This window comes from Burkholderia sp. Bp8963, from assembly GCF_003854275.1.
Lineage (GTDB): Bacteria > Pseudomonadota > Gammaproteobacteria > Burkholderiales > Burkholderiaceae > Burkholderia.
Genome location: NZ_QTQP01000016.1, coordinates 55,707 through 144,642, shown reverse-complemented (window position 1 = coordinate 144,642; position 88,936 = coordinate 55,707). Strand labels below are relative to the sequence as shown.

The 88,936-nt window shown below is 66.1% G+C and carries 83 protein-coding genes, 1 tRNA gene and 2 pseudogenes (1 of these 86 running past the window's edge); 38 read left to right on the top strand and 48 right to left on the bottom strand.

Going from position 1 to position 88,936, the window contains the following annotated elements:
* Positions 1–123: 123 nt before the first annotated feature.
* A complete protein-coding gene (locus DID96_RS16205; protein ID WP_124600297.1) occupies positions 124–474 on the bottom strand; it encodes a DUF190 domain-containing protein in 351 nt (116 codons plus the stop codon).
* Positions 475–499: 25 nt separating this feature from the next.
* A complete protein-coding gene (gene crcB / locus DID96_RS16200; protein WP_124600296.1) occupies positions 500–886 on the bottom strand; it encodes a fluoride efflux transporter CrcB in 387 nt (128 codons plus the stop codon).
* A gap of 468 nt (positions 887–1,354) precedes the next feature.
* Between crcB and DID96_RS16195 the strand changes: the two genes are divergently transcribed.
* On the top strand, positions 1,355–2,563 hold the full coding sequence (locus DID96_RS16195) for a S8 family serine peptidase (protein WP_124600295.1): 1,209 nt from the start codon (positions 1,355–1,357) through the stop codon (positions 2,561–2,563).
* 83 nt (positions 2,564–2,646) lie between these two features.
* Here the strand turns inward: DID96_RS16195 and DID96_RS16190 are convergent, their stop codons facing one another.
* From DID96_RS16190 to DID96_RS16180, 3 genes are all read right to left on the bottom strand, one after another.
* Complete coding sequence (locus DID96_RS16190) at positions 2,647–3,507, bottom strand: Sir2 family NAD-dependent protein deacetylase (RefSeq protein ID WP_124600306.1); 861 nt, start codon at positions 3,505–3,507, stop codon at positions 2,647–2,649.
* A 176-nt stretch (positions 3,508–3,683) separates the two neighbouring features.
* Positions 3,684–4,085, bottom strand: a complete 402-nt coding sequence (locus tag DID96_RS16185) for a DUF4406 domain-containing protein (RefSeq protein WP_124600294.1) — start codon at positions 4,083–4,085, stop codon at positions 3,684–3,686.
* Positions 4,082–4,681, bottom strand: a complete 600-nt coding sequence (locus DID96_RS16180) for an NUDIX domain-containing protein (RefSeq protein WP_124600293.1) — start codon at positions 4,679–4,681, stop codon at positions 4,082–4,084. Before DID96_RS16180 ends, DID96_RS16185 begins: the two co-directional genes overlap by 4 nt.
* A gap of 78 nt (positions 4,682–4,759) precedes the next feature.
* Between DID96_RS16180 and DID96_RS16175 the strand changes: the two genes are divergently transcribed.
* From DID96_RS16175 to DID96_RS16165, 3 genes are all read left to right on the top strand, one after another.
* A complete protein-coding gene (locus DID96_RS16175; protein ID WP_124600305.1) occupies positions 4,760–5,515 on the top strand; it encodes a DeoR/GlpR family DNA-binding transcription regulator in 756 nt (251 codons plus the stop codon).
* A gap of 75 nt (positions 5,516–5,590) precedes the next feature.
* The gene (locus DID96_RS16170; RefSeq protein WP_124600292.1) at positions 5,591–6,184 is read left to right on the top strand and encodes a chromate transporter; all 594 of its coding nucleotides are present in this window, start codon (positions 5,591–5,593) and stop codon (positions 6,182–6,184) included.
* Positions 6,184–6,723, top strand: coding sequence for a chromate transporter (locus DID96_RS16165; RefSeq protein ID WP_124600291.1), 540 nt, complete (start codon positions 6,184–6,186; stop codon positions 6,721–6,723). Before DID96_RS16170 ends, DID96_RS16165 begins: the two co-directional genes overlap by 1 nt.
* A gap of 86 nt (positions 6,724–6,809) precedes the next feature.
* Here the strand turns inward: DID96_RS16165 and DID96_RS16160 are convergent, their stop codons facing one another.
* Genes DID96_RS16160 through DID96_RS16145 form a run of 4 tightly spaced genes read right to left on the bottom strand, consistent with a single transcriptional unit; the run spans position 6,810 to position 13,575 of the window.
* A complete protein-coding gene (locus tag DID96_RS16160; RefSeq protein WP_124600290.1) occupies positions 6,810–7,073 on the bottom strand; it encodes a PAAR domain-containing protein in 264 nt (87 codons plus the stop codon).
* Between the two features lie 37 nt (positions 7,074–7,110).
* A complete protein-coding gene (locus DID96_RS16155; protein ID WP_260463913.1) occupies positions 7,111–8,754 on the bottom strand; it encodes a sel1 repeat family protein in 1,644 nt (547 codons plus the stop codon).
* 10 nt (positions 8,755–8,764) lie between these two features.
* The gene (locus DID96_RS16150) at positions 8,765–10,798 is read right to left on the bottom strand and encodes a phospholipase D-like domain-containing protein (RefSeq protein ID WP_124600289.1); all 2,034 of its coding nucleotides are present in this window, start codon (positions 10,796–10,798) and stop codon (positions 8,765–8,767) included.
* 38 nt (positions 10,799–10,836) lie between these two features.
* Positions 10,837–13,575, bottom strand: a complete 2,739-nt coding sequence (locus DID96_RS16145) for a type VI secretion system Vgr family protein (RefSeq protein ID WP_124600288.1) — start codon at positions 13,573–13,575, stop codon at positions 10,837–10,839.
* 342 nt (positions 13,576–13,917) lie between these two features.
* Here DID96_RS16145 and DID96_RS16140 point away from each other — a divergent pair.
* The 3 genes and pseudogenes from DID96_RS16140 to DID96_RS38660 form a co-directional block, all read left to right on the top strand.
* Positions 13,918–13,992, top strand: a tRNA-Gly gene (locus tag DID96_RS16140).
* 84 nt (positions 13,993–14,076) lie between these two features.
* Positions 14,077–14,415 (top strand): DUF6538 domain-containing protein, encoded by a 339-nt coding sequence (locus DID96_RS38315; RefSeq protein ID WP_185732270.1) that lies wholly within the window; start codon positions 14,077–14,079, stop codon positions 14,413–14,415.
* A 181-nt stretch (positions 14,416–14,596) separates the two neighbouring features.
* A pseudogene (locus DID96_RS38660) lies at positions 14,597–14,687 on the top strand (TIGR03751 family conjugal transfer lipoprotein); the annotation flags it as partial.
* Between the two features lie 99 nt (positions 14,688–14,786).
* Here the strand turns inward: DID96_RS38660 and DID96_RS16125 are convergent.
* The 5 genes and pseudogenes from DID96_RS16125 to DID96_RS16105 form a co-directional block, all read right to left on the bottom strand.
* Positions 14,787–16,046 carry a type II toxin-antitoxin system HipA family toxin gene (locus DID96_RS16125; protein WP_124600287.1) on the bottom strand — a complete coding sequence of 420 codons (1,260 nt, stop codon included), beginning with the start codon at positions 16,044–16,046 and terminating at the stop codon, positions 14,787–14,789.
* Positions 16,039–16,353 carry a helix-turn-helix domain-containing protein gene (locus DID96_RS16120; RefSeq protein WP_409333780.1) on the bottom strand — a complete coding sequence of 105 codons (315 nt, stop codon included), beginning with the start codon at positions 16,351–16,353 and terminating at the stop codon, positions 16,039–16,041. The genes DID96_RS16125 and DID96_RS16120 overlap by 8 nt, the downstream gene beginning before the upstream one ends.
* A 488-nt stretch (positions 16,354–16,841) precedes the next feature.
* Positions 16,842–17,210, bottom strand: a pseudogene (locus tag DID96_RS16115) (aldehyde dehydrogenase family protein); the annotation flags it as partial.
* A 38-nt stretch (positions 17,211–17,248) separates the two neighbouring features.
* On the bottom strand, positions 17,249–18,646 hold the full coding sequence (locus DID96_RS16110) for an aspartate aminotransferase family protein (RefSeq protein ID WP_124600285.1): 1,398 nt from the start codon (positions 18,644–18,646) through the stop codon (positions 17,249–17,251).
* 51 nt (positions 18,647–18,697) lie between these two features.
* The gene (locus tag DID96_RS16105) at positions 18,698–20,089 is read right to left on the bottom strand and encodes an APC family permease (protein ID WP_124600284.1); all 1,392 of its coding nucleotides are present in this window, start codon (positions 20,087–20,089) and stop codon (positions 18,698–18,700) included.
* A 276-nt stretch (positions 20,090–20,365) separates the two neighbouring features.
* On the opposite strand from DID96_RS16105, the gene DID96_RS16100 reads away from it, so the two are divergent.
* Both DID96_RS16100 and trmB read left to right on the top strand, forming a co-directional pair.
* On the top strand, positions 20,366–21,457 hold the full coding sequence (locus tag DID96_RS16100) for an AraC family transcriptional regulator (protein WP_124600283.1): 1,092 nt from the start codon (positions 20,366–20,368) through the stop codon (positions 21,455–21,457).
* 513 nt (positions 21,458–21,970) lie between these two features.
* On the top strand, positions 21,971–22,738 hold the full coding sequence (gene trmB, locus DID96_RS16095; protein ID WP_124600282.1) for a tRNA (guanosine(46)-N7)-methyltransferase TrmB: 768 nt from the start codon (positions 21,971–21,973) through the stop codon (positions 22,736–22,738).
* 53 nt (positions 22,739–22,791) lie between these two features.
* On the opposite strand, the gene DID96_RS16090 is transcribed toward trmB, so the two are convergent.
* The 3 genes from DID96_RS16090 to DID96_RS16080 form a co-directional block, all read right to left on the bottom strand.
* Positions 22,792–23,622 carry an undecaprenyl-diphosphate phosphatase gene (locus tag DID96_RS16090; protein WP_124600281.1) on the bottom strand — a complete coding sequence of 277 codons (831 nt, stop codon included), beginning with the start codon at positions 23,620–23,622 and terminating at the stop codon, positions 22,792–22,794.
* 78 nt (positions 23,623–23,700) lie between these two features.
* Entirely contained in the window at positions 23,701–24,282 is a 582-nt protein-coding gene (locus DID96_RS16085; protein ID WP_124600280.1) for a DUF1439 domain-containing protein, read from the bottom strand.
* Positions 24,283–24,340: 58 nt separating this feature from the next.
* On the bottom strand, positions 24,341–24,637 hold the full coding sequence (locus DID96_RS16080) for a YkgJ family cysteine cluster protein (protein ID WP_124600303.1): 297 nt from the start codon (positions 24,635–24,637) through the stop codon (positions 24,341–24,343).
* A 188-nt stretch (positions 24,638–24,825) separates the two neighbouring features.
* Between DID96_RS16080 and hemN the strand changes: the two genes are divergently transcribed.
* The 4 genes from hemN to DID96_RS16060 all read left to right on the top strand — a co-directional run bounded on the left by hemN (position 24,826) and on the right by DID96_RS16060 (position 27,640).
* Positions 24,826–26,211: an oxygen-independent coproporphyrinogen III oxidase gene (gene hemN / locus DID96_RS16075; protein ID WP_124600279.1), complete on the top strand. Its 1,386-nt coding sequence runs from the start codon at positions 24,826–24,828 to the stop codon at positions 26,209–26,211.
* An 80-nt stretch (positions 26,212–26,291) separates the two neighbouring features.
* On the top strand, positions 26,292–26,549 hold the full coding sequence (locus DID96_RS16070) for a hypothetical protein (protein ID WP_124600278.1): 258 nt from the start codon (positions 26,292–26,294) through the stop codon (positions 26,547–26,549).
* A 100-nt stretch (positions 26,550–26,649) separates the two neighbouring features.
* On the top strand, positions 26,650–27,303 hold the full coding sequence (locus DID96_RS16065; RefSeq protein ID WP_124600277.1) for a protein-L-isoaspartate O-methyltransferase: 654 nt from the start codon (positions 26,650–26,652) through the stop codon (positions 27,301–27,303).
* A 13-nt stretch (positions 27,304–27,316) separates the two neighbouring features.
* Positions 27,317–27,640, top strand: coding sequence for a rhodanese-like domain-containing protein (locus tag DID96_RS16060; RefSeq protein ID WP_124600276.1), 324 nt, complete (start codon positions 27,317–27,319; stop codon positions 27,638–27,640).
* A 134-nt stretch (positions 27,641–27,774) separates the two neighbouring features.
* Here the strand turns inward: DID96_RS16060 and DID96_RS16055 are convergent, their stop codons facing one another.
* Positions 27,775–29,103: an aspartate aminotransferase family protein gene (locus DID96_RS16055; protein WP_124600275.1), complete on the bottom strand. Its 1,329-nt coding sequence runs from the start codon at positions 29,101–29,103 to the stop codon at positions 27,775–27,777.
* A 314-nt stretch (positions 29,104–29,417) separates the two neighbouring features.
* Between DID96_RS16055 and urtA the strand changes: the two genes are divergently transcribed.
* From urtA to ureG, 12 genes are all read left to right on the top strand, one after another.
* Positions 29,418–30,725: an urea ABC transporter substrate-binding protein gene (gene urtA, locus DID96_RS16050; protein ID WP_124600274.1), complete on the top strand. Its 1,308-nt coding sequence runs from the start codon at positions 29,418–29,420 to the stop codon at positions 30,723–30,725.
* 145 nt (positions 30,726–30,870) lie between these two features.
* Entirely contained in the window at positions 30,871–32,490 is a 1,620-nt protein-coding gene (gene urtB, locus DID96_RS16045; RefSeq protein ID WP_124600273.1) for an urea ABC transporter permease subunit UrtB, read from the top strand.
* Between the two features lie 117 nt (positions 32,491–32,607).
* Complete coding sequence (gene urtC, locus DID96_RS16040) at positions 32,608–33,792, top strand: urea ABC transporter permease subunit UrtC (RefSeq protein ID WP_124600272.1); 1,185 nt, start codon at positions 32,608–32,610, stop codon at positions 33,790–33,792.
* Positions 33,789–34,649 (top strand): urea ABC transporter ATP-binding protein UrtD, encoded by an 861-nt coding sequence (gene urtD / locus DID96_RS16035; protein WP_124600271.1) that lies wholly within the window; start codon positions 33,789–33,791, stop codon positions 34,647–34,649. The genes urtC and urtD overlap by 4 nt, the downstream gene beginning before the upstream one ends.
* A gap of 4 nt (positions 34,650–34,653) precedes the next feature.
* Positions 34,654–35,346 carry an urea ABC transporter ATP-binding subunit UrtE gene (urtE, locus tag DID96_RS16030; protein WP_124600270.1) on the top strand — a complete coding sequence of 231 codons (693 nt, stop codon included), beginning with the start codon at positions 34,654–34,656 and terminating at the stop codon, positions 35,344–35,346.
* Between the two features lie 138 nt (positions 35,347–35,484).
* Positions 35,485–36,360, top strand: a complete 876-nt coding sequence (locus DID96_RS16025; protein ID WP_124600269.1) for an urease accessory protein UreD — start codon at positions 35,485–35,487, stop codon at positions 36,358–36,360.
* Between the two features lie 259 nt (positions 36,361–36,619).
* Positions 36,620–36,922 carry an urease subunit gamma gene (gene ureA, locus DID96_RS16020; RefSeq protein ID WP_010091605.1) on the top strand — a complete coding sequence of 101 codons (303 nt, stop codon included), beginning with the start codon at positions 36,620–36,622 and terminating at the stop codon, positions 36,920–36,922.
* 10 nt (positions 36,923–36,932) lie between these two features.
* Positions 36,933–37,238: an urease subunit beta gene (locus DID96_RS16015; RefSeq protein ID WP_124600268.1), complete on the top strand. Its 306-nt coding sequence runs from the start codon at positions 36,933–36,935 to the stop codon at positions 37,236–37,238.
* A 40-nt stretch (positions 37,239–37,278) separates the two neighbouring features.
* Positions 37,279–38,985 carry an urease subunit alpha gene (gene ureC / locus DID96_RS16010; RefSeq protein WP_124600267.1) on the top strand — a complete coding sequence of 569 codons (1,707 nt, stop codon included), beginning with the start codon at positions 37,279–37,281 and terminating at the stop codon, positions 38,983–38,985.
* Positions 38,986–39,010: 25 nt separating this feature from the next.
* A complete protein-coding gene (gene ureE, locus DID96_RS16005; protein WP_124600266.1) occupies positions 39,011–39,676 on the top strand; it encodes an urease accessory protein UreE in 666 nt (221 codons plus the stop codon).
* The gene (locus tag DID96_RS16000; protein WP_124600265.1) at positions 39,663–40,352 is read left to right on the top strand and encodes an urease accessory protein UreF; all 690 of its coding nucleotides are present in this window, start codon (positions 39,663–39,665) and stop codon (positions 40,350–40,352) included. Before ureE ends, DID96_RS16000 begins: the two co-directional genes overlap by 14 nt.
* Before the next feature lie 17 nt (positions 40,353–40,369).
* Positions 40,370–41,017 carry an urease accessory protein UreG gene (gene ureG, locus DID96_RS15995; RefSeq protein WP_124600264.1) on the top strand — a complete coding sequence of 216 codons (648 nt, stop codon included), beginning with the start codon at positions 40,370–40,372 and terminating at the stop codon, positions 41,015–41,017.
* A gap of 2 nt (positions 41,018–41,019) precedes the next feature.
* Here the strand turns inward: ureG and waaA are convergent, their stop codons facing one another.
* The 4 genes from waaA to DID96_RS15975 all read right to left on the bottom strand — a co-directional run bounded on the left by waaA (position 41,020) and on the right by DID96_RS15975 (position 45,776).
* Positions 41,020–42,357 carry a lipid IV(A) 3-deoxy-D-manno-octulosonic acid transferase gene (waaA, locus tag DID96_RS15990; RefSeq protein WP_124600263.1) on the bottom strand — a complete coding sequence of 446 codons (1,338 nt, stop codon included), beginning with the start codon at positions 42,355–42,357 and terminating at the stop codon, positions 41,020–41,022.
* Between the two features lie 37 nt (positions 42,358–42,394).
* Positions 42,395–43,279 (bottom strand): Kdo hydroxylase family protein, encoded by an 885-nt coding sequence (locus DID96_RS15985; protein ID WP_124600262.1) that lies wholly within the window; start codon positions 43,277–43,279, stop codon positions 42,395–42,397.
* Between the two features lie 21 nt (positions 43,280–43,300).
* Complete coding sequence (waaC, locus tag DID96_RS15980; RefSeq protein ID WP_124600261.1) at positions 43,301–44,296, bottom strand: lipopolysaccharide heptosyltransferase I; 996 nt, start codon at positions 44,294–44,296, stop codon at positions 43,301–43,303.
* Between the two features lie 85 nt (positions 44,297–44,381).
* The gene (locus DID96_RS15975; RefSeq protein ID WP_124600260.1) at positions 44,382–45,776 is read right to left on the bottom strand and encodes a phosphomannomutase/phosphoglucomutase; all 1,395 of its coding nucleotides are present in this window, start codon (positions 45,774–45,776) and stop codon (positions 44,382–44,384) included.
* A 239-nt stretch (positions 45,777–46,015) separates the two neighbouring features.
* Here DID96_RS15975 and DID96_RS15970 point away from each other — a divergent pair, with 239 nt between their 5' ends.
* Genes DID96_RS15970 through DID96_RS15950 form a run of 5 tightly spaced genes read left to right on the top strand, consistent with a single transcriptional unit; the run spans position 46,016 to position 51,453 of the window.
* Entirely contained in the window at positions 46,016–47,272 is a 1,257-nt protein-coding gene (locus DID96_RS15970) for an oligosaccharide flippase family protein (RefSeq protein ID WP_124600259.1), read from the top strand.
* The gene (locus tag DID96_RS15965) at positions 47,269–48,105 is read left to right on the top strand and encodes a glycosyltransferase (protein ID WP_124600258.1); all 837 of its coding nucleotides are present in this window, start codon (positions 47,269–47,271) and stop codon (positions 48,103–48,105) included. The genes DID96_RS15970 and DID96_RS15965 overlap by 4 nt, the downstream gene beginning before the upstream one ends.
* A 41-nt stretch (positions 48,106–48,146) precedes the next feature.
* Positions 48,147–49,283, top strand: a complete 1,137-nt coding sequence (locus DID96_RS15960) for a glycosyltransferase family 4 protein (protein WP_124600257.1) — start codon at positions 48,147–48,149, stop codon at positions 49,281–49,283.
* A 13-nt stretch (positions 49,284–49,296) separates the two neighbouring features.
* Positions 49,297–50,319 carry a UDP-glucose 4-epimerase GalE gene (gene galE / locus DID96_RS15955; protein ID WP_124600256.1) on the top strand — a complete coding sequence of 341 codons (1,023 nt, stop codon included), beginning with the start codon at positions 49,297–49,299 and terminating at the stop codon, positions 50,317–50,319.
* Positions 50,320–50,346: 27 nt separating this feature from the next.
* Positions 50,347–51,453, top strand: coding sequence for a glycosyltransferase (locus DID96_RS15950; RefSeq protein WP_124600255.1), 1,107 nt, complete (start codon positions 50,347–50,349; stop codon positions 51,451–51,453).
* 96 nt (positions 51,454–51,549) lie between these two features.
* Here DID96_RS15950 and DID96_RS15945 read toward each other — a convergent pair whose 3' ends face one another.
* The 15 genes from DID96_RS15945 to rfbB all read right to left on the bottom strand — a co-directional run bounded on the left by DID96_RS15945 (position 51,550) and on the right by rfbB (position 68,873).
* Positions 51,550–53,430, bottom strand: a complete 1,881-nt coding sequence (locus DID96_RS15945; protein ID WP_124600254.1) for a nucleoside-diphosphate sugar epimerase/dehydratase — start codon at positions 53,428–53,430, stop codon at positions 51,550–51,552.
* Positions 53,431–53,442: 12 nt separating this feature from the next.
* Entirely contained in the window at positions 53,443–54,459 is a 1,017-nt protein-coding gene (locus tag DID96_RS15940; RefSeq protein WP_124600253.1) for a glycosyltransferase family 4 protein, read from the bottom strand.
* 5 nt (positions 54,460–54,464) lie between these two features.
* Positions 54,465–55,430 (bottom strand): SDR family oxidoreductase, encoded by a 966-nt coding sequence (locus tag DID96_RS15935; RefSeq protein ID WP_124600252.1) that lies wholly within the window; start codon positions 55,428–55,430, stop codon positions 54,465–54,467.
* Entirely contained in the window at positions 55,427–56,257 is an 831-nt protein-coding gene (locus DID96_RS15930; RefSeq protein WP_260463910.1) for a glycosyltransferase family 2 protein, read from the bottom strand. Before DID96_RS15930 ends, DID96_RS15935 begins: the two co-directional genes overlap by 4 nt.
* Positions 56,258–56,318: 61 nt before the next feature.
* Complete coding sequence (locus tag DID96_RS15925; RefSeq protein ID WP_124600251.1) at positions 56,319–58,163, bottom strand: glycosyltransferase family 2 protein; 1,845 nt, start codon at positions 58,161–58,163, stop codon at positions 56,319–56,321.
* 50 nt (positions 58,164–58,213) lie between these two features.
* Positions 58,214–59,941 carry a methyltransferase domain-containing protein gene (locus DID96_RS15920; protein WP_124600250.1) on the bottom strand — a complete coding sequence of 576 codons (1,728 nt, stop codon included), beginning with the start codon at positions 59,939–59,941 and terminating at the stop codon, positions 58,214–58,216.
* Between the two features lie 3 nt (positions 59,942–59,944).
* On the bottom strand, positions 59,945–60,829 hold the full coding sequence (locus DID96_RS15915; RefSeq protein ID WP_185732273.1) for a glycosyltransferase family 2 protein: 885 nt from the start codon (positions 60,827–60,829) through the stop codon (positions 59,945–59,947).
* Between the two features lie 59 nt (positions 60,830–60,888).
* Positions 60,889–61,980 carry a dTDP-L-rhamnose 4-epimerase gene (gene wbiB, locus DID96_RS15910; RefSeq protein ID WP_124600248.1) on the bottom strand — a complete coding sequence of 364 codons (1,092 nt, stop codon included), beginning with the start codon at positions 61,978–61,980 and terminating at the stop codon, positions 60,889–60,891.
* Complete coding sequence (locus DID96_RS15905; protein WP_260463915.1) at positions 61,977–63,116, bottom strand: acyltransferase; 1,140 nt, start codon at positions 63,114–63,116, stop codon at positions 61,977–61,979. The genes wbiB and DID96_RS15905 overlap by 4 nt, the downstream gene beginning before the upstream one ends.
* A gap of 91 nt (positions 63,117–63,207) precedes the next feature.
* Positions 63,208–64,626 carry an ABC transporter ATP-binding protein gene (locus DID96_RS15900; protein WP_124600246.1) on the bottom strand — a complete coding sequence of 473 codons (1,419 nt, stop codon included), beginning with the start codon at positions 64,624–64,626 and terminating at the stop codon, positions 63,208–63,210.
* On the bottom strand, positions 64,616–65,449 hold the full coding sequence (locus DID96_RS15895; protein ID WP_124600301.1) for an ABC transporter permease: 834 nt from the start codon (positions 65,447–65,449) through the stop codon (positions 64,616–64,618). Before DID96_RS15895 ends, DID96_RS15900 begins: the two co-directional genes overlap by 11 nt.
* 28 nt (positions 65,450–65,477) lie before the next feature.
* Positions 65,478–66,374, bottom strand: a complete 897-nt coding sequence (gene rfbD, locus DID96_RS15890) for a dTDP-4-dehydrorhamnose reductase (protein WP_124600245.1) — start codon at positions 66,372–66,374, stop codon at positions 65,478–65,480.
* Positions 66,371–66,922, bottom strand: a complete 552-nt coding sequence (rfbC, locus tag DID96_RS15885) for a dTDP-4-dehydrorhamnose 3,5-epimerase (RefSeq protein WP_124600244.1) — start codon at positions 66,920–66,922, stop codon at positions 66,371–66,373. The genes rfbD and rfbC overlap by 4 nt, the downstream gene beginning before the upstream one ends.
* A complete protein-coding gene (gene rfbA / locus DID96_RS15880; RefSeq protein ID WP_124600243.1) occupies positions 66,907–67,800 on the bottom strand; it encodes a glucose-1-phosphate thymidylyltransferase RfbA in 894 nt (297 codons plus the stop codon). The genes rfbC and rfbA overlap by 16 nt, the downstream gene beginning before the upstream one ends.
* A gap of 11 nt (positions 67,801–67,811) precedes the next feature.
* Complete coding sequence (gene rfbB, locus DID96_RS15875; RefSeq protein WP_124600242.1) at positions 67,812–68,873, bottom strand: dTDP-glucose 4,6-dehydratase; 1,062 nt, start codon at positions 68,871–68,873, stop codon at positions 67,812–67,814.
* Positions 68,874–69,202: 329 nt separating this feature from the next.
* Between rfbB and DID96_RS15870 the strand changes: the two genes are divergently transcribed.
* Positions 69,203–70,039 carry a symmetrical bis(5'-nucleosyl)-tetraphosphatase gene (locus DID96_RS15870; protein ID WP_124600241.1) on the top strand — a complete coding sequence of 279 codons (837 nt, stop codon included), beginning with the start codon at positions 69,203–69,205 and terminating at the stop codon, positions 70,037–70,039.
* A gap of 63 nt (positions 70,040–70,102) precedes the next feature.
* Here the strand turns inward: DID96_RS15870 and DID96_RS15865 are convergent, their stop codons facing one another.
* The 8 genes from DID96_RS15865 to DID96_RS15830 form a co-directional block, all read right to left on the bottom strand.
* Positions 70,103–70,954, bottom strand: a complete 852-nt coding sequence (locus tag DID96_RS15865) for a 1-acyl-sn-glycerol-3-phosphate acyltransferase (RefSeq protein WP_124600240.1) — start codon at positions 70,952–70,954, stop codon at positions 70,103–70,105.
* A gap of 18 nt (positions 70,955–70,972) precedes the next feature.
* Positions 70,973–72,259, bottom strand: a complete 1,287-nt coding sequence (locus DID96_RS15860; RefSeq protein ID WP_124600239.1) for a dihydroorotase — start codon at positions 72,257–72,259, stop codon at positions 70,973–70,975.
* Positions 72,260–72,312: 53 nt separating this feature from the next.
* Positions 72,313–73,344, bottom strand: coding sequence for an aspartate carbamoyltransferase catalytic subunit (locus DID96_RS15855; protein WP_059654764.1), 1,032 nt, complete (start codon positions 73,342–73,344; stop codon positions 72,313–72,315).
* 73 nt (positions 73,345–73,417) lie between these two features.
* Positions 73,418–73,933 carry a bifunctional pyr operon transcriptional regulator/uracil phosphoribosyltransferase PyrR gene (pyrR, locus tag DID96_RS15850; RefSeq protein WP_124600238.1) on the bottom strand — a complete coding sequence of 172 codons (516 nt, stop codon included), beginning with the start codon at positions 73,931–73,933 and terminating at the stop codon, positions 73,418–73,420.
* Complete coding sequence (ruvX, locus tag DID96_RS15845) at positions 73,920–74,369, bottom strand: Holliday junction resolvase RuvX (RefSeq protein ID WP_124600237.1); 450 nt, start codon at positions 74,367–74,369, stop codon at positions 73,920–73,922. The genes pyrR and ruvX overlap by 14 nt, the downstream gene beginning before the upstream one ends.
* On the bottom strand, positions 74,366–74,944 hold the full coding sequence (locus tag DID96_RS15840) for a YqgE/AlgH family protein (RefSeq protein ID WP_010091563.1): 579 nt from the start codon (positions 74,942–74,944) through the stop codon (positions 74,366–74,368). The genes ruvX and DID96_RS15840 overlap by 4 nt, the downstream gene beginning before the upstream one ends.
* A gap of 174 nt (positions 74,945–75,118) precedes the next feature.
* A complete protein-coding gene (locus DID96_RS15835) occupies positions 75,119–76,429 on the bottom strand; it encodes a hypothetical protein (RefSeq protein ID WP_124600236.1) in 1,311 nt (436 codons plus the stop codon).
* Positions 76,430–76,543: 114 nt separating this feature from the next.
* Positions 76,544–76,714, bottom strand: a complete 171-nt coding sequence (locus DID96_RS15830) for a rubredoxin (protein ID WP_004186709.1) — start codon at positions 76,712–76,714, stop codon at positions 76,544–76,546.
* A 218-nt stretch (positions 76,715–76,932) separates the two neighbouring features.
* On the opposite strand from DID96_RS15830, the gene DID96_RS15825 reads away from it, so the two are divergent.
* Positions 76,933–77,802, top strand: a complete 870-nt coding sequence (locus DID96_RS15825) for a hydroxymethylpyrimidine/phosphomethylpyrimidine kinase (protein ID WP_124600235.1) — start codon at positions 76,933–76,935, stop codon at positions 77,800–77,802.
* Between the two features lie 124 nt (positions 77,803–77,926).
* On the opposite strand, the gene groL is transcribed toward DID96_RS15825, so the two are convergent.
* Both groL and groES read right to left on the bottom strand, forming a co-directional pair.
* Positions 77,927–79,567 (bottom strand): chaperonin GroEL, encoded by a 1,641-nt coding sequence (gene groL, locus DID96_RS15820; RefSeq protein ID WP_124600234.1) that lies wholly within the window; start codon positions 79,565–79,567, stop codon positions 77,927–77,929.
* A gap of 46 nt (positions 79,568–79,613) precedes the next feature.
* A complete protein-coding gene (groES, locus tag DID96_RS15815; RefSeq protein WP_124600233.1) occupies positions 79,614–79,907 on the bottom strand; it encodes a co-chaperone GroES in 294 nt (97 codons plus the stop codon).
* Positions 79,908–80,634: 727 nt separating this feature from the next.
* Here groES and DID96_RS15810 point away from each other — a divergent pair.
* The 6 genes from DID96_RS15810 to DID96_RS15785 all read left to right on the top strand — a co-directional run bounded on the left by DID96_RS15810 (position 80,635) and on the right by DID96_RS15785 (position 88,443).
* Positions 80,635–82,101, top strand: a complete 1,467-nt coding sequence (locus DID96_RS15810; RefSeq protein WP_124600232.1) for a carbohydrate porin — start codon at positions 80,635–80,637, stop codon at positions 82,099–82,101.
* Between the two features lie 71 nt (positions 82,102–82,172).
* Positions 82,173–83,318 carry a hypothetical protein gene (locus tag DID96_RS15805; RefSeq protein WP_124600231.1) on the top strand — a complete coding sequence of 382 codons (1,146 nt, stop codon included), beginning with the start codon at positions 82,173–82,175 and terminating at the stop codon, positions 83,316–83,318.
* A gap of 11 nt (positions 83,319–83,329) precedes the next feature.
* Complete coding sequence (efeB, locus tag DID96_RS15800) at positions 83,330–84,628, top strand: iron uptake transporter deferrochelatase/peroxidase subunit (RefSeq protein ID WP_124600230.1); 1,299 nt, start codon at positions 83,330–83,332, stop codon at positions 84,626–84,628.
* A gap of 95 nt (positions 84,629–84,723) precedes the next feature.
* Complete coding sequence (locus DID96_RS15795; protein WP_124600229.1) at positions 84,724–85,758, top strand: iron ABC transporter substrate-binding protein; 1,035 nt, start codon at positions 84,724–84,726, stop codon at positions 85,756–85,758.
* Positions 85,759–85,760: 2 nt separating this feature from the next.
* Complete coding sequence (locus DID96_RS15790; RefSeq protein ID WP_124600228.1) at positions 85,761–87,359, top strand: iron ABC transporter permease; 1,599 nt, start codon at positions 85,761–85,763, stop codon at positions 87,357–87,359.
* A gap of 34 nt (positions 87,360–87,393) precedes the next feature.
* A complete protein-coding gene (locus tag DID96_RS15785; RefSeq protein WP_124600227.1) occupies positions 87,394–88,443 on the top strand; it encodes an ABC transporter ATP-binding protein in 1,050 nt (349 codons plus the stop codon).
* Positions 88,444–88,521: 78 nt separating this feature from the next.
* On the opposite strand, the gene flhC is transcribed toward DID96_RS15785, so the two are convergent.
* Positions 88,522–88,936, bottom strand: partial view of a flagellar transcriptional regulator FlhC gene (gene flhC / locus DID96_RS15780; protein WP_124600226.1) — the 3' portion only. The gene runs 113 nt beyond the window's last position; only the last 415 of its 528 coding nucleotides appear in the window; its start codon lies off the right edge, out of view; it ends in the stop codon at positions 88,522–88,524.

Genomic DNA, 88,936 nt, shown 5'->3' with positions numbered 1-88,936 from the left:
AGCCGCCTTGTGCACGCATGCTGGTCTCGAGCGCAGCGCGGCCCCGGCTTGCAGCGCCCGACGACGTCGCGTCGCCTGAGTTGACCTCATTTAACCGCTGCAAACCGTCTGCCGCCCAGACTCCTAGTCCGCCTGGCCCTGCGCGGCCGGCGCGCCGAGTGTGTCGATCACGCCGAAGCGCGCCGGAATCATCGCGTAGCACACGCGCACCTTCTCCTGGCCGACGCGCTCGAGCAGCCGCTGCGCCTCCTCCTCGGTGACGACGAACTCGACCTCGATCGTCAGCGATCCCTGCAATTCGAAGAAGCGGTCCTCGTGCAGCACCCGGTGCTGGCCGAAACCGGCCATCGCGCGAAACGCGGATCCGCCCGCGACGCCCATCCGGCTCGCCTCCTCGAGCAGCCACTCCCACAGCGGCTTCCAGTGCAGCCGATGCTGCTCGTGCACGTAGAAACGCAAGAAGATCCTGTCCATCGCGAGCCTCCGGTACCGGTCGCGCTCAGGCCGCGGCGAGCCACGCACGCGCCGTCCACATGCCGAGCGCGGTCAACGTGAACGATCCCATCAAGTGTAGGGCAGCCACCGCCAACGCCCATCCGAACTCGCCCTGCAACGCGTGCGTCATCACTTCGACGGAGTAGGTCGAAAACGTCGTGAGCCCGCCGAGGAAACCGGTGATCACGAACAGGCGCCACTCGGGCGGCAGGCCCGCCTTCGCGGCAAACACGACCGCCGCGATGCCGATCACATAGCCGCCGATCAGGTTCGCGGCGAGCGTGCCGAGCGGCACGTCGGGAAGGTATTCGTTGAGCGCGAGGCTCAGGAACCAGCGCAGCAGCGCGCCGAGCCCGGCGCCGACGAAGATCGCGACGATCGAATAGAACAAGTGGACGCCTCACTGACGATGCGGCGCGGCACCAGCCGCCGCGCGCGGATTCCAGGCTACCGCCGGCGAACGCCGCCACGCGATGCGTGGCGGCCCGGCGCACGCTGCACTGTATGCGGATTTGCGCGGCGCCGGCAATGCATGCCGAGCGGATCAGCGCCCGTCGGATGCCGCTGCCGGCACGCGATGCGGCGGCGTCGATGCGCGGCCGCGTAATCCGAATTTCCAGCGCATTACGCTGCTCATTACAGAATCATTCTGATAAAGCGATTATCTGGCGGCCTCGAAAAAATCCGGAAATCGATTTCACGGCTTTTATCGATTTCCCGAAAACGCCCGTTTTACATGGCCCTCCGGTATTTTCCCTGTTCAGACATTCCCGAATTCTGCCGATATAACGCTCAATCTAATCGGATTATTTCGTAGACTTGATTCGACCCACTCACTCCATCGGCATGGAGACTCAAAATGAACAAAACCCGCCTGTCGTCCATGTTGATGTCGGCGCTGTACGTGTCGCTGCTTGCATCGACCGTCGCATTCGCGCAGAACAACGGACAGTCGTACATCGAAGGCAACCGCGCGCCTAAAGGCTTTGCGCGGCCGCCGTTCCACACGAAGCCGCGCGCGAGCACGGCCACCGTCTCGGGGCTCACGCCGGCGCTCACGCGCCACGCGTACGGTTTCGACGCGCTGTCGAACCAGGGCGACGGGATGGTCGTCGCGATCGTCGACGCGTACGACGATCCGAAGATCGAGTCCGACCTCGGCGTGTTCAGCAGCACGTTCTCGCTGCCGTCATGCACGACGCTGAACGGCTGCTTCACGAAGGTGTACGCGAGCGGCAGCCGGCCGAGAAGCGACGCGGGCTGGGCGCTCGAAATGGCGCTCGACGTCGAATGGGTGCACGCGATCGCGCCGAAGGCGCGGATCGTGCTCGTGGAGGCCGCGTCGGCCAGCTTCACCGACCTGATGACCGCGGTCGACGTCGCGGTGAAGCGTGGCGCGTCGGTCGTGTCGATGAGCTTCGGCGGCAACGAGTTCAGCGGCGAGAACGGCTTCGACAGCCATTTCAGCGCGCCGGGGGTCACGTTCGTCGCGTCGTCCGGCGATAGCGGCACCGGCACCGAGTATCCGGCGGCGGCGTCCAACGTGATCGCGGTCGGCGGGACGACACTGTCCGCCGACGCGTACGGCAACTACGTCGGCGAAACGGCGTGGAGCGGCAGCGGCGGCGGCGTGAGCACGCAAGAGACCGAACCCGCCGGCCAGGCCACGTGGCCGATTCCGGTCGCCGGCAAGCGGGGCGTGCCCGACGTCGGCTACGACGCAAATCCGTCCACCGGGTTCGCGGTGTACGACTCGGTCACCTATCAGCGGCAAGCAGGCTGGTTCCAGGTAGGCGGCACGAGCGCCGGCGCGCCGCAGTGGTCGGCACTCGTCGCGATCGCGAATTCGCTGCGCGCGGCGGCCGGCAAGAGCCGGCTGAGCGCAGCGTACAACACGCTGTATGCGGCCGGGAAAAGTGCGTACGGCAGCAACTTTCACGACGTCACGACCGGCAGCAACGGCAACTGCGGCGCCGTCTGCAATGCGGCCGGCGGCTACGACTACGTGACCGGCCTCGGTTCGCCGCACGCGCCGGCGCTTGTGCCGGCGCTCGTCAGCCAGCCATAGCCGCGACGGCCGGCGACGCGCTCGTCGGCCAACCGTAGGCGCGAGCGTCGGCCACGCGCGGCGGCGTCGCTCAGCAGCGTCGTTCAGCCGCGCCGCCACGCGGCGTCGAGCGCGGTGAGCGTCGCGAGCGCCCCGCCCTTCAGCCCGATCACGTCCGCGCGGCGCGCATGCGCTTCGCGCACGTTGATCCGGATCACGTCGGCGCCAATGCGTTCACTCATCAGGCGCACGGTCGGAATCGCGGTGCCCGCGCCGACTTCGACGACGACGACCCGCCCTGCCCCGGCAAGCCAGTCGTCGAGTGCACGCTGCTGCGCGTCGTAATGCGTGCCGATCCATCCCGCGTCGCCGAACATCAGGATGTTGGGCCGTGCGACACCGCCGCAGTGCGGGCACGCCGGCAAGTCGCCGACAAGGCGGCAGGTCGCGTCGTCGACGACCGGCGCGAACGCCTGCGCCGACCACGTGTGTCCGCTGCACGGACGCAGGCACTGCATCGCATGGATCGAGCCGTGAATCTCGACGACGCGCGCCGGATCGAACCCGGCCTTCTGGAACTGCCCGTCGACATTGCTCGTCAGCACGAAGCCGCCGTTCGGCATCGCGTCGATCCAGCGGCGCAGGATCGCGAAACCGTCGTGCGGCACCGTCGACCGGTACAGCGCGAGGCGATGGCCATAGAAGCCCCACGCGAGCTGCGCACGCGCGCGGAACGCTTGCGGCGACGCGATCTCGTGGAATTCGAAGCGCTCGTGGCGCAACGCGGGGTACGCGCGCCAGAAGCCGTCCGTGCCGCGGAAGTCCGGCAGGCCGGAATCGACGCCGATGCCGGCGCCGGCCGTGACGAGCAACGCGTCGGCGCGCGACAGCGCATCGACGGCGGCAGTGACAAGGCGCGCGGGAAGCGGTGGTTCGGTGAAGGCAGTGGAATCGGTGGGCGGCATCATGGTTCGGTCGTCAGGGCGAACGTCGTGGCGTTCGCCGCCGCGATCATACGCCGGAACGGACGGCTTGCAACGCGTCCGTTCGGGCTGGGACGGCGGGCCGGCTGACGCGTCCGCGATCGCGCCTCGCGCACAGCGCGGTTGCCGGGACAGGGCTTTCCCGCCCGCGTCAACGGTTACCCACCAACGCCGCGCGCTTCATCCGCTTCATCCGGCACCGCAGCCGCGATCTCATCGAGCGCGAAATGGACGGGCTTGCCGAGGCGCCGCGCCAGCGCCACGTCGGCATCGGCGCCACGCGATGCGCCGTCGATCCGCAGCACCGCGTCGCACCGGTGCAGCAGCCGGTGCGCGGCTGGGTACAGGAACGCGTCGCTGACCGCGTCGCCGACCTGCCGCGATCCGGCCGCCGCCGCGAGTGGCAGCGACAGCCACTCGCCGATCATCGGCACATGCCCGCGGCGATAGACGGCAAGCGCCGCCTGTTCGAGCCGCGCGAGGTTCGCGGCGACGCGCGCGGGATCGCCATCGGTGCCGCTGCGATACGGGCCGGCGATCAGGATCAGTTGCGGCGTCATGCGCGCCTCCCGCCTGCGAGGCCGTGCAGCGCGACGTACTGCAGCAACATGATCGTCTTCGCATCGACGATCTCGCCGCGCTCGATCGCGTCCAGTGCCGCGTGCAGCGGCATTTCGACGACTTCGAGATCCTCGCCCTCGTCCGCGAGCCCGCCACCGTCGCCCGTGCGCAGCGACGCGTCGTATTCGCCGACGAAGAAGTGCAGTTTCTCCGTCACGGACCCGGGGCTCATGTACGCGTCGAACACCTTGCGGACGTTGCGCACGCGATAGCCGGTCTCCTCCTCGGCTTCCGCACGGATCCGCGCATCCGGCGTCGCGTCGTCGAGCAGGCCCGCCGCCGCCTCCAGCAGCATCCCGTGATGGCCGCTGACGTACACCGGCATCCGGAACTGGCGCGTCAGCACCACGTTGCCGGTGTCGGGGTTGCACAGCAGGATCGTCGCGCCATTGCCGCGATCGTAGGTTTCCCGGCTGAGCCGCTGCCAGGTGCCGTCGCGACGGCGGAAATCGAACGTCACCTTCTTCAGCACGTACCAGTCGTCGGACAGCACGGTGGTCTCGATGATGCGCACGCGGTCCTGCATTGCAGCCATGGCAGCCTCCATTCGACAAATGACGGCGCCCATGCTAACGTGCATATTCGTGCAATTTCAAGAAATTTCGTGCAAACGATGCTGACGACGCAACGCAAGAAAGCCATCCTCGATCTGCTCGCACGCGACGGCCAGGTACTGGCCGGCGCGTTGAGCGACGCATTCGGCGTGTCGGAGGACACGATCCGCCGCGACCTGCGCGAACTCGCCGCGGAAGGCCTGCTGCAGCGCGTGCATGGCGGCGCGCTGCCCGCCTCCCCGGCCACCGCGCCGTTCGCGCAGCGGCAGGACCTCGAGTCGGCCGCGAAACGCCGGATCGCGCGCCGGGCCGCCGAGATGATCGCGCCGGGGCAGGTCGTGATCATCGACGGCGGCACGACGTCGGCGCTGCTCGTCAGCCAGTTGCCTGCCGATCTCGCGGCGACTGTCGTCACGCACAGTCCGAGCGTCGCGGTCGCGCTCGTCGAGCATCCGTCGGTGGACGTGATCCTGATCGGCGGACGGCTCTTCAAGCATTCGATCGTGACCGTCGGCGCGGCCGCGATGGAGGCGATCGCGCATGTCCACGCGGATCTCTACTTCATGGGCGTGACCGGCGTCCATCCGAGCGCCGGCCTCAGCACCGGCGACTACGAGGAAGCGGGCATCAAGCGCGCGCTCGCCGCCCGCGCGGCCGAGACGGTCGTGCTGGCGTCGTCGTCGAAACTCCATGCGGCATCGCCGTTCGTGATCGGCGACATCACGCTCGCGCAGACGATCGTCGTCGAGCAGGCGGCCGACCCGGAACTGACGAAACCGATCGAAGCGGCGGGCGTGACGGTCGTGCGGGCGTAGCGGCGCGTCGTACCGCGCCGGTGGAACTCGGTAAGATGACACGCTCACCGTCTTCGCTGCCCACACGCGATACTCATGCGTCCCGTTCCCGATTCATCCCACCGTCGTGCCGCGCACCCCGGCACGCTGGCGCTGTTCCTGACCTTCGCGCAGATCGGCCTGACCAGCTTCGGCGGCGGCCTGAGCGGACGGATGATGCGCGATTTCGTCCACGAGCGGCACTGGCTCGACGAAGAGGAATTTCTGAACGGCCTCGCGCTGTCGCAGGCGCTGCCCGGCGTCAACGTGAAGAATCTCGCGATCTGGATCGGCTACCGGCTGGGCGGATGGCGTGGCGCGGTCGCCGGCTTCGTCGGCATCATCGTGCCGCCGGCAATGCTGATCGTGCTGTTCGGCGTCGCGTTCTCGACGCTCACGCAGTTCCCGCTGACCCACGTCGCGCTCGCCGGCGCGGCGGCAGCGGCGATCGGGCTGTCGATCTCGATGGCCGTCACTGCCGTGCGCCGGCTGCCGCGCCGCGTGCCGCCATTCGTCGTGATGACGCTCACGTTCGTGTCGGTCGCCGTGCTGCATTGGCCGCTCGTGTGGACGGTGCTGATCGGCGGCGGCGCGAGCGTCGCGCTCGAATACCGGCGCTTGGCCGCCGCATCGGCAGGGAGCGAACGCTGATGCCGGTTGCTTCCCGCTACGTGTCGCTGTTCACGGTGTTCGCGCCGCTGTCGATCGCGACGATCGGCGGCGGACAGACGATCATTGCGGACGTCCAGCGGCAGGTCGTCGACGTCCATCACTGGATGACGGCCACGCAGTTCGTGAACGATTTCGCGATCGCGCGGATGGCGCCCGGCCCCGGCTCGCTGCTCGCGACACTGATCGGCTGGCAGGTCGCTGGCTTCTGGGGCGCGGTGATCGCAACGCTCGCGCTGTTCGGCCCGACCGCGTTCCTGATCTACGGCATCGCGCACCTGTGGCGGCGGCATCGGGGCGCACGCTGGCAGATCGCGCTCGAGGCCGGGCTGCGGCCTGTCGCGGCCGGCATGATCCTCGCGTCGGTCTGGGTGCTGCTGCAAAGCCTCGACGGCGGATGGCCGGCGCGCGTGCTGGCACTGGTCTCCGCCGTGTGCGTGATGCGCACGCGCATTCATGCGCTTGTGTTGATCGCGGCGGGCGCCGCGTTGTTCGTCGCGTTGCGGCTGATCGGGTATTGACGGGAACGGGGGGCTTCCGGCACGCGTGGAGGAACGACGTTCAGCCGCTGGGCATCAGGCGTTTCGACATCGTTCCCGCATTCCGCTCACACAATCGACAAAGTCGCACGTCGGCTGACCAACGTGCACCCGCACGCGGCCCGATGGCCGTGAAGGGCGACCGGGCGGCCGCCGAGCGTGCTCGATTCGTCGCCTTCTACGATGTGCTGGGTGCCGTGTTGATTGCATTCGACCGTATCCCGCTTCCGGGCGATCGGCATTCCGTCGACCACATCGTCGTTCGATCCGGTCGTGACGTTACCGCCATGCGGTGCCAGCGTATCCCCAACTACAATGACCTGACGGACCATCTAGCCGCCCTCCATTCGATGCTCGGTTCGCATGCGTCTACAGTCGAATCTCGTGTACGCCCGGACCGATTTCGGCATTCGGGCTCCCCAGATAAGTCCAACGAAGCGCGTCCTCACCCATCCCGATGAAGTGCGCCCCCGGGCTGGGGAACGACTGCCCCTTCTCCAGGAAGGTTTGCTGATTCCAACGGTTGTACAACGCCGCCAGATCATTGTCTTCAGCCACGCGTCCTTCCCATATCCCGGTCTCCGGGCAGCGTTCGTCGCCCTCGCACGTCAACGCGACTGGCGTTGCGGGCACTTCGCGCATCATGCCGGCATCGACCAGGTTCGCAATGAAATCCGACCGCTGCGGAGGAAGACGATACGCATCCCCGAGGTAGTGCCACTGGACCCGATCTTGCGACAGCCACGCGTATGGCGCCGGGTCGAAGCGCTCTCCCGTCTCGTATCGCTCAGGCTTCCCGGAGCGGGCGATCAGGCGTGCGCTTCTCTCGCCGTCGGCACCATATAGCGCCAACCAGTATCCGGTCCTGGGTACGTGCTGGTCCCCCGGCACCACCAGCGTACTCTGGTCGAGCGGAGATACCGCAAAACCCGGCGGGATGTAGTTGCGTCCCGACTCGGTCGTCACACTCATCTGCGATTTGACCGGCGGCGTCACGGCTTTCGCAGCATCGATCAGGCTTTGAACCTTGCCGTTCCACTTTGGCAGCGGCGCAGGCGGCAACGGCAAGACCTTGTCCAGATTCGGGAGCTTCAGGCGCCCCCGGTAGTGCTCCAGCGCGTCGCCGATCTTGCCGTAGCGTTCCGCACGGGCCTTGTCGATCAGCCCCGGAAGGTTTCGCCCATTGGTCAGGTTGAAGCCGTCGAATTCGATCGACAACTTGTTCGCACATTTCGCACTTCCGAGCTTCACGCCTTCATGCAGAATGTTCAGTGCACGCTGCTTCGCTTCTACAGTCTTCGAACGAGCGTAGATGAAGCCCAACTCCTCGGCGGCATCGCCGAAGCCTTGCGCGAACGCACATTCGAGCATCTGTGTGGCGACAGGTAGATTGGCCCAGAATCCGCTGCTCGGGTCGTCGTGCGCAGCATCCATTTTTTCGCCGAGAAAAGCCATCGCAGAAGGACTACCCATGTCGGCGGCGCGCTGGAAGAACGCATACGCGCTCGTTGCGTCTCCACCCTTGACGAGTCCGTTCTGGTGATAGGTTCCCATGACATCGTACGCATCGGGCACGCCCAACCGCATCGCCTTTTCAACCCACTGAATCGCTTTCTCGGGGTCGTGTTCGGGCACGCCCGCATAGTCGGTCAGAATCAGCGACGCCAGATTGAGCATGGCCTTCCAATGGCCCCGATCCGCTGCCTGGTGGTAGAGCTGATAGACCTTCGCGAAGTCACGCTGCCCGTAGTACACGTCGGGATTGTCAAGCACGAGTGCTTGCTGAAACCACATCTCGGCTTGCGGATCAACGGGCGGCACACGCTGACTTTGATACACGCACGTGAAGTTCTTCCGGTGCGGATCAAAGAGCGGCAATTTTTCGAAGCGAGGCAAGTCGGACATAGCAATATTGGCCTTGGAGAGCAGCGAGGACGTGCCTTCTGCATGAACAGTTACAGCAATCAAGCTCAGAGCACTTATGGCGATTCGAAAGATGAATGCTATCCGCATGAGCGCTCCGTTACACGGTCTGGCTGACACTATTGGTCGAAGGAATGTCTATCATTGCGTGCAGCACCGTCTTCTCTCGCATGTCGATAAACGGCAAAAGGAAGCCATTCAGCGTATCGGTGCCCAACTTTTGAATATCCCGGTTGTCTTTCATTCTTCCCGTCCATTTCCTGAACACCTCCGGCATTGCATCTCGTGCGCCGCTCCCCACGATATCTCCACCGGACATCAGCGCGAACACGTCTCGCCGAAGCTTGGCCGCTTCCTCTCCGGTCGCCGCGATGTTGATCTCGCTGTCGACGGCCATGCTCCGCTGGTTGATGTTGGCGCTCCCCAAGGTCACGAACACGTCGTCGATCAGCATCAGCTTCGAGTGAATGTAGATCTCCCGATACGCCATCTGTTGATTCGCGGTCATCCCGCTGGTGCGCAACCGCGCGATGCTCACTTTCAGCCCGTACGTACTCTCCAGTTCCTCGAGGGTCGCCGGATGGAACGTATTGTTGCCCTGGGCATCCTTGTAGACGCGATCGACGCGACCGTCCTTCACCAGTACGCCCTGACCCGGCATCTTGTCGCCATGTCCCAGCTCCGCGAGCGTATCGTGGGTTCGCGGAATCATGCCCTCGTCTTCCGGATGAGGCGTCACGACGAACAGGTGCAACATTGGCGCCTCCTGTTGAGGCTTGTTCGACAGCTTCGCCCACTCGTCGTGAAACTTCTTGCGCTCGAGCTTCAAGTGCCGCGCAAACTCCGGATAGAAGAAGTACTGATTCTCGATGTAGATATAGTTGCGCGCAAAGCTGGTTGCCTGAAAGTACAGTTTCTTGATCGTCTTTTCCCGCTCATGAGCCTGCGTCCGCACAATCTGCGCCTTTCGTGCGGGATTGGCTTTCGCTGTCGGGATTTTCGACATTTGCCCGCTGATCTCCGTCGCCTGCCACGCAGGCGGCGCGAACAGATTCCAGCCGCGCACGAAGTTCTGATGCAGGCGCTTCAATGCCGGCCCGACCACACGGCACGCGTAATCCTGATAGGGCTTCGTGCGCTGATAGACCGCCGTACTGAGAGGGCCATCGGGATTCTGTGTCTCTTGCTCGTGCGCGAGTTCGGCCTGAACGTTGTCGCTGATCCACTCCTCTCGCAACGGATCGTCGATCTTGTGTTCGGTCGTATCCCAATAGTCCGTGACCGAGTTCAACCCCATCACATAGCCGACCGCCTTGCTACCATCCTGATACGCGTAATCGATCAGAATCGGTTTCTGGTGATGAGTCGGGTAGCCCTCCAGCAGCGACTTTTCGTTGAGCCCGGCTACCTTCTCCATGCCCTCCGAATGCGTGCTCGGCGCGTCCTCCTCCTTGATGTCCGCATCCATCAACGCCTTGACATCGCCTTTCGAAATACTACGCAACACCACTTGCAAGCGCGGGTTCTTGCCTGTCCCGCTCTTTCCGCCGGGCAGGTTCCGTTGCCACCATTCGGTGCAGTACTTTGTTCTCGCCTCGTTCTGATAAGGCGGCTTCTGCTGCAATTTGTAGCGCTGAATCGGGTGCCACATTCCGGAGACCGGAACGTCCGTCAGCCCCGGCATGTTGTTCTGCTTCAACGATCCGTCGGGATCGAACCAGACCAGCAATCGCACCGTGACCGGATTTTCTTTCCGGGTCGTCAGGTCTTCCAGCAGTTGGCCATATACGATGCCACGCGGCCAAACGCCAGACTGGCCAGACTGAAACGGCTGCGCCGTCTGGGGCGTGCCGACCCAGCACGCCGATCCGAGGCTCCGAACGAGTTCCATTCCGGGATCGAATCCCCAGCAGACGATGTCGACCGTCGACTTTGCCGCGAGGAGGTCCTCTGCAATCGCTGCAAATCCTTCTTGCCCGCAAATCATGAAGCGGAGCGCGTTCCCCTGGGTCGGCATGACATCGTCGTCCACGCCCTTTTCCAGCAACCACTGAACGGTGCCATTTGCGTTCCGCCCAGCCTCGTCGATGGCGACATCCATCGGATTGTGAGATTCAAGTGGGTAATTCGCCACGTTGTTTTCCTTGAATTAACGGCGACGGAAAATCCGGCTCACAAGAGCCGTTCACCACGGTTGGTCCGACGATCCGCGTGCTTGACGTCTTCATTCAGTGCATCCCGCACCTTCAGATCGAATTGCCCGCCGTTGGCCAGCCTGACCTGATACGCGGGGGTGCCCGGCTGGTGATCGTCGATGACGATGCGCCCGAATTCGTCCGTGACGCCCTCGCCGATCTTCGTGCCGCCCTTGAACAACTCGTAGGGTTCGCTGACGTACTGATGCGCCTCTCCCGGCAACGCACCCAACGCGAAGTGAAGCTGCTCCTTTTCGGGTGGCAGCGCCGCGATATTCGGCCGGCCAACGCTATCCGGCCCGACAAACGAACGGCTCGCCGAATGCACTTCGTAGCCGCCCGACGTGCCGCTCTTGATCTGCCCGCTTGTCCAGCGCGTATAGCTGCCGCCCGCGTTGATTTCCACCTCCTGCTCGGCGCTGATGGTGATCTTGGTCGCCGTAACCGACACATTCAGCTTCGCGAGCAGGTTGATGTTGTTCTTCAGCGCTTTCAGATCGATATCGCCGCTCGCAGCAACCAGTCGCATGCCCGCTTCATGGACGAACAGCCGCAGCGCGCGGCGCATGCTGGCGAACAAGCCACCACCGGTGCTGATCGACACGTGTTCCCCGGTCGTAATCGCCGTCGATTGCCCGCTGCTGAGATGTATTTGCTCAGGCGTGCTGACTGCCACGCCGGCCGGGCTGGCCAGTACGAGATGCGGTTGCGCGAGCTGCTTGAGGGTGCCGCCCCCCTGGATCGCCCGCGCTTGCGCCTTCAGCGCCGCGGCGACATGCTTCTGCTCGCCGTCCTGCGCGCCCGCGGATTGAGCCGATTGCGCGAGGCCGGCAGCGATATCCTGGGCGCCTGCCAGTTGAAGATTCACCTCGTCCACGCTGAACGCATCGCCGGCGGCGCCGGATCGCGGATGAGTCGTCAACAGCAGGCCACGCGCCCCTCGAATGGCGGCATGGCCATCGGTTCGCAGTTCGACACCCTCGCCCCGCTTTTCGCCGCGTCCGGCCGGCTCGCTGACACGCGTCAGGTACCCGATGTGCAGGCCACTCTCCAGATGGTCGCTGCGCAACTGGGTCTGCACTTGTCCCGGGGTATCGTCCTTCAGCCAGACATTGTTCTGCCGCCCGCCGATTTCCTTGCTGACGAAACCCGACAGCGCCTGCTGGCCCGGCAGATTCCATTGCGGCCGGTTCGCACCGTTTCCGACGCGCGCCGTGACAAGCGGTCTATCCGGATCGCCGTCGAGAAACGGTACGACCACTTCATCGCCGATTCTTGGCAGATGAATGCCGCCGAAACCGCCGCTGGCCCACGGTTGCGCGACACGAACCCAGCATGAGCTGGTTTCGTCGCGTTTCCCGATACGATCCCAATGGAACTGCACTTTCACCCGGCCGAGTTCGTCGGTATGGATCTCCTGCCCTTTCGGGCCGACCACGGTTGCCGTCTGCATTCGCATGTCGGGCTTCGGATGCTCGAACGGGCTTCGGTACGGGACCGTCCTGCGCTGCGCTTCCACCTCGACGAGAAAGAAGCCGACTGAGCCATCCGAATGCCGCACGTCAGCTGCGTTGCCCGCGCCGTGACTTGCACGTGCTTCGGTCACTCGGGATTGCAGGCTATTCGGGAAATGGCCGTGATGGCTCGACATCGGAAGATTGTTCTCGATGAGCCACGTCGTTTCGATCACCGCGAAATTGCGCGCTTCCTCGGCATCGCGGTCATGCTCCGGATGGCCCGACAGTTCGAACCATCGTCCGGCGTCCATTCTGCGCACCCCGCCGATGCCATGGAAGCGCTTGGCGCGCGACTCCCATTCCTCGACTCTTATCTTGGACAAGTGGCTTCCGCGATCTTGCGACAGGAAGCTGTATGGGCCGGTGAAGTCGTATATTTCCAGTTGTTCGGGCAGGTCGCCATGTTCCGGCAATGCCGTAACGTTCGTGCCCTTCGGGTTCGCCAGTGCAGGCGGGCTCTTGTAGTCGAAGGTTCTCGTCGTCAGCGCAGCACTGTGCAAGCACCGGACGCTGGACCACTGCACCAGCGAGTCGGTTTCGCTCCTCGTATTCGCGCGGTAGAACGAAATGGCACGCAGCCCCAATGGCTCGAGCGTATCGAGACTATCGGTAATAGTCAGGGTATGGGACTTGCCGTCCTGCTCCTGCGTCCAGAACCCGAACAACCCCTCGGATTCCATCAACCGATGGACGAAATTCCAGTCGTCTTCGTATTGTGTGCAATATGATCGCTGCGGCAACGCCTTTGAAATTGCGAAGCGGAAGCGGCCACGGGCCTGCGGATGCTCATTGAATACGTCGGCAATGATTTCATCGGGCGTCCTGTCCTGCCAGATGCGGCGGTCGCTCCGCAATTTCAGGAAATGCATCCACGACGCGAAACCGAGCTGGTAGCTCGTCAGGCCGCCATCCGATCCGAGTCGACGGGCGGTATAGACGTAACCGTGGTACGGAAGATAGGACTTGTCCGTTTGCTGAATCCACAGCGTAACCGGCTGGGCGATCAGCTTTTTCAGCTCGATGTTTGCATCGGCCGACAACGCGTCGAGCGTGAACTCGAAATGCCGACCAATTCGCGACCAGCCGATCGCTCGTTGCGGCAACAAAACGTTGTCGCCCAGTGGGGTATCCAGCCTCAACAAACGGTCCTGTTGAAGCACCCCGCCCCGAATGGCCCTCAAAATGTCCTGCGCGTTCATTCCCCCATCCCTCTATTACTTTTTTGTCGATTTCTCTTCATTAAATTGTCATGGGTGCTCTCTCGCGCGATTGTACCCCGTATTCCTCCGGGGAATATCAGTTGACGTTGGCGTCCGAACCGGGGCTCATTCCTGGCGGTGCAGCCCGAAACGGCAGAATGTGACCAGTCCGCCTTCTTTCTTTGAGGCAGCACGGTAGCTTCGTGCTCGAAGGTCCTTCGTCCGACAGGTCCCACGCGGCGATCAAACCCTTTACCGAATTCACGTCATGTCGGCTCGACGCGTTCACCCCGCCGACCCGCTTGCCAATTTCACACAAGCCCCTGTAGAATTGCAGGCTCTGCGGGCGTCGTATAATGGCCATTACCTCAGCTTCCCAAGCTGATGACGTGGGTTCGATTCCCATCGCCCGCTCCACACCCCACCTAGCCTGTTGATTTCACTGGGTTATGTGCGTGCCTGACGAGCATCTCCGCAAGACTCCTACATCGGCGTCCTACGGTGGCTCAAACCTCCTGTCTCTATCGTCGCTCTAGCGGCATCTACGTTGTCCGGCTCGTCGTCCCGAAGCGATTGCGCGCAGCAGTCGGCAAGAACGAAATTCACGCGTCCACGCGACTTCGAGAGTGGGAAGCCGCTAAACTCGTCGCCCACCGAATTCAGTCGCATTGGCGCGAGCACTTCATGACGTTAGACCTCGACAAACTCAGAGCGGAAAACCCGCTGCTTGACGGTGCGGGCATGATCCGCATTGTGGACGCAGCGATGGCGACGGGCGCTTCAACATGCCACGCGCTCAAGACGAGCGACATGCATTTACGTCGCAGGAGTTGTCGTTGATTTTCGGGCAGGACTGGTTCACTACCGGAACGGGCACGTTCACTCGTGAGGGATGGACGACATGGCGCCCGCACTCCTACTGGCTGCCCCTGCTCGGCCTGTTCACTGGCGGACGAATCAATGAACTTTCCCAGCTATACCTCACGGATAGCCGCTAGGACGATGCACGGATCAGGCCGCCCCGGTACCCGTGCCGGGATACTCGACCGTGTTTCCCCCCCTACCAACGCGTGCAATATGCACTGCCGGGCGAACGCACGGAGGACTACTGAGCGTCTCTCCGAGCAGCCGCCTCACTGACCACAGGGCGCAATGAGGGGTTGGTGGTGGCGCTGGCGAGAGTCGCCAGCGCCATCAGAAACCGTGCGGCTCTAGCGAAGCAGAGCGATGTTCTCATTGATTCGGTTTTGAATAGTGCGCAGCGTTTCTTGGGTGATCATGCGCGGGTACATATTCATAGCCAGGGTCGCAAACTGGCTGGCCACGTTGCAAAACCGGTCAATCATGCCGGTGGCTGCCGCCGCGAGAACTTCAGCCTCCTTGGCAAGGAGGAGCACCTCCTCTCTGCGGATCGCCAGGGCCTCCCCCATCACGTCCATCTGGTGGTACCCTCCCGGCCCCTCGCAGAAGGTTACGTCGTAGGCCGGTGCCAGCTGCCACTCACCGGATGGCAACATGACATAGGCGAAGTTCTTGGGGTGATCGTCTCGATTGTTGAACGCGATGTTGAAGACGGCTCGTTCAAACGCCAGCCCCTTCTGCCGTACATCATTGGTGCACAGATGGGTCGCGCGCAAGAAGTTCACATAGTCCAAGGCCCCCGGGTTTTTGTAATCGGCACTGGTAAACGCGGCAAGGCTTTGCATGGGCACGCGCTGACCGTCGTGTCGATCAAACCGTTTGGAGGCGAACGCCGCCATCCCATTGGGTAGTTCGAAATGCAACGTATCCGGGGTCTGGATACCGCAGATGCGCAGGCATTCGGCATAGACCATTTCGATAGCGCACACCTCCGGGTGTTCGCGCTGCGCCGGAAACTTGACGAGCCAGGCTTCAAAGCCAGGCACTGCGGCAGTGGTAAAGGCTCCGGAGCGAGGATCACGATAGACCAGTGCTTTGGGTCGGGCGCCTTGCGGAGAGCCGCCTATCTGCAGTAGCTGTTCAAGGAATGCCCCGCCTTCGCCATTGAGGACTTCTTGCACCTCTGCTGCGAGTTGCTCAAGGGGAATTTGAATCTGTGCTTCCTGTACTTCAGGCGCCACGGGCTCGAATGACATGGCCCCCATCGCATTGTTGCCAATGTAAGCCAGCCGCTCCAGCGGCCCGATGCGTGCCACGTTGAGGCCTCGGCGTTTGAACAAACGATCCATCAGCAAGATGCCCCAGCCGTCGGGCAGCGAGTCATAGACTGGCCCGGGCAGTCCCAACTGATGGGGCGGGAAGTCTCTACGTAGCTTGGGTCCGTTCAATGGGAGCAGATAGGAAGAAAGCTCCAGGCCGCTGTTCTTCGCCTCATCGCTATACTCAAACACAATCAACGGTCGGCCCGTGATAGCGGTCGTGGAGACCATCGACCCCCACCGCCAATGTTCCCCCCAGCCATCGTAGTAGACGTCCACTCGCTCAAGCATTTCGGGCTCCCCTCTTGGAACGCTGACGTTTTGCGGTTTGTTCGTACCGGAGAATGTCCTCGATGCTGTCCAGCTTCGGCAAGAAAAGTCCTTCGAGTTCCTTGCTTCGACCAAGAACCATGGCCACACGGACCACAGTCTCGAGACTCACATTGCGCCCCGCTTCCAGGTTGGACACGGTATTGGCCCCGACGCCGGCGCGTGCGGCCACATCAGCCTGCGTCATCTGCGACGCCAGCCGCTCCGTGCGAAGTCGCTCGCAAATCAGTTTGACGATTTCACTAGGCTTGCTGAAGCTTAAATCCAACATAATGTGCCTTCCTGCCCAAGAGGCCTCATAACTCACAATATTATAGAGTTATCCACCACCCCGCTCAAGACACTTAACTCTCGATTGTTGTGTTTTATCTAGACCATTCCCGACACTTCCCACAGCGAGACGGAATTAACCCTCGAAACTGCGTTCACTCCCCAAATTGAGGTGTGCCCTCGGGCATCGAAGGCCTGCTCCGTCCCCACTCCGTCAGGACTATCCGGTGGACCTGGGTATCGGATTGTTGGCGGCTACGGACCAGCCTCTCCATAACACTGGGCGATACCCAATTTCATCGGAATCGCCATCGTGAACCTACGCCTACCAACTCTTTGGCTGGAGAAGGGACAACCAGGTATCGCCAGGAGGCCCCAATGATGAGCTGGTGCCAGCGCTTTCAGCGTTCGGTGGCATGCACTCGGCCGGAGCAGACAGACGCTTGGGACAAGCATGTCGAAGCATTAGCTGCTGCCGGCATTCCCGAACGGGAACGACTGCAGCGCGCGTATCGTCTGCTCGAGGTGCGCGGTGCCGACCGCAGCCTGCATCGCGCGCGAGAACGCGATCGGCGCACCCATCTCCTGACTGATCGTCTGCGCCACCTCGTCGTATCGGCGCTTGTAGATCTCGAGCACGCGCAGCAGCAGTGCGACGCGCGCGTCGACCGGCCAGCGCGAGAAATGGTCGAACGCGCGCTTCGCCGCGCCGACGGCGTAATCGACTTCGGCCTGCCCGCCGATCCTGAGGTGTGCATACGGTCGCTCGGTAGACGGATCAATCACGTCGATTGACTGCGCACCGTCAGGATCGAGCCACTGTCCGTCGATATAGGTCTGTTGTGACGTTCGCATCGAATCCTCCTGTTTTTGTAAGGGGCGTCGCGGCACACTCAGCGCGTCGCGCGCACATATGCGGCGGTGATGATGTCGCGGATCTGCGCGACGAACCACGCGATCTCGTCGCGCGACATCACGAGCGGCGGCGAGAACTGCACGATCGGCGTGCCCTCGTGATCGACGCCGGCCCGGCACAGCAGCCCCGCATCGAAGATCGCGGGCGCGAGCACGGTCGACACGAACGCCTGCGCGCTGATGCCGGCAGTCCAGCGCCGCGCCTGCTTGTCGGTCACGAGTTCGAGCGAGTAGTGGTAGCCATCGCCGCGCACGTCGCCGACACACGGCAATTCGAGCAGGCCGTCGAGCGTCTTGCGGAAATACCCTTCGTTCTCGCGGACGTTCGCGAGTACCCCTTCCCGCTCGATGATCGCGAGGTTCGCGAGCGCGGCCGTGCACGCGACCGGATGGCCGCCGTACGTCGCGCCGTGCAGGAACATCTGCTGCGGCCCGCCGAGCACCGTGTCGACGACCGCGTCGCTCGCGATCACGCCGCCGAGCGGCACGTAGCCCGACGCGATGCCCTTCGCGAACGTCAGGATGTCCGGCTTCAGTCCGTAGCGGCGCGACCCGAAATACTCGCCGAGCCGGCCGAACCCGCAGATCACTTCATCCGCGACGAGCAGCACGCCGTGCCGGTCGCAGATCTCGCGCAGCCCCGCCGCGTAGCCGGCCGGCGGCGTCAGGCTGCCGCCCGCGTTCTGCAGCGGCTCGACGACGATCGCCGCGACGGTGTCCGGCCCCTCCTGAACGATCAGCGACTCGATTTCGTCGAGCAGATGGCGCGTGAACTGCGCTTCCGTCTCGCCCGCCGGGCGGCCGTAGCGCTTCGTATTGCTGACGTGTCGCACGCCCGACATCAGCGGCTCGAAATGTTTCCGGAAGTTGGTCATTCCGTTCAGCGCGAGCGCGCCGAACGACGTGCCGTGATAGGCGACGCGCCGCGCGATGAACTTGCGCCGCTGCGGCTCGCCGCGTGCCTGGTGGTACTGGCGCACCAGCTTGATCGCCGACTCGTTCGACTCCGACCCGCTCGACGTGAAGAACACGCGATTCAGGTCGTCCGGTGCAAGCGTCGCGAGCTTGTGCGCGAGACGGATCGCGGGCTCGTGACCATAGCCCCAGTTGGTTGCGAACGGCAGCCGGACCATCTGCTCGCGGATCGCGTCGCCGATCTCCGCGCCGTGGCTGTAGCCGACCTGCACGCAATACAGTCCGGCCAGTGCATCGAAATAACGCTTGCCGTTTCGGTCGACGAGCCAGCATCCTTCGCCGCGGTCGAATACGGTCAGCGCGTTGTCGCGATACGCATCGGCGTGCGTGAAGTGCATCAGCAGATGGCGTTTGCCCAACGCCTGCAGATCCGCATCGAGATTGACGTCCACACCGTTCATTGCCTCACTCCTCCTTCACAGGTTCAAGACCGGAATTCGATGACCGGCCACTCAACTCATCGTCAGCGTCGGCGCGGCGCGCGTGAATCCGCGGGTCAGCCACACGAGCTGGCAGAACCCGAACGCGAGCCAGCCGATGCCGACATAGAACGTCTGGCGCGACAGTCCGGACCAGAGCCAGACGTTCATCACGAAACCGGTCGCCGGCATCAGGCCGAACGTGATCCAGCCCGTAAGAGTGCGGTTCTCCGGCCGTGCGAGATAGCTGCGCATCACGCACAGGTTCACGACAGCGAACGCGACAAGCGCGCCGAAACTGATCATCGTCGATGCGAGATCGAGCGTAATGAAAAGCGCGGAAAGCGATACGGCACCGACCGCGAGCGTCGCGCGCACCGGCGTACCGCGCCGTGCATGCAGGTGGCCGAAGACACGCCCCGGCAAGACCTGGTCGCGCCCCATCGCGAACAGCACGCGCGTCACGCTCGCCTGCCCGGCCATTGCACTCGCGAAGCAGCCGGCAACGTAGACCGCGACGAAGAACACCGACAGCGTGCCGCCGCCGATGCGCTGCATCAGCTCGAGACTTGCCGAATCGAGATCCTTGAACGCATGCCAGTTCGGAAAGACCACTTGCCCCGCGTAGGCGATCAGCATGAACAGCACGCCGCTCGACAGTGTGCAGAGCAGAATCGCGCGCGGGACGGTACGTCGCGGCTCGCTCGTCTCCTCCGACAGCGTGGAAACGGCATCGAAACCAAGGAACGACAGGCACAGGATTGCCGATCCGGCCAGGATCGCACGCGCGTCGCCCGATTGCGGCAACGTCACCGTCATCGTCAGCCCCTGCCCGGACGCGAACCGCGCCGACGCGACCAGGAAGATCGCGATAAAAACCAGCTGACTGGCAATCAGGATCAGGTTGACGCGATTGACGAGCCTGATGCCGACGATGTTCAGTCCGGTGATGACCGCGATGCTCGCCACGATCCACACGCCGGAAGGCACCGCCGGAAACAGTTGCTTCATGTAGATGCCGATGGCCAGATAGCTGATCATCGGGATGAACAGATAGTCCATCAGCAATGCCCATCCGACCATGAACCCTGCCGACGTACCGAAATTCCGGCTCGCGAACGTATATGCCGAGCCGGCGCTTGGCATGAGTCGCGCCATGTGCCCGTAGCTGCGCGCGGTAAACAGCATCGCGATCAGCGTGACGGCATACGCGGCCGCGAGATGCCCGTTCGTCTCGCGGGTGACGAGCCCATAGGTGGTGAACACCGTCATCGGCAGCATGTAGGCCAAACCGAAGATCACCAGCGTGAAGAGCCCGAGTGGATGCGCATGCCCTCGCCGGGTGTCGACGCCTCGATCGGCACCTTGCCCGACGTCATCTGTCGCACCGTCAAACGCGTGTCGATCTGGCCTTTGGCTCTTCATGCTGTCCTCACGTGGATGTCGTCCATGACTTCAACACTCATCGGATCGGCAACGCTGCGGTTGCACGACTCGAGAACGAGTGTGGTGTGCCAAAAAGTCGAGGACGAATGAGAAAAGCGGACGTAATCGAGGGATATTTCCGGACGCAATGTCGCGCATGACGCCGGGCTTGATGCCACGCTTGAGCCGGGCAGCGCCCGCGAGTGGGCGCCCCCCACTGGCGTTCTGCAGCCGTTCCAGCTATGTTCTACGCACACCATTCGCGGCGTTGGCAACATGGACAGCAGGTTCCATCGAAATCAAAGCGGAGCCGAGCGAAGCTTGCGTTCATCGCTCGGACTGGCTCGTCCGGCCGGGCGCCAGGAGGACATACCCGCCACCGTCCACGCAATCGCAGTCGCGCTGGACGAGTGTCGTGTGCGACATATCGATAGCGCCGCGTTGCTGGAAGGCACGGGGCTCGGTGCGGATGAAGTTGCGTCGCCCACCATTCACGTGAACCGTAGTCAGGAGCAGCGCTGTTTCAGGAATCTGCTGCGGTGCAGCGGGGTGCCGTCGATCGGCCTGGCGATCGGCAACCGGCTCCACGTATCGACCCTTGGACTGGCCGGCTATGCGATGCTGATCAGCGGCTCCGTCACGCAGGCGCTCAAGTGCATGAGCCAGTTTCCGTTGTTCATGGGCCTCTACTTCGACGTCCGTGTCCATGCGCACGCGGACGGGATGAGTGTGTCGATCGGACGGTACAACGGCGAACCTGATCTCGAGGTTTTTCAGACCGATATGTGTCTGTCCAGCCTTCGCTTGATCGTGTCCGATCTCGTCGGCAAACCGGTCTGGCCTTCGCACGTGCATCTCGTCCATCGCGCGCCTCGTGATGGCGCCGAGTACGCGAGTCACTTCGGCTGCACGGTGAATTTCGATGCGAGCGAGAATCGTCTTGTGTTCACGACGGTGAACGGGGCCGAGATGCCGCGCCTGGCGAACGAGGTCAGCTTCAATGCGCTGCACTGCCAGTGCGAAGCGCTCGAGCGACAGTGGGCTGCGTCGATCGGGACGCGGTTCGCCGATCGGGCGAAGGAGTTGATGGGTCGCGACCTGTCGCGTTTCAAGTCGATGACTTCACTTGCGAACGCGCTGCACATGACGGAGCGCACGCTTCGCAGGCGGCTCGACAAGGACGGCATGACGTTTCAGTCGTTGCTCGACGAAGTTCGCCATGAAGAGGCAACCCGACTTCTGAGCGACGACATGCTGACGGTTGCTGCGATCGCAGAACGCCTCGGCTACAGCGAACCGCGCAGTTTCCGCCATGCATACCGACGCTGGACGGGACAACCGCCGCGCGTAAAAGTGAACACGAACTAATGATTCGGTGTCCTGCGCGCATACGCAAACGTCACACAAAGCCGATCGATCGAATGCGCGACGGGCTTCAGATCCTCGACCTTGCGGATCTTCGCCCAGCCCGAGATAGCGCCTCTCCGTGGCGGCGTTCCAGCGCTGCACGCCGTAGCGCGAACCATCCTCCTTCACGGGCGGACGGCGCGGCCGATGCGGCATCGGCGAGTCCACTCAATTGCCTGGCGGCTGGACGGACGATTTTGCGTTGTGCTACTCTACCGACCCCTGCATGGCAGGCCTGTTGCCCATGCCCGCCTGCCCGACGTTCAGGCAGGCGACCGGGCAAGCAGTTGAATGTAAGAGGAATTTCGGGTCGATCGCGGACTGTCCCGTCGCCCGCTCCACTTTTCGGCTGCACCGCAGCCTGCGCGTCAGCCGCCTCGTCGAAGGCGGCTTTTTTGTACCGCGTGCCGGTCCGGCCGGCGCGCCATCCGCGCCACGGGCCCTCGCCCGCAACCGAGCCTTTCTCTGTCACCGATGATGCACGACGATCCGAACGAAGCCGGCCTGCCGCCGCACGACGACGCCCTTCCCGACGAAGCCGCCCCCGGCGCCGACGAAGTCAATCCGCTGCACCTGCGCCGCATTCGCAGCTTCGTCACCCGCGCCGGCCGCGTATCGACCGGCCAGCGCCGCGCGCTCGACGAGCTCGGCCCGCGCTTCGTCGTCCCGTATACGCCGGAAGCCCCCGACTGGAACGCGGTCTTCGGCCGCGCGGCGCCGCGCATTCTCGAAATCGGCTTCGGGATGGGCGCGTCGACCGCGGAAATCGCCGCGATGCGCCCGAACGACGACTTCCTCGGCGTCGAAGTGCACGAGCCGGGCGTCGGCGCGCTGCTCAAGCTGATCGGCGAACAGGGTCTGACGAACATTCGCATCATCCAGCACGACGCGGTCGAAGTGCTCGAACACATGCTCGCGCCGGAAAGCCTCGATGGCGTGCACATCTTCTTCCCCGATCCGTGGCACAAGGCGCGGCATCACAAGCGCCGGCTGATCCAGCCGCTGCTCGTCGCGCAGCTCGCGTCGCGCCTGAAGCCGGGCGCGTACCTGCATTGCGCGACCGACTGGCAGAACTACGCGGAGCAGATGCTCGAAGTGCTCGGCGCCGATCCGTCGCTCGAGAACACGGCCGACGGCTACGCGCCGCGTCCCGACTACCGCCCTGTGACGAAATTCGAACGGCGCGGGCTGCGGCTCGGCCACGGCGTCTGGGATCTGGTGTTCCGCAAGCGCGCGAGCTGATCGCGACAGGGCCGGATCCGAGCGAGCGCATGGCGCGTTCGCCCCGCCCGTCGTTACGCCCAGTTCAGCCAGCCGCTGTAGCCGACGAGCAGCACGAACAGCCCGAACGCGATCCGGTACCACGCGAACACCGTGAAATCGTGCGACGCGACGTAGCGCAGCAGCCAGCGCACGCAGACGAACGCGCTGACGAACGCCGACGCGAGCCCCAGCGCGAACAGGCCGAGCGAGTCGACCGTGAACGCGTGCCAGTCCTTGACGGTTTCGTAGAGCGTCGCGCCGAAGATGATCGGGATCGCGAGGAAGAACGAGAATTCGGTCGCGACGCGCCGGTCGAGACCGAACAGCATCCCGCCGATGATCGTCGAGCCGGAGCGCGACATGCCGGGAACCAGTGCGAAGCACTGCGCGAGGCCGACTTTCAGCGCATCGAGCGGCGTCAGCGCATCGACCGACTGCACGCGCGGCGTCTCGCCGCGCTCGCGCTGCCGCGCCTCGGCCAGCAGGATGATCACGCCGCCGACGACGAGCGCGAACGCGACCGGCACCGGCGAGAACAGCACGGCCTTGATCTTTTTCTCGAACAGCAGGCCGAGCGCGACGGCGGGGATCGTCGCGATCACGACGTTGAGCGTGAAGCGCCGCGCGTCGGGCCGGCCCGGCAGCCCGGTGACGACGGACGCGATCCGGCGGCGATACTCCCAGCACACCGCGAGGATCGCGCCGAACTGGATCACGACGTCGAAAGTCTTCGCCTGCGCGTCGTTGTAGTTCAGGAAGCTGCCCGCGACGATCAGGTGGCCGGTGCTCGACACCGGCAGGAACTCCGTCAGCCCCTCGACAATGCCGAGGATCAATGCCTTGCAGATCAGTATCCAGTCCATCCGTGGCCCAGTTTCGAAGTGGTCGAAGAAATGGGCCGCATTGCCGCCGCGGCCCGCCCGGCCGCGCGCGGCGCGACGTCACTTTTCGACGATCGCCACGCGTATGCCGTTTGTAAGGATGGTGATTGTACCGGGTTCGTAGTTCACGCCGGCGAATTGCAGCTGTTCCGGCTTGAATGTGTAGATCGGATAGTTGGTCAGCAATTGGGTCGCGATCATGCCGGCGGCTGCGCCGATCTGCTCCGTGTACACTTGCGCGTCGCCGTCGAGGGTCAGGTTGTCGACGGCCGGCGCCTTGATCACGACCGAGCGGCTCGGCGCATCGTAGGCGAGCTGGCCGGAGACGGTGAACTTGCCGTTGACCGGCGCGCGCAGGAACGGGCTCGCGAAATGCGCGTCGAGTTGCACCGCGATGCGGTTCTGGTCCGGTAACAGGCCGACGACCGGATTGGCGAGCGACACGTCGACGACCTGCGCGACGGTCTTCTGGTACGGAAACTTGCGCGCGACGGCCTTCTGCACGTCACCGCGCGAGAACGTGTAGTGATCGGGAATGAACGGGAACGTCGACGCGCATGCGGCGAGCGACACCGACACGCCGAGGACGGCGGTGCAGGCGACGAGGAAGCGGCGCCGGCTGGGCGCGCGACTGGCGGTCATGCTGAAATCTCCTTTGTCGGTAGGAGTCACATTCCGGTTCCATGCCCGGACGAATCGCTCACGACGGCTGCGTCGCGGTTTCGAGCCGCGTGAGCCACGCGAGCGCGTCGGCGCGCGACGCGCCGCACATCTCCGCCGACGGCTGCAGCCCCGAGCAGCACGCGGGCCGCTCCGGCAGGCCGAAGATCCGGCAGCGCAGATCGTCGCCGAGCTGCACGCAGCGCACGCCGGCCGGCTTGCCGCCGGGCATCCCCGGAATCGGGCTGGAGATCGACGGCGCGATGCAACACGCGCCGCATCCCTCGCGGCACGCATGCGGCGGCGGGGCCCCGGCAGCCACCGGGCGGACAGGCATTTCGACGGACACTCGGCTCTCTCGAACGGAACAACGGAACAACGGAAAAACGGAAACGACACGGCGCCCTCTTCCACGTCCGGCGGCCGCACCCGGCATTGTGCCATCCCCGGCTGCGACGTTATTACACAATGCAGGCCAATCGCGCGTTTATATACTCGAATGCATCTAAAAAGCGCGAGACTGCGATGAGCTCTGCCGACACTTTGTTCCGTCCCGATTTGCTTGCGAAGTACGGCGCGAACGGGCCACGCTACACGTCGTACCCGACGGCGCTGCAGTTCCGCGACGATTTCGATCCCGCAGACTACGCGCGCGCGGCCGGCGACCCGGGCGCGTCGTCGAGCGAACTGTCGCTCTACGTCCACATCCCGTTCTGCAACACGGCCTGCTTCTACTGCGGGTGCAACAAGATCGCGACCGGCAACCGCCGCCGCGCGCGCCCGTATCTCGATCAGCTCAAGCGCGAGATGGCGCTGCAGGCCATGTTGTTCGACCCCGCGCGCCCCGTCACGCAGCTGCACTGGGGTGGCGGCACGCCGACCTTCCTGTCCGACGACGAGACGGCCGAGCTGATGGCGGCGACCCGCGAGCATTTCACGCTCGCACCGGACACCGATGCCGAGTTCTCGATCGAGATCGACCCGCGCACAGTCACGCCGGCGACGCTCGTCCACCTGCGCACGATCGGCTTCAACCGGCTGAGCCTCGGCGTGCAGGACTTCGATCCGGCCGTCCAGCAGGCAATCAACCGGATCCAGCCGCTCGCGATGACGGCCGACCTGCTGAGCGCCGCGCGCACGACGGGCTACCAGTCGGTGAGCGTCGACCTGATCTACGGGCTGCCGCACCAGACGGTCGCGAGCTTCGGCCGCACGCTCGAGACGATCATCGAGCTCGCGCCGGACCGGCTGTCGGTGTTCGGCTACGCGCACATGCCGCACCTGTTCAAGATGCAGCGGCAGATCGACGATGCAACGCTGCCGCCGCCCGCGACGCGCGTCGCGCTGCTGGGGCTCGCGATCGAGATGCTGACGTCGGCCGGTTACGTGTATATCGGCATGGACCACTTCGCGCGGCCGGGCGACGAACTGGTGGCAGCCCAGCAAAACGGCACGCTGCAGCGCAATTTCCAGGGCTACAGCACGCGCGCGGACACCGACCTGATCGGTATCGGCGTGTCGTCGATCGGCAAGGTCGGCGACGTCTACGCGCAGAACGCGAAGGATCTGCCGGCGTACGGCGCAGCGCTCGACGCGGGCCGGCTGCCGATCGCGCGCGGCGTGCGGCTCACGGCCGACGACCGGCTGCGCCGCGAAGTGATCACGCAGCTGATGTGCAACCTCGAACTGCCGTTCTCGCACGTCGAGGCCGCGCACGGGATCAGCTTCGCCGACCATTTCGCGCGCGAGCTGGACGCGCTGCGTGCGTTCGAGCGTGACGGGCTGCTGACGATCGCCGGCGACCGCCTGACGATCCACCCGGCCGGCCGGATGGTCGTGCGCAACATCGCGATGGCGTTCGACGCGTATCTCGCCCACACGCCGCAGCAGCGCTACTCGCGCACGGTCTGAGCGGGGCGCCGGCCGCGCACGCGCGGCCGGTTGTTGATAAAGTGTGGGCCTCACCTCAAGTCCGCTGCAGAACCCGCACCATGCGCACCACCAAGGCGACCCACGCGGTCGAACGCCTGAAAACCCGCTCCGGCAACCCGCACTTCGCGGCGGTCGCGATGCCGGGCGGCCTGTTCTATCTCGTCGATCGCTCGGGCGGCGCCGCCGACAAGCGCTGCGAGCCGCTGCCGCTCGACGAATTCGTGAAGTTCGTCGACGACCTTGGCCCCAAAAAGCCGCGCAAGGCCAGCAAGCTCGACCTCGCGTTCGAGGAACAGATCAAGAACAGCAAGCGATAAGCGCCATTGCAGGGCTTCTGAAGGCTGGCCTGACGCCCGGTTTGGTACAATTGACAAGTTTCTCTATCCCCGCTGATAGCCGACCAGGCTGCATGACACCATGAATATCGAACAAGCGCGTTTCAACATGATCGAACAGCAGATCCGTCCGTGGGACGTCCTGGATCTGGAAGTTCTGGGCCTGCTGTCGATCGTCAAGCGTGAGAATTTCGTCCCGGCCGCGTACCGCGACCTCGCATTCGCGGACCTCGAACTGCCGCTGCCGGGTGGCCACAAGATGCTGTTCCCGCGCGTCGAGGCACGCGTGCTGCAGGAACTCGCGGTGAAGAAGCACGAGAACGTGCTGCTGATCGGCGCGGGCTCGGGCTACCTGGCCGCGCTGTTCGCGGCGCGCGCGCAACACGTGACGGCGGTCGAGATCGATCCGACGATCGCGAAGTTCGCGGAAGTGAACCTGCACAACAACGGCGTGACGAACGCCGAAGTCGCGCTCGGCGACGGTTCGCGCGGCTGGCCGGCGAAGGCGCCGTACGATGTGATCTGCGTGGCCGGCGGCCTGCCCGTCGTGCCGCAGGAAATGCTCGAGCAGCTGAAGATCGGCGGCCGCCTGTCGGCATTCGTCGGCGGTCGTCCGGTGATGAAGGCGCAGATCATCACGCGCATCGACGACAAGCAGTACCGCGTCGCCGACGTGTTCGAAACCTACGTCGACCACCTCGTCAACGCGATCGAGCCGTCGCGCTTCAAGTTCTGAGCCCCCGCCGATCATGCAGATCCTGACGCCCGCGATGCTCGCGGAAAGATTGGCCGACAAGACCCGCCCCGCGCCCGTCGTGCTCGACGTGCGCGAACCGTGGGAAATCGCGACCGCGCAGATCGCGGGCAGCGTGTCGATCCCGATGCAGCAGATTCCCGCGCGCAGCGAGGAACTGGACGACGAAGCCGAGATCGTCTGCGTATGCCATCACGGAATGCGCAGCGCACAGGTCGCGATGTTCCTCGAATCGCGCGGCTTCACGAAGCTCTACAACCTGCAGGGCGGCATCGACGCGTGGTCGCGCGATGTCGATCCGTCGGTGCCGCGCTACTGACCGCACGCACCGCAGCCGGCCGGCCGCGCTTCACCAGCCGCACCTCACCGGCCGCACCTGGCCAGCCGCACCTGGCCGGCCGCACCTGATCTCCGCCACGGGCGCACGATGCGCGCCCGCTCCCTCTTCCCGCGTTACTCCGTTTCCTTCAGCGCCTCGGCGACGATCGCGAACAGCTCGGCAATCTGCGCCTCCTCGACGATCAGCGGCGGCGAGAACGCCAGGATGTCGCCCGTATAGCGCACCATCGCGCCCTTCTGGTAACACTTGACGAACACGTCGTACGCGCGCGCACCGGGCTTGCCGTCGCGCGGCTTGAGCTCGACGCCGCCGACGAGGCCGAGATTGCGCACGTCGATCACGTGGCGCGCATCCTTCAGCTTGTGGATCTCGCGCTCGAACACGGGTGCCATCCGCGCGGCGCGCTCGAACAGCTTTTCGCGCTCGTACAGGTCGATCGTCGCGCATGCGGCTGCGGCCGCGAGCGGATGCCCGGAATACGTATAGCCATGGAACAGCTCGATGCCGGCCGGCGCGCCGCCCACGATCGTGTCGTGGATCGCGTCGCTCGCCGCGACCGCGCCCATCGGCACCGCCGCGTTGTTGGTGCCCTTCGCCATCGTCAGCAGGTCGGGCGTCACCTTGAAGAACTGCGCGGCGAACGGTGCGCCGAGCCGGCCCCAGCCGGTGATCACCTCGTCGAAGATCAGCAGGATGCCGTGCTTGTCGCACAGCTCGCGCAGCCGCTCGAGATAACCCTTCGGCGGGATCAGCACGCCGGTCGAGCCGGCGACCGGCTCGACGATCACCGCCGCGATCGTCGACGCGTCGTGCAGCGTGACAAGGCGCTCGAGCTCGTCGGCGAGATGCGCGCCCCACGCGGGCTGCCCTTTCGAGAACGCGGCTTCGTTGATGTTCAGCGTATGCGGCAGGTGGTCGACCGACGGCAGCAGCGCGCCCGAATACGCCTTGCGGTTCGGCGCGATCCCGCCGACCGAGATGCCGCCGAAGCCGACCCCGTGATAGCCGCGTTCGCGACCGATGAAACGCGTGCGCTGCCCTTCGCCGCGCGCACGGTGATACGCGAGCGCGATCTTCAGCGCGGTATCGACCGCTTCCGAACCTGAGTTCGTGAAGAAGATGTGCTTGAGGTCGCCCGGCGTATGGCGCGCGATCCGCGTGGCCGCTTCGAACGCTTTCGGATGCCCCATCTGGAACGTCGGCGCGAAATCCATCTCCTCCGCCTGCGCCTTCACCGCCGCGACGATCTCGTCGCGGCCGTGCCCCGCGTTCACGCACCAGAGCCCCGCGGTGCCGTCGAGAATGCGCCGCCCGTCGTGCGACGTGTAGTACATCCCCTTCGCGGACACGAGCAGCCGTGGCGCGTCCTTGAACTGGCGGTTGGCGGTAAACGGCATCCAGAATGCGGACAGGTCGGGGGTGTTCGATGACTGCTGACTCATGGTGGCTCCTCGGATTGAACGATCGGCGCAGCAACGCGGCGCCGGCACTGTGCGACGCAAGTCGAAACCCGAGTGTAAGCACCGAAACGGTGAAGCACAACCGTGCACCGGCCGTGCACCCGCCGTGCACCATTTGCGCCCGCGATACTGCACCGCAACGGGCCATCCATGCCACGCGACGCGTCGCACGCGGCGCGCCGCCGCCCGCGCAGGCACGTCCACCGTGCACGCATGCGACTGGCACATGCCTTGCGTAATACCGATGGTAGACGCCGCAGCGGCGCACGCACATCCAACACGTGAAGGGGAACCCGATGAAACGTCGCAGTCTGTTGAAGTTCGGATCGATGGCCGGCGCGCTCACGCTGGCAGGCAAGAGCCCGTTCGCGCACGCCGCCGATGCGGGCACGGGCCCGATCAAGGTCGGCATCCTGCATTCGCTGTCCGGCACGATGGCGATCTCGGAGACGTCGCTGAAGGACACCGCACTGATGACGATCGCCGACATCAACAAGAGCGGCGGCGTGCTGGGCCGCAAGATCGAGCCGGTCGTCGTCGATCCCGCGTCGAACTGGCCGCTCTTTGCCGAAAAGGCGCGCCAGCTGCTCACGCAGGACAAGGTCGCGTGCGTGTTCGGCTGCTGGACGTCGGTGTCGCGCAAGTCGGTGCTGCCGGTGTTCGAGGAATTGAACGGCCTCCTGTACTACCCCGTGCAGTACGAAGGCGAGGAGATGTCGCGCAACGTGTTCTACACGGGTGCCGCGCCGAACCAGCAGGCGATCCCGGCCGTCGAGTACCTGATGGGCGCCGAGGGCGGCGGCGCGAAACGCTTCTTCCTGCTCGGCACCGACTACGTGTACCCGCGCACGACGAACAAGATCCTGCGCGCGTTCCTGAAATCGAAGGGCGTGAAGGATGCCGACATTCAGGAGGTCTACACGCCGTTCGGCCATAGCGACTACCAGACCATCGTCGCCAACATCAAGAACTTCTCGCAGGGCGGCAAGACAACCGTGATCTCGACGATCAACGGCGATTCGAACGTGCCGTTCTACAAGGAACTCGGTAACCAGGGCATCAAGGCCACCGACGTGCCCGTCGTCGCGTTCTCGGTCGGCGAGGAGGAACTGCGCGGGATCGACACGAAGCCGCTCGTCGGGCATCTGGCCGCGTGGAACTACTTCATGTCGGTGAAGAACCCGTCGAACACGAAGTTCAAGGACCAGTTCGCCGCGTGGGTGAAGGCGAACAACCTGCCCGGCGGCGCGAAGCGCGTGACCAACGACCCGATGGAAGCGACCTTCGTCGGCATCCACATGTGGAAGCAGGCGGTCGAGAAGGCGAAGAGCACCGACGTCGACAAGGTGCGCGTCGCGATGATCGGCCAGGCCGTCACCGCGCCGTCCGGCTTCACGCTGACGATGGACGGCAATCATCACCTGCACAAGCCGGTGATGATCGGCGAGATCCGCGGCGACGGGCAGTTCAACGTCGTGTGGAAGACGAAGACCGCGATCCGCGCACAGCCGTGGAGCCCGTTCATCGCAGGCAACCAGGGCAAGCCGGACATCGTCAGCTCGATTCCGGCGTTCCTGCGCCGGCAGCGCGCGGCGCTGGCCTGATGCGAATCGGAGCACCGCGCACATGCGTGCGGTGCTCCGGTTGCGGCAAGCTCGTCGCCGTCCTCGCTCCGCACTGATGCCGCGATCGGCCAGCTTCGCGTGTCGCCGCCCGAGCCCTCTTCTCCACGCCCGCCAGGACATCCCGATGCCGACTCTCCCCCGCCGCGCCGCCGTCGCGCTCATCGTGTGCGCCGCCCTTGCGGGCATCGCGCCGCGCGCCGCGCTCGCGGTGACGGCCGCCGACACCGCCGCGCTCGCCGGCGACGACTTCGATGCGAAGACGGCCGCGATCGAACGGCTCGCCGCCGATCCCGATCCGCATGCCGTCGCGCTGCTCGACGCGCTGTCGGCCGGCGACGCCCTCGCGACCGACGACGGCCGCATCCTGATCCAGACCGGCGACACCGCGCATGACGCGCTGACGCAGGCCGCCTCGCAGCCTGGCAACGCGCAGCCGGTGATGCTGAACAACCTGCTGCGCACGAAGATCGCCGGCGCGCTGTCCGGTCTCGCGCTCGCGTCGCCGGACCTCGCGGCACGACGTGACGCGATCGACGCGCTGCTGAAGTCGCCCGATCCCGCGCTGAAGCCGATGATCGAGCGCGCCCGCGCGAAGGAGACGGACCCGGCGCTCAAGCGCCGCCTCGACGCGCTGTGGGCGATCGCCGCGCTGCACGACGCCGATCCGGCGAAGCGCCTCGAAGCGGTGCAGGTGGTCGCCGCGCGCCACGACCTCGACATGATCGAGCAGTTGCGTCCGCTCGTCGCAACGAACGCCGACGGCAGCTACGCGGAACCCGACGCGCGCGTGCGCGACGCCGCACAGCAAGGGCTCGACGTGCTGCACACGCTGCAGCGCCGCGGCGAGATCGCGGGCACGCTGTTCGCGGGCCTGTCGCTCGGCAGCGTGCTGCTGCTCGCCGCGCTCGGCCTCGCGATCACGTACGGGCTGATCGGCGTGATCAACATGGCGCACGGCGAATTCCTGATGATCGGCGCGTATGCGACCTACGTCGTACAGACGCTCGTGCAGCGTTTCGCGCCGGCAGCGTTCGACTGGTATCCGCTCGTCGCGGTGCCCGCGTCGTTCGCGGCGGCGGCGCTCGTCGGCATCGTGCTCGAACGGCTCGTGCTGCGGCATCTGTACGGCCGTCCGCTCGAGACGCTGCTCGCGACGTTCGGCGTCAGCCTGATCCTGATCCAGGCGACGCGGATGGTGTTCGGCGCGCAGAACGTGCAGGTCGTGAACCCGTCGTGGATGAGCGGCGGCGTGACCGTGATGCAGAACCTGATCCTGCCGTACAACCGGCTCGTGATCCTCGCGTTCGCGCTCGCGGTGGTCGGCATCGCGTGGGCCGTGCTGACGAAGACGCGGCTCGGCCTGTTCGTGCGCGCAGTCACGCAGAACCGGCGGATGGCCGCGTGCGTCGGCGTGAAGACCGCGCGCGTCGACGCGTATGCGTTCGCATTCGGCGCGGGCATCGCGGGCCTCGGCGGCTGCGCGCTGTCGCAGATCGGCAACGTCGGCCCGGATCTCGGCCAGAACTACATCATCGATTCGTTCATGGCCGTCGTGCTCGGCGGCGTCGGGCAGATCGCCGGCACCGTGCTCGGCGGCTTCGGGCTCGGCCTCGTCAGCAAGGCGATCGAGCCGTTCTGGGGCGCCGTGCTCGCGAAGATCGCGGTGCTCGTGATGATCGTGCTGTTCATCCAGAAACGTCCGCAGGGCATGTTCGCCCTGAAGGGACGCAGCGCGGAGGCATGACGTGAAACGACCACCCATGCTCGCTTTGCTCGCGGCCTCCCGACGGGGCGGTCAGCCTCCTTGCGGCAGCCCCGAGGCGGCTGGCATGAAACAACCCGCACGCACCGGAGCACCGGCATGACTTCCGTCACGAATTCCCTGTCGAGCCCCGTCGCCGCGGCGCCGGCGCCCACCACCCCGCGCTCGACCGACGGCTTTGCGCTCGGCCTGCCGCCGCGCCCTGCGCTGCTGTCGCGCCGCGCGTGGCTCGCGCTCGTCGCGCTCTCCATCGCGATCGGCGTCGGCGTGCCGCTCGCCGCGCTCGTCGCGCCCGAGTCGAGCGCGTTCCACCTGTCCGCGTATGCGATCACGCTCGCCGGCAAGCTGATGTGCTACGCGATCGCCGCGCTCGCGCTCGATCTCGTGTGGGGCTACTGCGGGATCCTGAGTCTCGGCCACGGCCTGTTCTTCGCACTCGGCGGCTATGCGATCGGCATGTACCTGATGCGCGAGATCGGCCGCGACGGCAAGTATGGCAGCGACCTGCCCGACTTCATGGTGTTTCTCGACTGGCACCAGTTGCCGTGGTACTGGAGCGGCACGCAGCATCTCGCGGTTGCGCTCGCGCTCGTCGTGCTCGTGCCCGCCGCGCTCGCGTGGGTGTTCGGCTTCTTCACATTCCGCTCGCGCGTGAAAGGCGTGTACCTGTCGATCATCACGCAGGCCATGACGTTCGCCGCGATGCTGCTGTTCTATCGCAATGAAACCGGCTTCGGCGGCAACAACGGCTTCACCGATTTCAAGCGCATCGCCGGTTTCCCGATCACGTCGCCCGGCACGCGCACGGTGCTGTTCCTGCTGACCTTCGCGACACTCGTGCTCGCGTTCGTCGCCGCGCGCGCGATCGTCACGAGCAAGCTCGGCCGCGTCGTCACCGCGGTGCGCGACGGCGAGACGCGGCTGATGTTTCTCGGCTACAGCCCGCTCGCGTACAAGCTGTTCGTGTGGACCGTGTCGGCCGTGCTGTGCGGCGTCGCCGGCGCGCTGTACGTGCCGCAGGTCGGCATCATCAACCCCGGCGAGATGTCGCCCGGCAACTCGATCGAGATGGCGATCTGGGTCGCCGTCGGCGGACGCGGCACGCTGATCGGGCCGATCGTCGGCGCGTTCGCGGTGAACGGCGCAAAGAGCTTTTTCACCGCGTATTTCGCCGAATACTGGCTGTTCTTCCTCGGCCTGATCTTCGTGCTCGTGCCGCTGCTGCTGCCGCGCGGGATCATGGGCCTCGTCGAAGCCGCGATCGCGAAGGGGAAACGCGCATGAACGGAACCGCCCTTTACCAGTTTGCGCCGCCCAGCGAGAACGAACTGCTCGCGGTCAGCGGCACCGCCGCGATGGGACGCGTCGTCACGCCGGGCGCGATCGACACGTCGCACGGCACGATCCTCTATCTTGAGGATATCGAAGTGAGCTTCGACGGCTTCCGCGCGCTGAACAGGCTGTCGCTCGCAATCGACGCGGGCGAGCTGCGCTGCGTGATCGGCCCGAACGGCGCGGGCAAGACGACGATGATGGACGTGATCACCGGCAAGACGCGCCCTGACGCGGGCAAGGTGTTTCTTGGCCAGACACTCGACCTGTCGCGAATGAGCGAACCTGAAATCGCGCGCGCAGGGATCGGCCGCAAGTTCCAGAAGCCGACCGTGTTCGAGCAGCACCCGGTATGGGAAAACCTCGAGCTCGCAATGCAGACCGACAAAGGCTGGCTCGCGTCGCTGCGCGCACGGCTCGACAAGGCCGCGCAGACGAAGATCGAGGAGACGCTCGCGCTGATCGGCCTCGAAGCGCACGCGTTCCGCACGGCCGGCGAACTGTCGCACGGGCAGAAGCAACGGCTCGAGATCGGCATGCTGCTGATGCAGCGCCCCGCGCTGCTGCTGCTCGACGAGCCCGCTGCCGGCATGACCGATCACGAGACGATGGAGCTCGCGGAACTGCTGAACACGCTGCGTGGCACCTGCTCGATGATGGTCGTCGAGCACGACATGGAATTCGTCGCGGCGCTTGCGGGTGATGCGGGGCGCGTGACGGTGATGGCCGAAGGCGCGGTGCTCGCGCAAGGCACGCTCGACCAGGTCAAGCGCGACGACGCGGTGATCGAGTCTTATCTCGGACGATGATGCGATGCTGACAATCGACTCGCTGAACCAGTATTACGGCGGCAGCCATATCCTGCGCAACGTGACGCTTGCCGCCGACGACGGCAAGCTCACGGTGCTGCTCGGCCGCAACGGCGTCGGCAAGACGACGCTGCTGCGCTGCCTGATGGGCGTCGTCGCCGCGAAGAGCGGCACGGTGTCGTGGCGCGGCAGGACGCTCGGCGCGCTGCCGCCGTATGCGCGTGTCGCGGCCGGGCTCGCGTACGTGCCGCAGGGCCGCGACATCTTTCCGCGCCTGACCGTCGAGGAAAACCTGCTCGTCGGCGCGGCGAGCCGCAAGGCCCCGTCGAAGGTGCCGGACCGCATCTACGACCTGTTTCCGGTGCTGAAGGACATGCGCGCGCGGCGCGGCGGCGACCTGTCGGGCGGCCAGCAGCAGCAGCTCGCGATCGGCCGCGCGCTGATGAGCGAGCCGCAACTGCTGATCCTCGACGAGCCGACCGAAGGAATCCAGCCGTCGATCATCCAGGACATCGGCCGTACGCTGCGGCAGCTCGTCGACGAATCGAAGATGACGGTGCTGCTCGTCGAACAGTATTACGATTTCGCGCGGTCGATCGCCGATCGCTACTGGGTGATGAGCCGCGGCGAGATCGTCGCGGGCGGCGAGGCGCGGGATATGGAGGCCAACGGCGTGCGGGAGCTGATCGCGGTGTAGCAGGTCGTTTTCACTCGGCACCCCGGTTTCAACAAACGTTGAAACCGCCGCTTTCACTGAAATTCCGTTTTGCGCCGGGCGCGCTCGTTCGCTGCGCATTCCTGTAGCATTACCGCGCACCCGTCCTTCGCTTCAATGATGTCCGCCCCCGATTCCCACATATCGCTGTCCCGCCCCGCCGTCGCCAAGTCGTGGCGCGCCCGCCTCGAACTCGGCTTCGAACGGCATGGCGCGCGCACGACGCTCGTCCACCGGCTGCACGACGGCCCGCTGCGCGTGCAGCGGCCGCTGTACCCGGAAGGCGACGCGATCTGCCACGCGGTGATCGTCCATCCGCCGGGTGGCGTCGCGGGCGGCGACCGGCTCGATATCGACATTGCGCTCGGCGCGGGCACGCATGCGGTGCTGACGACGCCCGGCGCGACCAAGTGGTACAAGTCGAACGGCCTCGACGCAACGCAGCGCATCGCAATCACGCTCGGCGACCATGCGAAGCTCGACTGGCTGCCGCAGAACAACCTGTTCTTCGACGCCGCACATGCATCACTCGACTTCACGCTGACGCTCGGCACGGGCGCGAGCGCGCTCGGCTGGGACGCGACCCAGCTCGGCCGGCAAGCGGCCGGCGAAGCGTGGTCGGCCGGCCGCATCGCATCGACGTCGGCGCTCGTCGACGCCGACGGCCGGCCACTGTGGACCGAACGCGCGCTGCTCGCGGCCGATGACACGCTACGCAGCGCGCCGCAGGTGCTCGCGGGCTTTCCGGTCTACGGCACGCTGTGGGCGGCCGGCGCCGCGTGCGATACTGCGCTCGCCGAGTCGCTCGCCGCTCGCATGCCGTTCGACGACACGCTGCGCGCGGGCGCAACCTGCGTGACGCCTGGCGTCGTGCTCGTGCGCGCGCTCGCCGCGTCGATGGAGGTGCTGCAGCGGCATTTCGTCGACTGCTGGCTGCACCTGCGCCCGATCGTGCACGGCGTCGCCGCGCAGCCGCTGCGGCTCTGGCAGACCTGATCCCGCCCGCCTTGCGCGTTGCGCAACGCAGCCGGAACGCCCCATTTCGGCGCAGCGCTGCACCGGGCGCGGCGCGCCGCCCATGCAGCGCGCACCACGAACGCGCATCCGGCACCGCTCCGCATGCATGGCACGCAGTTTGCTGCTTACATATTCGATACACACTGCGTGTCAGACGATGCGGTGCTACGATGAATTGCCCTTCGGCACGGCTGCAGTGCACCGAGAAAAAATTACGTTTTCCTGAACGCTCGCCTTCATGAAACTGACTCCCCGCGAAAAAGACAAGCTGCTGATCTTCACGGCAGCGCTGCTGGCCGAGCGCCGCCGTGCGCGCGGCCTCAAGCTCAACTATCCGGAAGCGGTCGCATTCATCACCGCCGCGCTGATGGAAGCCGCGCGCGACGGCAGGACCGTCGCCGAGGTGATGCACTACGGCACGACGCTGCTCACGCGCGACGACGTGATGGAAGGCGTGCCGGAGATGATTCCCGACATCCAGGTCGAGGCGACCTTCCCCGACGGCACGAAGCTCGTCACCGTCCATCACCCGATTCCATGAGGCCCTGCGCATGATCCCCGGCGAAATCCTCACCGACGACGGCGAGCACGAACTGAACGCGGGCCGCGCGACGCTCACGCTGAGCGTCGCGAACACCGGCGACCGCCCGGTGCAGGTCGGCTCGCACTATCACTTCTTCGAAGTCAACGACGCGCTGTCGTTCGACCGCGCAGCCGCGCGCGGCTTCCGGCTCAACATCGCGGCCGGCACGGCCGTGCGCTTCGAGCCCGGCCAGACGCGCACCGTCGAACTCGTCGCGCTCGCGGGCGAACGCGCCGTCTATGGTTTTCAGGGCAAGGTGATGGGGCCGCTCTGAGCGCGGGCCCCGCTCTTCAGGTCTTCAGGAACTGCACGAAATGACACTACGCTTGAGCCGCCGCGCGTATGCGGAGATGTTCGGGCCGACGACGGGCGACCGCATCCGTCTCGCCGATACCGAGCTGCTGATCGAGATCGAACGCGACTTTACGATCTACGGCGAGGAAGTGAAATTCGGCGGCGGGAAGGTGATCCGCGACGGGATGGGCCAGTCGCAGCGCGTCGCCGCCGACGTGCCCGACACGGTGATCACGAATGCGGTGATCCTCGATCACTGGGGCATCGTGAAGGCCGACATCGCGATCAAGCACGGCCGCATCGCCGCGATCGGCAAGGCCGGCAATCCGGACATCCAGCCAGGCGTGACGATCCCGATTGGCGCTGCGACCGAAGTGATCGCCGGCGAGGGCTTGATCGTGACCGCGGGCGGCATCGACACGCACATCCACTTCATCAGCCCGCAGCAGATCGACGAGGCGCTCGCGTCGGGCGTCACGACGATGCTCGGCGGCGGCACGGGGCCGGCCACCGGCACCAACGCGACGACCTGCACGCCGGGCCCGTGGCACATGGAGCGGATGCTGCAGGCCGCCGACGGCTGGCCGATCAACCTCGGCTTTCTCGGCAAGGGCAACGCGAGCCTGCCGCAACCGCTCGTCGAGCAGATCGCGGCCGGCGCGATCGGCCTCAAGCTGCACGAAGACTGGGGCACGACACCCGCCGCGATCGACAACTGTCTTTCCGTCGCCGACGACACCGACACGCAGGTCGCGATCCACACCGACACGCTGAACGAAGCCGGCTTCGTCGAATCGACGGTGGCCGCGTTCAAGGGCCGCACGATCCATACCTACCACACCGAGGGCGCGGGCGGCGGCCATGCGCCCGACATCCTGAAGGTGTGCGGCGAGGCGAACGTGCTGCCGTCGTCAACCAACCCGACGCGCCCGTACACGATCAACACGCTCGACGAGCATCTCGACATGCTGATGGTGTGCCATCACCTCGATCCGTCGATCGCCGAGGATCTCGCATTCGCCGAATCGCGCATTCGCCGCGAGACGATCGCGGCCGAGGATATCCTGCACGACCTCGGCGCGCTGTCGATGCTGTCGTCCGATTCGCAGGCGATGGGCCGCGTCGGCGAGGTGATCATCCGCACCTGGCAGACCGCGCACAAGATGAAGGTGCAACGCGGCGCGCTGCCCGGGGACAACACCCGCCACGACAACTTCCGCGCGAAGCGCTATGTCGCAAAGTACACGATCAACCCGGCGCTCACGCACGGCATCGCGCACGAGGTCGGCTCGATCGAGCCCGGCAAGTGGGCGGACCTCGTGCTGTGGGAGCCCGCGTTCTTCGGCATCAAGCCGACGATGATCCTGAAGGGCGGGATGATCGCGATCGCGCAGATGGGCGACCCGAACGCGTCGATCCCGACGCCGCAGCCCGTCCACTATCGCGAGATGTTCGCGACGCGTGGCGGCGCGCTCGCGCGCACGTCGCTGACGTTCGTGTCGCAGATGGCGGCCGACGCGGGCATCGCCGAGCGCTACGGGCTCGCGAAGCGCATCGTGCCGGTGCGCAACTGCCGCAACGTGACGAAGGCCGACATGATCCACAACGCGTGGCGGCCCGCGATCAGCGTCGACCCGGAAACCTACGACGTGATCGCCAACGGCCAGCTGCTCACCTGCGAGCCGGCCACCGTGCTGCCGATGGCGCAGCGCTATTTCCTGTTCTGATTTCCTGCTCCCCGGTTCCCGATTCATGCGCACCATCGACAAACGCATTGCCCCGAACGTGAAGCTCGCCGCGTCGCTCGTCGCGCGCGCGCCCACGCTCACGCTCGCGTATGACGCCCGTTGCAAGAGCCGCCTCGCGGCCACGCTCGACACCGGCGAAGAAGTCGCGCTCGTGCTGCCACGCGGCACCGTGCTGCGGGACGGCGACATGCTCGTCGCCGACGACGGCGCGCTCGTGCGCGTCGCCGCCGCGCGCGAAACCGTGCTGCTCGTGCGCGCGCCGGACCCACTGACATTCACGCGCGCCGCCTATCACCTCGGCAACCGCCACACGCCGGTCGAGATCGGCGACGGCTATCTGAAGCTCGAAGCCGATCCCGTACTCGCCGATATGCTGCGGCGGCTCGGCGCGCAGGTCGAGCAGGTCGACGCGCCATTCCAGCCGGAAGCCGGCGCGTATGGCGGCGGGCACAAGCATGGTCACGACGCGACGTTCGCCGAGGACTACGCGCTCGCGCAGCAGGTGTTCGACGAGCACCACGGACACTCGCACTCGCACTCGCACTCGCACTCGCACTCGCACGATCACGATCACGATCACGATCACGATCACGATCACGATCACGATCACGATCATCAGCATGGTCCCGGATGCACGCACGGCCATGGCCACGGTCATGAACACCGCTGAGCTCGTCGCGCTGCTGCACCTCGCGTCGCCCGCGTTGCCGATCGGCGCGTTCAGCTATTCGCAGGGCCTGGAAGCGGCACTCGACGCGAACCTGATCCGCGATGCCGATAGCGCGCGCGACTGGATCGCGAGCGGCCTGACCGACGTGCTCGCGCACGGCGAGCTGCCGTTTCTCGCACACCAGCTCGGGCGCTGGCACGCGCACGACACGGACGCGCTCGCACGCGAGAACGCGTGGTTCGTCGCGAGCCGCGAATCGGCCGAGCTGCGCCGCGAGACCGAGCAGATGGGCTGGTCGCTCGCGCAGCTCTGCACGTCGCTCGAATGGGGCGACGCCGCGCGCCGAATGACGCTTTCAACGCTGGCGTCGATTTCGCCGATCGCGCTGCCGACCGCGTTCGCGTTCGCAGCGGCCGCACACGACGCTCGCGCGGACGCGATGCTCGCCGCCTACGCATTCGGCTGGATCGAAAACCAGACGGCCGCCGCGCTGAAGGCCGTGCCGCTCGGCCAGCTCGCGGGCCAACGCATCATCGTCGCGCTGCGCGGCGCGATCGACGCGGCCGTGCAGCGCGCGCTCGCAACACCGCCCGACGCGATCAACACGTTTGCGCCTCAGCTCGGCATCCTGTCCGCGCGGCACGAAACCCAATATTCGCGGTTGTTCCGCTCCTGACCCACACGCTGCCCGCCATGAACGCACCCTACTCCCCGTCCGCCCGCCGCACCAAGAAGCTGCCGCCGCTGCGCGTCGGCATCGGCGGCCCGGTCGGCTCCGGCAAGACCACGCTGCTCGAAATGCTGTGCAAGGCGATGCGCGACCGCTACGACCTCGTCGCGATCACCAACGATATCTACACGAAGGAAGACCAGCGCCTGCTGACGGTCGCGGGCGCGCTGCCCGAGGAGCGGATCATGGGCGTCGAGACGGGCGGCTGCCCGCACACCGCGATCCGCGAGGACGCGTCGATCAACCTCGAGGCCGTCGACCGGATGCTCGCGCGCTTTCCGGACGCGGACATCGTGTTCATCGAATCCGGCGGCGACAACCTCGCGGCGACGTTCAGCCCCGAGCTGTCGGACCTGACGATCTACGTGATCGACGTGGCGGGCGGCGAGAAGATTCCGCGCAAGGGCGGCCCCGGCATCACGAAGTCGGACCTGCTCGTGATCAACAAGACCGACCTCGCGCCGCTGGTGGGCGCGAACCTCGACGTGATGGCGTCGGATACGAAGAAGATGCGCGGCGAGCGGCCGTACGTGATGACGAACCTGAAGACGCTCGACGGCGTCGCGGATGTCGTCGCGTTCATCGAGAAAAAGGGACTGCTGACTGTCTGAGCCTACTCGTCCTGCTCGACCCGCTCGCCGTTCGTGACGGGCGGCAGCAGCGCGGCGAGCACGTCGACCGTACGCGCCGTCGCGCCGCGATGGCGTGCCGCGAACGCCGCGCCGGCCGCGCCCATCGCGATGCGCCGCGCGTTGTCGGCGAGCAGCGCGTCGAGCACGTGCGCGAGATCCAGCGGATCCTCGACCTGCAGCGCGGCGCCGGCCGCGACCGCGTCGGCAGTCGCCTGCGTGAAGTTGAACACGTGCGGCCCGATCAGCACGGGCACGCCGACCGCGCACGCCTCGATCAGGTTCTGTCCGCCGAGCGGCAGCAGGCTGCCGCCGATGAACGCGACGTCCGCGGCCGCATAGTACGCGCCCAGCTCGCCCATCGAATCGCCGAGCAGCACCGTCACGTCGGACGGCAGCGGCGGCGCGGCAGGACGGCCCGCCGCGAGCGCGGCGGCATCGGCCGCCCACGCGGAACGCCGCACGCACTTGAAGCCGTTGCGCTCGACCAGCGCCTCGACCTCGGCGAAGCGCTGCGGATGACGCGGCACGAGGATCAGCAGCGCACCGGGCGTCGTCACGGCCGCGAACGCCTGCAGCACCAGCGCTTCCTCGTTCTCGCGCGTGCTGGCGGCGACCCACACGGGCCGCGCGCCGATCGCGTCGCGCCACGCATGGCCGCGCGCCGCGAGTTCCGGCGGTGTCGTCATGTCGAACTTCAGGTTGCCGAGCACCGCCACGTTGCGCGCGCCGAGCGACGTCAGGCGCTCCGCATCGGCCGGGCTCTGCGCGAGCACGCGCGAGAATCCGCCGAACACGTCGCGCGCGGCCGCGCCGAACTTCGCCGCGCGCCGGAACGAACGCGCCGACATCCGCGCGTTGGTCAGCACGAGCGGCACGTCCGCGCGGCGGCACTCGTCGATCAGCGTCGGCCACACTTCCGTTTCCATCACGAGGCCGAGCGTCGGCTGCCATGCGCGCAGGAAGCGCCGCACCGCGCCGGGCATGTCGTAAGGCAGGTAGCTGCGCAGCACGCGATCGCCGAAGATCTGCTCGCCGGTCGCGCGGCCGCTCGGCGTCATGTGCGTGAGCAGGATGCGCGCGTCCGGGCGCGCCTTCATCAGCGCGTCGATCAGCGGCTGCGCGGCGCGCGTCTCGCCGACCGACACCGCATGTACCCAGATCAGCGGCGCGCGGTCGTCGCTCGCGCGACCGGGCCCGTAGCCGAAGCGCTCGCCGACGTGCTCGCGGTACCCGCGCTCCTTGCGCGAGCGCACGAAGAGACGCACGACGGCGATCGGCGCGATCAGCCACCACAGTGCGCGATAGATCGCCCTCAGCATGAAGCGGTCACCCCGTGTTGTCGATTGCGGCGCGCGCTCAAACCAGCGCCCTGCCCTTCAGGCGTTCGAGAATGCCGAGCGGCGCGCATTCGCGCCGGACCATCGCATCGACCGGCAGGAAGAAGGTCTGCTCGAGCATGAACTGGCCGGACATCACCGCGTGCGACGTCTGGTCGGAGAAGCAGATCCAGACGCTGCCGGGCGGAAACGGCATCGTCTGCTGCGCACAGGTCTTCTGGTAGTCGAGATCCGCCTTCATGCTGTCGTGCAGGTTCAGCATCAGGTGGTCGTACGCGCTGCGCGGCGTCTTCGTCACGTGCAGCAGGTCGAGCAGCCATGCGGAGCCCGGCAACTGCGGCCGGATGTGCGGCAGGAAGCGCTTCGCGACGGTTTCGAACGGTTCGCCGACGCGCCACACGCGCGGCACGCCGGCCGGATTCACGTTCGTGAACACGCGCAGGATGCGCTCGCCGTAGTTGGGCCGCGACGGGAACGCGTCGACGTGCAGCCGGCTGTCGTCCTTGCGCCACGACGTCTGGCGCGTTTCGACCTGCATCAGCCGCAGGCTCGTCGGCGCGACGCGCAGCTTGCCGCGGTATTCGGGAAAGAGGCCGTCGACGAGCTCGCCGGCCTGCTGCTGGAAGCGCGCGACGAGCGCGCGCACCGCCGATTGCGTGACGCTGTCGCCGAGCACGCCGGCGAGCGCGCCGCCGTTCGGCGCCAGGCTGATGTTCTTGCGTTTCGGATCGGCGAGCGCCGGATCGAGCAACGCTTCCTCGCCGCCCTCGATCGCGAAGCGCAGGTGCGGGAAATACAGCACCTTGCCCTCCTCGACCGCCGCGAGCAGCTGCTCGCGCGGCACCGACAGGTTGTGGCCGCGCCAGTCGGCGGACGAGACTTCGATGATCTGGGATTCGCTCATGATCGCTTGGGAATGCGTGCGTTACAGGAGGCCGAAGCCCGCGAGCGCCGACTTCACTTGCGCGATCGACGGGGGCTGCCCCGCCGTGCCGAGGTTGACGACGTTCGGCGACCAGTAGCCGCCCGTGCGCCAGGCCGTTGCGAAATTGTACAGTTCGACCGTCGGACGCTTCAGCGCGGCCGCGATATGAACCAGACCTGTATCAACCCCGATTGTCGCCGCCGCGCCGTCGATCAGGCCGACGACCGCCGGCAGCGACAGCTTCGGCGGCACGATCGCCGCCGCGCCGAACTCCTTCGCGAGCCGCTCGCTCGTCGCGCGCTCCGCGTCGTTGCCCCACGGCAGCACGAGCGATGCGCCGCGCCGCACCAGCGACTGGCCGAGCTCGATCCACGCGGCATCCGGCCATTGCTTGTCGGCGCGCGACGTCGCATGGACGAACACGACGTACGGCACCGGCAGGTTCAGCCCGAGCGCGGCGACCGCGCGCGATGCCGCAGCCGTGTCGAGACCGAAGTCGACCGGATCGGCCGGCGTTGGTGCCGGATCGCCGAGCGCGGCCGCGACGAGCTGCCGCGACCGCTCGATCACATGCGTGCGCGGCTCGATCGGCACGCGCTTGCGGTAGAAGAAGCGCACGGGCCATTCGTAGCCGGCGCCGTCGGTGCGGTTGCCGAGGCCGACGAGCGGCCCGCGTGCCCAGCTTGCGACCCATGCGGTCTTGATGAGCCCCTGGCAATCGATCACGAGGTCGTAGCGCTCGGCCGCGAGCCGCTTGCGGAACGCGCGGATCTCGCGCCAGGTCGCGCCGGAGAACGGCTGCTTGCGCCAGCGGCGCAGCGAGAACGGCAGCACGTTGCGCACGCCGTCGACGAGCCGCACGAGGTCGACGAAGCCTTCCTCGACGAGCCAGTCGATCTGCGCATCGGGATGGCGCCGCCGGATGTCGGCGATCACCGGCATGTTGTGCACGACGTCGCCCAGCGACGACACGCGCACGATCAGGATCTTTTGCACGCTGAAAAAACGCCGGCTGGCGGCCGGCGACAGACATAAAGACGCGATTTTATCGCGCCAGCGGCGGCCACGCCGCCGCCCGCGTTCAGAACGGCAGCGTCACGTCAGGCTTCGCCGCCGTCAGCACGCGGCGGAAGTCTTCCTGGATGCGCTTCAGGCCTTCCTGCGTCTCGGCCTCGAAGCGCAGCACGACGACGGGCGTCGTGTTCGACGAACGCGCGAGGCCGAAGCCGTCCGGGTATTCGACGCGCAGGCCGTCGATCGTCACGACTTCGTCGGCGCCGTCGAACTTCGCTTCCTTCTGCAACTGCGCGATCAGGCGGAAGTTCTCGCCTTCCTCGAGCTTGAGCTGCAGCTCCGGCGTGCTCATCGCGTCCGGCAGCGCGTTCAGCAGCGCGCTCGGGTCGGCCGTCTTCGCGAGGATCTCGAGCAGGCGCGCGCCCGTGTAGAGGCCGTCGTCGAAGCCGTACCAGCGGTCCTTGAAGAACACGTGGCCGCTCATCTCGCCCGCGAGCGGCGCACCCGTCTCGCGCAGCTTCGCCTTCACGAGCGAATGGCCCGTCTTCCACATCAGCGGCTCGCCGCCCTTCTCGCGCACCCACTGCGCGAGATGGCGCGTGCACTTCACGTCGTAGATGATCTGCGCGCCCGGGTTGCGCGACAGCACTTCCTCGGCGAACAGCATCAGTTGACGATCCGGATAGATGATCTGGCCGTCCTTCGTGACGACGCCCAGGCGGTCGCCGTCGCCGTCGAACGCGAAGCCGATCTCGGCGTCGGTTTCCTTCAGTGCACGGATCACGTCCTGCAGGTTTTCCGGGTGCGCGGGATCGGGGTGGTGGTTCGGGAAATTGCCGTCGATATCGGTGAACAGCTCGACGAGCTCGCAGCCGAGCGCCTTGAACAGGCGCGTCGCGAGCGGCCCGGCCACGCCGTTGCCGGCGTCGGCGACGATCTTCAGCGGCCGTGCGAGCTTGATGTCGCCGGTGATGCGGGCAATGTACTGGTCCGCCACGTCGAACTGCTCGTATTCGCCGCTGCCCGATTCGAAGCGCGCGTCGACGATGCGGCTGTACAGCGCCTGGATCTGCTCGCCGTAGATCGCCGCGCCGCGCAGCACCATCTTGAAGCCGTTGTAGTCCGGCGGATTGTGGCTGCCCGTGACGACGATGCACGAATCGACACGGCGCTCGCCGCCCTTCAGCGCGAGCGGCACGCTGGCCGCGAAATAGCCGACCGGGGTCGGCACCATGCCGACGTCGACGACATCGACGCCCGCCGCACGCAGGCCGTCGGCGAGCGCGCCGACGAGCTCGGGCCCGGACAGGCGGCCGTCGCGCGCGACGACGACCGCATCGCCGCCCTGCGCGCGCACTTCGCTGCCGAACGCACGGCCGATCGCGCGTGCCGTGTCGGTGTCGAGCGTCTTGCCGACCACGCCGCGAATGTCATATGCCTTGAAGATGGATTGGGAAATCATCGATTCACTCTCGGTTGCGTGCATGGAAAATTCTGGCCGCCTCGTTGCCGGTGCCCGGCCTGACGCCCGGCGCCGCGGGGTTGATCGGGATGGCTGGCGTGAACCCGATCCAACTTATAATCGCTGGTTTTGATTACGCGGATGCCGTCCATTTTAATGCCTAGCCGTCCCGCCGCCTCTAAGCTGGCGCCTTCCGGCGCCATTTTGGCCGTTACGGGCGGGCATCGCCGCGTCACGCCATGCTGAAGCGCTTCGCGAACCCGGATGTCGCGAAAGCCGTCGCGAACCTCGTCTGGCTCGGACTCGAACGGCTCACGCAGATCGGCGTCGCGATCGCGATCAGCGGCTTTCTGGCCCGATATTTCGGGCCGGACGTGTTCGGCAAATGGCAGTATGCGAATACGCTGCTCCTCGTGCTGGCGCCGCTCACCTGGGTGTGCGGCGCGGAAATCCTCGTTCCGACCATCGTGCAGCGGCCGGCCGGCCAGCTCGGCGCGGTGCTCGGCAGCGCGTTCGCGCTGCGCATCGCCGTGTCGGCCGCCGCGCTCGCCGCGACCTGGATCGCGATCGCCGCGGGCGCGTTCGATCCGCTCGTCGGCGCGATGCTCGCGGGCCTCGCGGTGACGATGATCTTCCGCGAACCGTTCGTCGGCGTCGTCAACGCGTGGCTGCAAAGCCAGACCTACAGCAAGCCGCAGCTTGTTACCAGCATGGCCGCCGCGCTCGTCAAGGCCGTGCTCGTGTGGCTGCTGGTGCGCGCCGCCGCCGGCCCCGCGCGCTTCTCGTGGCTGTGGGCACTCGAAGCCGCCGCGATCGGCATCGTCCTGCTGCTGTATTACCGGCAGCGCAACGGCGGCACGCTCGGCTGGACCCTCGACCGGCCGCTGTTCAGGCATTTCGCGACGGCCGGCACGGTATTCTGGCTCGGCCTCATCTGCATGTACCTGTTCCTCAAGCTCGACCGCCTGATGCTCGAGCGCCACGTGTCGTTCGCCGATCTCGGCCGCTACTCGGCCGCGCAGCAGCTGAACGAGAACTGGATCACGCTCGCGCTGATGCTCGCGCAGACGATCGCGCCCGCATTCGTCTACCGCGTGCAGGACATCGCGCAACTGCGCCGCAACATCGTCCGGCTGATCGCGATGACGGCCGCGCTGATGACCGCCGGCGCAATCGTGCTCGATGCCGCCGCGCCGCTCGTCATCGGCAAGGTGTTCGGGCCCGGTTACGAAGCGTCGGTCGACATCTTCCGCTGGGCCGTCTGGCTGTCCGTGCCGGCCGGCATCGAGGCGATAGGCAATCTTATCGTTCTCAAATATCAAGCAAAATTCGTGTTGTTGACGAAATGGGTGCTCGCGCTCGCGATCGCCGCAGTCGTCAACCTGCTCGCGATCCCGCGCCTCGGCCTGTACGGCGCGCTCGTCGGGCTCGCGGGCGGCTACCTGGCCGCCGCCGCCGTCAACTTTTATTACATCCGTTTCAAGCTGCGCCCATGACGTCCCCAATTTCCGCATCGCGCAATGCCGGCCCGCTCGACGACGTGGCCGTCCTGATGCCGGCGTACAACGGCAACGACGACGTCATCCGGTCCCTCGCGTCGTTTCGCGAGGATGCGCCCGTGCACGTACTGGTCGTCGACGACGGCAGCACGCCGCCCATCGCGGTGCCGGACCTGCCGGGCCTCGCGGTCGAGGTGCTGCGCATGCCGCAGAACGGCGGGATCGAGCGCGCGCTCGAGGCCGGCATCGACGCGCTCGCCGCACGCGGCTTCCGCTACGCGGCCCGCATCGACGCCGGCGATCTCGCCGCGCCGCAGCGGCTCGCGAAGCAGCGCGCGTATCTCGATGCGCATCCGCGCGTCGCCTGCGTCGGCATGTGGACGCAGGTCGTGTCGCGCGCGGGCGAGCCGCGCTTCATGCTGACGCCCCCCGCCGATCCACGCGCGCTGCGCCGCACGCGCTTTCTGCGCTCGCCGCTCGTGCATCCTTCTGTCATGCTCCGTATCGACGCCGTGCGCGAAGTCGGCAATTACCGTGCGAAATATCGCGCCGCCGAGGATCTCGATCTTTTTTTGCGCTTAATGCAACGTTACGATTGCGCGAATTTGCCCGAGCTCGGCCTCTACTACGAACTCAACGAAGGCGGGATCAGCGCGACCAAACGTCGCCGGCAACTGATGTCGACGCTCGCACTGCTGCTGCGCCATTTCAACGCGCTGAATCCATACGACTGGGCAGGCCTCGCGAAGAACCTGCTGCATTTCGTGACGCCGTACCGGACATTGCAGCGGATCAAGCAGACGTTGTTCGCTGCGCGCCCCTCCGCTTGACGCTTTTCGGCATTTTCGACGCATTATTTTTTCTTTTTTTCATGACCGTCACCTCCCCGCTGCGCATCGTGCTCGTCTGCAACACGGCCTGGGCGATCCATACGTATCGCCACGGGCTGATCCGCATGCTCGTCGCACGCGGCGCCGAGGTGATCGTCGCCGCGCCGCACGACCGCACGGTGCCGCTGCTCGAGCAGATGGGCTGCCGCTACGTGCCGCTCACGGTCGCGTCGAAGGGCACGAGCCCGCGCGAGGATCTCGGCACGCTCGCCGCGCTGTATCGCCAGTACCGCGCGCTCAAGCCGCACCTCGTGTTCCACTACACGATCAAGCCGAACATCTACGGCTCCGTCGCCGCATGGCTCGCGCGCGTGCCGTCGATCGCGGTGACGACCGGGCTCGGCTACGTGTTCATCCAGAAGAGTCGCGCGGCGAGCATCGCGAAGCGGCTCTACCGCTTCGCGTTCCGCTTCCCGCGTGAAGTCTGGTTCCTGAACCGCGACGATCTCGCGACCTTCTCCGACGAACGGCTGCTCGCGCATCCGGACCGCGCGCGCCTGCTGCACGGCGAAGGCGTCGACCTCGAGCAGTTCGCGCCGGTGCCGCTGCCCGCGGGCGACGCGCCCGTCTTCATCCTGATCGGCCGGCTGCTGTGGGACAAGGGCGTGCGCGAGTATGTCGAGGCCGCCCGCGCGGTGCGTGCGCGCCATCCGCAAGCGCGCTTCCAGCTGCTCGGCCCGCTCGGCGTCGACAACCCGAGCGCGATCGGCCGCGCCGACGTCGACGCATGGGTGCGCGAAGGCGTCATCGAGTATCTCGGCGAAGCGCACGACGTGCGGCCGCACATCGCCGCGGCCGACTGCGTCGTGCTGCCGTCGTACCGCGAAGGCGTGCCGCGCACGCTGATGGAGGCATCCGCGATGGCCCGCCCGATCGTCGCGACCGACGTGCCGGGCTGCCGCGACGTCGTCGCCGACGGCGAGACAGGCCTGTTGTGCACCGTGCGCGACAGCGCGAGCCTCGCCGCACGCGTCACGCAGATGATCGAGCTCGGCGCCGCCGGACGCGCGGCGATGGGCGCGCGCGGCCGGCAGAAGGTGGTCGCCGAATTCGACGAACAGAAAGTCATCGAACGCTACACAATCACCATACGCGCCTTGACCGGCGTCAATCTCTGAAGGAGCGGAAAGCATGACAGCGAAAGGAACGATTCTCGTGACGGGTGGCGCCGGCTACATCGGCTCGCATACCGCCGTCGAGCTGCTCGATCACGGCTATGACGTCGTCATCGTCGACAATCTCGTCAACAGCAAGGCCGAATCGATCCGGCGCATCGAGCAGATCACCGGCAAGACGCCCGCGTTCCATCAGGTCGACGTATGCGACGAAACTGCGCTCGCGAAGGTATTCGACGCGCACCCGATCACCGGCACGATCCATTTCGCGGCGCTCAAGGCGGTCGGCGAATCGGTCGCGAAGCCGCTCGAGTACTACCAGAACAACATCGGCGGCCTGCTCACGGTGCTCAAGGTGATGCGCGAGCGTAACGTGCGGCAGTTCGTGTTCAGCTCGTCGGCGACCGTATACGGCGTGCCGGAACGCTCGCCGATCGACGAATCGTTCCCGCTGTCGGCGACCAACCCGTACGGCCAGTCGAAGCTGATCGCCGAACAGATCCTGCGCGATCTCGAAGTGTCGGATCCGACGTGGCGGATCGCGACGCTGCGCTACTTCAACCCGGTCGGCGCGCATGCGAGCGGGCAGATCGGCGAGGATCCGGCCGGCATCCCGAACAACCTGATGCCGTATGTCGCGCAGGTCGCGGTCGGCAAGCTCGAGAAGCTGCGCGTGTTCGGCTCCGACTACCCGACGCCGGACGGCACCGGCGTGCGCGACTACATTCACGTCGTCGATCTCGCGCAAGGGCACATCGCCGCGCTCGACGCGCTCGTGAAGCGCGACGCGAGCTTCGTCGTGAACCTCGGGACGGGCCAGGGCTACAGCGTGCTCGAAGTGGTGCGCGCGTTCGAGAAGGCGTCCGGCCGACCGGTGCCGTACGAACTCGTCGCGCGCCGCCCGGGCGACGTCGCCGAGTGCTACGCGAACCCGCAGGCGGCCGCCGACGTGATCGGCTGGCGCGCGAAATTCGGCCTCGACGAAATGTGTGCGGACCACTGGCGCTGGCAGGAGAACAACCCGCGCGGTTTTGTATAATCCGCTGTCCCATTTCCGAGCGATCCCATGCTCAGCTTCGCGTCCGGCTTCATCGTGTCCCTGCTCGTCACGCTGTTCATCGTGCGTTACGCGCATCTGCACGAGCGATTTTCGGTCGACAGCGACCTGGCCGGCGTGCAGAAATTCCACGTGCAGCCCGTGCCGCGCGTCGGGGGCGTCGGGATCCTGGCCGGGGTCGTCGCCGCGGCGCTGATTCTGATGGAGCGCTACCCGACGATCGCCGGCAGCGTGCTCGGCCTCGTCGGCTGCGGGATGCCGGCGTTCCTGTCCGGGCTCGTCGAGGACCTGACCAAGCGTGTGTCGCCGCGCGCGCGGCTGCTGTGCACGATGGCCGCGGCCGCGCTCGCGTTCTGGCTGTTGCAGATCGCCGTGACGCGCATCAGCGTGCCGCCGCTCGACTTCCTGCTCGGCTACGTCGCGATTTCGTTCGGCGTGACCGTGCTCGCGGTCGCGGCGCTCGCGAACGCGGTCAACATCATCGACGGCTTCAACGGGCTCGCGTCGATGGTCAGCTTCATGATGTTTGCATCGCTCGCGTACGTCGCGTTCCAGGTCGGCGACCCCGTGATCCTGTCCGCGTGCTTCATCATGATGGGCGCGGTGATCGGCTTCTTCGTGTGGAACTTCCCGGCCGGGCTGATCTTCCTCGGCGACGGCGGCGCGTACTTCATCGGTTTCATGCTCGCCGAACTCGCGATCATGCTGGTGATGCGGCACCGCGAGGTGTCCGCGTGGTATCCGGTGCTGCTGTTCATGTATCCGATCTTCGAGACCTGCTTCTCGATCTACCGGAAGAAGTTCATTCGCGGGATGTCGCCCGGCATTCCGGACGGCGTGCACCTGCACATGCTCGTCTACAAGCGCCTGATGCGCTGGGCCGTCGGCACGAAGCACGCGCACGACCTGACGCGGCGCAATTCGCTGACGTCGCCGTATCTGTGGCTGCTGTGCCTCGTTGCCGTGATTCCGGCGACGCTGTTCTGGCGGCACACGGTGCACCTTTTTGCGTTCGTCGTGCTGTTCGCGCTGACCTATGTGTGGCTGTATCTCAGCATCGTGCGGTTCAGGACGCCGCGGTGGATGGTGGTGCGCAAGCATCGGCGCACTCACTGAGCTGGCACCGGCATTCGAGACACAACAAAAAAGCGCCCGCGGGCGCTTTTTTGTTGCCGGTCCGGCCCGGCCCGCGACGCTGCGGGCCCGCGGACTTCACTCGTTCGACGCGGCGCGGTTCGGCACGCTCTGCAACACCGGTGCGATCGCCGACTGGTACTCGGGCACCCAGCGCCGCAGGTCGCGCCGCACTTCGTCGTCGCCGAGCACGCGATGCTGCATCAGCCACGGCAGCAGTTCGTCGAGCAGGTTGTCCGGCACTTCACGGGCCCGCGCGATCCGCAGCTTCGGATGCGGCGTGCGCGTCGTCGTTTCGTCATCGGCCAGCAGCTCCTCGTAGAGCTTCTCGCCCGGCCGCAGCCCGGTGAACTCGATGCGGATCTGCCCTTCGGAGAAACCGTACAGGCGGATCAGGTCGCGCGCGAGATCGACGATCTTGACCGGCTCGCCCATCTCGAGAATGAAGATCTCGCCGCCCCGCCCCATGCTCGATGCCTGCAGCACAAGTTGCGACGCTTCGGGAATCGTCATGAAGAAGCGCGTGATCTCCGGGTGCGTGACCGTCACCGGCCCGCCCTTCGCAATCTGCTGCTGAAACTTCGGAATCACGCTGCCCGCGCTGCCGAGCACGTTGCCGAAGCGCACCGTCTCGAACTGCGTGCGCTCGCTCGTCTGCTGCAGCGCCTGGCATGCCATCTCCGCGAGACGCTTGCTCGCCCCCATCACGTTGGTCGGGTTGACGGCCTTGTCGGTCGAGATCAGCACGAAGTGGCGCACGTCGTGACGGATCGCCGCGCGGGCGACCCGGTACGTGCCGAGCACGTTGTTGCGCAGCGCCTGCCAGGCATTCAGCTCTTCCATCAGCGGCACGTGCTTGTACGCCGCCGCATGGAATACGATGTGCGGCGCGTGGCGCGCCATCACCTGATCGAGCAGCAGCGAATCCTTCGCGTCGCCGATGATCGGCACGACGGGCTGGCCCGGGAAGCGCTCGCGCAACTCTTCGGTCAGCCGGTACATCGCATATTCGGACAGGTCGAACGCGACGAGCTGCGCGGGCACGAAGCGCAGGATCTGCCGGCACAGCTCGGAGCCGATCGAGCCGCCCGCGCCCGTCACCATCACGACACGGCCGCGCAGCAGCGCTTCGACGTGCGGCGTGTCGATCGTCACCGCGTCGCGTCCGAGCAGATCCTCGAGGTCGATGTTCCGGACCTGCGACAGGAAACCCTGCCCCGGCATCAGCGCCGTCAGCGACGGCAGCACCATCGCCTTCACGCCGGCCCGCACGCACAGCGTCGCGACCCGGCGCTGCGTCTCGACGGTGGCCGACGGAATCGCGATGATCGCGTATTCGACCTTCAGCGCATCGGTCCAGTGTTTCAGGTCGTTGAACGAACCGAGCACCTTGTAGCCATAGATCTCGCGCCCCTGTTTGGTCACGTCGTCGTCGAGCAGGCCGACGAGACGCCACTCACCCGAGCGCGACAGCTCGCGCGCGAGGCTCGCGCCGGCCGTGCCGGCGCCGAGCACGAGTATCGGCTTGCCCTGTCCGACGAGCCCGCCGTACAGGTAGAACTCCTTCGTCGCGCGGTACAACGCGCGCGCACCGCCCATGATCAGGAACAGCATCAGCGGTGACACCAGCAGCACCGAACGCGGAATGATCGGCGACGGCTGGAACATCACGGCGCCGATCATCACGATCACACCGCCGCCGACGACCGCCTTCGAGATGCGCATCAGGTCGGGCAGGCTCGCGAACACCCACAGGCCGCGATAGAGTCCGAACACGTGGAATGTCAGCCCGTAGACGGGCAATACCCAGACGAGTGCGGTCAACGCACCGCTCAGGAAATCAGGTGGAACGCTGCCGTTGAACCGGACGAGATAAGCGAACAGCCATGCCGCGACAACCGCCAGCAGGTCGAACAGGAAAGCACTGAATGACAGCCACGATGCTTTGGATCGCAACATCGGCGGGAGACCTCATGAATTGTTTTCGGCGGCCTTCTGAATCCGGCGCCAGTGCATGTCGATCACAAGTCCGATGCATGCCAGGACGCCGTACCAAGCGACAAACAGCAACCACTGCTGCAGTTGCTGACGGCCCAACGCCCACAGAGCAACGATTATGCCTGCGAGCATGATGAGGTACCAATAAATGGCGGTGCGTGCATGACCGATCCCGGAGCGCACCATCCTTTGATAATAATGCTCCCGGTGCGCTTGCCAGAACTTTTCTCCGCGTAACAAACGTCTCAGGAGTGTTACAGATGCGTCAGCGATAAAGGGCGCGAACACCATCGCCGGAAACCAGATCGGCCAGGCCCCGTGTCGCCAGCCCCAGTAGCCGAGCGCCCCCGCCATGAATCCGAGCGGAATGGAGCCCGCATCGCCGAGAAACAGCTTCGCCGGATGGAAATTCAGCAGCAGAAAGCCCAACGCGGCGCCCGCGATCGCGGCGCCACCGGCGACCAGATCCGGGGACGGATGCGCATCGGAGAGCGCGGCGACCGCATAGGCGCCGAAGCCGAACAGCGCCATGCCGCCGGCGAGGCCGTCCGCGCCGTCCATGAAGTTGTAGAGATTGGTCAGCCAGACCATCACGAAACCGACGCCTGCCAGGAGCCACCACGGAGCGGCGGCCGGATAAAGGACGATCAGCGCGACGACTGCCGCCAGGTGTGCGGCAAATCGCACCCGGGCCGGCAAGCCGCGCCGGTCGTCGATCTGCGACAGCGCGGCGAGCCCGGCCGCCGCGACGGCGATCAGCCACATCTGCGGCGCAAGGGCCAGCATCGCGACGACGCAGACGGGCACGATGCCCCATCCACCGACGCGCGGCGTCGGGCGCGTATGCATCGAACGGGCGTTCGGAATATCGGTCGCGAGCCGCCACGCGAGCCCGGTGGCGAGCAGCGCACGCAGGATCGTCGTCGAGGCAACGGCAGCGGCCAGCGCCACCGCGGCCGCGGTGAGCCACGTAGTAATCGCGAGATGCATGTTGCCTATTTCTGGTTGTCGCGCGAACGATACCACGCGGCGGTCGCTTCGAGGCCCTGCCGCGTCGTGTGGCGAGGATGCCAGTCCAGCACCCGCTTCACGCGGCCGGCGTCGAGCTGCAGGCTGCCCGTCAGGCGATCCACGGCGGCGCCGCGGCCGGTCAGCCGGCCGAGCGCGCGCAGCGCGCCGACCGGCACCGGAAACAGCCGCGCCGGCTTGCCGAGCGCGTCGCCGACCATGCGCAGCAGGCCGGCGACCGACGGCGCATCGTCGTCCGCGACATGAAAGCACTCGCCCGCAGCGCGCGGATCGAGCGCGCACGACAGCAGCACATCCGCGAGGTTGTCGACGTAGATGAGGCTGCGGCGGGCCGTGGCGGCAGCGAGCGGAAGCGGCATCCCGCGCGACACCGCATCCATCATCCGCAGGAAGTTCGCGCGCACGTCCGGGCCGTAGACGAGCGGCGGACGGACGATCACGATATCGAGCCCGGCCTGTACGCCGAATTGCGCGAGCTGCTGCTCCGCGCGCAGTTTCGAGCGCCCGTACGGATCCTGCGGAACCGGGGTGGCATTCTCCGCGAGCGGTACGCCGCCATCGCCTTCGCCAACCGCCTTGATGCTGCTTGCGAACACGAAGCGGCGCGCGCCATGCGCGCGTGCGGCTTCGGCGACGCGCAGCGTGCCCGCAACGTTGGTCGCGTCGAACGCGGCAGCCGGATCGGGCGACTCGTCGCGCATCACGTGCACGCGCGCGGCAAGGTGGATCACGCAATCGGCTTCGAGGCCGGCCGGCCATGCGTCGGAGAGCCCGGCGAAATCGGGCGCGTCATGCACCCATTCGCGAACACCGTCGACGCATCCGCCGGGACGGCGCACCAGCGCCGTGACCGTGTGCCCTGCCGCGAGCGCCAGCCGGCAGACTGCACGACCGACGAAGCCGTTCGCGCCTGTCACGATGATGCGGGTCACCACAGCCTCCAGCCGAAGCGATTGTAGAACTTGAACGCCGACGCCGCGAACATGCGGATGTGTGCGAAGCCTTTGCGGGACGCGCCGCCGCCGTGATGGATCACGCGTACGGAGGGGACATAGGCGACGCGGGCGACATCATGGCTGCGCAGGCTCAGATCGTAATCCTCGAAATACAGGAAGTAGCGCGGATCGAAGCCGCCGAGCTGCTTCAGGACGTCGGTGCGGAACAGCATGAAGCAGCCGCTGACGATGGGGGGATCCCACAGGATGTCATGGCCGTTGATCTGATCCTGCATTTCGTAGCGCGCAAGGCGGCGTGCGAACAAGCGCCGCGCGCCGGCGGGCAGGAATCCGCGCACGAACAGGTCGAGCACGGCGGGAAAGCGCCGGCAGAGAAACTGCTGATGTCCGTCGTCGTCACCGATCCAGGGGGTCAGCAAACCGAGCGCCGGTTCGGCGTTGAAAGCCTCCAGCGCAGCCGACAGCGCGTCCCGATCGAGATCGATATCCGGATTCAGCACCAGATGGAAGCGGCTGGCCGCTCGCTCGATCGCGAGATTGTGGCCGCGGCCGTAGCCGACGTTCCCGTGGCCCGACACGACTTCCCAGTCGATGCCACGCGAGGAAAGTGCGTCGAGCATCGCCGGCGTGGCGGGCAGGCCGCCGTTGTCGATCAGGTAGAGCTTGACCGGCAGATCCGGCTGCGCGGCGCGCAGCCGCTCGCAGGCGGCAGCAAGGCTCGTCAGCGTCTGCCCGAGCTGGACGAGATCGGGCCGGTAGACGACGATCGACACCGACAGATGGTTCAGTTCGAAACGAATCACACTCGAAGTCTCAAAGGCGGGAATGTGCGCGGCAGGCGCGCAGCGCGCGGCCGGCGTCCGATCATCGCGAGCCCCGCGTCATGCGACGCAGCAGCCCGCGCAGATTGCGGCGCCACGCAGCCTGAGTCGACATCATCGGTCTCAGGAACGGGATCCGGACAAGCAGGTTGCGCGCGGCACGTCTCGATAAGTAGACGATCGCATGCCGGCGCGCCTGCTCCTCCGCCATGTCCATCACGTCGAACGGACTCAGCGTGACGCGCATCGCGCGCTGCCGCTCGACCGCTTGCGCGTATGCGTGATGCAGCCTGGCCTGCCGCGTCAGCGCGACCTCGCTCGACATGGGCGTGCGATACCGCGACGTGACCCGCATCACCGACGTGAAGTCGGTCGCGCAGGAGTAGCGTACCCACAGCACCCAATCCTCGAGTTGATCGAGATCCTCGTCGAATCCGCCGAATTCCGCGTAGAGACTGCGATGAAACAGCACGGCCTGGATCGGCGCGAGATTCTCCTGCCACATCGACAGTCGGGAATACGGCCGGTACATGACCATCGCGGCCGCTTCACGATACTCGGCAACGTCGTCCGATAATTGCACGAATGTCGTCGGAATCTCGTGGGACGCACCATAGACGGCGCGATTCGCGCCCGCTCGCGCGACCTGCATCAGCGTCTCGACGTGGTCGGCGTAGAACTGGTCGTCGTCGTCCAGAAAACCCAGCCAATCGCCGGTGGCCAGCGCAAGACCGCGATTGCCTGCCGCGCTTCGCCCGACGGAATCTCCCGTGGCGACATAACGGACGTTCAGGCGGCCGGCGAACTCTCGTTCGATCATCGCCGCGCTGTTTGCCGGACCGTCTTCGACGACGACGACTTCGATGCGAGGATAGGTCTGGTTCAGCAGCGACGTCAGCGCTTCACGCAGCAGGGCAGGCCTGCGATGCGTGCGCACGACAATCGACACGAGCGGCAACGCCGCCGGATCGGGCTCGTCGGTTTCAAACGCGAAGAATGCGCCGTCGCGCCTGTCGCCATATCCCCAAAAGCGAAAATCCGGCCGAAACCCGGCGCTGCGAAACGGTTTTCCGGTGCGACGGAAATACCACATCGTTCGCAGATACCGATACAGGATCGAGACACACTGACGCCGTGCCCGCACAACGCGCGGCGGCCGCGCGAACTCGACCAGCCAGCAGCCGAGGCCGCGCAACACGTCGAACCATGACCCGAAACGCGTGCGCAGTTGCAACGACGCCTGTATTCCCCCGACCAGCTGAAGCGGCTTGACCTCCCCCGGCGTCGCATACGTACGATGCACGGCAACCGCCTTCGGCACGTAGGACAAAGTCCAGCCGGCCGCTCGCAGCCGCCACGACAGGTCGACATCCTCGCCGTACATGAAAATGCGCGGCTCGAAACCGCCCGCCTGTGCGTAGGCCTCGCGTCGAAACACGACCGCCGCCCCCGTCATCCAGTCGGTACGGAGCGTGACGGGATCGTAAAGCTTCGGATGCTCGTACGGCAGTTGCCGCAACTCCCATGCGGCAACGTCGTCCCGGGCGGCTGCGATGGCCTCCGTCAGAACGAATATCGCAGTCGAATGCAGGCAGACATCGGGGTTCAGCACGAAGAAGAACGGAGCGTCACCCATCTCGAAGGTGGCGTTGTGCGCTGCGCCGAACCCGACATTGCCGGGCGAATGGCTGACCGAAACGTCGAACGGCCAGGATGCGGCGGAACGCACGAAACGATCCCAGCGACCTGCATCGCCAGGGTCGTTGTTGCGCAGCCAGACCCGCAACTGCACGTCCGGACAGGACACTTGAGCGGCAAGACTTTCGAGAAGCGCGGACAGCGTGTCCTCGGCTTCCCGATAGACGACAATGGAGATGTCAAACCGCATCTGCGTTCCTGCCATCGAGAACGATCACGAACACCGTCATGGCACTCGAATCAGCCCAAGCGCCGGACGATTCTCCGCGCGACAAGTCGCGAATTGTCGTAAGCCATGCGCACAACCCGATACACGCGCGGATGCCTGATGAAGAATCGTCGCAGCGGATCGAGCTGGGAACTGCCCCGCAGCACGGCGATGTCGCACTCCAGCTTGCGAATCCAGTTGCGCTGATCGATCAGCATCTTGATCGTGCCCGGCGGGAATACATGGTACTGCTCGTTGTGCTTCGCGAGGATCTTGCTGTAATCGCGGCTCCACTCTTCCTGCGAATGCCCCGAGAACGACGACTCGCCGGTGCGCCACTTCCGGTAGATGCCGGTGATTTCCGGGCTGCTCTCGACGCCGCACAGAAACACGGTCCGCATTTCGAAATCCCAATCCTCCGCCGTGTCGAGCGACTCGTCGAACCGGATGCCCAGGTCCTGAAACGCGACGCGCGGAAATGCGAGGGAGAACGTCGGCGAATAGTTCTGGGACAGATGGTCGTAGAACTCGAACTTCGACGGATACGGCGTCGTGATCGACGAAACCGTCCGGTAGGCCAGCGCACCGTCGGGCCGCTTGCCGGTGGAAACGATGTCCTGTTCCGCGGCGGTCGCGCGCAATACGCGCCCCGATGCATTCTCTTCCAGCTTCCGGAACGTCTCGACCCAATGGGCGAACACCAGTTCGTCGTCGTCGAGAATCGCGATGTATCGACCCTTCGCCGCCATGAACCCGTCGTTGAGCGGTGACGAACGCCCGGCGCGTTCGCACTGGATCACGCGCACCCGCACCCGGATGGATTCCGGCAGATCCTCCACGATCCGCTTGACTGCGAACAGCGGCTCTTCCTCGACCTTGTGCGCCATCACCAGGACTTCGAAATCCTGGCAGGTCTGCGCGGTCAGGCAAAGCAGGACATCGCGAAGGTTGCCCAATCGCTTGCCCTGCGTGCGCGTGACGATCGACAGGAACGGCTGCTGCGCCCGCTGTTCCGCCAGCAACTGGACCGCGTCGTGCCGTGCGCCGGGCAAATAGGCGCGCACGAACTCGTTGACGGTACCGAAGCCATCGGCAGAGCCGCGGATCTGCCACAGGTAGCGCGATACCGGCGTGTGCCCGGTCAGCATCGGATGTGCACGCGGAAACGCCTGATCGCTCGCCTCCATGAAGTAGTCCCGAGCGCCGACTTCGTGCCAGCCGGCGCGCTTGGCCATGCGCGCGAGCAGCTGGTCGGTATGGTGAATCACGTGCGTGTGGTCGAGCAGGCCCGCGACCGTGTAGTCCCAGTGGCCCGTCAGCAGCTTGATGCCGAGATCGCGGTGGCCCGCATTCGGCACGGCGACGACGAGCAGGATCGCGTGACTGTCGGCATACGCGCGCAGACGCTCGAGGAGCGCCGGTCCGTTCGTAATGTGCTCGAGCGTGTCGATGACGGAAATCGACGTCACGCGACGGCCCGCTACCACGGTTTCGATTTGCGCGAACGCGTCGTCCAGACGCTGCAGGTCGACTTGCCCCGTTGCGAACCCGCGCGACTGGATGTTCTGCAGCGCATCGCCATCCGTATCGAAGCCGACATACGTCAGTCCCAGGTCACGGACAGGCTCCGCAATCGCCCCGTAACCGCAGCCGATATCCAGATGCAGGCCATCACGCGCACCGAATTCCGCAATCAGCGCGACCACATTGCTGTACACCGAATTCTCGCGGTAGCCGAATTGATAAGTTGCCGATTTCATGATTTAGAACCGATGTTTCGCGTAATTTCCGTCGATGAACTGCGCCACGCGGTGGTCGGGATCGATCGGCGCCGGCAATTTGCCGGAATTCTTGAGGTCGCGGTATTTCTGCGCGGCTTTCTTTTCGGCGTCGCTGCCGTGAGCGAGCAACTGGCGCTCGATGCGATCCGCCAGCGCGCCGTTCGAATATTTGTGGGCGAGGATCATTGCAGCCTCGGCCGAGTAATACTCTTCCGCGCCGCCGACGATCCACTTGCCTGCGGTCGACAACCGCTTGTCGTGAAAGAGCGCGGCGGACGGCTGGAAGATCACCTTGTAGCCCGCCACCCGAACCCGCCACGAGAAGTCGACGTCGTCGCAATAGAGGAAGAACGATTCCGAATCGAACCCGTTCACCTCTTTTGCCACTGCGGCCGAGACGAGCGCGCAAGCGGTCGCCGCCCAGCTCGTCTCACCGGTCGTCGGATCGTAGTCCTTCGGGTGCTCGATCGGGATCTGTCTCGCTTCGACGATCCCCACGCCCGGCTTGCGCATCGGCCGCACCAGTTCGATGAACATGTTGGGCGCCATCAGTGCGTCCGGATTCAGGATCAGCACCAGATCAGTATTCAGGTCCGCCAGCAAGCGGTTATGACCTGCGGCGGACCCGAGATTGGCGTCGAAAAACGTGTAGTCGATACGACCGATGCCTTGCGGGCGATACTTGATGGCGCGCGCCTCGATCACTTCGGCCGTAAACACCGGATTCGGCGAGCAATCGCCGATCGCGACTTCCACCGATGACAGGACACCCGCACCGATGGCGAGATCCGCCGCGCGCGCAATGCTTTCGAGCGCGCTATCGATGTGTTCCTGGGTGTTGTTGTACAGAATCGACTGAATCCGCAGTGATGCGGGTCCGGTAACTGTCGTATCGTGCAGTGGCACTCGTAACCTCTACGATTGAATTAGTCTTTGCGATCGAGCTCTTGCGCGATCCAGCCCTGCAGCTGGCGAACGCCTGCTTCCAGCGACCATTGAGGCTTCCACGCAAGGTTCGCGAGCGAGACATCGATGTCGCACGCGGCATGGCGCACGTCACCGTCTCGGAACGCGCCGGTCACCGTCGGCGCAGGCGCGCCGTAGTAGTCGGCGACGGTCTGCGCCATTTGCAGGATGCTGGTCGCCGTCCCCGAACCGATATCGAAGAACGAAAGCGTCTCCGGCTCGCGCGCCAGGCCCGCAGCGATCGCATCCGCGACGTCTTCGATGCTCACGAAGTCGCGCGTGACATTGCCGTCTTCGTACAGCGGGATGACCTTCTTTTCACGCGCCAGTCGGGAGAAAAGCGCGACGATGCCCGTATACGAATTGGTGAGCGACTGCCCCGGCCCGTAGACATTCTGCAAGCGCAGAATCGACAGCGGCACCTTCGTCGCGAGCGCCCACGCACGCAGCACCTGCTCCTGCGCGAGCTTGGTCGCACCGTACACGCTCGTCGGCCGCGGCTCCGTGCGATCGGCACGCGACGGCAGCATCGTCATTCCCGGGAAATCCCATTGCGCGCTTTCGAGTTGAGCGCGTCCGCGCTGGCCGGGGTAGACGACCGTGCCGTCCGGCCGCTGCCATGCGCCTTCACCGTAAACGGCGCGGCTGCTCGTCAGCAGGATGTGCTGAACCGTGACGCCATGCTTCATCAGCGCGTCGGTCATCCGCGTCGTGCCCACGACGTTGACGAGCGCATGTCGGCTCGCCTCGGTCAGCGATTGCCCCGTGCCGGTTTCCGCCGCGAGGTGGACGATGACGTCGGGCTGGAAATCACCGAGGAGCGCGTCCCACGCGTCGGCGTCGGTGACGTCCGCCACGACGAGTTCGGCCCGCTCATGGAGTGCACTCGGCCGCACCGCACGCTCGTGGATCTGCGGATGCAGATTGTCCATCACGACATAGCGGCTCGCACGCTGCGCCAGCCGCTGCGAAATCGCACAGCCGATGAATCCCGCACCACCGGTGACGAGAATCTTCTTTCCATCGACCCAGCTTGCCTTTACGTCGCTCATTGCCTTTCCTCTTTCTTCAAATTCAATCCAGCCAAAACGAACTGCCAACCACGTCCTGGTCCCCAATCCTTGAGATCGAGCGCGCGCTTTTCAACCAGATGCCAACTGAACCACGCGCAAATAAACGTGAAAAATACCGACGCGGCCAGAAACACCGCGAACCCGTACCGGTAGACGCCTGCATACGCGAGCAATTGCTGAACCAGGAACCCGAACACGTAGATTCCGTACGAGTAGTCGTTCTTCGCGCCGATGCGGCGCGCCCAGCCAGGCAACCGGCAGGCGAGCCACAGGATCGCGTACACCATTGCCGGATAGCCCAGCAGAAAATAGCCGCCCTTGAACAGGCTGAGCAGATAGACGCCGATCGCGAAAACACCCAGCTTGTCGGTAATCGGGAGCTGCTTCGAATAAGCCGCCGCGCACGACCCCATCAGGAAGATCGCGCCGTATTGAACGACGTGAGGATCGTCGAGCCACGGCACGAGCTTCCCCGGGTACGCGGGGTTGACGGTCTGAAGCGCCAGCAGCATCCATGCCGCGACCGTGATGCCGAGCAGGACCCGCCGATGCCCGGAAAGCAGGCCGAACACCGCGAAAATGCCCACCATCACGTAGCACTGCGCCTCATAGATCAGCGTCCAGATCGATCCGTTGAACACGCTCGCCGACACCGACTTGCCGTAAGGCGTCGTATCGCGCAGCAGGCTGTTGATACCGTACTGGCCGATCCACAGGTTCCAGTTGTTCACCACGTATCCGAGCGGGCCGCCGATCACGGTATTCCAGTACCCATGCAGCGTACCCGCGTCCAGATAATGGATCACGGGTCCCACGCCAAACGCGGTAATCACGAGCACCGTCCAGTACGCCGGGAAAATGCGCACGCATCGGCGCCATGCAAACTGCAGCAGGTCGGCCCGCATGCCGCTCTTGGCGATCAGGAAACCGCTGATCGCAAAGAAGCCCGACACGCAGATCCCGCCCATCGAATCCTGGTCCAGCGTCAGATGCCACATCGGATCGCGCCCGAATCCACCCAGCGGAAACGCGTGGTCCCACAGCACCATCGTCGCGAAGAAGAGGCGGAGCAGACCGAACCCGTTGTCATGACTCGACAGGCGATCGTTCGGCATCTTGACGGTTACGTCCTTCGCAGCGTGCGCGGCGCCCTTGGTGCGGGCCGACGCGGTCAGGTCCAGTCCGCCGGTAACCGTCGCCGGGATATCAGAGCGCATTGCTCGCCCCCGTGTCGTGAACAACGTGCCGCTCCAAAGCGACCTCCTGCATCGGAATGCCGATCAGCCCAGTGCTGACGCTCGTCGAATGGGACTTGAGCATGATCGCGTCATGCACCCACTGGTGGATGACATGTTCGCTCTGCGTGCCGTCCGCAATGGCGACCGTGATCGAATAATCGCCCACCGGCAGAATCGGCATCCGGAATACGAATTTCGCCGTAAAGGTTTCGTCCGCGCCCGTGACAAACGGTTCGTTGTGCGTCGTCACGAACGTATTGTCGCCGAACAGGTTCTGCCCGAGCCGGTCGCGCACGATGAAGCCGACAATCGGACGGGAGAGTGCCTGCGACGCCTTCACCACGACACGAATGCACACGATTTCGCCGCCGACCACCCAGTTGATCCGGGCCCCGTCCTGATCTTCGACGCACGCGTATTCGACCGCCGCGCCGCCGAGGCCGAAATGCCGCGAATCGGGCTTGAATTCGAACACTTCGACGTCGTTTCTCAGCTTCGACGCATTGATGACCTGGGCGCGCTGATCGCGGACGTCGCTTTCCGCGATCGTGCGCACGAAGTTGCTGCGCCCGGCCGGCTTGCTGCCTTGCTTGCCGGACGCGCGATGCTGCTCGTCGTAGAACGCTTCGAGGTACGATTCGCACACTTCCTTCGCAGGCCCGATCTCGCGAACGACGCCCCGATCCAGCCACACGACCCGGCTGCACAGATTGACGACCGCATTCGTATCGTGGCTCACGAACAGGACTGTCCCCCGCTCCATGAACTCGCGAAGGAAGCGCATGCACTTCTGGGTGAAGAACGCATCGCCCACCGCCAGCGCCTCGTCGATTACCAGCACGTCTGCGTCGACGTGGGCGATGACGGCGAACGCAAGCCGCACGTACATGCCGCTCGAGTAGGTCTTCACCGGCTGATCGACGAAGTCGCCGATGTCCGCGAACGCGAAGATCTTGTCGAGGCGCTCTTCGATCTGCGCGCGCGACAACCCGAGCAACGCCGCGTTCATGAACACGTTTTCGCGCCCGGTGAATTCCGGATTGAACCCGGCGCCGAGCTCCAGCAGCGCTGCCATGCGCCCCTTGAGCGCCACCTGCCCGCTCGACGGCGTCAGGGTGCCGCAAATGATCTGCAGCAGCGTCGATTTCCCCGAGCCATTGCGTCCGATGATGCCGATCGTCTCACCCTTGCGCACCTGAAACGACACGTGCTGCAACGCGTGGAATTCCGCGGCATCGCTGCCCGCCAGCAGACGCTGCGGGACCAGCTTCCCGAAGCGCGCCATGCGATGACGCATGGCGGCCTTGAGCCGGTCAGCCGGCTTCCCGAAAACACGAAAGTGCTTGCTGACGTCGTCGACATTGATCACGAGCGAATCAGAGGACATCCGCAAACCCCTTCCGCATCATCTGAAAATACTTGTAGCCCAGGGATGCGACGGCAATACCGCCCAGAAGCGCGAGGCCAAGCGCACCGAAATCCGGCAAATGTCCCTCCAGGAGGATCGCCCGCGCCTGTTCGATGAACAGCGTCAGCGGATTGAGCTCCAGCCAGATCCGATATTTCTCGGGCAGCGATGAAGCGGGGTAGAACACGGGAGAAAGAAACATCAGCACCGTCATCAGAAGACCGGTGATCTGCCCGACGTCGCGGACGAACACCCCGGTAGCCGACAGGAACCACGCGACGCCGAGCGACATCAGCATCAGCGGCAGCAAGATGACCGGCAGGAACAGCACCGTCGCGAAGATGAAATGCTTGAACAGCAAAAAGCCCAGCAGCAGCACGACCATGCTGACGAGCGCATGAAAGCACGCGGACAGCAACGCGACGACGGGGAGTATTTCCAGCGGAAACACGATTTTCTTCACGTAGCTCGGATTGTTCAGTATCAGGGTCGGCGCCCGGTTCGCGCACTCGGCAAACAAGCCGTGAATCGTCATCCCCACGAACAGCATCATCGCGAACTGCGCGCGGCCCTGATCCTCCGCACCGCCACCCCAGCGCGACTTGAACACGAACGAGAACACGAACGAATACACCGCAAGCATCAGCAGCGGGTTGAAGAACGACCACGCAAGGCCGAACATCGAGCCTTTGTATCGCCCGACCACTTCCCGCTTCGTCATCTGCCAGATGAGCGACGCATTTCCCACAAACGTATGTAACAGCGCCTGGGGTGTAGAGATGAAGGCACGAATTATTGACATTGCCTGATACAGAATTACCGCGCTTGACTTATTGGGAAAGCAGATCTTTGACGCACAGATCGACGGCCGTGCGCCAGTCGGGGAGTTCGACGCCAAAACGCGCGTTGAGCGCGGCGTTCGACAGCACCGAGTTCACCGGGCGTTTCGCGGGAAGCGGATAGGCGCTCGTCGGGATCGGTGCAATCTGCTCCACTGCCAGCGGCGCGGCGTCCGGCGCCGCACGCCATGACGCAACGACAGCCTCGGCAAACCCGTGCCAGGAAGTCTGGCCTGCCGACGTCATGTGATAGAGGCCGGATTCGAAGGCCCCGGCCTTGCGTTCGCGCATCGCGGCGGCCAGCGCCTGCGCGGTGCCGTCGGCGATCGAGCGCGCCCACGTGGGTGCGCCGTATTGGTCGGCCACCACCTTCATCTCCTTGCGCTCTTTCGCAAGCCGAAGCATCGTGCGCAGGAAATTCTTGCCGCGCGCAGCGAACACCCACGTCGTGCGGAACATGAGCCAGTCACCGCCCGCCTGCGCGACCGCCAGTTCGCCACCGAGCTTGGTCGCGCCATAAGCGTTCACCGGGCAGGTCGGATCCGATTCGACATACGGAGCGGTCTTGGTCCCGTCGAACACGTAGTCGGTCGAATAGTGAACGAACAGCCCGCCCGCGCGCCGAGTCGCCTCAGCCAGCACGCCGACGGCTTCCGCGTTGACCGTATTCGCCGTGGCGGCATCCGTTTCCGCCGCATCGACGGCGGTGTATGCCGCGGCGTTGACGACGGCGTCCGGCCTGATTTCGTCGATGACGCGCGCGAGCGTATCCGGGCGCGTCAGATCCGCCCCTTCGCGCGTCAGCGCAATGACGTTCCCCAGCACCGACAGGCTTCGGGTCAATTCCCAACCGACCTGCCCGTTCGCCCCCGTCACGATGATCTTCATGCGTAGACCTCGGCTTCGCTCAGTCGCTTGCCGGCCGCGTCCTTCGCGGCAAGCAGCGGCTCGAAATCGATCGGCCAGTCGATGCCGATTTCCGCGTCGTTCCACACGATGCTGCGCTCGAATTCCGGAAACCAGTAGTCGGTCGTCTTGTACAGGAACTGCGCGGCCTCCGACAGCACGACGAAGCCATGCGCGAAGCCCGGCGGCACCCACAGCTGCCGGTGATTGTCGTTCGACAGCACGACGCCGACCCACTTGCCGAAGTTCGGCGAGCGCTTGCGAACGTCGACGGCGACGTCGAACACTTCACCCTCGACGACCCGCACCAGCTTGCCCTGCGCGTGCTGGATCTGATAATGCAGCCCGCGCAGCACGCCTTTCGACGAGCGCGAATGGTTGTCCTGCACGAACTCGACGCCGGGCTCGACCTGCTCGGCGAATTCACGCGCATTGAAGCTCTCATAGAAGAATCCGCGTGCGTCGCCGAACACCTTCGGCTCGATGATCTTGACTTCAGGCAATGCGGTTGCCGTTACTTGGATGGCCATGCGACTTGATCCGTGAGAATGTTCATGAGGTATTGTCCGTACGCGTTTTTCGCGAGCGGTTGCGCAAGCTTCAGCACTTGCTCCGCATCGATCCAGTGCCGGCGATAGGCGATTTCCTCCGGACACGCCACGACGAGCCCCTGCCGCTTCTGCAGCGTTGCGATGAAGCTCGCCGCCTCGATCAGCGAATCGTGCGTACCGGTATCGAGCCATGCATAGCCGCGCCCCATGATCTCGACATTGAGCGCGCCGTCCGCGAGATACCGCGAGTTGACGTCGGTGATTTCCAGCTCGCCGCGCGGCGACGGCTTGATGTCGGCCGCGATGTCGCACACGCGGTTGTCGTAGAAGTACAGGCCCGTGACCGCATAGTTCGAACGCGGCTTCGCGGGCTTCTCTTCGATCGACAGCGCACGGAACGACTGGTCGAACTCGACGACGCCGTAACGCTCCGGGTCGTGCACATGGTAGGCAAACACGGTCGCGCCGGCTTCCTGCGCATGCGCGCGCTCGAGCTGCTTCGCCAGATCGTGCCCGTAGAAGATGTTGTCGCCGAGGATCAGCGCGGACGGATCGTTGCCGACGAAGTCCTTGCCGATGATGAACGCCTGCGCGAGCCCGTCGGGCGACGGCTGCACCGCGTATTGAATGTTCATCCCCCACTGGCTGCCGTCGCCGAGCATCGTCTCGAAACGCGGCGTGTCCTGCGGCGTCGAGATGATCAGCACGTCGCGAATACCCGCGACCATCAGCGTCGACAGCGGATAGTAGATCATCGGCTTGTCGTACACGGGCAGCAGCTGCTTCGAGACGACGTGCGTGATCGGATAGAGGCGCGTGCCCGAACCGCCGGCCAGAATGATGCCTTTACGTGCCATCGCTTGAGTCCTCAAGTGCGTTCCGCGTAGTTCGTCTCGACCCACTTGCGGTATTCGCCGGACGCCACCTCGTCGACCCACGGCTGGTTGTCGAGATACCAGTCAACCGTCTTCGCAAGCCCCGTCTCGAAGGTTTCCGCAGGCTTCCAGCCGAGCTCGCGCTCGAGCTTGCGCGCATCGATCGCGTAGCGGCGGTCGTGGCCCGGACGATCCTTCACGTACGTGATCTGGTCGCGGTACGAACCCGCCGCCTTCGGCCGAGCGCGGTCGAGCAGGTCGCACAGCGTATGCACGACGTCGAGGTTCTTCTTTTCGTTCCAGCCGCCGATGTTGTACGTCTCGCCCGGCACGCCGCGTGCGAGCACTTCGCGGATCGCGCTGCAGTGATCGCCGACGTAGAGCCAGTCGCGTACATTCTGGCCGTCGCCGTACACCGGCAGCGGCTTGCCGCCCAGCGCGTTCGCGATTATCAGCGGAATCAGCTTCTCGGGGAACTGGTACGGGCCATAGTTGTTCGAACAGTTCGTCGTCAGCGTCGGCAGGCCATATGTGTGATGATAGGCACGCACCAGATGATCGGAGCCGGCCTTCGTCGCGGAATACGGGCTGTTCGGCGCGTAAGGCGTGGTTTCGGAGAACTGTGGATCTGTGGCGGACAGCGAGCCGAACACTTCATCGGTCGACACGTGCAGGAAGCGGAACGCAGCCTTGTCGGCGTCGTTCAGGCCGTTCCAGTAGTTGCGCGCAGCTTCGAGCAGCGTGAACGTGCCGACGACGTTGGTCTGCACGAAATCAGCCGGGCCGTGGATCGAGCGATCGACGTGACTTTCGGCCGCGAAGTGCAGCACCGCACGCGGCTTGTGCTCGGCGAACAGAGCATCGAGCGCGGTGCGATCACAGATGTCGACGCGCTTGAACACATGCTTCGGATTCCCTTCCAGCGACTGCAGCGTACGGAGGTTGCCTGCGTAGGTCAGCTTGTCGACGTTGAGTACCGCCTCGTCGGATTGACCCAGCCAGTCGAGTACAAAATTGGCACCGATAAAACCTGCACCGCCGGTCACCAGAATCATGAAGCTCCCTCTAGTAAAGTGCGGCAAGCACCAGATGGTGCTTGCCGCATCGAATGTCCACGTGGCGGTCGAGCCACGACAGGCCCGGCATTCTAACCGGTCACCATGACTACCAAAGTCATGAAATGCTAATTTTGGGGGGGAAATGTCAATTATAGGAAGCTGCCAAGTGCAAAAGCCATGCCGCTAACAACTTGAAACAGCGCTCCGAACCCGCCCAGCCGAGAAAAATACGCATCAAATCAATGCATTAGACCAAATTGGCCGCAGCACCCGCTCAGTTGTACCGATCGCCCCACCCCATCAGGATTTGTCACAACCCGACCCTCATGACCCATCCCCCCATCGCCATCGGCGACATCCAAGGCTGTCATTCCGCCTTCAAGTCCCTCACCGAAAAGCTTGCATTGCCGGCCGACGCGCCACTCTGGATCGCCGGCGACGTCGTCAACCGCGGCCCCGCGTCGCTCGCGTCGTTGCGCGCGCTCGTCGAACTCGGCCCGCGCGCGACCGTCGTGCTCGGCAATCACGATCTCCACCTGCTCGCCGTCGCAGCCGGCATCCGCACCGAGCGCCCCGGCGACACGATCGGCGAAATCCTCGACGCGCCGGACGCCGACGCGCTGCTCGAGTGGGTGCGCCACCGTCCGTTCGCCCATTTCGAGCACGGGATGCTGCTCGTCCACGCGGGCGTGCTGCCGCAATGGGACGCGACGCTCGCGCTGGAACTCGCCGACGAACTGCAGCGCGCGCTGCGCGCGCCCGACTGGCGCGACACGCTGTCGCACCTGTACGGCAACGAGCCGAACCAGTGGCATCCGAACCTGAAAAAGCGCGACCGGATGCGGGTCGCGTTCAACGCGTTCACGCGCATCCGCTTCTGCACGCCCGACGGCGCGATGGAGTTCCGCACGAACGGCGGCCCCGACAGCGCGCCGCCCGGCTACCTGCCGTGGTTCGACGTGCCCGGGCGCCGCACGTCGGACGTGACGGTCGTGTTCGGGCACTGGGCCGCGCTCGGCCTGATGCTGCGCGACGATGTCGTCGCGCTCGATTCGGGATGTGTGTGGGGAAATCAGTTGTCGGCGGTGTGCCTGACGGCCGATCCGGCCAGACGCACGGTCACGCAGGTGCAGTGCGAAGCATGCCGCACGCCCGGTGAATGAGCGCGCGGCCATAACAACCATGACGACCATGACGGAGCCGGCCCCGGCCCCGCGCGAGTTGCGTCAACCTTCGCGGCCCGGCACCGGATGGTCGGCCGCGCCGTCCTCCGGCACGCCGACTTCCGTCGCCGGATAGGCATCCTTCGCGAGCTGGGCGAGCGCGTCGGCCGTCGGCCGGCCGACGCTCGCCTGCAGCGACACGAGCGCCGCCGCGATCGACTCGCGCGCGGCCGCCGACGTCGCGCGCCGGTCGCCGCCCGGCTGGATCGGATCGCACACATACAGGTGCGCGACGAACGGCCCGCCGCGCAGCACCATGTCGAGCGACTTGCCGAGCGACAGTTCGCCGATGTACGCGGGCGACACCGACTGGCGGCCCTGCGCATCCTCGTACATCAGGCAGACCGGCTGCACCGCGCAACCGGCGGATACCGCGGCCTGGAACAGGTTCGCGTGGAATGGCAGCAGGTCCTGGCCGTCGGACGTCGTGCCTTCCGGAAACACGCACATCAGCCCGCCGTTGCGCAGGCGGTCGGCCATCTCGTGCATGATCCGCATCGCCTCAGTGCGCTTCTCGCGCTGCAGGAACACGGTGTCGAGCCGCTCCGCGAGCCAGCCGACGATCGGCCACTGGCGCACTTCCGCCTTCGACACGAACGGCGTCGGCCGCCACGCGTTGATCGTGTAGATGTCGAGCCACGACACGTGGTTGCCGACGACGAGCGCGCTCGCGTCGAGCCGCGCGCCGTCGTTGTGCACGACGAGGCGCATCCCGCAGATCCGCAGCAGCTTGAGCGACCAGCGTCGCGTCATCTCGACGCGGCGGTCCGGCAACACGTGCCGGAAGCGCAGCGCGACGATCGCCATCCCGCGCAGCAGGTGAAAGACAAGGCGCAGCTTGCGAAGGGCTGTCATGGCGCGGATCCGGCGGCGTCAGTTGCGCTCGAACGCGACCTGCCCGGCGACGAGCGTCGCGCGCACAGCGGCCGGCAGTTCGTAGCCGAGAAACGGCGAGTTGTGGCCCTGGCTCTTCAGTGCACGCGGCTCGACGCGCCAGTGCGCGCGCGGGTCGAACACGCACAGGTCGGCTGCGCCGCCTTCCGTCACGCGCCCGGCCGGCAGCTTCAGCACGTCCGCAGGCGCAGACGTGATGAGCTTCAGCGCGCGCGCGAGCGGCGTACGCGTCTCGTCGGCCCACTTCATCGTCAGCGACAGCAGCAGCTCGAGACCGGTCGCGCCGGGCGTCGCCTCGCCGAACGGCAGCAGCTTCTCGTCGTCGTCGACGGGCGTATGGTCGGAGCAGATCGCGTCGATCGTGCCGTCGGCGAGCGCCGCGCGGATCGCCTCGCGGTCGCGTTCACTGCGCAGCGGCGGATCGAGACGGAACTGCGAATCGAAATAGCCGATGTCGACGTCGATCAGGTGCAGATGGTTCGCGCTGACGTCGCAGGTCACGGGCAGCCCTTCGGCCTTCGCCGCGCGCACGAGCGCGAGGCCGGCCGCCGACGACAGCCGCGCGAGGTGCACGCGCGCGCCCGTCACCCGCATCAGTTCGAAAATCGTATGCAGTGCGATCGTCTCGGCCGCAACCGGCACGCCGGACAGCCCGAGCCGCGACGCGACCGGGCCGCTCGCGGCGACGCCGCCGCGGCCGATGAACGCGTCGAGCGGGCGCAGCCATGTGGTGAAACCGTAGGTGCTCGCGTACTGCAACGCGCGCAGCAGCACCTGCGTGTCGCGCACCGGCACGTTCGCGTGCGTGAAGCCGACGCAGCCCGATTCGGTCAGCGCAACCATCTCGGTGATGACTTCGCCCTTCAGGCCGACCGTCAGCGCGCCGAGCGGATACACGTTCGCCTGGTGCAGGTTGCTCGCGCGGAACTTCAGCATCTCGACGAGGCCCGGCTCGTCGAGCACGGGGTCGGTGTCCGGCGGACACACGAGGCTCGTCACGCCGCCAGCAACGGCCGCGGCCATCTCCGATGCGAGCGTCGCCTTGTGCTCGTAGCCGGGCTCGCGCAGCCGCGCGCACAGGTCGACGAAACCCGGCGCGACGATCATGCCCGCTGCGTCGATCGTCTTCCCGGCGGTGAAATCGGCCGGCGCGGTGCCGGCCTCAGCGACCGCGGCGATCTTGCCGGCCGCGACGAATACGTCGGCCTGCCGTTCGGTGCCGGCGACCGGGTCGACCAGCGTGCCGCCTTTGATATGAATCTTCATGCGCTGTCTGTGAATGCGTTGATTGCGTGAAAGGGAGGCGTGGCGCGCGGGGCTCAGTCGTTGTTGCCCGCAACGATGCCCATCACCGCCATCCGCACGGCGATGCCGAACGTGACCTGGTTGAGGATCACCGATTGCGGGCCGTCCGCGACCTGCGAATCGATCTCGACGCCGCGATTCATCGGGCCCGGGTGCATCACGATCGCATCGGGCGCGGCGAGCGCGAGGCGCTCGGGCGTCAGGCCCCAGGTCTTGAAATACTCCTGCGCGGACGGCAGCAGCGCGCCGCTCATCCGCTCGTTCTGCAGGCGCAGCATGATGATCACGTCGACGTCCTTCAGCCCCTCGTCGAGGTTGTGGAACACCTTCACGCCCATCTGCTCGAGGCCGCCCGGCAGCAGCGTGCGCGGGCCGATCGCGCGCACTTCCGGCACGCCGAGCGTGGTGAGCGCATGGATGTCCGAGCGCGCGACGCGCGAGTGCAGGATGTCGCCGACGATCGCCACGCGCAGCTTCGTGAAGTCGCGCTTGTAGTGGCGGATCGTGTACATGTCGAGCAGGCCCTGCGTCGGGTGCGCATGGCGGCCGTCGCCCGCGTTGATCACGTGCACGTGCGGCGCGCAATGCTCGGCGATCAGGTACGGCGCGCCGCTCGACGCGTGGCGCACGACGAACAGGTCGGCATGCATCGCCGACAGGTTGTTGATCGTGTCGAGCAGCGACTCGCCCTTGCTCGTCGACGACGCGTTGATGTTCAGGTTCAGCACGTCGGCCGACAGGCGCGTCGCGGCGATCTCGAAGGTCGTGCGGGTGCGCGTCGAGTTCTCGAAGAACAGGTTGAAGACGGACTTGCCGCGCAGCAGCGGCACCTTCTTCACTTCGCGGTCCGTCACGCTGACGAACTGCTCGGCGGTATCGAGGATGTGCGTGACGATCGAGCGCGGCAGGCCCTCGATCGACAGCAGGTGCTTCAGCTCGCCGTTTTTCGTGAGCTGCGGGTTGCCCTTCAGGAAACCGTAGCGGAATCGTTCGGGGCTCGCGGCCGCAGCGGGATTGCCGGTGCGGCCAGTCGTGTCGGTGGTCATGATGTGCGTGATTCCAACGTATGCAAACGGGCCGCGCTGCAAAGCGGCGGCCCGGGATCCTGGTTCGTCGCGCTCAGGCGCCGCGTGCCTCGACGCGCAGCGTGAACTGCGCCGCGTCGTCGCGCGCGAGCACGAGGGTCGCGTCGGCCGGCACGTCGAGCGTGCCGCCGGCGAACCGTGCGGCGACCGGCAGCTCGCGGCCGCCGCGATCGGCCAGCACCGCCAGCTCGACCGCGGCCGGACGGCCGTAATCGAACAACTCGTTGAGCGCCGCGCGCACGGTGCGCCCCGTGTACAGCACGTCGTCGACGAGCACGATGCGCGCGCCGTCGACGTCGAACGGCAGCGACGTCGGGCTCGCCTGGCTGTGCAGCCCCTTCTTCGCGTAGTCGTCGCGGTGCAGCGCGACGTTCACGACGCCGAAGCCGGGCGCGCCGAGATCGCGCGCGAGCCGCTCGGCGAGCCATGCGCCGCCGCTGTGAATGCCCGCGAGCCGCGGGCCACCCGCGTCGGCAAAGGTCGCGCCATACGCGTCGCGGATCTGGTCGAGCAGGACGCGGTATAGCGCCTCGGCATCAATGGTGCTCATGGTCGGACAATTGATCGAGATACTGTTGAAGGATGACGCGTGCGGCTTCGGCATCGAGGATCTCGGCACGCGCGCGGCCGCGGACGTCGCGGGCGCGCAGTTCCGCCTCGGCCTCGACCGACGAATAGCGCTCGTCGACCCAGGTCACCGGCAGGCCGAAGCGGCCGTTCAGCTGGTTGCCGAAACGCTTCGCCTGCTGCGTCATGTCGTGCGGCGTGCCGTCCGGATGCATCGGCAGGCCGACGACGAGCGCGTCGGGCCGCCATTCGGCGAGCAGTTCGCCGACCGCCTTGAAGCGGTGTTCACGGTTCAGGTTGGGAATCACGACGAGCGCGCGGGCCGAGCGCGTCAGCGCATTGCCGATCGCGACGCCGATGCGTTTCTCGCCATAGTCGAACGCCAGGAGCGTCGCGTCGCGCGCGCTCGTGCCGCTCATGCGTGCCCTGCTTCGCCGGACAGCATCGACGAGCTGACGCCGAGCAGGCCGAGCGCCGCTTCGAAGCGCTCCTCGGCCGGGGTGTCGAACACGATCCGCGGATCGGCGGCGACGGTCAGCCAGCCGTTGCGGGAGATTTCTTCCTCGAGCTGCCCGGCGCCCCAGCCCGCATGGCCGAGCGTCAGCAGGAAGCGCTTCGGGCCGGTGCCCGTCGCAACCGCCTCGAGCACGTCCTTCGACGTCGTCATCTCGAGCCCGCCCTCGACGGACATCGACGAGTTGTAGTTCGCGCCCTCCACCGGCTCGTGCAGCACGAAGCCGCGTTCGGTCTGCACCGGGCCGCCGAAATACACGGGGATGTGCAGCAGCGGCTCGATCTCGAGCTTCAGGTCGATGCGGTTGAACAGCGATTCGAGGTCGATGTCGGTCGGACGATTGATGACGAGGCCGAGCGCACCGCGCTCGCTGTGATCGCAAAGGTAGACCACCGTTCCCGAGAACGTCGGATCGGCCATGTTCGGCATGGCGATCAGGAACTGGTTGGTAAGGTTGATGCGATCGGAAGGCTTAGACATGGTTTGAATTTTAGCAAAGACGCCGCGGACTGATCGAGGCCGCGATCAACTAGCAACACCGCACCGCGCTGGCATCGTCGCGGACGGATCACATGGCACTCTAACACGCGCGCGGGCGCAGTCGGCAGCGGGTTGCCGGGGCGCGCGGCACGGGCGTCGGCGGCACGTCACGCATCATCCGTGCCGGGCCCGGCCGAGCGTCGTGCCGAGCGTTTCGCACGCGGCAGTCAGGTCCGGCGGCGCCACCCCTGCCGCAATCTTGAGCAGCGCCGCACGCAGCATGTCGGATGCGTGACGGTGCGCGGCGACGCCGCCTTCGGCGGGCGGCACGCGATGCGCGGCGCAGCGCCACGCAAGGCCGAGCGTGTCGGCCAGCAGCGCAGCGTGGCCAAGGCCGAGCGCACAGGCGGCCGCGCCGACGCGATAGGCGGCTTCGGCCGCGCGCCACGCGGCGCCGGCCTCGGCCGTCGCGGGATCGGCCGTCAGGTCGGCCATCGACGCGTCGGCGGTTTGCAGGAAATCCTCATAGGCATGCGCGTTGACGGTCACGACGCCGAGTTCGCGGGTCGGCGCGGCCGCGACCGCGTCATGCTCGGCGCGCGCGGCATCGGCTTCCCACAGCGCCTCGGACGCCGACGTGCCGGCCACGTGCCAGTCGACCGTCAGCCCGTAGTCGTGCAGCACGTCGACGAGCGCGACGTCTTCGGCCGCCGCGCCGAACAGCGCGAAGTCGCGCCACAGCAGCGCGACCGTCTCGCGCACGAGGTCGGGCGGTGCGACGCGCAGGCCCTGCGCATGCTCGCCGAGCAGCAGGTTGGTGCGCGCGAGAAAGCGTTTCAGCTCGGCCGCGCCGCTCGCACGCAGCGCGCGCAGGCACGCGGTTGCGAGCCGCCAGTAGTCGTACGGGGTATCGTCGGCCAGTTCGGCCATGCAGGCGTCGAGCCGCGCGAGCGCCGGATCGGACGGCGCCTGCTGCGCGCGCAGCACGACGAGCAGCGCCTGCTCGAAGCACGCACGCATCCGGACGACGACAGACGCGGGCAGCGCGCGTAGCGTCGCGGGCGGCACCGCGCGGCCGACGAGCGCCAGCGTGTCGTGCGGCACCGGCGCGCGCAGGTCGGCCGCGCACTGCGCACGCAGCGCACGGAAGTGATCGAACAGGATCGGCGAGCACGCGAGTTCGCGCAGGTTGTGCCGCGCGACCGCGGCGCGCAAATCGCGCAGCGCGGCCCGGCATCCGGCGGAAGACGGCTCGGTTGCGACAAGCGCCACCGCTTGTGCGAGCTGGCCCGCGAAGCGGGCAGCCGGCAACCAGCCGGCTTCGGCAAGAACGGCCGCCGCCGCGGACAGCGGCGCGGCCGCGTCCTCGCGGCGATCGAGCGCTTCAGCGGCCGCCGCGAGCCACGCGTCGGCCGCGCGCACCGCCCCGCCGCGCGGGTTGGGCAGTGCATCGAGGACGGGAATTGTCGCCGTATCGGACATCATGGACACTCGCGCCGGTCATGACCTGGCCACTCGCATGGGCCGCCCGCATGAGCCGCAGGTGCGGACGCGAGCGATACGCGAGGCCGGAGCGGAATGTCCCGAAAGCGTCGGTGGTCAGATCTGGACCATTTCGAAGTCTTCCTTGCGCGCGCCGCATTCCGGGCAGGTCCAGTTGATCGGGACGTCTTCCCAGCGCGTGCCCGGGGCAATGCCCTCTTCCGGCAGCCCGGCTTCTTCGTCATAAATCCAGCCACAAATCAGGCACATCCAGCTCTTGTATTCCATCTTAAGCCGCGTAGGGAAAGTCGGTAAATTCGGGAGCCATGATGGTACCGTGTCGGGGCCGGACTGCCTAGCAATCGCGCTCTAGTCGGACGCCTTCGTTGCGCCGCGCTAAAAAATCCGTTCTGCGTGCCGGTTTTCCGCCGCATAATGGCTGCACCGGGCGCACACCGCTGGTGCAGCCCGCTCCGCTTGAACGTTTCTTCTTGCCCCATTTGTCCATGTCCAGCAACGCCCCTCCGATCGTCCTTACCTTCGGCCTGTCCGATCCCACCGGCGGCTCCGGCCTCCAAGCCGATCTGATGACCCTGGCGAGCATGGGCTGTCACGGCGTGTCCGTCCTGACGGGCTACACCGTGCGCGACTCGGCTGCCTGCGACGAGGTCACGGGCCTCGATCCCGACGTCGTCGCGGCGCAGGCGCGCATGCTGCTCGAGGACATGCCGGTCGCCGCATTCAAGATCGGCGCGGCCACCCGCGCAGAAGTCGTGAGCGCGATCGCCGAGGTGGTCGCCGACTACGACGGCGTGCCGCTCGTGCTCGCGCCCGACTTCACGCTCGACGACGAGCACGTGCTCGCCGCCGACGACCTGCGCGAATCGATTGCCGACCTGCTCGCCCCGCAGACGACGCTGCTCGTCGCCGACTACGCGACGCTGATCGCGCTCGCGCAGCCGGACGGCGACGCGGAAGCGCCGAACCTCGACGCCGCACTGTCGCATCTGCTGTCGCAGGGCTGCGAGTACATCCTCGCGTCCGAAGCCGGTTCGCACCGCCTCGTCAATACGCTGTACGGCGAGGAGGGCCAGATTCGCGAGGACATGTGGGATCGCCCGCCGCATCGGCTGATGGGCCTCACCGATACGCTCGGCGCGGCGATCGCCGCGCTGCTCGCGAACGGGCAGGAACCGCCCGAAGCGGTGCGCGAGGCGCAGGAATACCTGTTCCAGGCCGTGCGCGACGCGTTCCGGCCGGGCATGGGCGCCTACCTGCCCGATCGCTTCTTCTGGGCACGCAGCAACGACGAGGACGCGTCTTCGCCGCCTGCCGCAACGCCGGACCTGCTGCCGAGGACGTCGCACCGGCATTGAGCCGCGCATCGCGATACCTGCGACGAACAAGCGCACATAAAAAAAGACCCGCATCGCTGCGGGTCTTTTCTTTTGGCTGGAACGCGCGTCGCCGCGCGTTCCGGACACCATCGACCGAAGTCGATTACATGTCCATGCCCATGCCGCCCATGCCGCCCGGCATGCCGCCCGCCATCGGAGCGTCTTCCTTCGGCAGTTCTGCGACAGCTGCGTCCGTCGTCAGCAGCAGGCCGGCGACCGATGCTGCGTTCTGCAGTGCGGTGCGCGTGACCTTGGTCGGGTCGACAACGCCAGCCTCGACCATGTCGACGTACTCGCCCGTCGCTGCGTTGTAGCCGTAGTTGCCATTGCCTGCGGCAACAGCTGCGACCACGACGCTCGCTTCTTCGCCGCCGTTCGTGACGATCTGGCGCAGCGGCTCTTCCATCGCGCGCAGCACGATCTTGATACCGGCGTTTTGATCAGCGTTCAAGCCGGTCAGGCCAGCGATCGCGGTGCGTGCGCGGATCAGCGCGACGCCGCCGCCCGGGACGATGCCTTCTTCAACGGCAGCGCGGGTTGCGTGCAGCGCGTCTTCGACACGTGCCTTCTTTTCCTTCATTTCGACTTCGGTCGCAGCGCCGACCTTGATCACTGCAACACCGCCGGCCAGCTTCGCCACGCGCTCTTGCAGCTTTTCACGGTCGTAGTCCGACGTCGCTTCTTCGATCTGCGTGCGGATCTGCTTGACGCGCGCTTCGATGTTCACGGCTTCGCCTGCGCCGTCGATGATCGTCGTGTTTTCCTTGCCCACTTCGATGCGCTTCGCCTGGCCCAGTTCTGCCAGCGATGCCTTCTCGAGGGTCAGGCCGGTTTCTTCCGCGACGACTTGACCGCCGGTCAGGATCGCGATGTCTTCCAGCATCGCCTTGCGACGATCGCCGAAGCCCGGGGCCTTGACCGCAACGGTCTTCAGGATGCCGCGGATGTTGTTGACGACCAGCGTTGCGAGCGCTTCGCCTTCCACGTCTTCAGCGATGATCAGCAGCGGACGGCCAGCCTTCGCGACTTGCTCGAGCACCGGCAGCAGGTCACGGATGTTCGACACCTTCTTGTCGTGCAGCAGCACGAACGGGTTGTCGAGGACGGCGACTTGCTTGTCCGGGTTGTTGATGAAGTACGGCGACAGGTAGCCGCGGTCGAATTGCATGCCTTCGACGACGTCCAGCTCGTCGGCCAGCGACTTGCCGTCTTCGACGGTGATCACGCCTTCCTTGCCGACCTTGTCCATCGCTTCAGCGATGCGATCGCCGATCGACGTGTCGCTGTTCGCCGAGATCGCGCCGACCTGTGCGATTTCCTTGTTCGTCGTGCACGGCTTGCTGATCTTCTTCAGCTCTTCGACAGCCGCTGCGACTGCCTTGTCGATGCCGCGCTTCAGGTCCATCGGGTTCATGCCCGATGCGACGTACTTCATGCCTTCGCGAACGATCGATTGCGCGAGGACGGTTGCCGTCGTCGTGCCGTCGCCTGCGTTGTCGCTGGTCTTGGAAGCGACTTCCTTGACCATTTGCGCGCCCATGTTCTGGAGCTTGTCCTTCAGCTCGATTTCCTTCGCGACCGACACACCGTCCTTGGTGACCGTCGGGCCGCCGAAGCTGCGCTCGAGCACGACGTTGCGGCCCTTCGGACCCAGCGTGACCTTCACTGCGTTGGCGAGAATGTTCACGCCTTCGACCATCTTCGAGCGGGCGGAATCGCCGAATACGACGTCTTTAGCTGCCATCTTCTAACTCCTTGGATTCTTGGGAATATGTACCGTTAGTGGACGCTTAGTTGGCGTTGACCACGGCCATGATGTCTTCTTCGCGCATCACCAGCAGTTCCTGGCCGTCGACCTTGACGGTCTGGCCAGCGTACTTGCCGAACAGCACGCGATCGCCGACCTTCACGTCGAGCGCGATCGGCGCGCCCTTGTCGTCGCGCTTGCCCGGGCCGATGGCCAGGACTTCGCCTTGATCCGGCTTCTCAGCGGCTGCGTCGGGGATCACGATGCCCGATGCCGTCTTGGTTTCCTGATCCAGGCGCTTGACGATCACGCGATCGTGCAAAGGACGAAGGTTCATATCCACTCCTCTCTTGACTGAGATTGAAGAACACTTTGGGAATCTGCCCGGCGGTTCGCCCGGCAGAATATTGTTAGCACTCTCGTGCAGCGAGTGCTAATTATATGGACGCGTTTTGACAAATTCAAGAAGCGGGAATGCGAGTTTTTTCGGTGCGCCGGCGAGCCTTGAGAGCACGATTGAATTTCCAAAATACTTTGTTAAAACATCAACTTAGAGAGAATATCCCCGCCATCCGCCCGCCTCCGCCAACAATCCGCCCCCGATAAAACACAGGGTTAGCACGAGGTGCCGGATCGGCTGGCACACGCGCGATCGAGTCCGTGATCACGCCGATTTGATCAGCCGAATGACACCCGAATACCCCCGATTGCCGCCCTATTGCCACCCCAATGCCACCCCATTAAGCGGGTCCGTTCATCCGTCGACGCGCGTCCCGGACCTCCCCGCTCCGCGCACATCGCCCCGCACCGATCCATTCATTTGCATTACATCGAATGTTACGTTTTCCATTCAACGAAAACGCGTGTCAGGCCCCATCCGTAAGGCTGCCAATTACATTCGGTAATTTAGATGCGAATCATTCTCGTTTACATTGACTTTATTATTCAGCCCCCATACGATGCGCCGCGTTGCGTTCATCTTCATGCGCCGGGCACCCGTTGCCGAGCGTTCGGAGAGCACCGGAAAAGCAGGACTCCAGATCAAATAGAACCAGGGAATCGACATGAAGCTTGCATCGCCCGACCGGAACCGCGTCAGCACGCGGATGCGGCCCGCCGCTCGCGCGGCCCTGTTCGCGTGCGTGTCGCTCGTCAGCGCCGCCGCGTTCGCCGACACGTCCGTCGACGCGCAGCCGGAGGCCCCGGAGGCCGATCTCGCGATCCAGGCGAAGCCGACCAACATGTGGACCGGTATCTGGACCCGCCAGACCCTGCTCGGCGACATGGGCGGCATCCGCCCGTGGCTCGGCAAGTACGGTGCGACGCTGCAGATCACCGAAACCAGCGAATACCTCGCGAACCTGCGCGGCGGCCTGAACCGCGGCGGCACCTACGACGGCCTGACCACCGCGACGCTGTCGGTCGACACGCAGAAGGCGATCGGCCTACCGGGCGGCACGTTCAACGTCAGCGCGCTGCAGATCCACGGCCGCAACCTCAGCCAGACCAACCTCGGCACGCTGAACACCGCGAGCGGCATCGAGGCGCAGGACACGACGCGCCTCTGGGAGCTGTGGTACCAGCAGTCGTTCCTCGACAAGCGCGTCGACGTGAAGATCGGCCAGCAGAGCCTCGACCAGGAATTCATGGTCAGCACCTACGCGAACACGTTCATCAACACGATGTTCGGCTGGCCCGCGCTGCCGTCGTACGACCTGCCGAACGGCGGCCCCGCGTATCCGCTCGCGGGCCTCGGCGTGCGCGTGCGCGCGCAGCTCACGCCGAAGCTCACCGCGCTCGCGGGCGTGTTCGACGGCGATCCGCTCGGCAACGACCCGAACAACCTGAGCGGCACGAACTTCAACCTGCACAACGGCGCGCTCTATATCGGCGAGCTGCAGTACGCGCTGAACCAGCCGTCCGACGGCGAGATGGACACCGGCCATTCGAACGGGCTGCCCGGCACCTACAAGATCGGCGTCTGGTATCACAACGGCCGCTTCGACGACCCGCGGACGGGCACCGACGGCCTGTCGCTCGCCGATCCGGCTTCGAACGGCATCGCGCAGCCGCACCACGGCAACTACAGCTTCTACGCGGTGGCCGACCAGATGGTCTGGCGTCCGGACCCGAGCGGCGCGAAGAGCCTCGGCGTGTTCGCGCGCGTGATGGGCGCGCCCGGCGACCGCAACCTCGTGAGCTTCGCGGCGAACGCGGGCGTCGTGCTGAAGGCGCCGTTCGAAGGCCGCGACAACGACAGCGTCGGGCTTGCGGTCACCTACATCCAGGTCGGCAACCACGTTACGTCGCTCGACCGCGACCAGCTCGCGTTCTCGGGCGGCCCGTACGGCGTGCGCACCCGCGAGACGGCCGTCGAGGCGACCTACCAGTACCAGGTCAACCCGTGGTGGGTGATCGCGGCGGACGCGCAGTACACGTTCAACGCAGGCGCCGGCCAGAACCCGAACGACCCGACCCAGCCGCTGCGCAACACGTTCGTGCTCGGCGCGCGCACGGTCATCACGTTCTGACGTCCGCACGCCGCGCGAACGCCCACCGCTTTTCGCGCGCCGCCCGGCGGCGCGCCACCCAGGAGATTCACATGATCGACTTCGCACCGCTGTTCGCACCTCTTCGCCGCATCGCGACGGGCGCGACGGTCACGGCGGCGCTCGTCGCCGCCGCCGTCGCGCACGCCGAGCCGCAAGGCTTCCTCGAGACGCTGCATCGCCACGCGACGCTCGTCAACACCGTCCCCGACAACGGCGACCAGAACCCGTACGCGATCGCGGTCGCGCCGGTATCGGCCGGCACGATCCAGCAAGGCGACGTGCTCGTCGACAACTTCAACAACGCCGCGAACCTGCAGGGCACCGGCAGCACGATCGTCGACTATCGCCCGTCGACGAAGCAACTGAGCCTGTTCGCGTCGATTCCGCGCGACCTGAAGGCGTGCCCGGGCGGCGTCGGCCTGTCGACCGCGATGACGATGCTGAAGTCCGGCTGGGTGATCGTCGGCAGCACGCCGAGCAACGACGGCACGACCAATACGAAGGGCGCCGGCTGCCTGGTCGTGCTCGATCCGCACGGCAAGATCGCGTCGACGTGGTCGACCCCGAACATCAACGACCCGTGGGGCAACATGGCTGTAGTCGACCGCGGCGACAGCGCGACGCTGTTCGTCAGCATGGCCGGCTTCGGCGTCGGCGGCGCCGACGGCAACCCGCCCGTCTACAAGCAGGCGACCGTGCTGCGTCTCGACCTCGACGTGCCGGCCGGCAAGCCGCCCGTGATCAGGCAGGAAACGGTGGTCGCGAGCGGCCTCGGCGCACAGGCCGACAAGGGCGTGTTCCTGGTCGGCCCGACCGGCCTCGCACTGTCCGGCGACCAGAAGAAGCTGTACGTGTCGGACGCGATCGGCAACCGCATCGTCGAGATCGACGACCCGCTCACGCGCGACACCAGCGCGGGCGTCGGCCGCCAGGTCACCGCCGACGGCTTCCTGCGCCGCCCGCTCGCGCTCGCGACCGCGCCGAACGGCCACCTGCTCGCGACCAACGCGCAGAACGGCCAGGTCGTCGAGATCGACCCGGCCGCCGGCAAACAGCTCTACGCACGCTGGATCAATACCGACAAGGCGCAGACGCCTCCCGGCAACGGCAACCTGTTCGGTATCGCGATGACGCCCGAAGGCGACGGCTTCTATTACGTCGCGGACGACGTCAACACGCTGATGCTCGCGAAGTAACGGAACCGATCATGGCAGACGAAACCAAGCAGCCGCCGCGTCCCGCGCGACGCGGCTTCCTGAAGGCCGGCGGCGCCGCGGTGGCCGCGGGCCTCGCGGCGGCGTCGATGCCGGCTGCGAAGGCAGCCGATGCGCCCGCATCAGCACCCTCCTCCCCGCACGACGGCATCGAGCCGTTCTACGGCAAGCACCAGGGCGGCATCACGACGCCGCAGCAGCGCCACGCGTATTTCGCAGCGCTCGACCTGACGACGCCCCAGCGCGCGGACGTGATCGCGCTGCTGAAAACCTGGACCGACGCTGCCGCGCGGATGACGCGCGGCGACACCGCGCAGCCGCTCGTCACGACGGGCGGCGACGAGGTCGCGCCGGCCGATGGCGGCGATGCACTCGGCCTCGGCCCCGCGCGGCTGACGATCACGTTCGGCTTCGGCCCCGGCATGTTCGCGGTCGCCGGCAAGGACCGCTACGGCCTCGCGAAGCACCGCCCCGCCGCGCTCGTCGACCTGCCGCGCTTCAACGGCGACCAGTTGCTGCCCGAGAAGACCGGTGGCGACCTGTTCATCCAGGCCTGTGCGGACGACGCGCAGGTCGCGTTCCACGCGGTGCGCCAGCTTGCACGCCTCGGCGCGAAGGCCGCACAGATGCGCTGGGGCCAGGCGGGCTTCACGTCGGGCAAGCCCGGCGAGACGCCGCGCAACCTGATGGGCTTCAAGGACGGCACGATGAATCCGTCGATGTCCGATCCGGCCGCGATGAACGAATTCGTGTGGGCCGGCAGCGAAGGCCCCGCGTGGATGAACGGCGGCACCTACACGGTCGTGCGCCGGATCCGCATCACGCTCGAGCACTGGGACAACACGGAGCTCGGCTTCCAGGAACAGGTGGTGGGCCGCCACAAGTACAGCGGCGCGCCGCTCGGCCAGAAGCACGAGTTCGAGCCGCTCGATCTCGACGCGGTCGACAAGGACGGCAACGCCGTGATCCCCGACAACTCGCATGCGCGCCTCGCGTCGCCGCAACTGAACAACGGCGCGCAGATCCTGCGCCGCGCGTATTCGTACAACGACAGCACGAACTTCTACATCGAGCGCTGGCCGCCGTGGCGCCAGCAGACCGAGTACGACGCGGGGCTGATGTTCGTCGCGCACCAGCGCGACCCGCGGAAGGGCTTCATCCCGATCAACGAGAAGCTCTCGAAGCTGGACATCATGAACCAGTACACGACGCACGTCGGCAGCGCGATCTTCGCGTGCCCGCCGGGCGCGCAGCCTGGTTCGTACATCGGCGCCGCGCTGTTCGACGCTTAGTTCGACGCTTAGTTGGACGCTTAGTTGGACGCTTAAGCAGGCCTGCTCGCAGGCCGGTGCGCCGGCCTTTCCTGATCCATCACCCGATTACCGACATGAAGCTCTCGCCCGTCAGCCGCCCGATGCGGCACCTCGTCTCCGCGGCTGCATCCGCGCTCATGCTCGCCGGCGTGCTGCACGTGACGTCCGCGCATGCGGCCACGCTCACGCTGTACAACGCGCAACACGAGCAGGTCGTGAACCAGCTCGTCAAGGACTTCGAAGCACAGTCCGGCATCAGCGTGAAGGTGCGTTCGGGCGAAGGCCCGGCGCTGGCCGCGCAGCTCGTCGCCGAAGGCGACCGCACGCCGGCCGACGTCTACTTCACCGAGAATTCGCCGGAACTCGTGCTGCTCGACCGCAAGGGCCTGCTCGCCAAGGTCGACGCCGATACGCAGAAGGCCGTACCCGCGCGCTTCAACGCGACCGACGGCAACTGGCAAGGCGTGCTCGCGCGCGAAAGCGTGATGATCTACAACACCGCGAAGCTGCAGCCGCAGCAACTGCCTGCGTCGCTGCTCGATCTCGCGAAGCCGGAATGGAAGGGCAAGGTCGGCATCGCGCCTAGCGACGCCGATTTCCTGCCGCTCGTGAGCGCGGTGCTCGCGCTGCACGGCGAAGCCGCGACGCTGCAATGGCTGAAGGGCCTGAAGACCAACGCGCAGATTTTCGACGACGAGGAAGGCGTGACCGCGGCCGTCAACCGCGGCGGTGTCGTCACCGGCCTCGTCAACAACTACTACTGGGATCGTCTGCATGCCGAACTCGGCGACAAGTCGACGAAGAGCGCGATCCATCACTTCATGCACGGCGACGTCGGCGGCACCGTCAACGTGTCGGGCGCCGCGGTGCTGAAAGCATCGAAGCGCCAGCCGGAAGCGCAGAAGTTCGTCGCGTATCTCGTCAGCGAGCGCGCGCAGAAGCTGATGGCGACGAGCCATGTGAGCTTCGAATATCCGCTGCATCCGGGCGTTGCGCCCGATCCGATCCTGAAGCCGTTCAACGAACTGAGCCCGCCGTCGCTGTCGTTCGAACAGCTCGGCGACGACAGCCAGGCCGGCAAGCTGCTGCGTCAGGCCGGCCTGCTCTGAGCATGCACGACGCCGTTCCCGCCGCCGCGTCCGTCGCGCCCGCCCCCGGGCGCGGCACGGGCCGGCGGCGCACGCCGCGCGCGCTGGTCGCGGCCGCGGCGCTCGGGCCGCTCGCGATCCTGCTGCCGATCGGCTTCACGCTCTATCGCGCGGCGACGTTCGGCGCGCAAGACGCGCTCGACCTGCTGTGGCGGCCGCTCGTCGGCGAATTGCTCGTCAATACGCTGCTGATCACGCTCGCGGCAACGCTCGCGTGCGCGGTGCTCGGCACGGCGGTTGCGTGGTGCGTCGAACGCACGACGCTGCCGCTGCGGGCGCTTTGGGCCGCGCTCGCCGCCGCGCCGCTCGCGGTGCCGCCGTTCGTCACGAGCTACGCGTGGGTATCGATCAGCGCCGATCTGCAGGATTTCGTCGGCGCGCTGATCGTGCTGACGTCGGCCTACTTTCCGCTCGTCTACCTGCCGGTCGCGGCCGCACTGCGCGAACTCGACCCGGCGCTCGAAGAGAGCGCGCGCACGCTCGGCTGCTCGCCGCGGCGGATCTTCTTGCGCGTCGTGCTGCCGCAACTGCGGCCGGCGCTCTTCGGCGGCATGCTGCTCGTCGCGCTCGGCGTGCTGTCCGAGTTCGGCGCGTTCATGCTGCTGCGCTTTCGCACCTTCACGACCGAGATCTACGCCGAATACCGCACGTCGTTCGACGGCGGCGGCGCATCGCTGCTCGGCTGCGTGCTGATCGTGCTGTGCCTCGTCTGCGTGGCCATCGAGGCGCGCGCGCGTGGACACGCGCGCTACGGACACACGCATCGCGCGGCGCGCCGCGCCGCGCTGCGCTACGAACTCGGCGCGTGGCGTGGCGGCGTGGTCGCGGCCTTCGTCGCGCTCGCGGCCGCGACGCTCGGCGTGCCGCTCGCGACGATCGGCTACTGGCTCACGCAGCAAGGCGCGGCGGCCGTAACGCCCACCGACGTGTCGCCCGAGATGCTGTGGCACGCGTCGCTCGCATCCGCCGGCTACGGCCTGGCAGCTGCCGCGCTGACGACGCTGCTCGCGCTGCCGATCGCGTTCCTGCTCGTGCGCTTCCCGGGCCGCGTCGCGACCGCATTCGAGCGCGTCGTGATGACGGCGCAGGGCGTGCCGAGCATCGTGATCGCGCTGGCGCTCGTGTCGCTGACCGTGCGCCTGCTCGAACCGCTGTACCAGAGCTCGCCGATGCTGATCGGCGCGTACGCGATCCTGTTCCTGCCGCTCGCGGTGGTCGCCGCACGCGCAGCGCTGCTGCACGTACAGACGCGGCTCGAGGAAACCGCCCGCTCGCTCGGGCTCGGCTGGTGGCAGACCTTCACGCGCGTCGTGCTGCCGCTCGTCGCGCCGGGCCTCGGCGCGGCCGCGACGATGGTGTTCATCTCCGTCGTCACCGAACTGAACGCGACGCTGCTGCTGTCGCCGACCGGCACGCGCACGCTCGCCACCCAGGTGTGGAGCGACACGTCGCAGCTCACGTTCGCGGCCGCCGCGCCGTATGCGGCGCTGCTGGTCGCGCTGTCGCTCGGCGCATCCGCCGTGCTGTTCCTGTTACTTGGCCGGGCCTCCGTGCGCGCGTGAGCCGCACGCCCGGCCTCCCCTTTCGGATCGATCCATGAGCGAACTTCGGCTCCGCGGCCTTTCCAAGTCCTTCGGCGCGCATGCGGTGCTGCACGACATCGACCTGACGGTCCGGCGCGGCACGCTGGTTGCGCTGCTCGGCCCGTCCGGCAGCGGCAAGACCACGCTGCTGCGGATCCTGTGCGGCTTCGAACGCGCGGAACGCGGGACGGTCGAGATCGACGGACGCTGCGTCGCGTCCCCCGACACGCACGTCGCGCCCGAACAGCGCCGGATCGGCTACGTGCCGCAGGAAGGCGCGCTGTTTCCGCACCTGTCGGTCGCGGACAACATCGCGTTCGGCCTGTCGCGCGCCGCGCGGCGCCAGCATCACCGCGTCGGCGAGCTGCTCGAGATGGTCGGCCTGCCCGCGTCGTATGCAAGCCGCGCGCCGCAGCAACTGTCCGGCGGGCAGCAGCAGCGCGTCGCGCTGGCGCGCGCGCTCGCGCCCGAGCCGTCGCTCGTGATCCTCGACGAGCCGTTCTCGGCGCTCGACACGTCGCTGCGCCACGAAACCCGCAGCGCGGTCGCGGCCGCGCTCGCCGCGGCGGGCGCGACCTCGGTGCTCGTCACGCACGACCAGCCCGAAGCGATGACGCTCGGCGACGAAGTCGCGGTGCTGTGGCAAGGCCGCCTCGTGCAGACCGCCGCGCCGCAGACGCTGTACCGGCAGCCCGTCACGCGCGACGTCGCGTCGTTCGTCGGTCAGGCGGTGCTGCTCGCGGGGCACGTGCGCGACGGTCGCATCGGCTGCACGCTCGGCGAACTGCCGCTCGTCGCGCCCGTGCCCGACGGTCCGGCCGACGCGATGCTGCGTCCCGAGCAGATCCAGGTGATTCCGGCCGCGCAGGCGAACGGATCGCGCGGCCATGCGGCGCGCGTCGAATCGGCGCAATTCGGCGGTCAGGATGCCGATGTATTCGTGCGCATCGCCGATGCGACCGACACGCTCGTGCGCGTGCGGGTGCCGGGACATCGCTGCCCGGCCGTCGGCGAGCACGTCGTGCTAGCGGTCGACGGCGCGGTGATGGCGTACGCGCGCTGACGTTCGATTCGCGGCGCCCGGGGCGAACGGAAATGTCGATGCGGGCAGGTGCGCAGGCCAACGCCGGCGCGACACGCGTCAGTGCATCGCCTGCCTGGCCGTCTTGCCCGCGCGCGCGGGCGGCTGGCAGATCGCGCACGCCTTGCGCCCGTGCAGTTCGTACTTGTGCCCGACGAACTTGCCGCGGCAGCGGTGGCACTGCGTCATCTGCAGCATTCCGCCGTTGAAGAAGCGCACGAGCGTCCACGCGCGCGTCAGGTCGAGCTGCACGTCCATCCCCGAGTGCACGCAGTGCTCGCGGTACAGCCGATACCCTTTCGTCAAAGCATCGAGGTGCGAGCAGCGCGCCTCGTCCTTCAGGAACACGTAAGTGTTGTAGAACAGCGATGCGTGGATGTTCGCCTGCCACGTCATGTACCAGTCGGCCGACGACGGCAGCATGCCCTTCGGCGGCGACGCGCCCTTCACTTCGCGGTACAGGCGGATCAGGCGG

Coding starts and splice junctions, on each gene's coding strand:
- DID96_RS16070 (WP_124600278.1), top strand. CDS start 26,292: ATGCGCACCACCAAGGCGACCCACGCGGTCGAACGCCTGAAAACCCGC.
- DID96_RS16065 (WP_124600277.1), top strand. CDS start 26,650: ATGAATATCGAACAAGCGCGTTTCAACATGATCGAACAGCAGATCCGT.
- ureA (WP_010091605.1), top strand. CDS start 36,620: ATGAAACTGACTCCCCGCGAAAAAGACAAGCTGCTGATCTTCACGGCA.
- DID96_RS16165 (WP_124600291.1), top strand. CDS start 6,184: ATGCCGGTTGCTTCCCGCTACGTGTCGCTGTTCACGGTGTTCGCGCCG.
- DID96_RS16100 (WP_124600283.1), top strand. CDS start 20,366: ATGGACAGCAGGTTCCATCGAAATCAAAGCGGAGCCGAGCGAAGCTTG.
- groL (WP_124600234.1), bottom strand. CDS start 79,567: ATGGCAGCTAAAGACGTCGTATTCGGCGATTCCGCCCGCTCGAAGATG.
- DID96_RS16180 (WP_124600293.1), bottom strand. CDS start 4,681: ATGGCTGCAATGCAGGACCGCGTGCGCATCATCGAGACCACCGTGCTG.
- DID96_RS15900 (WP_124600246.1), bottom strand. CDS start 64,626: ATGTCCTCTGATTCGCTCGTGATCAATGTCGACGACGTCAGCAAGCAC.
- DID96_RS16080 (WP_124600303.1), bottom strand. CDS start 24,637: ATGCCTGTCCGCCCGGTGGCTGCCGGGGCCCCGCCGCCGCATGCGTGC.
- DID96_RS16175 (WP_124600305.1), top strand. CDS start 4,760: ATGCTGACGACGCAACGCAAGAAAGCCATCCTCGATCTGCTCGCACGC.
- DID96_RS16090 (WP_124600281.1), bottom strand. CDS start 23,622: ATGGACTGGATACTGATCTGCAAGGCATTGATCCTCGGCATTGTCGAG.
- groES (WP_124600233.1), bottom strand. CDS start 79,907: ATGAACCTTCGTCCTTTGCACGATCGCGTGATCGTCAAGCGCCTGGAT.
- urtA (WP_124600274.1), top strand. CDS start 29,418: ATGAAACGTCGCAGTCTGTTGAAGTTCGGATCGATGGCCGGCGCGCTC.
- DID96_RS16205 (WP_124600297.1), bottom strand. CDS start 474: ATGGACAGGATCTTCTTGCGTTTCTACGTGCACGAGCAGCATCGGCTG.
- efeB (WP_124600230.1), top strand. CDS start 83,330: ATGGCAGACGAAACCAAGCAGCCGCCGCGTCCCGCGCGACGCGGCTTC.
- DID96_RS15790 (WP_124600228.1), top strand. CDS start 85,761: ATGCACGACGCCGTTCCCGCCGCCGCGTCCGTCGCGCCCGCCCCCGGG.
- DID96_RS15860 (WP_124600239.1), bottom strand. CDS start 72,259: ATGAAGATTCATATCAAAGGCGGCACGCTGGTCGACCCGGTCGCCGGC.
- DID96_RS16105 (WP_124600284.1), bottom strand. CDS start 20,089: ATGAAGAGCCAAAGGCCAGATCGACACGCGTTTGACGGTGCGACAGAT.
- DID96_RS15945 (WP_124600254.1), bottom strand. CDS start 53,430: ATGTTGCGATCCAAAGCATCGTGGCTGTCATTCAGTGCTTTCCTGTTC.
- ureG (WP_124600264.1), top strand. CDS start 40,370: ATGAACGCACCCTACTCCCCGTCCGCCCGCCGCACCAAGAAGCTGCCG.
- galE (WP_124600256.1), top strand. CDS start 49,297: ATGACAGCGAAAGGAACGATTCTCGTGACGGGTGGCGCCGGCTACATC.
- DID96_RS15865 (WP_124600240.1), bottom strand. CDS start 70,954: ATGACAGCCCTTCGCAAGCTGCGCCTTGTCTTTCACCTGCTGCGCGGG.
- DID96_RS16145 (WP_124600288.1), bottom strand. CDS start 13,575: ATGAACGCGCAGGACATTTTGAGGGCCATTCGGGGCGGGGTGCTTCAA.
- DID96_RS15830 (WP_004186709.1), bottom strand. CDS start 76,714: ATGGAATACAAGAGCTGGATGTGCCTGATTTGTGGCTGGATTTATGAC.
- DID96_RS15905 (WP_260463915.1), bottom strand. CDS start 63,116: ATGCCGAACGATCGCCTGTCGAGTCATGACAACGGGTTCGGTCTGCTC.
- DID96_RS15810 (WP_124600232.1), top strand. CDS start 80,635: ATGAAGCTTGCATCGCCCGACCGGAACCGCGTCAGCACGCGGATGCGG.
- DID96_RS15940 (WP_124600253.1), bottom strand. CDS start 54,459: ATGCATCTCGCGATTACTACGTGGCTCACCGCGGCCGCGGTGGCGCTG.
- DID96_RS15870 (WP_124600241.1), top strand. CDS start 69,203: ATGACCCATCCCCCCATCGCCATCGGCGACATCCAAGGCTGTCATTCC.
- DID96_RS16055 (WP_124600275.1), bottom strand. CDS start 29,103: ATGAGTCAGCAGTCATCGAACACCCCCGACCTGTCCGCATTCTGGATG.
- DID96_RS16025 (WP_124600269.1), top strand. CDS start 35,485: ATGTCCGCCCCCGATTCCCACATATCGCTGTCCCGCCCCGCCGTCGCC.
- DID96_RS15965 (WP_124600258.1), top strand. CDS start 47,269: ATGACGTCCCCAATTTCCGCATCGCGCAATGCCGGCCCGCTCGACGAC.
- hemN (WP_124600279.1), top strand. CDS start 24,826: ATGAGCTCTGCCGACACTTTGTTCCGTCCCGATTTGCTTGCGAAGTAC.
- rfbB (WP_124600242.1), bottom strand. CDS start 68,873: ATGATTCTGGTGACCGGCGGTGCAGGTTTTATCGGTGCCAATTTTGTA.
- DID96_RS16195 (WP_124600295.1), top strand. CDS start 1,355: ATGAACAAAACCCGCCTGTCGTCCATGTTGATGTCGGCGCTGTACGTG.
- DID96_RS15840 (WP_010091563.1), bottom strand. CDS start 74,944: ATGTCTAAGCCTTCCGATCGCATCAACCTTACCAACCAGTTCCTGATC.
- DID96_RS15950 (WP_124600255.1), top strand. CDS start 50,347: ATGCTCAGCTTCGCGTCCGGCTTCATCGTGTCCCTGCTCGTCACGCTG.
- urtB (WP_124600273.1), top strand. CDS start 30,871: ATGCCGACTCTCCCCCGCCGCGCCGCCGTCGCGCTCATCGTGTGCGCC.
- DID96_RS15805 (WP_124600231.1), top strand. CDS start 82,173: ATGATCGACTTCGCACCGCTGTTCGCACCTCTTCGCCGCATCGCGACG.
- rfbD (WP_124600245.1), bottom strand. CDS start 66,374: ATGAAGATCATCGTGACGGGGGCGAACGGGCAGGTCGGTTGGGAATTG.
- DID96_RS15785 (WP_124600227.1), top strand. CDS start 87,394: ATGAGCGAACTTCGGCTCCGCGGCCTTTCCAAGTCCTTCGGCGCGCAT.
- trmB (WP_124600282.1), top strand. CDS start 21,971: ATGATGCACGACGATCCGAACGAAGCCGGCCTGCCGCCGCACGACGAC.
- DID96_RS15855 (WP_059654764.1), bottom strand. CDS start 73,344: ATGACCACCGACACGACTGGCCGCACCGGCAATCCCGCTGCGGCCGCG.
- DID96_RS16110 (WP_124600285.1), bottom strand. CDS start 18,646: ATGAACGGTGTGGACGTCAATCTCGATGCGGATCTGCAGGCGTTGGGC.
- DID96_RS16060 (WP_124600276.1), top strand. CDS start 27,317: ATGCAGATCCTGACGCCCGCGATGCTCGCGGAAAGATTGGCCGACAAG.
- ureC (WP_124600267.1), top strand. CDS start 37,279: ATGACACTACGCTTGAGCCGCCGCGCGTATGCGGAGATGTTCGGGCCG.
- DID96_RS16185 (WP_124600294.1), bottom strand. CDS start 4,085: ATGACGCCGCAACTGATCCTGATCGCCGGCCCGTATCGCAGCGGCACC.
- DID96_RS15835 (WP_124600236.1), bottom strand. CDS start 76,429: ATGATGTCCGATACGGCGACAATTCCCGTCCTCGATGCACTGCCCAAC.
- DID96_RS16125 (WP_124600287.1), bottom strand. CDS start 16,046: ATGCTTGAGCGAGTGGACGTCTACTACGATGGCTGGGGGGAACATTGG.
- rfbC (WP_124600244.1), bottom strand. CDS start 66,922: ATGGCCATCCAAGTAACGGCAACCGCATTGCCTGAAGTCAAGATCATC.
- DID96_RS16085 (WP_124600280.1), bottom strand. CDS start 24,282: ATGACCGCCAGTCGCGCGCCCAGCCGGCGCCGCTTCCTCGTCGCCTGC.
- pyrR (WP_124600238.1), bottom strand. CDS start 73,933: ATGAGCACCATTGATGCCGAGGCGCTATACCGCGTCCTGCTCGACCAG.
- urtD (WP_124600271.1), top strand. CDS start 33,789: ATGAACGGAACCGCCCTTTACCAGTTTGCGCCGCCCAGCGAGAACGAA.
- wbiB (WP_124600248.1), bottom strand. CDS start 61,980: ATGAGCGACGTAAAGGCAAGCTGGGTCGATGGAAAGAAGATTCTCGTC.
- DID96_RS16170 (WP_124600292.1), top strand. CDS start 5,591: ATGCGTCCCGTTCCCGATTCATCCCACCGTCGTGCCGCGCACCCCGGC.
- urtC (WP_124600272.1), top strand. CDS start 32,608: ATGACTTCCGTCACGAATTCCCTGTCGAGCCCCGTCGCCGCGGCGCCG.
- DID96_RS15985 (WP_124600262.1), bottom strand. CDS start 43,279: ATGAGCGAATCCCAGATCATCGAAGTCTCGTCCGCCGACTGGCGCGGC.
- DID96_RS16000 (WP_124600265.1), top strand. CDS start 39,663: ATGAACACCGCTGAGCTCGTCGCGCTGCTGCACCTCGCGTCGCCCGCG.
- rfbA (WP_124600243.1), bottom strand. CDS start 67,800: ATGGCACGTAAAGGCATCATTCTGGCCGGCGGTTCGGGCACGCGCCTC.
- DID96_RS15925 (WP_124600251.1), bottom strand. CDS start 58,163: ATGCGGTTTGACATCTCCATTGTCGTCTATCGGGAAGCCGAGGACACG.
- ureE (WP_124600266.1), top strand. CDS start 39,011: ATGCGCACCATCGACAAACGCATTGCCCCGAACGTGAAGCTCGCCGCG.
- DID96_RS15975 (WP_124600260.1), bottom strand. CDS start 45,776: ATGATTTCCCAATCCATCTTCAAGGCATATGACATTCGCGGCGTGGTC.
- waaA (WP_124600263.1), bottom strand. CDS start 42,357: ATGCTGAGGGCGATCTATCGCGCACTGTGGTGGCTGATCGCGCCGATC.
- DID96_RS16190 (WP_124600306.1), bottom strand. CDS start 3,507: ATGCCGCCCACCGATTCCACTGCCTTCACCGAACCACCGCTTCCCGCG.
- DID96_RS15970 (WP_124600259.1), top strand. CDS start 46,016: ATGCTGAAGCGCTTCGCGAACCCGGATGTCGCGAAAGCCGTCGCGAAC.
- DID96_RS15895 (WP_124600301.1), bottom strand. CDS start 65,449: ATGTCAATAATTCGTGCCTTCATCTCTACACCCCAGGCGCTGTTACAT.
- DID96_RS15825 (WP_124600235.1), top strand. CDS start 76,933: ATGTCCAGCAACGCCCCTCCGATCGTCCTTACCTTCGGCCTGTCCGAT.
- DID96_RS16155 (WP_260463913.1), bottom strand. CDS start 8,754: ATGCGGATAGCATTCATCTTTCGAATCGCCATAAGTGCTCTGAGCTTG.
- DID96_RS15960 (WP_124600257.1), top strand. CDS start 48,147: ATGACCGTCACCTCCCCGCTGCGCATCGTGCTCGTCTGCAACACGGCC.
- urtE (WP_124600270.1), top strand. CDS start 34,654: ATGCTGACAATCGACTCGCTGAACCAGTATTACGGCGGCAGCCATATC.
- DID96_RS15920 (WP_124600250.1), bottom strand. CDS start 59,941: ATGAAATCGGCAACTTATCAATTCGGCTACCGCGAGAATTCGGTGTAC.
- DID96_RS15795 (WP_124600229.1), top strand. CDS start 84,724: ATGAAGCTCTCGCCCGTCAGCCGCCCGATGCGGCACCTCGTCTCCGCG.
- ruvX (WP_124600237.1), bottom strand. CDS start 74,369: ATGAGCGGCACGAGCGCGCGCGACGCGACGCTCCTGGCGTTCGACTAT.
- DID96_RS16160 (WP_124600290.1), bottom strand. CDS start 7,073: ATGGTCCGTCAGGTCATTGTAGTTGGGGATACGCTGGCACCGCATGGC.
- DID96_RS16015 (WP_124600268.1), top strand. CDS start 36,933: ATGATCCCCGGCGAAATCCTCACCGACGACGGCGAGCACGAACTGAAC.